Source organism: Paraburkholderia sp. GAS334 (assembly GCF_050436625.1).
Taxonomy (GTDB): Bacteria; Pseudomonadota; Gammaproteobacteria; order Burkholderiales; family Burkholderiaceae; genus Paraburkholderia.
In genome coordinates this window covers 1-97481 of sequence record NZ_JBNDMO010000024.1, presented here as the reverse complement: position 1 = coordinate 97481, position 97481 = coordinate 1, and the positions used below count along the sequence as shown (strand labels likewise).

The 97481-nt window shown below is 62.8% G+C and carries 87 protein-coding genes, 5 tRNA genes, 1 pseudogene and 1 riboswitch; of the genes and pseudogenes, 35 read left to right on the top strand and 58 right to left on the bottom strand.

Annotated elements, in window-relative coordinates; translation table 11 throughout:
- Positions 1 to 153: 153 nt before the first annotated feature.
- Positions 154 to 1371, bottom strand: a complete 1218-nt coding sequence (locus P3T21_RS30540; RefSeq protein WP_429259674.1) for an NAD(P)/FAD-dependent oxidoreductase — start codon at positions 1369 to 1371, stop codon at positions 154 to 156.
- Positions 1372 to 1543: 172 nt separating this feature from the next.
- On the opposite strand from P3T21_RS30540, the gene P3T21_RS30535 reads away from it, so the two are divergent.
- Entirely contained in the window at positions 1544 to 2269 is a 726-nt protein-coding gene (locus P3T21_RS30535) for a class I SAM-dependent methyltransferase (protein ID WP_429259667.1), read from the top strand.
- 115 nt (positions 2270 to 2384) lie between these two features.
- On the opposite strand, the gene P3T21_RS30530 is transcribed toward P3T21_RS30535, so the two are convergent.
- From P3T21_RS30530 to P3T21_RS30455, 16 genes are read right to left on the bottom strand one after another with little or no spacing between them, the layout of a single operon-like run.
- Positions 2385 to 3623 carry a beta-ketoacyl-[acyl-carrier-protein] synthase family protein gene (locus P3T21_RS30530; protein ID WP_429259666.1) on the bottom strand — a complete coding sequence of 413 codons (1239 nt, stop codon included), beginning with the start codon at positions 3621 to 3623 and terminating at the stop codon, positions 2385 to 2387.
- 5 nt (positions 3624 to 3628) lie between these two features.
- Positions 3629 to 4855 (bottom strand): beta-ketoacyl-ACP synthase, encoded by a 1227-nt coding sequence (locus tag P3T21_RS30525; RefSeq protein ID WP_429259665.1) that lies wholly within the window; start codon positions 4853 to 4855, stop codon positions 3629 to 3631.
- Positions 4855 to 5580 (bottom strand): 3-ketoacyl-ACP reductase FabG2, encoded by a 726-nt coding sequence (locus tag P3T21_RS30520; RefSeq protein ID WP_429259664.1) that lies wholly within the window; start codon positions 5578 to 5580, stop codon positions 4855 to 4857. Before P3T21_RS30520 ends, P3T21_RS30525 begins: the two co-directional genes overlap by 1 nt.
- Positions 5577 to 6083 carry a beta-hydroxyacyl-ACP dehydratase gene (locus P3T21_RS30515; RefSeq protein ID WP_429259663.1) on the bottom strand — a complete coding sequence of 169 codons (507 nt, stop codon included), beginning with the start codon at positions 6081 to 6083 and terminating at the stop codon, positions 5577 to 5579. The genes P3T21_RS30520 and P3T21_RS30515 overlap by 4 nt, the downstream gene beginning before the upstream one ends.
- A gap of 8 nt (positions 6084 to 6091) precedes the next feature.
- Positions 6092 to 7276, bottom strand: a complete 1185-nt coding sequence (locus tag P3T21_RS30510) for a beta-ketoacyl-[acyl-carrier-protein] synthase family protein (RefSeq protein WP_429259662.1) — start codon at positions 7274 to 7276, stop codon at positions 6092 to 6094.
- Complete coding sequence (locus tag P3T21_RS30505; protein ID WP_429259661.1) at positions 7273 to 9678, bottom strand: MMPL family transporter; 2406 nt, start codon at positions 9676 to 9678, stop codon at positions 7273 to 7275. The genes P3T21_RS30510 and P3T21_RS30505 overlap by 4 nt, the downstream gene beginning before the upstream one ends.
- On the bottom strand, positions 9678 to 10337 hold the full coding sequence (locus P3T21_RS30500) for a LolA family protein (RefSeq protein ID WP_429259660.1): 660 nt from the start codon (positions 10335 to 10337) through the stop codon (positions 9678 to 9680). Before P3T21_RS30500 ends, P3T21_RS30505 begins: the two co-directional genes overlap by 1 nt.
- Positions 10325 to 10756: an acyl-CoA thioesterase gene (locus P3T21_RS30495; protein WP_429259659.1), complete on the bottom strand. Its 432-nt coding sequence runs from the start codon at positions 10754 to 10756 to the stop codon at positions 10325 to 10327. Before P3T21_RS30495 ends, P3T21_RS30500 begins: the two co-directional genes overlap by 13 nt.
- Positions 10753 to 12351, bottom strand: a complete 1599-nt coding sequence (locus P3T21_RS30490) for an HAL/PAL/TAL family ammonia-lyase (RefSeq protein ID WP_429259658.1) — start codon at positions 12349 to 12351, stop codon at positions 10753 to 10755. Before P3T21_RS30490 ends, P3T21_RS30495 begins: the two co-directional genes overlap by 4 nt.
- Positions 12338 to 14134 carry a glycosyltransferase family 2 protein gene (locus P3T21_RS30485; protein WP_429259657.1) on the bottom strand — a complete coding sequence of 599 codons (1797 nt, stop codon included), beginning with the start codon at positions 14132 to 14134 and terminating at the stop codon, positions 12338 to 12340. The genes P3T21_RS30490 and P3T21_RS30485 overlap by 14 nt, the downstream gene beginning before the upstream one ends.
- On the bottom strand, positions 14131 to 15825 hold the full coding sequence (locus P3T21_RS30480; protein WP_429259673.1) for an AMP-binding protein: 1695 nt from the start codon (positions 15823 to 15825) through the stop codon (positions 14131 to 14133). The genes P3T21_RS30485 and P3T21_RS30480 overlap by 4 nt, the downstream gene beginning before the upstream one ends.
- Positions 15826 to 15830: 5 nt before the next feature.
- The gene (locus P3T21_RS30475; RefSeq protein ID WP_429259656.1) at positions 15831 to 16436 is read right to left on the bottom strand and encodes a hypothetical protein; all 606 of its coding nucleotides are present in this window, start codon (positions 16434 to 16436) and stop codon (positions 15831 to 15833) included.
- A gap of 35 nt (positions 16437 to 16471) precedes the next feature.
- Positions 16472 to 16723 carry an acyl carrier protein gene (locus P3T21_RS30470; protein WP_429259655.1) on the bottom strand — a complete coding sequence of 84 codons (252 nt, stop codon included), beginning with the start codon at positions 16721 to 16723 and terminating at the stop codon, positions 16472 to 16474.
- Positions 16724 to 16726: 3 nt separating this feature from the next.
- Entirely contained in the window at positions 16727 to 17026 is a 300-nt protein-coding gene (locus P3T21_RS30465) for a phosphopantetheine-binding protein (RefSeq protein WP_429259654.1), read from the bottom strand.
- Positions 17001 to 17795 (bottom strand): lysophospholipid acyltransferase family protein, encoded by a 795-nt coding sequence (locus P3T21_RS30460; protein WP_429259653.1) that lies wholly within the window; start codon positions 17793 to 17795, stop codon positions 17001 to 17003. The genes P3T21_RS30465 and P3T21_RS30460 overlap by 26 nt, the downstream gene beginning before the upstream one ends.
- Positions 17779 to 18477 (bottom strand): beta-ketoacyl synthase chain length factor, encoded by a 699-nt coding sequence (locus P3T21_RS30455; protein WP_429259652.1) that lies wholly within the window; start codon positions 18475 to 18477, stop codon positions 17779 to 17781. The genes P3T21_RS30460 and P3T21_RS30455 overlap by 17 nt, the downstream gene beginning before the upstream one ends.
- A 526-nt stretch (positions 18478 to 19003) precedes the next feature.
- Positions 19004 to 19225, top strand: a riboswitch (yybP-ykoY riboswitch).
- A 12-nt stretch (positions 19226 to 19237) separates the two neighbouring features.
- Between P3T21_RS30455 and P3T21_RS30450 the strand changes: the two genes are divergently transcribed.
- Positions 19238 to 19810, top strand: coding sequence for a TMEM165/GDT1 family protein (locus P3T21_RS30450; RefSeq protein ID WP_429259651.1), 573 nt, complete (start codon positions 19238 to 19240; stop codon positions 19808 to 19810).
- A gap of 128 nt (positions 19811 to 19938) precedes the next feature.
- Here the strand turns inward: P3T21_RS30450 and P3T21_RS30445 are convergent, their stop codons facing one another.
- Positions 19939 to 20643 (bottom strand): DUF4136 domain-containing protein, encoded by a 705-nt coding sequence (locus P3T21_RS30445; RefSeq protein ID WP_429259650.1) that lies wholly within the window; start codon positions 20641 to 20643, stop codon positions 19939 to 19941.
- A 204-nt stretch (positions 20644 to 20847) separates the two neighbouring features.
- Here P3T21_RS30445 and pepN point away from each other — a divergent pair, with 204 nt between their 5' ends.
- Positions 20848 to 23550 carry an aminopeptidase N gene (gene pepN / locus P3T21_RS30440; protein WP_429259649.1) on the top strand — a complete coding sequence of 901 codons (2703 nt, stop codon included), beginning with the start codon at positions 20848 to 20850 and terminating at the stop codon, positions 23548 to 23550.
- Positions 23551 to 23752: 202 nt separating this feature from the next.
- Here the strand turns inward: pepN and metE are convergent, their stop codons facing one another.
- Entirely contained in the window at positions 23753 to 26062 is a 2310-nt protein-coding gene (gene metE / locus P3T21_RS30435; RefSeq protein ID WP_429259648.1) for a 5-methyltetrahydropteroyltriglutamate--homocysteine S-methyltransferase, read from the bottom strand.
- Positions 26063 to 26200: 138 nt separating this feature from the next.
- On the opposite strand from metE, the gene P3T21_RS30430 reads away from it, so the two are divergent.
- The 4 genes from P3T21_RS30430 to P3T21_RS30415 all read left to right on the top strand — a co-directional run bounded on the left by P3T21_RS30430 (position 26201) and on the right by P3T21_RS30415 (position 29651).
- Positions 26201 to 27133 carry a LysR family transcriptional regulator gene (locus tag P3T21_RS30430; protein WP_429259672.1) on the top strand — a complete coding sequence of 311 codons (933 nt, stop codon included), beginning with the start codon at positions 26201 to 26203 and terminating at the stop codon, positions 27131 to 27133.
- A 91-nt stretch (positions 27134 to 27224) separates the two neighbouring features.
- Positions 27225 to 28241, top strand: coding sequence for a class 1 fructose-bisphosphatase (locus P3T21_RS30425; RefSeq protein ID WP_429259647.1), 1017 nt, complete (start codon positions 27225 to 27227; stop codon positions 28239 to 28241).
- A gap of 53 nt (positions 28242 to 28294) precedes the next feature.
- A tRNA-Thr gene (locus P3T21_RS30420) sits at positions 28295 to 28370 on the top strand.
- 588 nt (positions 28371 to 28958) lie between these two features.
- Entirely contained in the window at positions 28959 to 29651 is a 693-nt protein-coding gene (locus P3T21_RS30415) for a hypothetical protein (RefSeq protein WP_429259646.1), read from the top strand.
- Between the two features lie 228 nt (positions 29652 to 29879).
- Here P3T21_RS30415 and P3T21_RS30410 read toward each other — a convergent pair whose 3' ends face one another.
- Positions 29880 to 30794 carry a LysR family transcriptional regulator gene (locus P3T21_RS30410; protein ID WP_429259645.1) on the bottom strand — a complete coding sequence of 305 codons (915 nt, stop codon included), beginning with the start codon at positions 30792 to 30794 and terminating at the stop codon, positions 29880 to 29882.
- Between the two features lie 141 nt (positions 30795 to 30935).
- Between P3T21_RS30410 and P3T21_RS30405 the strand changes: the two genes are divergently transcribed.
- The 3 genes from P3T21_RS30405 (at position 30936) to P3T21_RS30395 (ending at position 33636) form a co-directional block, all read left to right on the top strand.
- On the top strand, positions 30936 to 32075 hold the full coding sequence (locus P3T21_RS30405) for an aldo/keto reductase (protein ID WP_429259644.1): 1140 nt from the start codon (positions 30936 to 30938) through the stop codon (positions 32073 to 32075).
- Between the two features lie 571 nt (positions 32076 to 32646).
- Positions 32647 to 32796, top strand: coding sequence for a hypothetical protein (locus P3T21_RS30400; protein ID WP_429259643.1), 150 nt, complete (start codon positions 32647 to 32649; stop codon positions 32794 to 32796).
- Positions 32797 to 33039: 243 nt separating this feature from the next.
- Entirely contained in the window at positions 33040 to 33636 is a 597-nt protein-coding gene (locus tag P3T21_RS30395; RefSeq protein WP_429259642.1) for a chorismate mutase, read from the top strand.
- Between the two features lie 9 nt (positions 33637 to 33645).
- Here P3T21_RS30395 and P3T21_RS30390 read toward each other — a convergent pair whose 3' ends face one another.
- Positions 33646 to 34803: an exonuclease domain-containing protein gene (locus P3T21_RS30390; RefSeq protein WP_429259641.1), complete on the bottom strand. Its 1158-nt coding sequence runs from the start codon at positions 34801 to 34803 to the stop codon at positions 33646 to 33648.
- Between the two features lie 361 nt (positions 34804 to 35164).
- On the bottom strand, positions 35165 to 35368 hold the full coding sequence (locus tag P3T21_RS30385; RefSeq protein ID WP_429259640.1) for a cold-shock protein: 204 nt from the start codon (positions 35366 to 35368) through the stop codon (positions 35165 to 35167).
- Positions 35369 to 35743: 375 nt separating this feature from the next.
- On the opposite strand from P3T21_RS30385, the gene P3T21_RS30380 reads away from it, so the two are divergent.
- Both P3T21_RS30380 and P3T21_RS30375 read left to right on the top strand, forming a co-directional pair.
- Complete coding sequence (locus P3T21_RS30380; RefSeq protein ID WP_429259639.1) at positions 35744 to 35992, top strand: hypothetical protein; 249 nt, start codon at positions 35744 to 35746, stop codon at positions 35990 to 35992.
- Between the two features lie 531 nt (positions 35993 to 36523).
- Complete coding sequence (locus P3T21_RS30375; RefSeq protein WP_429259638.1) at positions 36524 to 37669, top strand: porin; 1146 nt, start codon at positions 36524 to 36526, stop codon at positions 37667 to 37669.
- Positions 37670 to 37794: 125 nt separating this feature from the next.
- Here P3T21_RS30375 and greB read toward each other — a convergent pair whose 3' ends face one another.
- A complete protein-coding gene (greB, locus tag P3T21_RS30370; protein WP_429259637.1) occupies positions 37795 to 38364 on the bottom strand; it encodes a transcription elongation factor GreB in 570 nt (189 codons plus the stop codon).
- 116 nt (positions 38365 to 38480) lie between these two features.
- Here greB and P3T21_RS30365 point away from each other — a divergent pair.
- Together P3T21_RS30365 and P3T21_RS30360 are read left to right on the top strand one after the other, a co-directional pair.
- Positions 38481 to 38557: transfer RNA gene (locus P3T21_RS30365), tRNA-Arg, on the top strand.
- A 130-nt stretch (positions 38558 to 38687) separates the two neighbouring features.
- A tRNA-Arg gene (locus P3T21_RS30360) sits at positions 38688 to 38764 on the top strand.
- A gap of 116 nt (positions 38765 to 38880) precedes the next feature.
- On the opposite strand, the gene P3T21_RS30355 is transcribed toward P3T21_RS30360, so the two are convergent.
- The 5 genes from P3T21_RS30355 to P3T21_RS30335 form a co-directional block, all read right to left on the bottom strand.
- Positions 38881 to 39372: a phage protein NinX family protein gene (locus P3T21_RS30355; RefSeq protein WP_429259636.1), complete on the bottom strand. Its 492-nt coding sequence runs from the start codon at positions 39370 to 39372 to the stop codon at positions 38881 to 38883.
- Between the two features lie 190 nt (positions 39373 to 39562).
- Complete coding sequence (locus P3T21_RS30350; protein ID WP_429259635.1) at positions 39563 to 41944, bottom strand: RelA/SpoT family protein; 2382 nt, start codon at positions 41942 to 41944, stop codon at positions 39563 to 39565.
- 92 nt (positions 41945 to 42036) lie between these two features.
- Positions 42037 to 42240, bottom strand: coding sequence for a DNA-directed RNA polymerase subunit omega (rpoZ, locus tag P3T21_RS30345; protein WP_429259634.1), 204 nt, complete (start codon positions 42238 to 42240; stop codon positions 42037 to 42039).
- Positions 42241 to 42299: 59 nt separating this feature from the next.
- Entirely contained in the window at positions 42300 to 42983 is a 684-nt protein-coding gene (gene gmk, locus P3T21_RS30340; RefSeq protein WP_429259633.1) for a guanylate kinase, read from the bottom strand.
- 7 nt (positions 42984 to 42990) lie between these two features.
- Positions 42991 to 43914, bottom strand: a complete 924-nt coding sequence (locus P3T21_RS30335; protein WP_429259671.1) for a YicC/YloC family endoribonuclease — start codon at positions 43912 to 43914, stop codon at positions 42991 to 42993.
- Between the two features lie 237 nt (positions 43915 to 44151).
- On the opposite strand from P3T21_RS30335, the gene rph reads away from it, so the two are divergent.
- The 8 genes from rph (at position 44152) to P3T21_RS30295 (ending at position 50835) form a co-directional block, all read left to right on the top strand.
- Positions 44152 to 44892 (top strand): ribonuclease PH, encoded by a 741-nt coding sequence (gene rph, locus P3T21_RS30330; protein ID WP_429259632.1) that lies wholly within the window; start codon positions 44152 to 44154, stop codon positions 44890 to 44892.
- Positions 44885 to 45526 carry an RdgB/HAM1 family non-canonical purine NTP pyrophosphatase gene (gene rdgB, locus P3T21_RS30325; RefSeq protein WP_429259631.1) on the top strand — a complete coding sequence of 214 codons (642 nt, stop codon included), beginning with the start codon at positions 44885 to 44887 and terminating at the stop codon, positions 45524 to 45526. The genes rph and rdgB overlap by 8 nt, the downstream gene beginning before the upstream one ends.
- Positions 45527 to 45576: 50 nt before the next feature.
- Positions 45577 to 46776, top strand: a complete 1200-nt coding sequence (gene hemW / locus P3T21_RS30320) for a radical SAM family heme chaperone HemW (protein ID WP_429259670.1) — start codon at positions 45577 to 45579, stop codon at positions 46774 to 46776.
- Positions 46777 to 46831: 55 nt separating this feature from the next.
- Positions 46832 to 46921 (top strand) — tRNA-Ser (locus tag P3T21_RS30315).
- 172 nt (positions 46922 to 47093) lie between these two features.
- On the top strand, positions 47094 to 47567 hold the full coding sequence (locus P3T21_RS30310; protein WP_429259630.1) for a hypothetical protein: 474 nt from the start codon (positions 47094 to 47096) through the stop codon (positions 47565 to 47567).
- Positions 47568 to 48239: 672 nt separating this feature from the next.
- The gene (locus P3T21_RS30305) at positions 48240 to 48710 is read left to right on the top strand and encodes an energy transducer TonB family protein (RefSeq protein WP_429259669.1); all 471 of its coding nucleotides are present in this window, start codon (positions 48240 to 48242) and stop codon (positions 48708 to 48710) included.
- A 419-nt stretch (positions 48711 to 49129) separates the two neighbouring features.
- Positions 49130 to 50437: an MFS transporter gene (locus P3T21_RS30300; RefSeq protein ID WP_429259629.1), complete on the top strand. Its 1308-nt coding sequence runs from the start codon at positions 49130 to 49132 to the stop codon at positions 50435 to 50437.
- 218 nt (positions 50438 to 50655) lie between these two features.
- Complete coding sequence (locus tag P3T21_RS30295; protein ID WP_429259628.1) at positions 50656 to 50835, top strand: hypothetical protein; 180 nt, start codon at positions 50656 to 50658, stop codon at positions 50833 to 50835.
- A gap of 91 nt (positions 50836 to 50926) precedes the next feature.
- Here the strand turns inward: P3T21_RS30295 and P3T21_RS30290 are convergent, their stop codons facing one another.
- Together P3T21_RS30290 and waaC are read right to left on the bottom strand one after the other, a co-directional pair.
- Positions 50927 to 51058, bottom strand: coding sequence for a hypothetical protein (locus tag P3T21_RS30290; protein ID WP_429259627.1), 132 nt, complete (start codon positions 51056 to 51058; stop codon positions 50927 to 50929).
- A gap of 311 nt (positions 51059 to 51369) precedes the next feature.
- On the bottom strand, positions 51370 to 52374 hold the full coding sequence (waaC, locus tag P3T21_RS30285) for a lipopolysaccharide heptosyltransferase I (protein WP_429259626.1): 1005 nt from the start codon (positions 52372 to 52374) through the stop codon (positions 51370 to 51372).
- Between the two features lie 200 nt (positions 52375 to 52574).
- Here waaC and P3T21_RS30280 point away from each other — a divergent pair, with 200 nt between their 5' ends.
- The gene (locus tag P3T21_RS30280; RefSeq protein ID WP_429259625.1) at positions 52575 to 53966 is read left to right on the top strand and encodes a chloride channel protein; all 1392 of its coding nucleotides are present in this window, start codon (positions 52575 to 52577) and stop codon (positions 53964 to 53966) included.
- 246 nt (positions 53967 to 54212) lie between these two features.
- Here P3T21_RS30280 and P3T21_RS30275 read toward each other — a convergent pair whose 3' ends face one another.
- The 12 genes from P3T21_RS30275 to P3T21_RS30220 form a co-directional block, all read right to left on the bottom strand.
- Positions 54213 to 54524, bottom strand: coding sequence for a YXWGXW repeat-containing protein (locus P3T21_RS30275; protein WP_429259624.1), 312 nt, complete (start codon positions 54522 to 54524; stop codon positions 54213 to 54215).
- A 354-nt stretch (positions 54525 to 54878) separates the two neighbouring features.
- A complete protein-coding gene (gene minE / locus P3T21_RS30270; RefSeq protein ID WP_228874964.1) occupies positions 54879 to 55133 on the bottom strand; it encodes a cell division topological specificity factor MinE in 255 nt (84 codons plus the stop codon).
- Between the two features lie 14 nt (positions 55134 to 55147).
- Entirely contained in the window at positions 55148 to 55963 is an 816-nt protein-coding gene (gene minD / locus P3T21_RS30265) for a septum site-determining protein MinD (RefSeq protein ID WP_429259623.1), read from the bottom strand.
- Between the two features lie 103 nt (positions 55964 to 56066).
- Positions 56067 to 56894, bottom strand: coding sequence for a septum site-determining protein MinC (gene minC / locus P3T21_RS30260; RefSeq protein ID WP_429259622.1), 828 nt, complete (start codon positions 56892 to 56894; stop codon positions 56067 to 56069).
- Entirely contained in the window at positions 56866 to 57060 is a 195-nt protein-coding gene (locus P3T21_RS30255) for a hypothetical protein (protein ID WP_429259621.1), read from the bottom strand. Before P3T21_RS30255 ends, minC begins: the two co-directional genes overlap by 29 nt.
- Positions 57057 to 57590 (bottom strand): GNAT family N-acetyltransferase, encoded by a 534-nt coding sequence (locus P3T21_RS30250; protein ID WP_429259620.1) that lies wholly within the window; start codon positions 57588 to 57590, stop codon positions 57057 to 57059. Before P3T21_RS30250 ends, P3T21_RS30255 begins: the two co-directional genes overlap by 4 nt.
- Positions 57591 to 57709: 119 nt before the next feature.
- Positions 57710 to 58495: a type I methionyl aminopeptidase gene (map, locus tag P3T21_RS30245; protein ID WP_429259619.1), complete on the bottom strand. Its 786-nt coding sequence runs from the start codon at positions 58493 to 58495 to the stop codon at positions 57710 to 57712.
- Positions 58496 to 58822: 327 nt separating this feature from the next.
- Positions 58823 to 59926, bottom strand: a complete 1104-nt coding sequence (locus P3T21_RS30240; protein ID WP_429259618.1) for a DUF2817 domain-containing protein — start codon at positions 59924 to 59926, stop codon at positions 58823 to 58825.
- Positions 59927 to 60026: 100 nt separating this feature from the next.
- Complete coding sequence (locus P3T21_RS30235; protein ID WP_429259617.1) at positions 60027 to 62378, bottom strand: EAL domain-containing protein; 2352 nt, start codon at positions 62376 to 62378, stop codon at positions 60027 to 60029.
- Between the two features lie 232 nt (positions 62379 to 62610).
- A tRNA-Ser gene (locus P3T21_RS30230) sits at positions 62611 to 62701 on the bottom strand.
- Between the two features lie 154 nt (positions 62702 to 62855).
- Entirely contained in the window at positions 62856 to 64154 is a 1299-nt protein-coding gene (serS, locus tag P3T21_RS30225; RefSeq protein WP_429259616.1) for a serine--tRNA ligase, read from the bottom strand.
- Between the two features lie 90 nt (positions 64155 to 64244).
- Complete coding sequence (locus P3T21_RS30220) at positions 64245 to 65558, bottom strand: replication-associated recombination protein A (protein ID WP_429259615.1); 1314 nt, start codon at positions 65556 to 65558, stop codon at positions 64245 to 64247.
- Positions 65559 to 65806: 248 nt separating this feature from the next.
- Here P3T21_RS30220 and cytX point away from each other — a divergent pair, with 248 nt between their 5' ends.
- Positions 65807 to 67123, top strand: a complete 1317-nt coding sequence (gene cytX / locus P3T21_RS30215; protein ID WP_429259614.1) for a putative hydroxymethylpyrimidine transporter CytX — start codon at positions 65807 to 65809, stop codon at positions 67121 to 67123.
- A gap of 146 nt (positions 67124 to 67269) precedes the next feature.
- On the opposite strand, the gene speB is transcribed toward cytX, so the two are convergent.
- Positions 67270 to 68262, bottom strand: coding sequence for an agmatinase (gene speB, locus P3T21_RS30210; RefSeq protein WP_429259613.1), 993 nt, complete (start codon positions 68260 to 68262; stop codon positions 67270 to 67272).
- 197 nt (positions 68263 to 68459) lie between these two features.
- Between speB and P3T21_RS30205 the strand changes: the two genes are divergently transcribed.
- Positions 68460 to 69389, top strand: a complete 930-nt coding sequence (locus P3T21_RS30205; protein ID WP_429259612.1) for a LysR family transcriptional regulator — start codon at positions 68460 to 68462, stop codon at positions 69387 to 69389.
- Here P3T21_RS30205 and lolA read toward each other — a convergent pair.
- Entirely contained in the window at positions 69379 to 70095 is a 717-nt protein-coding gene (gene lolA / locus P3T21_RS30200) for an outer membrane lipoprotein chaperone LolA (protein ID WP_429259611.1), read from the bottom strand. The two genes, P3T21_RS30205 and lolA, sit on opposite strands and share 11 nt — an antisense overlap.
- A gap of 112 nt (positions 70096 to 70207) precedes the next feature.
- Positions 70208 to 72523: a DNA translocase FtsK gene (locus P3T21_RS30195; RefSeq protein ID WP_429259610.1), complete on the bottom strand. Its 2316-nt coding sequence runs from the start codon at positions 72521 to 72523 to the stop codon at positions 70208 to 70210.
- A gap of 336 nt (positions 72524 to 72859) precedes the next feature.
- Here P3T21_RS30195 and trxB point away from each other — a divergent pair, with 336 nt between their 5' ends.
- The 3 genes from trxB to P3T21_RS30180 all read left to right on the top strand — a co-directional run bounded on the left by trxB (position 72860) and on the right by P3T21_RS30180 (position 75467).
- Positions 72860 to 73861, top strand: coding sequence for a thioredoxin-disulfide reductase (gene trxB / locus P3T21_RS30190; protein WP_429259609.1), 1002 nt, complete (start codon positions 72860 to 72862; stop codon positions 73859 to 73861).
- A 186-nt stretch (positions 73862 to 74047) separates the two neighbouring features.
- Entirely contained in the window at positions 74048 to 74833 is a 786-nt protein-coding gene (locus P3T21_RS30185) for a Smr/MutS family protein (RefSeq protein ID WP_429259608.1), read from the top strand.
- Positions 74834 to 74846: 13 nt separating this feature from the next.
- A complete protein-coding gene (locus P3T21_RS30180) occupies positions 74847 to 75467 on the top strand; it encodes a trimeric intracellular cation channel family protein (protein WP_429259607.1) in 621 nt (206 codons plus the stop codon).
- A gap of 375 nt (positions 75468 to 75842) precedes the next feature.
- On the opposite strand, the gene P3T21_RS30175 is transcribed toward P3T21_RS30180, so the two are convergent.
- Positions 75843 to 76169: a hypothetical protein gene (locus P3T21_RS30175; RefSeq protein ID WP_429259606.1), complete on the bottom strand. Its 327-nt coding sequence runs from the start codon at positions 76167 to 76169 to the stop codon at positions 75843 to 75845.
- Positions 76170 to 76542: 373 nt separating this feature from the next.
- Positions 76543 to 77538 carry an alpha/beta fold hydrolase gene (locus tag P3T21_RS30170; protein ID WP_429259605.1) on the bottom strand — a complete coding sequence of 332 codons (996 nt, stop codon included), beginning with the start codon at positions 77536 to 77538 and terminating at the stop codon, positions 76543 to 76545.
- Positions 77539 to 78030: 492 nt separating this feature from the next.
- Between P3T21_RS30170 and P3T21_RS30165 the strand changes: the two genes are divergently transcribed.
- On the top strand, positions 78031 to 79611 hold the full coding sequence (locus tag P3T21_RS30165) for a cation:proton antiporter (RefSeq protein ID WP_429259604.1): 1581 nt from the start codon (positions 78031 to 78033) through the stop codon (positions 79609 to 79611).
- Positions 79612 to 79652: 41 nt separating this feature from the next.
- On the top strand, positions 79653 to 80537 hold the full coding sequence (locus P3T21_RS30160) for a pirin family protein (RefSeq protein WP_429259603.1): 885 nt from the start codon (positions 79653 to 79655) through the stop codon (positions 80535 to 80537).
- Between the two features lie 53 nt (positions 80538 to 80590).
- On the opposite strand, the gene P3T21_RS30155 is transcribed toward P3T21_RS30160, so the two are convergent.
- On the bottom strand, positions 80591 to 82297 hold the full coding sequence (locus P3T21_RS30155) for an FAD-dependent oxidoreductase (protein WP_429259602.1): 1707 nt from the start codon (positions 82295 to 82297) through the stop codon (positions 80591 to 80593).
- A gap of 82 nt (positions 82298 to 82379) precedes the next feature.
- Here P3T21_RS30155 and P3T21_RS30150 point away from each other — a divergent pair, with 82 nt between their 5' ends.
- A complete protein-coding gene (locus P3T21_RS30150) occupies positions 82380 to 82640 on the top strand; it encodes a type II toxin-antitoxin system VapC family toxin (protein ID WP_429259668.1) in 261 nt (86 codons plus the stop codon).
- Positions 82641 to 82657: 17 nt separating this feature from the next.
- Here the strand turns inward: P3T21_RS30150 and P3T21_RS30145 are convergent, their stop codons facing one another.
- Positions 82658 to 83560, bottom strand: a complete 903-nt coding sequence (locus tag P3T21_RS30145) for a LysR substrate-binding domain-containing protein (protein ID WP_429259601.1) — start codon at positions 83558 to 83560, stop codon at positions 82658 to 82660.
- Positions 83561 to 83859: 299 nt separating this feature from the next.
- Between P3T21_RS30145 and P3T21_RS30140 the strand changes: the two genes are divergently transcribed.
- The 3 genes from P3T21_RS30140 to P3T21_RS30130 all read left to right on the top strand — a co-directional run bounded on the left by P3T21_RS30140 (position 83860) and on the right by P3T21_RS30130 (position 89171).
- Entirely contained in the window at positions 83860 to 86460 is a 2601-nt protein-coding gene (locus P3T21_RS30140) for an ATP-binding protein (RefSeq protein ID WP_429259600.1), read from the top strand.
- 194 nt (positions 86461 to 86654) lie between these two features.
- The gene (locus P3T21_RS30135; RefSeq protein ID WP_429259599.1) at positions 86655 to 87671 is read left to right on the top strand and encodes an alpha/beta hydrolase; all 1017 of its coding nucleotides are present in this window, start codon (positions 86655 to 86657) and stop codon (positions 87669 to 87671) included.
- Positions 87672 to 87740: 69 nt separating this feature from the next.
- Positions 87741 to 89171: an ATP-binding protein gene (locus P3T21_RS30130; RefSeq protein WP_429259598.1), complete on the top strand. Its 1431-nt coding sequence runs from the start codon at positions 87741 to 87743 to the stop codon at positions 89169 to 89171.
- Positions 89172 to 89290: 119 nt separating this feature from the next.
- Here the strand turns inward: P3T21_RS30130 and P3T21_RS30125 are convergent, their stop codons facing one another.
- The 7 genes from P3T21_RS30125 to P3T21_RS30095 all read right to left on the bottom strand — a co-directional run bounded on the left by P3T21_RS30125 (position 89291) and on the right by P3T21_RS30095 (position 95934).
- Positions 89291 to 90805 (bottom strand): alginate export family protein, encoded by a 1515-nt coding sequence (locus P3T21_RS30125; RefSeq protein ID WP_429259597.1) that lies wholly within the window; start codon positions 90803 to 90805, stop codon positions 89291 to 89293.
- A 92-nt stretch (positions 90806 to 90897) separates the two neighbouring features.
- Positions 90898 to 91593: a YoaK family protein gene (locus P3T21_RS30120; RefSeq protein WP_429259596.1), complete on the bottom strand. Its 696-nt coding sequence runs from the start codon at positions 91591 to 91593 to the stop codon at positions 90898 to 90900.
- Complete coding sequence (locus P3T21_RS30115; RefSeq protein WP_429259595.1) at positions 91590 to 92504, bottom strand: glyoxalase; 915 nt, start codon at positions 92502 to 92504, stop codon at positions 91590 to 91592. The genes P3T21_RS30120 and P3T21_RS30115 overlap by 4 nt, the downstream gene beginning before the upstream one ends.
- A gap of 40 nt (positions 92505 to 92544) precedes the next feature.
- Positions 92545 to 92991, bottom strand: a complete 447-nt coding sequence (locus P3T21_RS30110) for a DoxX family protein (RefSeq protein ID WP_429259594.1) — start codon at positions 92989 to 92991, stop codon at positions 92545 to 92547.
- A gap of 1 nt (position 92992) precedes the next feature.
- The gene (locus P3T21_RS30105; RefSeq protein WP_429259593.1) at positions 92993 to 94882 is read right to left on the bottom strand and encodes an amidohydrolase; all 1890 of its coding nucleotides are present in this window, start codon (positions 94880 to 94882) and stop codon (positions 92993 to 92995) included.
- A gap of 28 nt (positions 94883 to 94910) precedes the next feature.
- Positions 94911 to 95078: a DUF1427 family protein gene (locus P3T21_RS30100; protein WP_013092658.1), complete on the bottom strand. Its 168-nt coding sequence runs from the start codon at positions 95076 to 95078 to the stop codon at positions 94911 to 94913.
- A gap of 169 nt (positions 95079 to 95247) precedes the next feature.
- Complete coding sequence (locus tag P3T21_RS30095; protein WP_429259592.1) at positions 95248 to 95934, bottom strand: hydrolase; 687 nt, start codon at positions 95932 to 95934, stop codon at positions 95248 to 95250.
- 285 nt (positions 95935 to 96219) lie between these two features.
- On the opposite strand from P3T21_RS30095, the gene P3T21_RS30090 reads away from it, so the two are divergent.
- Entirely contained in the window at positions 96220 to 96501 is a 282-nt protein-coding gene (locus P3T21_RS30090) for a XapX domain-containing protein (RefSeq protein ID WP_429259591.1), read from the top strand.
- 117 nt (positions 96502 to 96618) lie between these two features.
- Here P3T21_RS30090 and P3T21_RS30085 read toward each other — a convergent pair.
- Positions 96619 to 97152 (bottom strand): annotated as a pseudogene (locus P3T21_RS30085) (peroxidase family protein); the annotation flags it as partial.
- Positions 97153 to 97193: 41 nt separating this feature from the next.
- Positions 97194 to 97436, bottom strand: coding sequence for a DUF6429 family protein (locus P3T21_RS30080; RefSeq protein WP_429259590.1), 243 nt, complete (start codon positions 97434 to 97436; stop codon positions 97194 to 97196).
- Between the last annotated feature and the right edge of the window lie 45 nt (positions 97437 to 97481).

The window sequence follows — 97481 nt, the reverse complement described above, 5'->3', positions numbered from 1 at the left end:
CTGTCTGGGCCTCGGGGCTCGTCTTGGGTTTGCGTGGCATACATGCTCCTTGAGCTACATGTTATGCCTTACACACAAAATTTATGACAGGCCCCAAATAGACCGACATGAATACAAGGAAAGGCCAACGAAGAACAAGAAAACCCCAAAACCCTAGGTTTGGGAACAAACCGCATACAGTGCATTTAAGCGCCGCACTGGATCCGCAACATAAGGATTACTCTCATCCCAGGCATACCCAGCGAGAACCGAGCTAATCATCCTCCGGATCGAATCCGTCTGATGAGGATAAAAAATAATATCCTGCAACTCACCGGTATACCACCGCTCGACAAAAGCCCGAAACGTATCAATCCCCCGGCGCAAGGGCACATCATACTGAGCCTGCCAGTCGACAGCCTCACCCGCAAAAGCCCGCAACAAAACCTGCACAGCGAGATGCGCTGACCGCACCGCAATCGTCACGCCAGAAGAAAACACCGGATCAAGAAACTCCCCGGCATTGCCCAGTAACGCATACCCGGCCCCGTGCAAACGCTCGACGTTAGCCGAGTACCCGCCAATATGCCGCACAGGCATCAAAAACGGCGCACGACCAATCAGTCGCGCCAGCGTAGGCTCCTGCATCAGCAGCTCACGCAACCGCGCGTCGCGCGCGTCCTCAGGCATGTCGAGGAAGCCAGCATCCGCCACACATCCCACTGAAGACCGTCCGCCCGCAAGCGGAATCATCCAGTACCACACGTCCCGCCGTTCAGGATGAACAGCAACCGTGATCTTGTTGCGGTCCGTCGTGCCAAACGGAATCCCGTCAAGCACGTGCGTGAAAATCGCCGCGCGCGCCGGCATCCGCGACGGCGTTTCAAGATTCAACAGCCGCGGCAGGACACGCCCAAACCCGCTCGCGTCGAGCACAAACCGCGCATGCACCTTGTACGCATTGCCCGCTTCGTCTTCGACGTCGAGCACCGGCGCTTCGCCCGTCTGCATTGCGCGCACCGTGTGTCCGAAACGGACCTCCGCACCCTGCTCTGCCGCGCAGCGAATCAGCAGGTCATCGAACGTTGCGCGCTCAACCTGATAGGTCGTGCCCCAGCCCGGCGTGTGCTTGTCGCGGAAGTCGAAGGCCGACGCCCTGTCGCCCGCGATAAAGTGCGCGCCGTTCTTGTACTGGAACCCGGCCTCGACCACGGCCTGCAACATGCCCGCCTCTTCGAGGTACGCCATGCTCTGCGGCAACAGGCTCTCGCCAATCGAAAACCGCGGGAAATGCTGGCGCTCGAGCACAAGCACCGAACGCCCGGCCTTCCTCAGCAGCGCAGCCGCAACGGCACCCGAAGGCCCCGCACCGATGATGGCGACGTCGACCACATCGCCCGCTGTCGTACCTGTATTCGTGTTCAAAACGACCCTCTTCTGGTTGTCCTCGACTTGCCCCCGAGCGACAGTTTCATCTTTTTGTCATCCCATCCCGCTGCATCGACTTGCCATTACAATGGCGCGCAGATCAGTCAATAAACAACAACACCGCGACGGAGACCACATGTCGCCATCTGAAACATACCGCGTGCCTTTCGTGCCGGAAACGGCCTTTGGCATCTGGTTCCTGCGTACCCATACGTGGGAACACCACGTCCTGCGCGTCGCGATCAATGACCTCAAACGTCTGATCGACACGCCCCTGCCCACCGCACCGGTTATCGTCGATACCGGATGCGGCCAGGGTATTTCGTTTCGCCTGCTGGCCGAAGCGTTCAACCCGTCACGCATCGTCGGCATCGACTTCCATGAGCCATCGCTTGCGCTCGCCGAAAACGCGGCCGGCGGCTGTCCACCGAACACCACCGTCGATGTCATGCATGGCGACTGCGCACAGCTACCGCTGCCCGACGCCAGCGCCGACATCGTGTTCTGCCATCAGACGTTCCATCACCTCGTCGAGCAGGGACGCGCGCTGGCCGAATTCCGTCGCGTGCTGAAACCCGGCGGCGTCCTGCTGTTCGCCGAATCGACCGATGCTTACATCAAGTCATGGGTGATCCGTCTGCTGTTCCGTCATCCGATGCACGTGCAGAAAAGTGCCAACGGATACCTCGACATGATCCGCGACGCCGGCTTCGCGTTCAGCGAACGCAACGTCTCACTGCCCTACCTCTGGTGGAGCCGCGCTAAAGATTTCGGTCTCCTCGAACGGCTCGGCCTGCATCGTCCGCAACCCGGCAAACGTCGCGAAACGCTCGTCAACGTGGCGGCGGCCAGGACGTCTTGACGCCGCACGGGAGTGGCGGCCCGGCGAATGCTGCGCCGCCGCTTCAGCTCAGCAAACATCAATTGCCGTTCATCGTCTTTTCACCGTTGATCAGCTGGCTTCGAGTACGACAACTTCACGCGCCCTTCCTGGCGCTCAACATCAGGCTCGCGCAACTGCCGCCGAACCCGAATGAAACTGACATCGCCGTTTCGATCGTCGCATCACGCGATTCGCGCACAAGTGGCAACCGGTCAAGATCCAGCGCAGGATCGGCGGTTTCGATGCCTGTCGTCCCGGCGATGAAACCGTCGCGCATCATCAGCATCGCGTAGATCGCTTCGTGCGCACCGCACGCGCCAAGCGGATGGCCGGTCAATCCTTTCGTCGACGAAAACGCCGGGACTTCCTCGCCGAATACCGCCTGTAGCGCGAGCAGTTCTTCGGCGTCGCCGCGCGGCGTCGAAGGCGCATGCGTGTTGATGTAGTCGGGACGCGCACCCGATTCATCGAGCGCCTCGCGCATCGCGCGGGCGATGCCGCCGGCGTGCGGCGTGACCATGCCCGCGCCGTCGGTGCAATGGCCAAAACCGGTCAGTTCAGCATGGATGCGCGCGCCGCGCGCGAGCGCATGCTCCAGCGATTCGAGCACCAGCACACCGCCACCCGACGCCATCACGAATCCGTCGCGCGCGACGTCGTACGGACGCGATGCGCTCGCAGGCGTAGCGTTGAAGCGCCGCGACAACGCACCCATCGCATCGAACATCAGCGTCATGTTGTCGTGCAGCGATTCGCTGCCGCCCGCAAGCACGATGTCCTGACGGCCGGTCTGGATCAACTGCATCGCCTGCCCGATCGCCAGCGACGATGTTGTGCACGCGGACGAAGGCGAATACGTCACGCCTTCGATACCGAACACCTGCGCGACGTTCGCCGACGCGGTGCTACTCATCGCCTGCGGCACGGTATACGGCGGCGTCTTCTCGATGCCGCGCGTATTCGCGATCGCCATCGCCGCGTCGTACGTCGAGATCGTGCCGACGCCAGAACCGATCACCGCGCCCGCACGCGGCGAACGCAAGGCGTTGAAATCGAGCGCGGCATCGTCGATCGCCTTGCGCGCCGCGTGCGCCGCAAAGCGCGCGGTATCGCCCATGAAGCGTTCGAGCTTGCGATCGAACGGCGTCTCACTGGCGACGCCAGCAACGCCCGCGACCTGACTGCCAAAACCACGCTCGCGCCATGCGTCGATGCGCGTGATGCCGCCCCGCCCCGCGCGCAACGCGCGGGACACGTCATCGAGTTCATTGCCCAGACACGACACGATGCCCATGCCGGTCACGACGACGCGCTGCATGCCGCGCTTTGCCATCACGCTCACCGTACGCGCCTGAAAATCAGCGACGTATTGATGCCGCCGAACGCGAAGTTATTGCTCATCACATGCTCGGCGTCGATCGTCCGGCCTTCGCCCATGATGTAGTCGAGCGGCGCGCAGGCGGGATCGATATCAGTCAGATTGAGTGTCGGCGCATACCAGTTGCGCTTCATCATCTCGATCGTCCACCACGCTTCGAGCGCGCCACATGCGCCGAGCGTGTGACCGACATAGCTCTTCAGCGAACTGATGGGCATATGTGCGCCGAATGTCTGCGCGGTCGCATAACTTTCCGCGATGTCGCCGCGGTCGGTCGATGTACCGTGTGCGTTCACGTACGCAATCGCTTCGGGCGGAAGTTGCGCATCCTGAAGCGCGAGCTGCATCGCGAGCGCCATCGTCGCCGCAGTGGGTTGCGTCATGTGCGCGCCGTCGGAGTTGCAGCCGAAGCCGACGATCTCCGCGTGAATGTGCGCACCCCGCGCAACCGCATGCTCATACTCTTCGAGCACGAGCGTCGCCGCACCCTCGCCGACCACCAGGCCATCGCGCGCGACGTCGAACGGACGCGGCGTCAGATGCGGCTCGTCGTTGCGCGTGCTCGTCGCGTAAAGCGTGTCGAACACGGCAACCGCCGGGCCTGACAGTTCTTCCGCGCCGCCCGCGAGCATCAACGTCTGCTTGCCGGTGGCGATGGTTTCGTACGCGTAGCCGATCGCCTGGCTGCCGGATGCGCAGGCGCACGACGTCGGCACGATGCGGCCTTTCAGATCCCAGAACAGGCCGACGTTCACCGCTGTCGTATGCGGCATCATCTGCACGTAGCTATTCGATGTGACGTCGCCCATCGAGCCGGTTTCGAGCATGCTGCCGAACGCGCGGATCGGCTGCACCGATCCGGACGACGAGCCATATGCAACGCCCATCCGTCCATCGCTGATCGCTGGCTCGTCGATGAGACCTGCGTCGGTCAGCGCAAGCTCGCTCGCACGCACGGAGTACATCGAAACGGGACCCATCGAACGCGTCTTCTTGCGCGGATAGTGCGACGGCAACGTGAATTCCGGCAGCGGACACGCGAGCCGCGTATGGAGCGACTCGAAGTAATCCCATTCCGGCATGCGCCGTACCGCATTGCGTCCGCTTCGCAGCTTTGCTTCGATGTCGTTCCAATCGCTGCCGAATGCCGTGACGCCGCCCATGCCGGTGATGACGACGCGCTTCATCACACCATCCCGCCGTTCACGCCGATGACCTGCCGCGTCACGTACGACGCTGCATCCGACATCAGGAAGCTCACCACCGACGCCACTTCAGCCGGCTGGCCGACGCGATTCATCGGCACCGTCTTCAAGGCGTGTTCGAGCGGCATGTCGTCGAGCATGCCGGTTTCGATCAGCCCGGGTGCGACGCAGTTCACCGTGATGCCGCGCGATGCGAGTTCGACCGCGAGCGCCTTGCTGGCGCCGATCAGGCCGGCTTTCGCGGCGCTGTAGTTCACCTGACCACGATTGCCCATGATTCCCGAAACGGAGGCGATCGTGACGATCCGGCCACCCTTCTTCGCGCGGACCATCGGCATCGTCAGCGGATGCACGACGTTGTAGAACGAGTCGAGACCCGTTTCGATGACGATGTCCCAGTCTTCTTCGGTGAGTGCAGGGAACGCAGCGTCGCGCGTCACGCCCGCGCTGCACACGATGCCGTAGTACGGACCATACGCGCCGACATCGGCTTCGAGCACATCGCGGCAGGCCTTCCGGTCGCGCACGTCGAACTGCAGCACGCGCGCAGTGCCGCCCTGCGCGGCGATGCCGGCCGTCACCGCTTCGGCCTCGCTGCGACCGGTGCGGCAATGCACGGACACCGTGAAGCCGTCGGCGGCCAGTTGATAGGCAATCGCGCGGCCGATACCGCGGCTTGCACCGGTTACGAGAACACGCCGGCTCATGAACTGATCCCTTCGATGAATGTCTGAAAATCGGTCGGCTGAAATACCTTGACGACGGCCTCGGCGCAGCGCACGCCGTCGTGATCGATCGCGCATTCGTAGGCGCCGTGACCTTCCTCGCTGCGCAGCAGTTCTTTCGCTTCGATCGTGAGGCGCGCGCCGGCCGGGAACGCCGGCAGCAGCGCGGTATAGCTGCGTGATCCAAGCAGCACGCCGGGCCGCGCCCGGCCGCCCGCGCGCATCGCGAGCAGCGCGATGTGCGCGGCAATCGCCTGCGCCATCAGTTCGATGCCGATCCATGCGGGCATCGCGCCTTCGTCGTCGGAATACCACGCATCGCTGCGGACGCGCGCTTCTGCGGTAAGCGTGTCGTCCGTGCACGTCAGCACTGCGTCGACGAGAAGCATCGTGCCGCGATGCGGCAGGATCGTCTCGATCGGTCCAAACGCAGCACTGACGTCAGGTTCGACGTGCACGGCGCGGCTGTCGGTTGAGGTATTCATCGCGTGCGTCACCGTCCAAGAATCAGGCTGACGTTGCTGCCGCCGAAGGCAAACGAATTGCTCATCACGTGCTGCGGGCCCGATGCTCCCGGAAGGAAGCGTTCGCTATCGACGAGATCGAGCGCCGGCAACTCAGCGTCGGCCTCGCCGTCCCACACATGCTTCGGCATCGCGACGTCATCGCGTGCGAGCGTCAGCCACGCAAAGCCGAGTTCGGTCGCGCCCGCCGCGCCGAGTTGATGGCCCGTCAGGGGTTTTGTGCCGCTTGTCGCGACACCGTCTGCGAACACGCGTGACATCAAACGCGCTTCCATCTCGTCGTTCTTGCGCGTGGCGGTGGCATGCAGATTCACATAACCGATCGCCGACGGATCCAGACCCGCATCGGCCAGCGCCTCGCGCAATGCCATCTCGCCGCCGACGCCTTTCGGGTCCGGTGCGGAGATATGATGCGCATCGCTCGATTCGCCCGCGCCTGCGAGCCTCACCGGACCCTCGTCGCGGCTCATCAGGAACACAGCCGCGCCTTCGCCGACGTTGATACCGTTACGGTTGCGGCTCATCGGATTGGTGCGGGCATTGCTGGTCGATTCGAGCGAAGCGAAACCCTGGACGGTCAACTCGCACAGCGAATCGACGCCGCCGACGATCACCGCATCGCATAGTTGCAACTGCAACAGCCTTCGTGCGGACACAAATGCCTTGGCACTCGATGTGCACGCGGTAGAAATGGTGAACGCCGGTCCGCGAATACCAAGCGCGGCCGCAGCAAACGGCGCGACGGTGCCGATCTCCATCTGCCGGTAGTTGAAGTTCGCCGGCAGTTCGCCCGCCTGCGCCTGGTGGACGAACGCAGTTTCGGCGGCGTCGATGCCCGACGTGCTCGTCCCGAGTACGACGCCAATCCGGCCCGCGCCATACCGCGCGCGCGCAGCCTCGACCGCGGGTTCGATCTGTTTGAGTGCCGCGAGCAGCAGGCGGTTGTTGCGGCAGTCGTAACGCGCCAGCGATGCCGGCGGCGCAATGTCGAGCGACCCGGTCACGCGGCCGACAAACGCGTCGCCGATGCCCATGTGCGCGACGCCCATACCGGGCGCGTTGCTCGCGGCAAGCGCCGGCACGATTGCGTCGAGATCGTCGCCAAGCGCGTTGATCATGCCGAGGGCATGTAAGTAAACTCGTGGCGCGCTCATGCTGCCCTCCTTCCATTCGGTGATGGCATGCCAATCGGCGCAAGCAGCACCGACACGGCAATGCCTGACGCCAGCGTGGCGCCGAAACTTTTCAGCGCGGGCATTCCGCTCAACCCGAGCAGACCGAACGACAGCAACGTCGTCGACGCCGAGAGCAGCACGCCGGTCCATACCGCGCCGAGTTCATGCGGCGCGCGCATGCACCCTTCGCGCAGAAACACAGCATAGTTTGCGCCGACGCCGAGTACGAGCATCAACGCGAGCCAGTTGAAGAGATTGAGCGGCACATGTGCGTAGCCGAACACCGCGAGCGTCACGCCGACGGCAAGCAAAACGGGCAACGTCACCATGATGCCGCCGCGCGACCCGTAGCGCACCATCAGCAACGCCATCACCAGCGCCAGTGCGCCCGCGAGCCAGATCCCGCTATCGACACGATACGCGCCGAACAGCGTCGACACGCTTGCCGCCTTGTCGACGAACACGACGCCGGGCAACGCGCGTGCGGTCGCGATCAGCGTAGGCTGGTTGTCGGGCGTCACACCTTGCGGGATCACGACAGCGGCATAACCGTGCGACGCGGCATCCACCTCGCCGAGCCAAAGATGCCGGTAAGGTTGCGACCAGGGCGCAGCGAGCCATTGATCAACCGTCAGCACGGACTTTCCGGACTGTGCGTACACCTTTAGCCACGCATCGGCGACCTCGTCGCGAAAGCCCGTTTCTACCAGCATCGCACGGCGTGCGGAGGGATCGTTAAACACGTGCTGCGCGAGCAGCGCGTGATCTTCCATCTGACGTTTTGCCGAAGGCACGAACGACGTCACCGATTGCCAGCCGTTCGTTTTCAGCTTGCCCGTCAACGCATCGAGCCGTGTGCCGAGCGCTTCCGCGCGCTGCAACACAATTTCAGGCGTCTCGCCTCGCACGACAAAGAACTGCGCACTGTTGTCGACGCCAATCGCATCGCCCACCTTCTGCTCCTGCGCGACGAGCGCGGGATCACGCTGGATCAGCAGATGAATGTCGTCGTCGCTCGTGAGGCGCAGCCAGCCTGGTATCGCGACGATCACCAGCAACGCTGCCACGCCCCACGCGCGTCGGCCGCCGATCGTCGCCTGCCATCGGCCGAGCAGCGTGGCAGCGCCGCTGAACAGCCGCTGCGGACTGCGTTTCGGCGCGCGAACCAGCAATGCAGGCAGCAGCCACAGCACGGACGCAAATGCCGTGCAGATGCCCGCAATCGCAAAGCAGGCGATCTGCTTGAGTGCCGGAAACGGCACCCAAGCGAGGATGGCGTAACCGAGCAGGCTCGTCGCAAGCGCAACGCTCAATGCGGGACGGACTTCGCGCGCGCCGCGGTGCGGCTCCCAGTCACGCTGACCGCCGAGATACACGACGAAGTACTGAATCGAATAATCGACGGCTTCACCGATCAGGCTCGCGCCGAACACGAGCGTCAGCAGGTGCAGCTTGCCGAACACCAGCATCGTCACGGCCAGCGCGCAGACAACGCCGAGCGCCGTCGACACAAAACCCAGCAGCAACAGACGCGGCGAGCGGAACACCCACAACATCAGCAACGCAATGCCGCATACCGATGCCACGCCGATCAGATGCACTTCGCGTTCCGATGCGGCGCGCGCGGACTCCGCGTAGAACACCGCGCCCGTGCGAGCGAGCGTGACGTCGGGGTACGCCTGTTTCAGCGACGTTTCGCCGTTCGCGACAGCGTCGATCACCGCGTGCTGCGTCTTCGATTCATAGGCGGAACCCGGGAGTGTCGCGATGATCAGCACGCTTGTCGCCGCGCCGCGATGCGTCACCAGCAGACTGTCTTCGATTTCCAGGTTCGATGTCGCGAGCGGCAGGTTCGCCATCCAGTGTTGGAGCCAACCGAATGGATCGTCGGCGACTGGCGTCGACAGACCACCTTGCATCGGGCTGTACAGACGCTGCGCAAGCGCGTCGTGCAACGAGACTGAACCGCTGGCAAGCGCAGCGCGGTCATCCGGTGCAAGCAGGTTGAATCGGTACGGCAGATAGAGCCGCGCGACCTGACTCGTATCGAACGGCGGCACTTCCGCGATCACGGAAGCGAACGCGCCGCTTTTCGATAGCGTCGCGCCAAGCTGTTTCGCGGCGGCCTTCGCATGCGCCGCATCGGTAGACGTGACCAGAAGCACAGTGCGATCGCCGAGCGCGGTCGCGAGCGTATCGACGGCTTTTTCAGCGACCGGGTCCGCTTCCGTGGCGGGAAGCAGCGCGAGCAGATTCGTCTGTAACGGCGAGCCGGCCGTAAAACGCCATCCGCAATACAGCGACGCGACAACGGCAAGCAGCAGCCACGCGGCGCGTATGCCCCATGTATGCCGTGCTGCGCGTTGCTCCAGCACGTGCATTACTTCGCTCCCAGCAGCGTGAGTTCGGCCGGTTGAAGTGCGTCCACGGCCTTGCTGTTCGCGAACTCGATCTGCGTGACGTCGCCGTTGGCAAGCGTGATGCGCAGTGTCTTCAGATAATCGCCGCCTTCCATCTGCAGGCCCTTGACGGCCTGCGCGATCTGCGGCTGGTTCGGCGTCAGTTGCATGTGCCATTGCGCAGGCGTGCCGTCGGCCTTCACGTCGAACTGCGAGTACAGCGCGGACAGATCGCCACCGAGCATCGCGCGCATCATCTTCGACACCTGCGCGACACTGCGTGCGCCCTGGGGCTGGCGATGTGTCGTGACGGGCTTTCCGTTCGCATCGACCTGCGTGACCCCCGCATCGGTGATGACGTACGTCGCTTTATACGGTGTATCGATCTGCCAGATCACGCCCCGCTCGCGGAAAAACACGAGCGAGCCAGTGCTGACGAGCGGTTTGTTCATCGCGGATAACGTCTGCGTCTGCGTGAACTGTGCGCGAATGCCCTTCGCCTGCCCGAGCTGCCCGGCGATCTGCTGGACCCGTTGCGTGTCGTTTGCCGGTGCTGTCTGCTGCGCAGTCGCGGCCAACGCGGGCAGCGCCAGCGCGACCATCGCGGCACACACGCAGGCGCGAAGCGTCAACGTGACCATACGCGCTCCAGCCTCTCGAACACCACGGGCGGCGAGACGAACTGCAGTTCCTGCGTCGCCGCGTCGACGGCGACCTGAATCGTGTAGCCCTTTGTCAGACGCTTGCCCGTCGCGCTGTCGACGATCTCGTAGCCGATCTTCAGGCGATTCTCGTATTCGAGCAGTTCGGTGCGCACGTCGATCCGCTGACCGTATGTTGCCGGACGCACGTATTTCAGATGCGCCTCGACAATCGGCCACAGGTAACCGGACGCGCGCATCTCGGGATAGTCGTAGTCGAACGCACGCAACAGCGCGGCGCGGCCGATCTCGAAGTACTTCAGATAGTGACCATGCCAGCAGACGTCCATCGCATCGACGTCATGGAACGGCACTTCGACCGTCGCGCTCGCCTTCAGCACCTTGCTGGATCCAGTCATGCGATGCGGTCTCCGCGATAGCCATCGATCAACGCGCAATCCGCGATGCGTGCAGTCAACGCACGCAGATCGTGTTCCAGTGCGCGATCTTCGTCGACGAACGGCGACTGCGCGCTCACGCGCTCAGCGAACGCATGCAGCGGCGCGGGCACGGGCGTCGCCACGTTCATCCGCAGACGAAGCTGCACGGCCTGCACCGTCGCCAGCGTATGCGCGGCCGCGACCTGCTCGGTCAGTTCAAGGATGCGCAGACAATCGCGCGCGGCGATCGTGCCCATGCTGACCTTGTCCTGATTGTGCGCCTCGGTGGAACGTGAGAAGACGCTTGCCGGCATCGTCAGCTTGAGCGCCTCGGCAGTCCATGCGGACGACGAAATCTGCACGGCCTTGAAGCCGTGATTGATCGGCGCACGTGCCGGCGACGCACCCGACAGGTTGCGCGGCAAACCGTTGTTGAACTTGTCGTCGACGAGCAGCGCGAGTTGCCGGTCCATCAGATCGGCGAGATTCGCGACGGCCACCTTCAGCGAATCCATCGCGAATGCAATGTGTCCGCCGTAGAAGTTGCCGCCATGCAGCACGCGTTCGCCGTCGGGATCGATCAGCGGATTGTCGTTTGCACTGTTCAGCTCGTTCTCGATGTCGCGTCGCACCCATGACAGCGCATCCCGCGCGACGCCGATCACGTGCGGCGCGCAGCGAATCGAATAGCGGTCCTGCAAACGATGGCCTGGCGTATCGGCGCGGTCGGCCAGGTCTTCGCGAATCCATGCGGCGGCTTCCGCCTGACCGGCATGCGGCTTCGCTTCGAAGAGCAGCGCGTCGAAATGCGCAGCACGGCCGTCGAGCGCGACCGTCGACAGCGCGGTGAGACGCGCGGCGAGCCGCGTCAGATGATCGGCGCGCGCAAACGCGAGGCACGCGAGACCCGTCATGACGGCTGTGCCGTTCATCAGCGCGAGGCCTTCTTTCGGCGCGAGCCTGAGCGGCGCGTGGCCGAGGTGCGCCCAGACATCCGATGCGTCACGTAGCCGACCTTCGAACAGCACGTCACGTTCGCCGACCAGCGCGGCCGCGACATACGACAGCGGCGTCAGATCGCCGCTCGCGCCCACGGACCCTTCCGATGGAATGCGCGGCAACACGCGATGGTTGATCAGATCCGCCAGACGGTCGAGCAGGACAGGCCGCACGCCCGAAAAGCCGTACGCGAGCGAATTCAGGCGCGCGGCGATCACGGCGAGCGTCTGCGCGTCGTCAAGATACTGGCCCATGCCGCAGCCGTGGTAACGCGTCAGCTGCAACGGCAGCGCTTCGACGAGTTCCATCGGCACGTCGACAACGCACGCATCGCCGTAACCCGTGTTGACGCCATACACGGTTGCGCCCGAAGCAAGATGCCTGCGCAGAAAATCCGCACCGCGCTCGATGCGCGAACGCCATGCCGGATCGTCGCTCAACGCGACAGGCGCGCGACGCTGGGCAATGGCGACCACTTCTTCGATCGTCAACCGGCGGCCGCCGATTACTACGGCTTCGCGTGCATCACGTTGCACGTACAGGGCCGCGTCGTCAATCAGATCATGTTCGGCCATTCGCGCCTCCGCTGGGGTGCACCGGAGGAAGCTCCCGTGGGGAGCGCCCCGCAGGAAGGTCCCGTGGGGACCGCGCCCAGAAATCGAAAAAATTGAACCATTGATAAGGCGCCTTGCGACAGAAATGTTCGAGGCGCGCGGCGTAGCGCTGCGCCCATGCAGCGAGATGCTGCGCACGTTCGCGGCGCGGCAGGTCGATGCGCTCCGCAAACGGTTCGAAATAAAGCCGGTAGCCCGACTGCTCCTTGATACAGAAGAACAGATACACCGGGCAGCCAAGTGCATGCGCGAGCACATACGGCCCCTGCGCAAACGGCGCAGTCGCGCCGAGAAACTGCGCCTCGGTCGTGCGCCCTGCTTCGTGCGCGGGCACGCGATCGCCGACGATCACGAGCAGTTCGCCGGCATCGACGCGCTCCTGCATCATCATTGCCGTTTCCGGCCCGAAGTCGCTGACTTCGACCAGCCGTTGCGCGAAGTCGCTGTTCGACGACGCAAGCACGCTATTAAAGCGCTTCGCGTGTTCCGTGTAGACGATCGCGGTCGCTTTCGTATGCGCGCCGCGCACGGCCAGCGCACGCGTCATTTCCAGATTGCCGAGGTGCGCGCCGATCACGAGCGCGCCGCGTCCGCTCGCGGCGAGCGCTTCGAACGCCTTCGGGTCGTCGAACCGCACCTCCTGCGTATTGACGCGGCCCGACCATGCGGCAAGCTTGTCGAGCCCGGACTGCGCGAACGCCAGCATTTGCCGGTAGGCGGAAAACCAGCCCGGTCGCGGCGTTTTTGTGCCGGGTGGCGAAACGCGTTCGAGATGCGCGAAATAGTCATGCGACGCAACGCGTGCTGCACGGCCCGTCACCAGAAAATACGCGACGACGGGATGCAGCCACAATCCCGTGAAGCGCATGCCGAACAGCTTGCAGCTGAGCGCGAGCAACGACATGCCGAGCCTGCTGCCACGTTCTGCGACGCGCCACCAGTGGCGTTCGCCCGTGGCGCTCTCTGCGGCAGTGTCGGCGCTGGCCGGAAGCGCCACGCGCCCCGGCATCACCTTGTGCGCAAGCAGCACAGGCAGACGCAGCAGCATGCCCGCGACGAGCCGCGTATGGCTTCGGCTGATCCGTACGTTGTCCCACAGCACGTCGAAGTGCGAGACGCCGTCGGTGGCGTAGGTCACGCGTGTCGGGATCGCGCGAAACGCGATACGGCGCCAGTGCAGACGCACGAGGATCTCGATGTCGAAGTCCATGCGTGTCGGCAGCTCGACGCTGTCGATCAGCGCACATACGACGTCGAGCGGATACAGGCGAAACCCGCACATCGAATCGCGAATCTCGAACGACAGCGTCTCGATCCACACCCACACATGCGTCAGATAGCGGCCATACAGACGCGACTTCGGCACGCTCTCGTCGTACACCGGGCGGCCGAGAATCACGGCACCAGGCTCGGCACGCGCGGCGTCGAGAAAGCGCGGGACATCGGCGGCGTCATGCTGCCCGTCGGCGTCGATCTGCAACGCGTGCGTATAGCCGGCCGCGCGCGCCGCGCGCAGGCCTGCCATCACGGCCGCGCCTTTGCCCCTATTGACCGGCAGGCGCAACAGCGTCATTTGCCCTGCGTGCTGTTCAGCGAGTGCGGTGAGTACGTGCTGCGTCGCTTCATCGCTGCCATCGTCGACGACGAAAACCGGCAGACCGTGCACAACCAGATGCGCGACGGTCGAGCCGATCGCATCCTTGTGGTTGTAAATCGGAATGACGATGCAGGGCGCGAAGCTCATACGCGCTCCCGATAGACGATCACGCCCGACGCGCAGTCGCGCTCGCCGAGCCGGTACGCAAACTGCACGCGCCGACGTGTTGCGTCGTGAGCCAGCGTCAGGCTCAGCATCGCACCGGGCGGCACGGGCATCATGAATTTCAGCCGGTCGATCGACGCGATCGCGCGCGCGCCAGCGACATGTTCCGCCGCAAAACGAACCGCCCAGTCGACCTGTACGACGCCCGGCAGGATGGGCAAACCAGGAAAGTGTCCGGCGAAGTGCACGAGTGCCGGCGGTACGCGCAGGTCGTAACGCACCTCGTCGCCATTGCGCGCTTCGGCAAGCACTTCGACGCCGTCGGCGCGCGCGTCGAACGCCGCGGCAATGGCAGTGGCCGGCAGCTTGCCACGCGCATCGAACGGCAACGCGCTGCGAAAACGCCAGTGACGCGGCAGGACGACCACATCGAACCACGCCGCGAGATGGCGCCGCAAGGTCTTCGCGAGCAGCAGGCGTCCTTCGCTGCGTAGCGCCTGGCTACCCGCGTCGGTCAGCGCGACGAGCGCGCCGACACGTTGACGCGACGCGCCCGCCAGCGGCACGACCGCCGCCTGCGCGACATAGGGATGCAGCGCAAGCCGCGCTTCGAGTTCAGGCAGCGAGACGCGCTTGCCCTCGAGCTTGATCACGCGATCGAGCCGGCCGCGCAGACGGAAGCGGCCATCGTCATCGAAGGTAATGGCGTCGTCGGTGCGATGCCAGCCGTCGTGACCGAGATGCGGTGAGCGTACGTTGAGCGCGCCGTCTTCATCGCGACGCACTTCGATGCCGGCCACCGGCTGCCACGCCTCCGATGCGTTCTGCTGCCGCCATGCGATGCCGCCGGTCTCGGTGCTACCGTAAATCTCGATCGGCGCCGCGCCGAAGGCAGCGGCATAGTCACGCGCGGTATCCAGCGCGAGCGGACCGCCCGACGAGAAAATCGCGCGCGGCACGGGTGTGAGCGTCGCGAAGCCCGCCAGCGAAGGCCAGCGTGACAGTTGCGCCGGTGTCGATACCAGCACCGCCGCTGCGCCGCATTGGTTGATCCGCTCCTGGAGCTGCAGGGGATCGATGCTGACCGTACGATCGAACGCGCGGCCAGCGGCGAGCGGCCACAGCACGCGAAACAGCAGCCCGTAGATGTGATGATGCGGAACGCTCGCCAGCACCGTCGCATCGCCCACCAGCGCGCCCCATTGCGTTTCGAGCGTGTGCACCTCGGCGTTGAACTGCGCGAGCGTCTTGTGGATCGGCTTGGGCGTGCCGCTGCTGCCCGACGTGTAGAGCGTGAGCGGCGCATCGGGAGAGATCGTCGCGGTCTGCACGCTTTCTGCCGGTGCAGCATCAGTGATCAGCGTACGCAGGCCGTCGTCGGTCAATACGGCATCGAATGCATTCGACAGATCGGCGAGATAGCCCGGCGTTGCATTCGCGGGAATCACCGGCTCCTTGTCGCACGCAAGGAGCGCAAAAAGCGCGCACGCAAAATCAAATGCATCGTCGACACACAGCGCGTAACGCTTCGACGGTTGCGCCCGCAACGAATCTGCAATGCGTAAAACGCGCGCACGGAACACTGCGAAATCGATGACCGCATCACCATCGCGGCAGACAGGCGTCGTCGTGTCCGTGCGCACAGACTGCAGCAGATCATGCAGCGCGATCATGCCGGTCATGCCGCCTCCGAACGCGCCGCGCGCGGCAGCACCACCAGGTATCGCCACACGATCTCACCGGCGAGCAGCACGCCGACCAGACCGTACGCAATCGCGCCGTTATAGAGCGACCACGCATCACGCGTCCAGTAGAACGCCGTATACGCGGAAAACGCGCCGTTCAGCGCAAAGAACACACACCAGATCTGCGTGACGCGACGCGTATGCAGCACCGCTGGCGCGCTCAGATCTGGCGTGCGGATACGCGCGAATTTCTCGATCATCGTCGGCCCACGCACGAGCGTCGCGCCGAACGCGATCAGGAGACCCAGATTGACAAGCGACGGATAGATACGCAGCAGCATCTCGCTATTGGTCGCGACGATCGCAGCCGACGCGCAGCTCAAGAGGCCCGCGACGCACCAGTCCACCATCGTCAGCCTGCGCAGCGACGACGCGACGCTCCCCGTACCCGCCCAGCGCTGCAGCCACAGAATCGCGAACAGCATGAGCCCGACATAGCGCGGCGTGTCCCATTTCCACGCGCACAGGATCAGCGCGGGATACGCCAGCTTCAGCAGCACCTGCAGGACAGCGCGCAATATCTGACGCAACCTGCCCATCGCAGATTCCGGCATGTCTGACGGAACAGACTGCATCAGCCCTGCGCCGCCAGCAGCGATTCGACCGCACCGATCACATCGCCGACTGTGCGCACCGACTTGAACTCTTCGGGCTTGATGCGGCGCCCCGTCATCTCCTGCAGCTTGATCGCGAGATCGACTGCATCGATGCTGTCCAGATCGAGGTCCTCGAACAGATGCGCATCGGGTGTCACGCGCGCAGGTTCGATCGCGAAATTCTCCTTGAAGATGGCGCGGATGCGCTCAAGAATGTCTGCCTCGGTCACGATTTATTCCCCTTTCCTTGCGGTTTCGTTCGCTGCATGCACGGGCTCGCGCTGGCTGGCAACAAACGCCGCCAGTGTATTGATCGAGCGGAAATGCTCGCGCGTGCGCTCATCGTTCGCAGCGATGGTCAGTTGGTATTGTTTGCGCAGCACGATGCCGATCTCGAGCGCGTCGATCGAATCGAGACCGATGCCATCGGTGTCGAAGAGCGGGGCATCGTCGTCAATGTCGGCAGGCGTCAGGTCTTCCAGATCCAGTGCTGCGATCAGGAGCTGCTTAATTTCCAGTTTTAAAGAATCCATAGTCGAACAGATGCTGGGTAATGTGGGCCTCGATGGCGCTGGTCACGGTGCGCGCGGCAAGTGCCGGCGATGTCTCGTGGGCTGAGAGCTGCTCGACGCCAACCGGCTCGAGCACGCTGACGCGCATCCGGAATGCGCGCGCCGGCACGTTGTACCAGCGCATCTGCTTCGTAAACACAGGCGGATCGCAATCCATCAGCACCGGCAGAATCGGCGTGCCCGCCCTGATCGCCATATGCGCGAAGCCGCGCGAAAATGCATGCAGGCGGTTCGGCGCGGGGCTGCGCGTGCCTTCCGGAAAGATGATCATCGTGTAGCCGGCTTCGAGCTGTCGCGAGCCGGCTTCGACGAGTTCGACCGGGTCCGCGTTGCTCACGTATTCAGCCGCGCGCACGATGCCGTAGAAACACGGGTTGCGCCAATGCGCACTCTTCACGACGCAGCACGCATGCGGCGTCAGCGAAAGCAGCACCATCACGTCGAGCCACGTCGGATGATTCGCGACGACGATTGCCGGGCGGCGCGTACGCAACGCGTCGCCGCCCTCGACCACCAGTTTCATCACGCCGACGAACTGCAGCACGGCGACGAGCGCACGGAAAAAGCCGTGGATGACCGCGGTCACGGCGCGTTGTCGCGACGCCCGATGCGGCCACAGCCAGGCGAGCGGAAACACGATCACCGAGAACAGGAAGCCGCACACGCCGAACACCGCCATCGCGAGGCCCGTGGCAACCAGCCGCCAGACGTACTCAAGCCGCGCCATCATGCCAGATCCATTTCCAGGTCGTATCGGCGCCTTGCCATACTGCCGCCGCGTGCGTGTCGAGACAGTGCTGCACGGCCTGGCTTTGCGTCGCGAAAAGCGCGGGCGCATCGCCGGACGTCGGCGCCTGAGCGATCGTACACGTCAGCTGGCCCTGTGCGGCCGTGGCGTCGAACAGGATGGCCAGCGCGCCGCCCTGCACTTCGTCTTCGATCGTGCCGTACGCGGGGTCGGCGGGTTCGTCGGCGTAGACGACCAGCACCGGCGTCGCGGGATCGCTCGCATATTGCGCGTGCGCCTCCAGCAATGCGTAGCCCAGGGTCTCGGCGCCTGCCGAGATGGCGCTTGCCGGCGAGCGGTCGCCGCGGGCGATACCGAACACGCCCGTCATCGCGTTGAGCACGGAAAGGCTGAAGGCAGTCGGCGAAACGGGCTCGCCCGCGCTGATCGTGCGCAGGATGTCGGTGGTGCGGCGCAGTTCGCCATGTCGCGAGGCGAACACCGTGCGCACGGCGGCAGCGTCGTCGCCCACGCAGTCGTGCGCGACCTTCAGCGCCGCGCGCGACAGCGTGCTCAGCCGACGTCGCACGATCGGCTCGATAAAGCCAATATCGGGGGCGGTGGCTGCGGCGGCAGGCCAGGAAGACCAGCGAGCAACCGGAATAGTCCAGTGCAGATCGGGCATATCGGTGTTCGCGCGATTGAAAACTGCTAAGGCTGCTGGCGCCCCATCTGGCACGCCGGCCGGAGGCGACGCATGTGCGCTGCCCAGCCCGAGGCAGACGCCACCGAGGTCAATCCAGTCTTGTTATATGTTCAGGCGAATTAACGGCACCATGCCCCAATTATTTAGGGGCGGGCCCGCCAGACGATGATGTTAGTTAGACTCAGATTCCCCGGCGACCGCCGGCATCATACTGAATATTGTGGATTAAATCAGCCACAAAAGACGTATCCATCTGTATCCGTCTCACCACCGCCACGAACCGTTAAAACGAGTCCTGGAAAGGCTTCAAACCCTTTTCCACATTGACGAGATGTGATGGGTCAGCGCTGAAGTTCTTATGCGGCCCTTTTACGTTCTGAAAGAAACGTGTGCGCCTTTCTCGGTATCTGGACGGTTTGTACTGATCGTCATAGCGATAGTTGGGAAACACGTGGCAAAACGCTGTTGCACGGGGCGCAGCGTGCCTGAGACCGCGTGTTATAATCCGCCCCTCATTGGGGAGTAGCCGCCCTGCAGCACGTCCGCGCAACCTTTCAGCATTGAAGGCTGCGAAGCGCACGTGAAACGCGGGGGCGCCTGTCAACAGACTTGGCCTGTACGGCCATGGCAGACGCAGCCTCTGGCCTGGCGAGACCGATGATCCACAGCCGCCGCAACAGGGCCCGGCAGGTTGTGGGTCGTCGCTCGTTCATTCTCGGCCCGAGGAAACCATCACAACGTGGATCAAGCCTTCCTTATCTCGACGGGCGCCGTCGCGCTCGCCGAAATCGGCGACAAGACGCAGCTGCTTTCGCTCGTCCTCGCCGCCCGCTATCGCAAACCGCTGCCGATCATTCTCGGGGTTCTCGTCGCCACGCTGGTCAATCACGCCGGCGCCGGCGCGCTCGGCGCATGGCTCGGCACGCTCGTCACGCCGACGATCATGCGCTGGGCACTCGCAGCCTCGTTCATCGGCATGGGTCTGTGGATCCTGGTGCCGGACAAGCTCGACGAAGACGAAGCCAACGCGAACCGCACCCGCCTCGGCGTGTTCGGCGCGACCGTTATCGCGTTCTTTCTCGCGGAAATGGGCGACAAGACGCAGCTCGCCACCGTCGCGCTGGCCGCGCGTTTCCACGATTTCTTTGGCGTGGTGGCCGGAACGACACTTGGGATGATGATCGCGAACGTGCCGGCCATCGTGCTCGGCGACCGCTTCGCTCACCGGTTGCCGACGAAGGTCGTGCACGGCATCGCCGCGGTCATGTTCGTCGTGCTGGGCGCACTGGCGCTGTTCGGTGTGGGGGTTTGATACACCTTTAGCGCGGGTTGTTTCAGCGAAAAAGCCGGCCCTGCGCGTGACGCGGGTGCCGGCTTTTTTGTGTCGGTGAAACCGATGCTGCGATGCGGGATGCTTTCTGATGCCAGATGCCCTGATGCCTATTGCACGGCTTTGGCCGCAGAGGCCGGCGCAGCGGGCGCGGCCGCTCCGGTAGAAACGGTCGCTTCGTTCGATGGCGCGGCGCCGCTGCCGTCGAGCGGAATCCGGACTGTCCGCACGACGGCGTTACCCAGCGGGAAATCGGCGAGCGCGCTGCGCGCGAGATAAGGCATCGCCCGGACCAGCGAAGACTCGGCGCCCGAATTGCGAGCCGTCACGTTGTACACCTCCTTGCCGGTCGCGCGATCGGTAATGCGGATGCTGAGCAAATGCGTGTAAACCGGATAGCTCTGGTCGACGTAGCCAGTCGGGAACGGGCCGAACGGCCCCCACGGATCCATCGGGCGGCCCCAGTAGTACGGGCCCGGCCACGGGTTGTAGTAGTAGACCGGCTGCGAAACGGTCACCATGTCGCTGCGGATGCCGTATCCGAGACCAACCAGGTAGTGCGCGTCCTGACTGTTCACGCGCCGGAACGACTGGATCGCGAGTTCGTTGCCCACGAGCGCCTCGTAGGTCGACAGTTCGAGGTTGTTCTTCTGATCGGCTGGGCGGGTGAACGCGTAGGTTCGCGTTGCATCGCTGCCGCTCCAGTCGGAGAACGCAGTGACCTGCGTCGTCACGTAAGTGGTACAGCCAGAAAGTGTGACTGCCATGGCCGCTAGCAGCATGGCTGCGCGGCGGGTCCATCGGTCGAGCTTCATGGTCTTCCTCGTCTTTTGCGTCTTCGGCGTCTTATAGGGCGGGCCGCGCCTGCGCGCAGCGGCCCGATAATACGCTGACCCGTGTCATCGGTAAAAAGTTCGGGCCGCACGATCTAAAATGGCTTTGTACAATGGCCCGACTGGCTCGTCGCCGCGCACCCCGCGCGGCAGACGGCCCGCCCAGCACTCTTCACTCAAACCGCCATGTCCGACACTGCTACGCCTGCTGTGATCCGCCGCGCCGACTATGCGCCGCCCGCCTTCCTGATCGACACCGTCGCGCTCGACTTCGATCTCGTCCCCGAACGGACGACGGTCCGTAACACGATGCGCGTGCGCCGCAATCCCGACGCCGTCCGCGCGGCCCACTTCGAACTCATGGGCGAACAGCTGACGTTCGTCAGCGCGACAGTCGACGGCAAACCACACGCCGCCGCGCATCCCGACGAGCGCGGCCTGACGCTCGATGACGTGCCCGACGCGTTCGAACTGACGCTCGTGAGCGTGTGCAATCCGGCGGAGAACACGACGCTGTCGGGTCTGTACGTATCGAGCGGCAACTTCTTTACGCAGTGCGAAGCCGAAGGCTTTCGCCGCATCACGTATTTTCTCGACCGGCCTGATGTCATGGCCGCGTACACGGTCACGCTGCGCGCCGACAAGTCCGCGTATCCGGTGCTGCTGTCGAACGGCAACCTGATCGAGGAAGGCGATCTGCCGGACGGCCGTCACTTCGCCCGCTGGGAAGATCCGTTCAGAAAGCCGAGCTATCTGTTCGCGCTGGTCGCGGGCAAGCTGGTCGCGCTGGAAGAACGCGTGAGGAGCGGATCCGGCAAGGAAAAGCTGCTGCAGGTCTGGGTCGAGCCGCACGATCTCGACAAGACGCAGCACGCAATGGATTCGCTGAAGCATTCGATCCGCTGGGACGAGGAACGCTTCGGGCTGGAACTCGATCTGGACCGCTTCATGATCGTCGCCGTGAGCGACTTCAACATGGGCGCGATGGAGAACAAGGGGCTCAACATCTTCAACACGAAGTATGTGCTGGCGAACCCCGAAACCGCGACCGATACCGACTTCGCGAACATCGAGGCGGTGGTCGGCCACGAGTACTTCCACAACTGGACCGGCAACCGCGTGACGTGTCGCGACTGGTTCCAGCTGAGCCTGAAAGAAGGGCTGACCGTATTCCGCGATCAGGAATTCTCGGCCGACATGGCCGGCGGCCAGAGCAACAGTAGCGACGAAGCCGCGCGCGCGACAAAGCGCATCGAAGACGTGCGCGTGCTGCGCCAGATGCAGTTCGCCGAAGACGCGGGCCCGATGGCGCATCCGGTGCGCCCGGAGAGCTACGTCGAGATCAACAACTTCTACACGATGACGGTCTATGAAAAAGGCTCGGAAGTCGTGCGGATGTACCAGACGCTGTTCGGCCGCGACGGCTTCCGCAAGGGCATGGATCTGTACTTCCAGCGTCACGACGGCGAGGCGGTGACGTGCGACGATTTCCGTCGTGCGATGGCCGACGCCAACGGCCGCGATCTTGCGCAGTACGAGCGATGGTACAGCCAGGCCGGCACGCCGCGCGTGACCGTGAAAACCGCTTATGACGCTTCGCGGCGCCGCTACAGCGTGACGCTCACGCAAGGTTACGGCGACGGCTCGCCTGCCGCGCGCGAGACGCAGAAGGGACCGCTCCTGATTCCGTTCGCGATCGGCCTGATCGGCAAGGACGGCGCGGATCTGCCGTTGCGTCTCGAGGGCGAGGCCGCGGCGGCTACGGGCACGACTCGCGTGCTCGAATTCACGGGCACAGAGCAGATCTTTACGTTCATCGACGTGGCCGACAAGCCGCTGCCTTCGCTGCTGCGCAATTTCTCGGCGCCGGTGATCGTCGAGTATGACTACACGAACGAAGAACTCGCCTTCCTGCTCGCGCACGACAGCGATCCGTTCAACCGCTGGGAAGCCGGCCAGCGGCTCGCGACGCGTGAACTGCTCGCACTCGCTTCGCATGCCGCGACGGGGGCGGCGCTGCAACTCGACGATTCCGTCGTCCCTGCGTTTGCTCGCGTGCTGCGCGACGAATCGCTGTCGCCGGCGTTCCGCGAACTTGCGTTGATGCTGCCGTCGGAAGCGTATCTTGCCGAGCAGATGACCGAGTCGAATCCGGCTGCGGTGCACCGCGCGCGACAGTTCGTGCGCAACCGTCTGGCCAATGCATTGCACGCCGACTGGCTCGCGATCTACGACAAACATCAGACGCCGGGCGGGTACGAAGCCACGCCCGAAGCATCCGGCCATCGCACGCTGAAGAATCTCGCGTTGGCGTATCTCTGCGAACTCGACGACCCCACGGAAGCCGTGCGTCTCGCGAACGCGCAATACGACGCGGCGAACAACATGACGGACCGGTCGGCGGCGCTGTCGGCGCTGCTGAACGCATCGGCGGCGACGGGCGGCACGCTGGCTGAAGGCGCGCTCGACGACTTCTATCGACGCTTCGAGAAAGAACCGCTCGTCATCGACAAATGGTTCGCGCTGCAGGCGACACAACGTGGAAGCGCGCAGCGTCCGGTGATCGACATCGTGCGCAAGCTGATGTCGCATCCGGCGTTCACGCTCAAGAACCCGAATCGCGCGCGCTCGCTGATTTTCAGCTTCTGCACGGCGAACCCGTCGCAGTTTCATGCGGAAGATGGTTCGGGCTACCGCTTCTGGGCCGAACAGGTAATCGCGCTCGACGCGATGAATCCGCAGGTTGCGGCGCGTCTCGCACGTTCGCTGGAATTGTGGCGCCGGTTCACGCCGGCGTTGCGTGACGGCATGCGCTCGGCGCTGGAAACGGTCGCGGCACAGGTGAAATCGCGCGATGTGCGCGAGGTCGTGGAGAAAGCGCTGGGCTGATTTTTCTGCGGTCTTTGTTTGATGAGGAAGCCGGCACAATGTGTCGGCTTTTTTTCGTCCGCGTGGTTTAGTTAGTCATCCGGATGACTGTTGTGATGGATCAACAAGATGTCAAAGCGAACGAAACCAACGAAGCCGCCCCGCACCCAGCCGCGCGCCGCCGCGCTCGCATCTAGCGCGGCGGTCAAACGCGCGATCGCCGTTAAACCTCCGCGAAAGAAACCTTAGCCTTCAACGCCAGCGCCGCGCGCGCCTTCTTCGCAGCCTCGACCATCGACGTCAACGCCGGGTCGACCTGCTGCCAGTCCCGCGTTTTCAGGCCGCAGTCCGGGTTCACCCACAACCGCTCTGCCGGAATCCGTTCGAGCGCGAGACCGATCAGCGCAGCCATTTCGTCGGCGGTCGGCACGCGCGGCGAATGGATGTCGTAGACGCCCGGTCCGATTTCATTCGGATACTCGAAGGTCTCGAAGGCGTCGAGCAACTCCATGTTCGAGCGCGTCGTTTCGATCGAGATCACGTCGGCGTCGAGCGCCGCGATCGACGGCAGGATGTCACCGAACTCCGAATAGCACATGTGCGTATGGATCTGCGTATCGTCGGCGACGCCCGATGCCGCTATGTTGAACGCGCGGACCGCCCAGTGAAGATAGTGCGTACGGTCGCGCGCCTTCAGCGGCAGGCCTTCGCGCAGCGCGGGCTCGTCGATCTGGATCATGCCGATCTGCGCGGCTTCGAGCGCTAATGTTTCCTGGCGCAGCGCCAGCGCAATCTGCAATGCCGTCTGCGAGCGCGGCTGGTCGTCACGCACGAAGGCCCATTGAAGCATCGTCACCGGACCGGTCAGCATGCCCTTCACCGGTTTGTCAGTCAGCGACTGCGCGTAGGACGCGAAGCCGACCGTCATCGGTTCGGGCATGTAGACGTCGCCGTAAATGAGCGGCGGCTTCACGCAGCGCGAGCCGTAGCTTTGCACCCAGCCGTTTTCGGTGATCGCGAAGCCCCACAGCAGTTCGCCGAAGTATTCGACCATGTCGTTGCGCTCGGCTTCACCATGAACGAGCACATCGAGACCGTACGCCAGTTGCTGGTCGATGGCGAAACGCACGTGTTCGCGCATCGCCTCCAGATAGTCCAGATGGCTCAGCTTTCCTTGCCTGTGCGCGGCACGCGCTGCGCGAATTTCGGCGGTCTGCGGAAACGAACCGATCGTCGTGGTCGGTAAAAGTGGCAGGTCAAAGCGGGCGCGCTGGTCTGCGGCACGCTTCGCGTACGGCGAGCGGCGCGTGGCGTCCGCATCGGTCAGCGCCTCAACGCGGCGCTTCACAAGCGGATTATGAATCCGTGTCGACGTGCGTCGCGCGGCGCTTGCATCGCGTGCCGCGTCAAATCCGGCGGCGACCGCGGCGCGGCCGTGCGTCAGCGCGTCGCGCAGCAGCGCCACTTCCCGCACTTTCTGCACCGCAAACGCGAGCCACCCGCGCAGCTCCGCATCGAGCTTCGCTTCATTGCCGAGATCGACCGGCGTGTGCAGCAGCGAGCAACTCGTGCCGACCCACAGCCTTTCACCCAGCCGTTGATGTGCAGCCTCAAGACGCGCAAACGATTCATCGAGATCGTTGCGCCACACGTTCCGGCCATCGACGATTCCGCACGACAACACCTTGTCGGCCGGGAACGCATCGATGAATGCATCGAGTTGCGACGGCGCACGCACGAGGTCGATGTGCAAGCCAGCCACCGGCAGCGACTTCAGCAACAAAGCGTGTTCGCTGACATCGTCAAAATAGGTGGTGAGCAGCAGCTTGGGTGCCTCCGGCACCAGCGCTGCGTACGCGGCGGAGACGGCGTCGCGCCATGCATCCGGCAGATCGAGCGCGAAGACCGGTTCGTCGATCTGCACCCATTCGACGCCCTGCTCTTTCAGACGCGCCAGCAACAGTCGATACGCGGCGAGCAGATCCGGCAGGAGCGACAGACGCTCATGCAGGCCATCACGCGCCTTGCCGAGCCAGAGCAAGGTCAACGGCCCAACCAGCGCGACCTTCGCACGATGACCGGCGGCCTGCGCCTCGCTCACTTCGTCGAAGAGCCACGACACGCCTGCGCCGAAGCGCGTCGACGGCGCGTATTCCGGCACGAGATAGTGGTAGTTCGTATCGAACCACTTGGTCATCTCCATCGCCGGCTGCACAGCGTTGCCGCGCGCCATCGCGAAATATTGGGCGAGCGTCAGCTGCGTCGCGTCGAAACCGAACCGCTGCGGCAAGCCGCCGACGTGCGCCAGCGTCGTCAGCACGTGGTCGTACCACGCGAAATCGCCGACCGTCACATACGTCAGTCCGGCGTCGCTTTGCGTGCGCCAATGATCGGCGCGCAATCCGCGGCCGGTTTCGGTCAGCGCGCGTTCGCCCTCGACGGTCATGCCGTCGCGCCAGTAGCGCTCGAGCGCAAATTTCAGTTCGCGATGCGCGCCGATGCGCGGGAAACCCAGGATGTGTGCGGTGCTCATGGTCGTTGTCTTTCGTTTGTCGTTCGTTGCCGGATCTATGACTGCCAGTATCAAATTCGAACGAATATTATTCAAACGAAAGTTTTTATGATTTATCATGAATTTTTTTCAACATGCTGCCCGCACGGTTATCCGACGATGATCCGCTCGCCTCTGGAACTCAGGCATTTACAGACGCTGATTGCGTTGCGCGACACGGGTAACCTGTCGCGCGCCGCGCAGTTCCTGTGTCTTACGCAGTCCGCGCTGTCGCATCAGTTGAAGGCGCTCGAAGCGCATTTCGGCATGCCACTTTTCGTGCGCAAGTCGGCGCCGCTCGCATTCACGCCCGGCGGCAAGCGTTTGCTGGCGCTGGCTGAGGGCGTCGTGCCCGCCATCGAGGAAGCCGAGCGCGACGTCGCGCGGCTCGCACAGGGCACGGGCGGCACGCTGCGAATCGCCGTCGAGTGCCATACGTGTTTCGACTGGCTGATGCCGGCAATGGACGGATTCCGCCAGCGCTGGCCGGAAGTCGAGCTCGACATCGTGTCCGGCTTTCACGCGGATCCGATCGGGTTGCTGCATCAGGACCGCGCGGATCTGGCGATCGTCGCCGAAGCCGACCCTGACGAAGCCGTCGATCACCATCCGCTGTTCCGCTTCCAGATCGTCGGACTGGTCGCGAACGATCACCCGCTCGCGCAAAAGCCGGCGCTCGAAGCCGGGGATTTCCGCGACGAGACGCTCATTACCTACCCGGTGCCCGACGACATGCTCGACATCGTGCGGCAGGTGCTGAAGCCGGCGGGCATCGAACCGAAGCGGCGCACATCGGAACTGACGGTTGCGATCCTCCAGTTGGTGGCGAGCCGGCGCGGGGTTGCGGCGCTGCCGCTGTGGGCCGTCGCGGTCTATCTCGACAAACACTACGTGACGCCGCGCCCGGTGCACACGGCCGACGGCTCGCCGCTCGCGGGCGAACTCTATGCCGCGACGTTGCCTGCGTTCTCAAAACGTCCTTACGCCGCCGATTTCGTCTCGATCATGCGCGAGACGAGCGTCCTCAATCTCCCGCAGATCGAACTGCTGTGACGCTAAAAGCACGCGCTCCGTCTCAAAACCCGAGGTGCGTGAAGGCAAGCAGGTAAAATCAGCGCATTCCTTCGCCTTTCCGGAGTAAGCAATGGCTTTGCAACGTCGTACCACTCTCACTAAGTACCTGATCGAGCAGCAACGGGAGACCAATAACCTGCCTGCCGATCTGCGTCTGTTGATCGAAGTCGTTGCGCGGGCGTGCAAGTCGATCAGTTACCACGTCAGCAAGGGCGCGCTCGGCGACGCGCTCGGCACCGCTGGCAGCGAGAACGTGCAGGGCGAAGTACAGAAGAACCTCGACATCCTGTCGAACGAAATCCTGCTCGACGCGAACGAATGGGGCGGCAACCTGGCCGCGATGGCATCGGAAGAAATGGAAACGTTCTTCCCGATTCCGAGCAACTATCCGAAGGGCGAATATCTGCTGGTGTTCGATCCGCTCGATGGCTCGTCGAACATCGACGTCAACGTGTCGATCGGCACGATCTTCTCAGTGCTGCGCTGCCCTGACGGCCAGCAGCCGACTGAACAGTCGTTCCTGCAACCGGGCACGCAGCAGGTTGCGGCGGGTTACGCGGTGTACGGTCCGCAGACGGTCCTCGTGCTGACAACCGGCAACGGCGTGAACTGCTTCACGCTCGATCGCGAACTTGGCTCGTGGGTGCTCACGCAAAGCGACATGCGCATTCCGGTCGAGACACGCGAGTACGCGATCAACGCGTCGAACGCGCGCCACTGGCATCCGCCGGTGCAGCAGTACATCAATGAACTGAACGCCGGCAAGGACGGCCCGCGCCAGCAGGACTTCAACATGCGCTGGATCGCATCGATGGTCGCGGACGTGCACCGTATCCTGAACCGCGGCGGCATCTTCATGTACCCGGCCGACAAGCGCACGCCGGACAAGCCAGGCAAGTTGCGCCTGATGTACGAAGCGAACCCGATGGCCTTCATCGTGGAGCAGGCTGGCGGCGCTGCGACCAACGGTGAGAAGCGCATTCTCGACGTGATGCCGAAGAGCCTGCATGAGCGTGTGGCGGTGTTCCTCGGCTCGAAGAACGAAGTCGATCGCGTGACCCGCTACCATCTGGAAACAAAAAGTTGAGCGAGGGGCTTGTCAAACTGTTGGCGAAGTCCCTATAATCTCGTTTCTCTGATGCCGGAATAGCTCAGACGGTAGAGCAGCGCATTCGTAATGCGAAGGTCGGGGGTTCGATTCCTCTTTCCGGCACCATAAAGATTCAAGCAAAAAGCCCAGTCATTGCGACTGGGCTTTTTGCTTTCTGGAGTCCGTGTAAGCGCTGTGCAGGCATTTGCCGTCAAAGTGGGGCTGGCGCTCAGCCAGTTGTACTCCCCAGCGGCTTTAGCGCCAGATGACTATAGGCGAGCGTGCATGCAGTGCGTGCGCACGCCACCCATCGGCCCCGTCACGATCGTTCGGCATCCGACACGCGATGGTCAAGCGCAATGCCATTGGCTTCGTTGAAAGCGCGAACAATTGCAACTCCCAGCACAAACTACTGGGCTCGACCCGAAACGGTTATCAGGCTTTCTCCAAAGCGGCCGTTGATAGCGCACGAATTGCGAGCGGCATTGCACTGAATGCACCTCATTCTCTATGACGTTGCAAAAGCGCCGGGCGCTAAAGTTAAGCACGGATCTGTCGTTAAAGGTATCGCGGACACACGATCCATTTGACTTCCTCTATTCAGTTTTCGCCGATGCAATAATGACATCGCCGAAACGGTAGTTGAAAAGGCAACGTGGTCTACGGATGCCGCAATTTCAATTACACGCTAAAGCAGAAACGGGTCCCCCTAAAATGAACCTGAGAAACCTCTTCTTGTTCTTGTCTATCGCAGCGCTGAGCGGATGTGCGGTGACACCCCCCATGTCGATAACGAAGCAGGAGCAGCACGATCTTGGCCCAGTAGCCGGTACGTTGTTCATTCCCCAGAATAGCCTGATGGTAACGGTGACGCCGACCAACGCTGGCGCCACGGGCCTGCTCGGCGCTCTCATTGCAGCGGGCATCGATGCGGCCCGGCGGTCGGCCGCAGAAAGCAACGCCGCTCCGATGCTTGCGCAACTGCACGATTACGACTTCCGCGCCGTCATGAAGCAGGCGTCCAACGAGGCAGTCGGCACGCTTCAAACCATCAAGTTCGCCACGCCGCTCGATGTGGAGACCGTCAACTCGAGCACGCAGAAAAGAATCATCTTTGACAATGCTTCAACAAGCGCCGTCCTGTTCGTCGACGTCGGCTACCAGTTGCAGTCTGGAAACCTCTATATCGCCGCTAACGTCGTGATGTATCCGAAGTCCGACAAACTGCTGCAGTTCAGAAAGAAACCGAACGATACCGAACCGCTCGATGCCGGTAATGCGATATACCGGAAGACATTCAACTACGCGAAGCTGAATGTGGTAGCAACTGACATCAAGAGCGATTTGACGGAAGGTGCAAATAGCATCGCATCCCAGCTCGTGGCCGATCTGAATCATCCCATTTGATTTGACGTAGCGGCTGTCCGGCTAGAGTCTCGCGACCTGCACCGGACGCTTCGATCATGCGACTGGATCATCGATGTCGGTCCAGGCGCGGGCGTTGCCGGCGGGCAGATCATCGCCGCCGGCATTCCAGAAGTGGTTGCACGCGCAACGGAAGGTCGCACGCCGGGATATCTGCGGCCGCACCTCGCTGCGGCCTGGCGCTGAGACCGCGTGCCGCGGACGCAGAAATCATCGACGCTGCTCCCGCTTCGCCCGGAAAAAGTCGATCAGCGCCCGCAGCTTGAGCGGCATCTGTGCGCGGCTCGCCGTGTACAGATAGAAGCCTGGAAACTTCGGAGACCATGCGTCGAGCACACTCACGAGCCGTCCGTCGTCGAGCTGCTCGCGCACGTAACCGTCGATTACGTGCAACAGGCCGACGCCCTGCTCGGCCGCGCGCACCATCGTCCGCAGATCATTGGTGACGAAGCTGCCCTGCGTTTCGACTTCGAACACGCGATGCGGATCACCCGGTTGCGCAAACTCCCATCGATAGATGCCGCCGCTCGTCGAAAACCGGTAATGCAGGCAGTCGTGCGCGGCGAGATCGTCCGGCGTAACCGGCCTGGGATAGCGCTCGAAATACGCCGGCGAGCCGGCCACCGCGATACGCACCTCACCGCTCAACGGCACAGCAACCATATCCCGCGCGACGCGCTCGCCGAGCCTGATCCCCGCATCGAAGCCTTCGCCGACCAGATCGATGAACCCATCGTCGAGCGCCATTTCCAGGCGGATATGCGGATAAGCCTGCGTGAACTCCGCGAGATGCGGCAACACGAGCAGCTCGCTCGCGACGCGCGACAGGTTGATGCGCAGCGTGCCGGCCGGATGATCGTGGGTCTCGTCGAGCGAATCGAACGCCGCTTCCAGCGCCGCGAGCGCGGGCCGCACGCGCTCCAGAAACTGCGCGCCCGCCTCGGTCAGCGCGACGCGGCGCGTCGTGCGATTGAAAAGTCGCACATTGAGCTGCGTCTCAAGCGCGCGGATGGTCTGCGACAGCGCGGACGGCGACACGCCCGATTCGCCAGCCGCGCGGGTAAAGCTGCCGTGCCGTGCGACCGAGGCGAATGCCGTCAGTGCAGGCAGATGAGCCGGATCCATACGAATCTCCATTATGAAGCGAGGCTTCACAATTCATTCAGACAGACCCGATTTTTCCACGAAAAGAATCGGCGCAGGATACGTTCATCGGCCTTTCATGGCCGACCTTCCGCACGCAAGGACACTCTCAGGGAGACAGTCATGACGATGAACCGCTACACCCTGCTCGGCCGCTCAGGCCTGCGCGTCAGTCCGATCGCACTCGGCACGATGACCTTCGGCACCGAATGGGGCTGGGGCACGGACGAAAAGGCAGCACAACGCCTCTTCGATCTGTACGTGGATGCCGGTGGCAACTTCATCGACACCGCTGACCTGTACACCGAAGGCACGAGCGAAAAATGGGTCGGCAGATTCGCTGCGGCGCGCGGACTGCGCGAGCGCCTCGTCATCGCGACCAAGTACAGCTACAACGCCGAACGCGGCAACCCGAACGCGGGCGGCAACCATCGCAAGAATCTGATCCGCGCGCTCGACGGCTCGCTAAAACGCCTCGGCACCGATTACATCGACCTCTACTACCTGCACACGTGGGATCGCGTGACGCCCGTCGACGAAGTGATGCGCACGATGGACGACGCCGTCCGCGCGGGCAAGATCCGCTACGTCGGACTGTCGGATACGCCGGCGTGGTACGCCGGACGCGCGCAGACGCTCGCTGACTGGCGCGGCTTCGAGCCCGTCGCGGCCATGCAGCTGGAATACTCGATGATCGAGCGCAACGCGGAAAACGAGTTCGCCGATCTGGCTGCGAATCTTGGCATGGGGCTTGTGCCGTGGAGTCCGCTTGGCATGGGCGTGCTGTCGGGCAAATACCGGCCGTCGCAAAACGGCTCGTTCACGGCGGCGGGCGTATCGGGCAGCGGACGGCTCGCGAGCGTCGCGAGCGCGCCGCCGCCGGGCTTCGACAAACTGACCGAGCGCAACTTTCGCATCGTCGCTGAACTGGAAGCGGTCGCGAACGAAGTCAGCCGGCCGATGGCGCAGGTCGCGCTGAACTGGCTGCATCAGAAGCGTGGGGTGTCGAGCATCATCGTCGGCGCGACAAAGCCGGAACAGTTGCAGGAATCGCTCGGCTCGCTCGACTTCATGCTCACACCGGAGCATATCGCGCGCCTCGACGCCGTGTCCGAACCGGCGCGGCCTTTCCCGTACTACATGTTTGCGGACGGCCATCAGGCGCGCATCCACGGACAGGTCGACGTCACGGGCAAGCCCGAAGGTTACGACCGTCCGGTGCGCGTGCCGGCGCCCGTCGAAGCATCCGCCGAAGCGAAGTAAGCGACAGGCGCCCCGCTGTTCGTTGAAATCGCTGCCGGCGAGTAACCGGATTCCGGTTGCCGACAAAACGCGATTCGCATCGATCAGATCAGGTGCCTGCTCAATGTGTCATGCGTATTAACGAATAATCCGCATCGATCGATTTTCGAACGAATGATCGTTTAAATCCGAACGAACCCCGATTTACGATGACCCCTTGCAAAGTATTCCTGCTCGTCAACGGAACGGCTTAATCGTCCGTTAATGAAAGATCAGCCATGATCGGTTTTCGGATGGCATGAAGCAGCGTGATTTATTCGCTGCAGCGCACAAAAATGTGACGCCCGGTTCGAATGTCTGCATGTACGCAGACGCACGGACCACGGCGGGAAGCGGCGGGAGACTGGCTGGACGGAACGGTTGACCGCAGATGATTAGCAGGCAATCGATACATTTTATTCATACGACTTCAATTCCGGAAGCGCTGTGCCGTTAAAGCAACAGAGAAACAGTGAAACTGGAGTTGCCGCTTCGCAGCACTGGTGCAAAACGAAGACCGAGGCAGATAATCGGTTTGTAAAGGAGAAAGATCATGGATACCAAACCGCCAAGAATTCCGACCCCCGACAAAGTGATGAGTCCGGATCCGGAACCGGCAGGCGTTGAGTTCCTCGGGGCCGAACTTCCAGAACACGTTCGCGCATTCTTCGACGAACAACGCAAGTCGTGCGACCCGAAATAAGCGTGGTCAGTCACGGCAATACGGGCTACGCGCGATCAGCGCGGGGATGGCAGTCGTGCGCAGGCGCCCTGGCGCGCCGCATACCGTGCGCGTTCGCGCGGACGGCTGTCGTCTGATTTCTGTTTGCGCGCCGGGTGACAGCACCCGGCGCGCATGGCTGTGCGCGTCTGTTTGATCGATCTGCCGCGCTATGGTCTATTCTTCTGCTGTTTCCGTTCTGGCCTTTCGGTCTTCTCTCCCCTCATGACACTTCTGACCCGCGCCTGCGCCCTCTGCGCAACTGCGCTCGTGGCCGCACTCGCCGCAGCACCGCTTCCTGCCTTCGCCGATGGCGACGACACTCCACTCACCAATCTCATTGCGCTTGCATCGCAGCGTCTTGCGCTCGCGGAGCCCGTCGCGCGCTACAAGTGGGCGACGCATCAACCGATCACCGATACGCCGCGTGAAAACGCGCTGCTCGCGGATGTCGCGAAGCGCGCGGAGGCCGCGAACGTCGATCCGGCCTTCGCACGGGCGTTCTTTCAGGATCAGATCGACGCAAGCAAGGAAGTGCAGAACGCGTTGTTCGATGCGTGGCGCAACGGTCAGCCGCCGGAGGGCGCGGCACCCGACCTCGCCACCAGCACACGGCCGCAACTCGATCGCCTGACGCAGGCAATGGTGGCCGGTCTCGCGCGCGTGCAGCCGCTGCGCGGCGCGGCGGACTGTCCGTCGCGGGTCGCGCAGGGTATCGCGAACTGGAAATCATTGACGCGCTACGACGCGGCGCATTCGAGCGCATTGACGCACGCGCTCGGGCACGTCTGCGAATCGGGCGGCGTCGGGGCGACCGGTTAACGGTAACCGTTAGACCGCGACGGCTTCGCTCGCGGCCAGCGGCGCCGGCTCGTTCAGCAGCGCGACCTCAAGGCCGCGCTCGAGGTGACTTTGCAGGATCCGGTATGTCGACAGTTCGAACGCACCGGCAATGCCCGGGACGAGCAACGACGCGGCCTCTTCCCGCGTTGCCGCGCCGCCGAGATAGCGCCAGCGGTCGATCACATGAAACGCGCGGGTCTGCGATTGCGCGTCGCGCTCCTCGAAGACGATCGCGCCGTTGAAAGGCCACGGCGCATCGACGGGGTCGCTTCGTCCCACGCGCGGCGCCCGGTTATGCCGCGGACGCATCGTCGCAATCCATTGCGCTTCAGCCAGCAGCGCGCCGAGTTCGCCGCCCGTCGCGCGCCATTCGACGCGCCGCACCAGCTGCGCCATGCGCAGGTCCTTCGCTGAACGCCGCTCCGCGGTTAGATGCGCACGAACACGCTGACGCACGCGCACGCTACGGCCCACGTACAGCGGCAGATCGTCTTCGCCATAGAACATGTACACGCCACAGCCAACGGGCGCGGTGTCCAGCAGATCCTCCGTGATGTTGCCGGCGAGCTGGAAATAGCGCGTGGTGCGCTCGATCTGCGCGCGCAACGCGTCCAGCGGAACGAGGCCGTGCAGCCGCTGCCAGAATTGCCACAGCAGATCGGCATCAGCCAGCGCGCGGTGACGATCGGATGGCACAAGCGCATGACGCTGAACCAGCGCATCGAGCCCATGCCGCTTCTCGGCCGGGAACAGCGCGCGCGACAGCCGCACAGTGCACAGTACATCCGGATTGAACGACAGACCGACGCGAGCGAATTCACCACGCAGAAATCCGCGATCGAAACTGGCGTTGTGCGCGACAAAGAGCTTGCCCTTGAGGCGCTCGAACAGCGCCGGTGCGATCGACTCGAACGTGGGCGCGCCACGCACCATCGCATCGGTGATGCCGGTCAGTTGCTGGATGAATGGCGGAATGGGCTGTTGCGGGTCGAGGAGCGTGCTCCAGCGCGAGACGCCTTGCGGGCCCACCTCGACTACGCCGACTTCGGTGATGCGATGCTCGCTGGTCGATCCGCCCGTGGTTTCGAGGTCGACAAAAACAATGGGTACATCGATTGCCGGAACCGGCAAATACTCTTCAGACATGGGAATGCGTTCCAGGCGTGACTTCGCGCAAGTATGCACCAGTTGGCGCAAGAGCAGGATTGCGGCGGGAAATTTTTGTCTTGTTGCCGACCGGTTAGAAACGGCATGCGATTAACAACGCGTCATTCACGGCTCATATTGATTTTTTTATGACAGCCGCCGGATGACAGCGGTTATTGGCCATCATTTAAATCCGCAATTCCCGTCAATAGTGCAGATGAGCAGCGTTGCTACGCCCCGATAATCGCGCGGCCGCGATCGGATCCCCACCCGCTCGATACCTGCCCGACGAAAAAAAGCCCTCAACGTAGTGCGAGGGCTTTCCAGGTAGCCGCTGCGTGGCCGCGCGGCGTACGGTGTGTTACAGCGGCTGGATGTTTGCAGCCTGCTTGCCTTTCGGCCCGGTCTTCACCTCAAAGGACACGCGCTGATTTTCTTTCAGCGACTTGAATCCTTCCGAGCGAATCTCCGAGAAATGCGCGAACAGATCGTCGCCGCCCGAATCAGCCGTGATGAATCCAAAGCCCTTAGCATCGTTGAACCATTTGACGATACCGGTTTCCATATTCCAGTTTCCTTCAAAATTTAAAATAAACGGGCAATGCTCTTATGCCTGTTCGATGAATTCGCCGAAAGCACATCCGGCGCTCGAATTCAGCTTTGCTGTTATACGGGGAACGATGAGAGCCAGTCAAGCGAATTTTTGGCGATCATTTAGCACATGAAATGCTAAGGATAATGAAGCAACCGCCTAAATCAACAGGCATTATTTAGTCAACACAATCGGTCACTATTACTTCGCGAAATATGAATGCATCTATATCCGGAAAAATTTTCCGCAAATGTAACTAAAAGTGTTTTTGGTAAGTGTTTATACCGGTTGTTCATGTAATACATTCACATGCATGATCAAACAGGCAGTGCGCAATGGGAGATTGTCATGCTTTTCAATGAATTCAAACGTCTGGCCGCCTGGCTGTTTCATTCGCAGGCATCGTCCGTTCACACCGACGGGGTCGTGGAATCCAGCGATTCCTCAGTTTTTGCGTTCGACCCGATGTGGCACGGCGACCATTGGCAGAACCTGCTGTCTTCCCCTATGGACGCGCGTCACTACGTCATGGAAGATTGGAGCGTTCCCGGCAGCTTCGAATCCGGACAGGCAGATCCGGTGGCGCAGGGAAGCTAGATAGCGAAGGAATCGCAGAGCGGCGGGACAAAAAAAGAGCGCGGCTGGAAGGCCGCGCTGACAAAGGTTTGGAGATCTTTTTCTCAACGAAAAAGTCTGCTTCGAAAAGCAGAAAGTTCAGTATAGCGCCGTGGCGGCAGGCGATTAGCAGCAATAACAACAACCATCTATTTCAAAAACAGCAACAGTTACATTTTTAGACAATCTGTACCGTTTTTGGGCCGCATTTGCTGTCGCAATTGCACAACGCCCTCAGGTTGACACCACTCTTCCGAATCGCGAAGAAGCCCTTAAAGCCTTTACCAGCAAGGCTTTAGCCAGGGTCGCATATCATTTCCAATCCAGTAATACTTTATTGCGGATTTCAGAACCTCCGCATGCCGACTCGCGTCTCTACACTTTGTCTGTCCGGAAACAAACGTGCTTGCCGTATGGCGCGTTTTCACGTGCATTCCGCCTCTCGCAGCGTTGCGTGATCGTTTCCTTGAAGCCTGGGTTTCCAAAACCCATCCTGTTCTCGGAGTTACAAAGATGAAAAAGACTCTCATGGTCGCGGCCCTGTCGGGCGTTTTCGCTACCGCCGCTCACGCACAAAGCAGCGTCACGCTGTACGGCCTGATCGACGCCGGTATCACCTACACGAACAACCAGCATGGCCACAGCAACTGGCAGGAAACGACCGGCTCGGTGAACGGCAGCCGTTGGGGCCTGCGCGGCGCTGAAGATCTGGGTGGCGGTCTCAAGGCCATCTTCACGTTGGAAAACGGTTTCGGCATCAACGACGGTACGCTGAAGCAAGGCGGCCGTGAGTTCGGCCGTCAGGCATTCGTCGGTCTGTCGAGCAACCAGTTCGGTACCGTGACGCTGGGTCGTCAATACGACAGCATGGTTGACTACGTCGGCCCGCTGGCGCTGACGGGTACGCAATACGGCGGCACGCAGTTCGCCCACCCGTTTGACAACGACAATCTGAACAACTCGTTCCGCATCAACAACTCGGTCAAGTACCAGAGCACGGCTTACGGCGGCTTCAAGTTCGGCGCGTTGTATGGCTTCTCGAACCAGGCAGCTGGTTTTGCGAACAACCGCGCATACAGCGCCGGCGCATCGTATAACTACGGCGGCCTGAATGTCGGCGCTGCTTACCTGCAACTGAACAGCAACGGCGCAACGGGCGCCGCTGCAGCGTTCAACTCGGGTGGCGCAGTCTCGAGCGACAACACGTTCTTCGCTTCCCGTCAGCAAACGTGGGGCGCAGGCGCAAACTACTCGTTCGGCCCGGCAACGGCTGGCCTCGTGTACTCGCAAACGAACCTGAAGGGTCTCGCAGGCATCGGCGCAGGCGCTTCGGGCGTGAGCGGCGGTATTGCCACCAACGGCAACAGCGCTCACTTCCAGAACTTCGAAGCGAACGCACGTTACGCCCTGACGCCGGCTCTCAGCGTCGCGGGTTCGTACACGTACACCCGCGCGAGCCTGGAAGGCACGCGTCCGCACTGGAACCAGTTCAACCTGCAAACCGCCTACGCGCTGTCGAAGCGTACGGACGTGTACCTGCAAGGCGAATACCAGCAGGTCAACCAAGGCTCCGTTGTCAACGCGGACATCAACGGTCTGGGTGCTTCGGGCAACAACAAGCAAGTCTCTGTGACGGCTGGTCTGCGTCACCGCTTCTAAGCTGTAAGGCAGTATCCGCAGTATTGAAAGGCGCCGCTTGCGGCGCCTTTTTTCATTGATGCCCCGGCTCGCGGACGACGAAGGCGAGCGTACGGCAACGGCATGGAGATCCTGACCGTAGTGACTTACGACGCCCCGTCCGGCGGCGGGTAGTGAACGTCCAGCACATCGATCGGCTGCGGCCCGGCGGGCGTGTGGAGCGTGACCTGATCGCCGATCCGAGCCTTCAGCAGGGCGCGCGCAATGGGCGAGACCCAGCTGACGTGCCCAATATCCAGATTGACCTCATCGACGCCTACAATCGTCAGGGTGTGCGTCTCGCCGTCCTCGGTCGCATAGTCGACGGTCGCGCCGAAGAACACCTGATCGACGTTCTCCTGCCGGCTGCTGTCGACCACTTCCGCCAGATCGAGACGCCTGGTCAGGAAGCGGATACGCCGGTCGATTTCGCGCAGACGCCGCTTGCCGTAGATGTAATCGCCGTTCTCCGAGCGATCGCCGTTCGATGCCGCCCACGACACCAGCTTCACGACCTCCGGACGCGCCTCATCGATCAGATGCAGCAGTTCGTCACGCAGCCGGTGGTAACCGGCAGGCGTGATGTAGTTCTTCGCGCCCGCGGGAATCTCGGGCTGAGCGACATCGGCGTCGTCGTCCTGATCGTCAGTCGACTCTTTCACAAAGGCTTTGTTCATGGTGCTTCGAAGCGGCTAAGGCCCGTCCATCAAGGGTACATAACAAGGATAATGAGACAAATTGGCGTTTGTGGCTTCCCTTTTTTTGAGGCTTTGCTATAATCTCGTTTCTGCGTGCGGCTGTAGCTCAGTTGGATAGAGTACTTGGCTACGAACCAAGGGGTCGTGGGTTCGAATCCTGCCAGCCGCACCACTTGTTCGAGGGCCTTCCTCCGGGAAGGCCTTTTTGTTTCACCGGCGTTTCACCGGGTATTGACCTGGTAAAACGAGCTGGCGAAACGATCTGGCGAAGCGTCAGATTTCCAGCATGACCTGTTTCGCGTGCGGCTGTAGCTCAGTTGGATAGAGTACTTGGCTACGAACCAAGGGGTCGTGGGTTCGAATCCTGCCAGCCGCACCACCCATAAAGGGCCTTCCAGATGGAAGGCCCTTTATCTTTTGTGCTGCGTGATGTGTCGCCGGCGTGTTGCCGGGGCGCCGATGGTCGACGGCTACGCTCTGCGCACCCCGCAGAAATTACCTCGGCGCCGACTGGATATCGCCGATGCGGCCATTGGGCGTCGGGACGTCCTCGACCGACGGTGGCGCCGACTGCTCGCCGATCGCCTCCGCCCGCACGCCGACCAGAGCCTGCGACTGCCGCAAGATGCCGTCCACGGTGTCGCCGAAGCGGCTCGCGACGAACGCCCGCAGCAGCGCCACGCGTAGCGACTCGCCACGCCCTTCCACCGTCCGGTGTCCGCCCGCGAATTCGGCGACGCAATGCGCGTCGACGCCGTGCGCACGCTCCTCCTTCAGTTCCAGCCGCTGGGCCCGCTCGAGAACGACAGCCGCGGCTTCCCACGACGTCGACGGCGTGAAGCGGCCGTCCCACGGGCGTCCACGATCGGTGCCGCGAATCGCGACCGTGCGGCCGCTGTCGGTGAAGTGGATTTCGCGGACGAAGTCGTGGAGGCTGCGCGCCACCCAGTAATCGAGCGCGACATCGGTCAGATCAGCAACATTCATCGGGTTTCACTCCGGGTGAGAAATGAGACGATCGCCGCTCCCGCGGAAAGCCCCACGCCGCAGCGCAACGTGGCGCAAGCCAATCTCGGATAACGATCGGGGCATCCAATGCGTGGAAAGACGCATTTGCCGTACCCGCGCCTCGCGTATCGCGGCCGCGGGTGCGTTCCGCGGGTACGTTGCACGGCCGTCAGTAGTCGGCGCGCTCGCGATCGATCCGCATGCCGCCGTCATGACGATGATGGCCTTCCTCGCTCGGCCGTTCGCGCGCGATGCGCATCACGTCCGGATTCGTGCGCACGCGGCGCATGACGTTAGCGAGATGCACGCGGTCGCTGACCTGGATCACGAAGCGCAGCACCGTGGATTCCTGCGACAGATCTTCGTCCATCGCGATGTGGACGATGTTGGCGTCGGCGGACGTGATATCGGCGGCGACGCGGGCGAACACGCCCTTCGTGTTCTTCACGAGCACCTTGATCGCGACGTCGAAGAGGCGACCCGGCTGCGGCGCCCACGCGACGTCGATCCAGCGGCCCGGATCGCGGCGGTGAATACGTTGCGCAACGCGGCAATCCGTGGTGTGGATCGCCATGCCGAGGCCGATGCCGATGTAGCCCATGATGTCGTCGCCCGGAATCGGACGGCAGCATGCGGACAGTTGCACCGACATCCCTTCCGTGCCGGTGATCACGACCGGCGGCGCATGCGAGCCGGTGGATTCGTGACGCGGGCTGTCGTCGTCGGCGTCGCGGCCGCTCATCAGCACTTCGATGCGCTTCGCCATCACTGCCGCAACGCGCCGACCGAGGCCGATGTCCGCGAAAATTTCCTGACGGTTCTTGTTGCCCGTCCACAGCACGAGCCTTTCCCAGACTTCCGGCGTCACGTCCGACAGCGCGAAGCCATAGCCCTTCAGCGCCTGATCGACGAGGCGCTCACCGAGTTGCACCGACTCGTTCAACCGCATCGTCTTCAGATAGTGACGGATCGCCGAACGCGCCTTGCCCGTTCGCACGAAACCGAGCCACGCCGGATTCGGCTTCGAATACGGCGCGGTAATCACTTCGACGATATCGCCGCTCTTCAGCTCGGTACGCAGCGGCAACAGCTCATTGTTGATCTTCACTGCGACGCACTGGTTGCCCAGGTCGCTGTGGATCGAATACGCGAAGTCGAGTGCCGTGGCGCCGCGCGGCAACGCCATGATCTTCGACTTCGGCGTGAACACGTAAACCGCATCCGGGAACAGATCGATCTTCACGTGTTCGAGGAATTCGCTCGAATCGCCGGCTTCGCTTTGAATATCCAGCAGCGACTTGAGCCACTGATGCGCGCGCTTCTGGACGTCGTTCAGATCCGCGCTGCCGTTCTTGTACAGCCAGTGCGCGGCGACGCCCGCTTCGGCGATCTCGTGCATTTTGCGCGTGCGCACCTGGAACTCGATCGGCGCGCCGAACGGGCCGACGAGCGTGGTGTGCAGCGACTGATAGCCGTTGACCTTCGGAATCGCGATGTAATCCTTGAACTTGCCCGGCACCGGCTTGTAGAGCGCATGCAGCGCGCCGATGCAGGTGTAGCACTCGAGCGCGCTATCGACGACCACGCGGAAGCCGTACACGTCGAGCACCTGCGAGAACGACAGTTGCTTGTCGCGCATCTTCTTGTAGATGCTGAAGATGGTTTTTTCGCGGCCGGTGACTTCGGCGTCGAGCTTCGCGTCGGCGATCGCGCGCTGCACCGATTCCAGAATCTTGCCGACCACTTCGCGACGGTTGCCGCGCGCTGCCTTCACCGCTTTTTCGAGCGTCGCGTACCGATGCGGGTTGAAGTTCGCGAAGCTTAGATCCTGAAGCTCGCGATACGTATTGTTCAGACCCAGCCGGTGCGCGATCGGCGCATAGATATCGAGCGTTTCGCGCGCCACGCGACGACGCTTTTCATGCGGCACCGCACCCAGCGTGCGCATGTTGTGCAGGCGGTCTGCAAGCTTGACGAGAATCACGCGCACGTCGCGCGCCATCGCGAGCAGCATCTTGCGGAAGTTTTCCGCCTGCGCTTCCTCGCGATTGCGGAACTCCATCTTGTCCAGTTTCGACAACCCGTCGACCAGTTCCGCAACCTTCGCGCCGAAGCGCTCGGCGAGTTCCGCCTTGGTCACGCCCTGATCTTCCATCACGTCATGCAGCAGCGCCGCCATGATCGACTGGGCGTCGAGCTTCCAGCCGGCGCAGATTTCCGCGACGGCGACAGGATGCGTAATGTAGGGTTCGCCGCTCTGACGATACTGGCCAAGGTGGGCCTCGTCGCTGAAATGAAAGGCCGCCTTGACGTCCTTGATTTCTTCCGGCGTGATGTATTCGGCGAGCGCCGACGTCAGCTTCGAGATCGAAACGACGTCGTGCCGGCGCGGCTGCTCCGGCGTGGCGGTCGGCCCGAACAGATGGCGAAACGACTGTTCGAGGACCGCGTCGATGTAGCGGCGTGCAGTCGAAGGCGAATCACCTTCGTGGGCGTTGTCGTGGGAATCGTGCTCCGCTTCCGAAGCGGTGGGCGATGGGGTCGTACTCATGTTCGCCTCCGTTTCGGAATACGTGCTGGCGACAAGCCGGTCTGCACGCGTTGATTCAATTACATGACAATCGAAAACGGACGAAGCGTGCCTTAGGTCGGCACCTTCTTCAGCATTTCGACGCCGACGTGACCCGCCGCGATTTCACGCAGCGCGACAACGGTAGGCTTGTCGCGGCTTTCGATCTTCGGCGTGTGGCCTTGTGCGAGCTGACGCGCGCGATAGGTTGCGGCAAGCGCCAGTTCGAAACGGTTCGGGATCTGTTTCAGACAGTCTTCGACGGTAATGCGGGCCATGTTGGAAATTCCTTCTCAGTATGTTGCTTATTCTACCTTATGTGCCGGAAACCCCGCCGTCAGCCACCGTGCGGCAGATGGATGCCGAGCTGCACAAAAAGTTGCGTGTGGCGCGCGTACTGCGAAGCGAAGCGTGAACGCGTTGCCGCGACGAGACATTGCAGGTCCGCCAGCGCACGATCGAAGTTCTCGTTGATCACCACGTACTCGGCTTCGGCCGCGTGCGCCATCTCGCTACCGGCTGCAAGCAGACGCCGCGTAATCACGTTCGGTTCGTCCTGGCCACGCTTTTTCAGGCGCTCTTCAAGTGCATCGAGCGACGGCGGCAGGATGAAAATTTCCACAGCATTGTGGAACTGCTTCTTCACCTGCTGCGCGCCCTGCCAGTCGATTTCGAGCAGCACGTCGTGGCCGTTCTTCATCTGCTCCTCGATCCACACGCGCGAGGTCGCATAGTAGTTGCCGTGCACTTCCGCGCTTTCGAGAAACTCGCCCTGCGCGTGACGCGAGAGGAAATCGTCGACCGTCGTGAAGTGGTAGTGCTGGCCGTCCTGTTCCTTCGGACGCGGCGGCCGCGTCGTGTATGAAATCGACAGACGGATCACCGGATCTTTCGCGAGCAGCGCGTTCACGAGCGTCGATTTGCCCGCGCCCGACGGCGCCACGACCATGAACAGGTTGCCCGGATAAGCACCGGCGTAGGGGTTGCGCGGCGCGTTGCCTTCACGTGTCTGGCCAGTCATGGGCGTGTTACTCCAGGTTTTGTACTTGTTCGCGCATCTGCTCGATGAGGAGCTTCAGCGTCATCGACGAATCGGCGAGCTCCTTCGCAGCCGCCTTCGAACCGAGCGTGTTCGCTTCGCGATTCAGTTCCTGCATCATGAAGTCGAGGCGCTTGCCGACCTTGCCGCCCTTCTCGATCACATGACGCGTTTCGTTCAGATGCGCGGTGAGACGCGTCAGCTCTTCCGCGATGTCGATGCGGATGCCGTAAATCGTGACTTCCTGACGGATACGTTCCGCGATTTCCTCGCGCGAGACGATTGTCGCCGCTGTATCCGGCGCCGCGATACCGAGCGCTTCCTGCAGACGCTCGACGATCTTCTGCTGATGCTTCGTGATCAGTTCCGGCACGAGCGGCGTGATCTTCGTGACGATCGTTTCCATTTCGGTGACGTTCGCGAGCAGCATCGTCGCGAGCTGCGCGCCTTCGCGGGCGCGTACGTCGATCAGGTCGGCAATGGCCTGCTTGCCGCACGCGAGCACCGCGTCGCGCAGCGTTTCCGGCGCCACGCCGCTTTCCGCGAGCACGCCCGGCCAGCGCAGGATTTCGCCGGTACGCAGGCGGCCGGCTTCCGGGAACACGCTCAGCACCGCGCGTTCGAGCAGCGCGAGCTGGTCGAGCGTCTCGCGGCTCACGGAGCCCGCGTTCGCCGACTGTTCGCTGCGCTGCAGGTTGATACGGATATCGACCTTGCCGCGCGACAGCTTGTTCATCAGCATTTCGCGCAGCGTCGGTTCGCAGACGCGTACGTCTTCCGGCATGCGGAAGTTGAGGTCGAGGAAGCGCGAATTGACGGTGCGCAGTTCGACCGAGACGCTCACGCCGCCTGTGCCTGAAGCCGCTGCGAGTTCGCGTGTGGCGCTCGCATAGCCAGTCATGCTGTAGATCATCATTCGTCTCGCGAAGGGCGGCCATCGTGCCAGCGCGCACGCCAGCAGAAGGACCTGAGGATTCGAGCCGCCCGGCGTGTACGAGACGCGGGGCGAAGAACGCGCATTATCCCATCTTTAGCGCTTACGCCTCGCCCATGCTTCACCGGTGCGCCACGCAGGCGACCGGGCCCGCCGCACCGATCGGCGGTAAAATCGCAGTTTGCCCTCCTCTTCTCCTTTCCCCGGTTCCAGACAATGACAAACTCCACGAAACGTCCCAGCGGCCGCCCCGCCGACCAGCTGCGCGACGTGCGCATCACGCGTCATTACACGAAGCATGCAGAAGGCTCCGTGCTGGTCGAATTCGGCGACACGAAGGTGATCTGTACGGCAAGCATCGCGGAAACGGTGCCGGGCTTCCTGCGCGACCGCGGCCAGGGCTGGCTCACGGCGGAATACGGCATGCTGCCGCGCGCGACGCACACGCGCAGCGACCGCGAAGCCGCCCGCGGCAAGCAGACGGGCCGCACGCAGGAAATCCAGCGCCTGATCGGCCGTGCGCTGCGCTCGGTGTTCGATCTGGAAAAGCTCGGCGCGCGCACACTGCATATCGATTGCGACGTGATCCAGGCCGACGGCGGCACGCGCACGGCGAGCATCACCGGCGCGTTCGTGGCCGCGCACGATGCCGTCGCGAAACTGCTCGCAACCGGCCGCATCGAATCGTCGCCGATTACGGATTACGTCGCCGCAATTTCGGTCGGTGTGTTCGACGGCCTGCCGGTGCTCGATCTCGACTACGACGAAGACTCGCAGTGCGACACCGACATGAACGTCGTGATGACGGGCGAAGGCGGCTTCGTCGAGCTTCAGGGTACGGCCGAAGGCGTGCCGTTTTCGCGCGATGAAATGAATGCGCTGCTCGATCTCGCGCAAAGCGGCATCGAAACGTTGATCGCGAAGCAGAAGGCAGCGCTGGAGTCGAAGGGTGAGTGAACGCAACACAATCGGCGGCACGATTGCTTCGTCGTTGAAGCAGGTCGTGCTTGCGTCGAACAATGCGGGCAAGCTGCGTGAATTCGCGGCGCTGTTCGAGACCGTCGGGATCGAACTGATCCCGCAGGGCAGGCTCAACGTGCCGGAAACGGAAGAGCCGCATCCGACGTTCGTCGAAAACGCGCTGACGAAGGCGCGTCATGCGTCGAAGATCACCGGCCTGCCCGCGCTGGCGGATGATTCCGGCCTGTGCGTCGTTGCACTGCGGGGCGCGCCGGGCGTGTATTCGGCACGTTACGCGCAGCTTGCCGGCGGCGAGAAAAGCGATGCGGCGAACAATGCGCGCCTCGTCGAACAGCTCGCGAATGAACCGGACCGCCGCGCGTACTACTACTGCGTGCTGGCGCTCGTGCGTCACGCCGACGATCCGGAACCGCTGATCGCCGAAGGCCGCTGGCATGGCGAAGTGCTCGGTGCGCCGCGCGGTGCGAACGGCTTCGGTTACGACCCGTACTTCTTTTTGCCGTCGCTGGATGCGAGTGCCGCCGAACTGGAACCGTCGGTGAAAAACGCGACGAGCCATCGCGCGATCGCGTTGCGGCAGCTGCTAACGCGTCTGTCGGAGGCTGCGTGAGCGCCGCGTCTAATTCGGGCGCGGGCGGCGCGGGCGCGGGAATCGGCGGCATGGGCGTCAACGTCGTCAAGGCCTTCACCGCGCCAGGCGGCATCCGTTTGACGTCGTTGCCGCCGCTCGCGCTGTACGTGCATTTCCCGTGGTGCGTGCGCAAGTGTCCCTATTGCGATTTCAACTCGCACGAGTGGAAAGGCGATGCCTTCCCGGAAAACGATTATCTCGACGCGTTGCGCACCGATCTCGAACTGGCGTTGCCGCTTGTCTGGGGACGTCAGGTGCACACGGTGTTCATCGGCGGCGGTACGCCGAGCCTGCTATCGGCGGCCGGGCTCGACCGGCTGCTGTCGGACGTGCGCGCGCTGCTGCCGCTCGACGCCGACGCGGAGATCACGCTCGAAGCGAACCCCGGCACATTCGAAGCCGCGAAGTTCGCACAGTTTCGGGCGAGCGGCGTGAACCGGCTGTCGGTCGGTATCCAGAGTTTCAACGAAGCGCATCTGAAGGCGCTCGGCCGTATCCACGACTCGACGCAGGCGCGCGCCGCGGTCGAAGTCGCCGCAACCACGTTCGACAATTTCAATCTCGACCTGATGTTCGCGCTGCCGAAGCAGACGCTCGCCGAATGCCAGGCGGATATCGAAACGGCGCTGTCGTTCGCGCCGCCGCACCTGTCGCTGTACCACCTGACGCTGGAGCCGAACACGCTGTTCGCGAAGTTTCCGCCGCCGCTGCCCGACGACGACCAGTCCGCCGACATGCAGGACTGGATTCACGAGCGCACGGCGGCTGCCGGTTACGAGCGCTACGAAGTGTCGGCGTATGCGAAGCCGCATCGGCAGAGCAAACACAACCTGAACTACTGGCGTTTCGGCGACTATCTCGGCATCGGCGCGGGCGCGCATACGAAGCTGTCGTTCCCGAACCGCATCCTCCGTCAGGCGCGCTACAAGCATCCGACGACGTTCATCGAGCAGGCGAAAGCCGGCGCGCCGGTGCAGGAAGAAAACGAAGTCGGACCGCACGATCTGCCGTTCGAATTCATGCTGAATGCGCTGCGCCTGGTGGAAGGGTTTCCGGTGCACCGGTTCATCGAACGCACGGGAATGTCGATGACGTCGATTGAGCCGGCACTGCAGGAAGCGGAGAAGCGCGGGTTGATTGTCCGCGACCACGAGAAGATTGCGCCGACCGCACGCGGGCAGAATTTTCTCAACGATCTGCAGGCACTGTTTCTCAAGGACGGACGCTGATTGCCAGCGCCAGTGGTCGCGTCGCGCGGCGATTTCGGGTTACAATTCGCGGCTTGGAGGTGTGGCCGAGCGGTTTAAGGCACCGGTCTTGAAAACCGGCGAAGGAGCAATCCTTCCGTGAGTTCGAATCTCACCGCCTCCGCCAAGAGACTCAGTGAACACAGGCCTGTCGGCCCGTTTGTCGTTTCTACCCGCCAAAGAACCCGCCATCGTTCCGCCCACAATTAAATGAGCGGTAGCACGCGTTCGACCAGTCATGACAGTGGCAAACTCCTGAACATTCGATCCACGTGGTTCATCGAGGAGGCACGCCACCCATGGACGCGATCAATCAAGCGCCGGACGCCCCCGAACGCCTAAACGAGCGAGCGAAAGCGCGTGAACTAGCGGAGGACGTACGCAAGTTACTTGAGCATGAGAATACCGTCTTGAATAATCGTATAGGCTGGTTGACGGCCTTCGAAGGGTTTCTCTTCGCCGGCTTCGGCGGCATGGCGCCCAAAGACGGAAAGCCTTGGGAGAACATCCAGATCGTCGAAGCCATTTGTTTTACAGGTTTGGGCGTCGCCGTTATCTCTTTGCTTAGCTTGATCGCCTCAGCGATAGCTGTTGACCGCCTCCTCTCCTGGTGGAACGCGAACGCGCCCGCGGCCTACGACGGACCGGGCGTCATCGGTTGGGCGCTGCCGACGCATCGATGGGCACCATTTTTGACGGTATGGAACTTCCTGCCTCTTGTGGTGGGGGTTGCGTGGGTGTATTTGCTGCTCGTGCTCAGAAATCAGAGTTAGCGCCAGCTAGCCCATCATCACGCCAAGGCTCGCCCTTGAATCGTCGATGCTGCCGCTCCGCTCACGTAAAGATCTGGTGATGGCCGTCTCGGCTTCGTTGTACACGTCGCTGGAATTTTCCCTACGTCGTCGGAACGCTCAGGAAGTTTCTATCCCGTAGGGCGGCAACGAATCTGGAACGGGTCGCGATCGACAAGCAATGTCGCTCCTGGCACGTTGGAAACCTTTGCGCGCTTTACGCTAAACATGCGAACCGGACCGGGCTATTCGGATCTGGGTGAGTCGAAGCAGACTCTCTTGCTTACCGGTCCTTTGGTTGACTGCGAGCACGCAGGCCGCGCGGCAACGTCGCGATTGGACATGGGCTGAAAGTGTTCCCCTAGAAAAGCGAAAGGCCCCAACGTAGCCTCTGGAGCCAGACGCCGGCCGCGTAGTCGCAACCCATTTATGAGTAAAACAATAGCTCGCGATAACACGCCTGGTCAAGCGCAACGCCTGATGGTCCGGCCAGTTTTTTACTGCCGTCATGGCCACTCCAAAAGCAGGGCCAACGCCAATTGAAAACCCCCACATATGCGCTAGGATAAAAACACGTCCTGCTCACAAGCGTTCGCGCTTGACCCTGCGATGCCCATCCGCACTCACCACTGGATGCACTGTCGTATCCGGCTCATGCCATTCGCGCGCATCGCCGCATGGACCTTTCTTGCCAGCACGGCCGCCTGCACCATCACGCCACCGGCACCACCAGGGCCGACGACGTTCATCCCGCCTGCCGCCATTAACAGCGTCACGCTCGACCAGTACCGCAGTTCCGTCGCGCAGCGCATCATCGAGCGCAATCCGTCGTATGTGCTGCGCGGCACGCCGCAGGCGATGCTGCGCTCACTCGTCGTCGTGTCGTTTGTCGTCGACCGGGATGGCCGGCTGGTTGCCTCGTCGGTCTATCGCACGAACGGCGACGACGAAGCCGAAGGCACCGCACTCGCGACGCTGCGTCGTGCGTCGCCGCTGCCGCAGCCGCCGGCGAAACTGCTCGATAGTCGCGGCCATCTCGAACTGATGGAAGACTGGCTTTTCAACGACGACGGCAAATTCCAGCTGCGCACCTTCGCCTCGCCACAGGCGCAGACGATCAATTGAAACGATCGATTGAAACCGCGCCTTTCAGTCGCCTTGCTGCGTCCGGTTGCCGCGTGACGCGCCTGCTCGTTATAATTTTCGGATACGCCCTGCCGGAGCCCTCCGGCACCGCTTTCGCCGCATGTCCATCCGCCTGCGCCTGAAAGCCTGACCGTGGCGTCGCCGCGCGACTCGCGCGACCGTCCGGACTGCATCGCCACAGGTGCCGCCGCGTTACGCACCGGCGCTCACGTGGCGAAGCAAGCTCGCGCATCGTTGCATATGCAACGTCATGCAACGTGCCGCGCGACCGTCGGACGCTTTACGTTCGCGGCCCGCACTGATTTCAAACAAAGACCCAGCCCGGCTCTGCGCCATCGACGCGCCGAATGCGTTTCGCGCACGCGACCGGGTCACGACAACTCAACTGGAGACCCTGCATGTCCACCTCACCGCTTTCCGCGACCCCGCCCGACGTGGCCGGAAAGAACAGCACCTCGCGAGTGATCTTCGCGAGCTTTATCGGCACCGCCATCGAGTTCTACGACTTCTACGTCTACGCGACGGCCGCCGCGCTTGTCATCGGCCCGGTGTTCTTCCCACACGGCTCGGCGACGGCGCAGGCGCTGTCGGCGTTCGTCACGTTCGGCATCGCGTTCGTCGCGCGGCCGATCGGCTCGTTTCTGTTCGGCCACTTCGGCGACCGCATCGGCCGCAAATCGACGCTGGTTGGGTCGCTCCTCGTGATGGGTCTGTCGACGACGCTTATCGGCTTTGTGCCCGGCTACGATTCGATCGGCAGCCTCGCGCCGATCCTGCTGTGCATCCTGCGCTTCGGGCAAGGTATCGGCCTTGGCGGCGAATGGGGTGGCGCTGCGCTCCTCGCCACCGAAAACGCGCCGCCCGGCAAACGCGGCTGGTTCGGCATGTTCCCGCAGCTTGGGCCATCGATCGGCTTCCTCGCGTCGAACGGCCTGTTCTTCGGCCTTGCGCTGTCGCTCTCCGACGAGCAGTTCCGTAGCTGGGGCTGGCGCGTGCCGTTCCTCGTCAGCGCCGTGCTGGTTGCACTTGGCCTGTATGTGCGCCTGAAGATCGCGGAGACGCCGGCGTTCCGCGCGGCGATCGAACGCAAGGAACGCGTACGCGTGCCAATCGCGACGCTGCTGTCGCAGCACTGGATGCCCACCTTGCTCGGCGCGCTGGCGATGGTGGTGTGCTACACGCTGTTCTACAACGCGACGACGTTCTCCCTCTCGTACGGCGTCTCGGTGCTGCACATTCCGCGTCCGACGTTCCTTGGCATGCTGTGTATCGCCGTCGTGTTCATGGCGCTCGCGACGCCGCTGTCCGCCTGGGCCGCCGACCGCTTCGGCCGCAAGCCGGTGCTGATCGTCGGCATCATCGCGGCGATCCTGTCGGGATTCACGATGGCACCGCTGCTCGGCAGTGGATCGATGCCGCTCGTGCTGCTGTTCCTCGTCATCGAGCTGTTCCTGATGGGCGTCACGTTCGCGCCGATGGGCGCGCTGCTGCCCGAGCTGTTTCCGACTAACGTGCGCTACACCGGCGCGGGTGTGTCCTATAACCTGGGCGGCATCCTCGGCGCGTCGGTCGCGCCGTACATCGCGCAGGTGCTCGCCGCGCACGGCGGGCTGTCGTGGGTCGGCGCGTACGTATCGATCGCCGCCGCGGTCAGCCTGCTCGGCGTGCTGTGCATGCGCGAGACGCGTCATACCGAGTTGATGTAAGCGCCGCGCAGGCCGCCGCGACAAGCGTCGGGATGGTCTGCACCGGCAGGGAAAGCCGACCGTGATTCAGGTCGCGCTTTCCCTGCCTTTGCACGGGTTTTTGACCTGCATATACTCGTCTCACCGCGCCCGAATCACAGCCCTGAATCAAAGTCTGGAATCGGAGCGTAGCCACGGCCAGACGCGTCTTCCATCCGGGATGCCCATAGGAGTCGACGATGAATATTCACCTGCACAATGCAGACGTCGTCATGATCATTGCGCTCGCGCTGCTCGGCGCGCTGCTGCTGGCAGTCCGTTTCAGGCCAGCGACGTGGAAGGGTATCGTCGTTGAAGCTATCGCTGCGAACCTGGCCGCCATCGCCGCGGTCATTGCGTTCGAAATGCTGCTCGCCTGAAAAAAAGTCGCGCAATCTGCCGAAGCAGATGCGCGACTTCCCCCCACTCGCATCGACAACACGGCACAGCCGCGCAGGTCGACGCGTCCCGTCAACGGTAGTAGTAGCCGCCGCCGTGGTGGTAGCCACCACCGTAGTAGCCGCCCGCCGGCACGACAATGCATCCGCCCAGAGCAGCAGCCAGGAACGCGCCCGCGATCAAAGTCAGCGTCAAGCGTTTCACATCGTTCTCCCATCGAGTCAGTAGTTATTCGAGCCATCTCGAATGACTTGATTGAACACGACGGCGACCCGCGCAACCGTTGCAATTTGTAAGGGGAGATGAGCGCCGTGTTACACGCTCCGGGACCGTGGAAGGCGCTGGCCTAACGCCAGCAGGGCTGCGCGGGCGCGAAGCCCGCGCGGCCTTTGCAAAAGCGCGACAGTTTTAACAGGCATGTAATGATCGCGGCGGTTTTCAGCCCAGGATCAGCCTGCTTGCCGCCTGCTTACCGCCTGCTTGCCGCCGCATTTTCATCACGCCTGGCGCGTCGTTCAGGCGGTCGCCACGCTCGCATCGCCAGCCGCGGCTGCGCCCGGTTCGGTATGCACGTACTCGATCGCGCGCAACACTTCTTCGACCGGCGGCACGCTCCGGCCGTCGCCGATGGTGATCGACCGGAACGGTGACTCGATGCCGAAGAGCTCCGGCGAGGTCGCGACAAAAATCATGATGGTGCGTTTCTGCAGCGCATGCGCGAGATGGACGAAGCCGGTATCGACGCCGACGACAAGCGCAGCACGATCGATCATCTGCGCGATTTCGGTGACGCCCAGCGGCGGCAGCAACGACGCTTCGGGCACCAGCGCAGCGATCTCGCTGGCTTCGATGCGCTCGGCGGCCGATCCCCACGGCAGCGCGACCTCGTAGCCACGGCTTATCACCTCGCGCGCGATGGCTGCCCAGTGCGTCGCGGGCAACTTCTTGTCGTCCTTCGAGGTTGCGTGAAACAGCATGGCGAGGGGCGCGACGCCGGCGGGCGGCAATGTCGAACCGGACGGCACCCGTAGATTGAAAACCGGCGGCCCTTCGAGCGGATAGCCGAGCGCTTCGCTTACGCTGACCCGCATGCCGTGCCACGCGTTCCCTGCGAGGCGCGGTGCAAGACGGCCCGTGTACGCAAACGCGGCACCGCGCTCACCGAGATCGTGCGACCGATACCCCAAACGGCGCGACGAGCGCGTCAGAAACGCGATGATCGCGCTCTTGTAGACACCGTGAATGTCGATCACGACGTCGTAACGCTCGGCCCGCAACTCGGCGATCGAGGCCGCAATCGAGCGGAAATCCGCCAGGCTGCGCGCCTTCTTGAAGCGTCGCAACGGCGCGCACAGCACGCGGTCGAGGCCTGTATTCCAGCGCGCGACATCGGCAAACATCTCATCCGCGGCCCAGTCGACCTTGATGCCTGGAAAAGCCCGTTTGATGTCGGCGACGACGGGTTGCGCCTCGATAATGTCGCCGAGCGAGGTGACCTTGACGATCAGGATGCGCTTCATGTGAAATTCGTCACTTTTATCGGGAATCGAGATTTTAGGCCGATTCCACCGTACAAAACGTGCATTCTACGGAACTCGTGGCCGACGCGCCGATCGCTGTAACCCGTCGTCACCGTTTGCGGCCAGGAAGCCGCTCCGGCGCGCTCAATCTGCGCGAATAGTGCGCCGCTATAATCCAGTCTTTGCCTCCACAGACCGCCATGTCCCGGGCATTGCCTCCCCTGACTTCAAACGTTGTGCGACGCGCAAAACGTCTGTGGCGCCAGTTCGGTATTTTCTGGCTCGGCGCGATCGCGGTCGGCCTGATCGCGGTGCTCTACGCACGGCTCATCGACTGGGGTTATGCGGCGTTCAACACGATGCAGCACGCGCATGCGTGGCTTCCGCTGATCGTGACGCCCGCTGTCGCCGCGCTGTCCGTCTGGCTCACGCGCAGGTTCTTCCGCGGCGCTGAAGGCAGCGGGATCCCGCAGGTCATCGCCACGCTGCATACGAACACCAGCGAAACCGGCTCGCGTCTGCTCACCTTCCGGATCCTGGCGGGCAAGATCGCCGTGTCGTTTCTCGCGATTCTCGGCGGCTTGACGATCGGGCGTGAAGGCCCGACCGTCCAGGTCGGCGCGGCCCTCATGTTCAACCTGCGGCGCCTCTATCCGCGCTCGAACGCGCATATCGAACGGCAACTCGTGCTGGCCGGTGCGGCGGCGGGCCTGTCGGCGGCGTTCAATACGCCGCTCGCCGGTATCGTCTTCGCCATCGAAGAACTCACGCGCAGCTTCGAGGCGCGTGCGAGCGGTGTGCTGATTACCGCGATCATCATTGCGGGCGTGATCGCGCTCGGCCTGAACGGCAACTACACCTATTTCGGCACGATCCAGATCGGCGCGCATTTCCCGGATCTGCTCGCTGTCGCCGTAGTGCTGACCGCGATCGTCACCGGCATCGCGGGCGGCGTCTTCTGCTGGCTGCTGCTCAACACCGGGCGCTGGATTCCCGCGCCGCTGCGCGCGCTGCACGGCGAGCGGCCGGTGGCGTTTGCGGCGGTCTGCGGGCTCGTGATCGCGGTCGTCGGCCTGATTTCCGGCGGAACAACGTTCGGCAGCGGTTACGCCGAAGCACGCGGCTTGCTGGACGGCACCGAACATCTGTCGATGTTCTATCCGCTTCTGAAAATGATCTCGATGGTCGGCTCGTATCTGCCGGGCATTCCGGGCGGTATCTTCGCGCCGTCGCTGTCGATCGGCGCGGGCTTCGGCAATGTGCTGCATAGGGTGTTCGGCAGCATGGAACTGCAGATGCTGATCGCGCTCGCGATGGTCGGCTATCTGGCGGCGGTCACGCAGTCGCCGATTACGGCCTTCGTGATCGTGATGGAGATGATCAACGGCCACGCACTCGTGATTTCGTTGATGGCGACGGCGCTGATTTCGAGCCGCGTGTCACGCCTTTTCGCTCCGCCGCTGTATGAGACGCTCGCGCAGCGCTACATGGCGCCGCTGCCGCAGCCGACGCCCGCGCCGATTCCCGAAGTGCCGGAAGTCATCGTCGAAGACGAAGCGGGCGAGCCGTCGGCGGATGCCACGCGTCAATAAATGACGACGCGGGCCGGTCGGTAGTAGGCCGGATGCTCAGGTACAACGATGCAGCCGGCCAGCGTGAGCGCAAGCAGCGCCACGGCGATGAGTCTTTTTTTCATTGGATGCTCCTGTGGGAGGCGGGCAACGTCCGCGCCCTCTGGACGCAGCCCGCCCGTCGCCGTCGCGCTTCATATTTGTGAGAACGGCCGTGTATTGACGCATTGGCGCGCCGAGGCATCGATGCATCGAACGCGCACCGGATTACGCCCAGCGCCCTTCGATCCAGCGCCAGTTCGGACCATGCGCGACCCAGTGGCCGGGCACCCAGTGATGGCCCACGCGCTCAGGCTGCCAGTGACCTGCTATCCACACGTAGTGGCCGCGCTCCCAGCGCCAGTGTCCGTGATCCCAGACGTAGCCCGGGCGCGGTTCCGGCACCGGCTCGTAGCGCACCGCGGGCGGCGCGGACGGCGCATAAATAGCGACCTCCGCAGCGGAAGCCGCCATGACCGTGCATGCGCCAGCCGCGACGAGCGCAGCCTGTGCGACGAGAAGACGAAGGGACATTTTCATGGTTCACCTCTGGACGAAAGTGCCGATGACGGCGATATCCGTTCAATGCGTGAGGTGCGCACTTCGCTGACAACGCCAGTGTTACAGCGATGCCTGAAGTGCAACGGGATATTTCGACCTTGATGACGAAAACGTTCGCGCCGACGAACGGGAGCACGCGCGCGCGTCGCGATATCGACAGCAAAACGGAACCGGCGGACATAACCCCTGGACAGCCAGCAGGCAGCAACGCCAGACGCCATTTGACACGCTACGCGCAGCCCAGTCAGCAGACGGGCGCGCGCAACATGGAAGAACAATCCTGCAGCGAGGCCCGAACGCCGGGCCGCCTGCAACGCAACACCAACCCGACGATCAGGCCTGCGGAATCTCGATCTTCACTTCGAGCACTTCGAGATCGTCCTGACGCTCGAGGCTCACGCGGATATCGTCATCCGAGATCTTGACGTACTTCGAGATCACCGCGACAAGTTCACGTTGCAACGCTGGCAGATAATCCGCGGGCGCGTGGCCCCCGGCGCGCTCGTGCGCGATGATCAGCTGCAGGCGTTCCTTCGCGACCGAAGCCGATCGCTTTTTCTCGCCCAGCAAAAACTTGAGAATGGACATAACGTGCGCTCCCCTTACTTGGTGCCGAAGAGGCGCTGCAGCAGGCCCGGCTTCTGGTAATCGGTAAAGCGAAGCGACTTCTGTTCGCCGAGGAAACGCGAGACTACGTCCTTATAGGCTTCAGCCACGTCGGTGCCATCGAGGTGCACCGCCGGCAAACCCTGGTTCGACGCATGCAGCACAGCTTCCGATTCCGGAATCACGCCGATCAGGTCGATGCGCAGGATTTCCTGGATGTCGGTCAGCGACAGCATTTCGCCTTCGCTCACGCGCTTCGGGTTGTAACGGGTGATGAGCAGATGCTCCTTGATCGCCTCCTTGCCTTCGATCGCGCGCTTCGTCTTCGACGACAGGATGCCGAGAATACGATCCGAGTCGCGCACCGACGACACTTCCGGGTTGGTGACGATCAGCGCTTCATCGGCGAAGTGCATCGCGAGCAGCGCGCCCGATTCGATACCGGCCGGCGAATCGCAGACGATGTAATCGAAGTCCATCGCGATCAGATCGTTGATGATCTTCTCGACGCCTTCCATCGTCAGCGCGTCCTTGTCGCGCGTCTGCGAGGCCGGCAGGATGAACAGGTGCTCGCACTTCTTGTCCTTGATGAGCGCCTGGTTCAGGTTCGCTTCGCCCTGGATCACGTTGATCAGGTCGTACACCACGCGGCGCTCGCAGCCCATGATCAGGTCGAGGTTACGCAGGCCGACGTCGAAGTCGATCACGGCCGTCTTGCTGCCACGCAACGCGAGGGCAGACGCAAAACTCGCGCTCGTGGTCGTCTTGCCCACGCCACCCTTGCCCGAAGTCACCACAATGATTTTTGCCATAACCCTTACCTTGTGTCCGTCAAATTCGTTCAGATTCTTGTGTAAGTCCGGCGGCAGCCTGGTCGACGGTGCGCGATCGAAACCCGGCGCACACGTTCGATCGTCAGGTGAGCCGCAGCGGTTCGATCATCAGCTTTTCTTCGTCGAGCCGGATCTGCACCGCCTTGCCCAACACGTCCGCGGGAAGCGGGTTCTCGGTCGTTCGATAGATGCCCGCGATCGAGATGAGTTCCGGCTCCAGACACGTGCAGAAAATGCGCGCGTCGTGATTGCCCTGCACGCCGGCGAGCGCACGGCCGCGCAACGGCGCATAGATATGGATGTTGCCTTCGGCGATCACTTCCGCGCCGTAGCTCACGAGGCCGAGCACGACCAGATCGCCCTTCGCGTAGATCCGCTGGCCCGAGCGCAACGGCTTTTCGATCACCAGCGTCTGCGCCGACGTCGCCACGCGCACCGGTTCGGCGGGTTGCGTTTCAGCGGAAGCTGCATTGCTCGCAGCATCCAGCGCCAGACTTGCCTGCGCCTGCGCGTTGCCTTGCGCGGGTTCCGATGGGCCGGCGCTGTCGCCTGCTTCGTCGCCTGCTTCGCCGTCGTTGGCTTTCGCACCGCGACGGTCGCGCGCTTCGAGGAACGGCAAGCCGGCTTCGGTCGCCCACGACTGCTGCGCAGCATCCGCGACGATGCCGACCGGGCGCATGCGCACGCTATCGAGCAGTTGCGCGATATCGGCGAGCGGCACGCGTTCGTCGGCGGCGAGCCGGCGCACGTCGATCGCGACGGTATCGTTGGCGAAGAATTCCGGGGTCGCCTCGAAGCGCCGGGTCAGCTCGGCACGGATTGCGTCGAGGTCGGTTGTCTTGACCACGAACAGCAACGTGTCGACAGAACCACTGCGCAGTTCAAAAAAAGGCGATTTCCTGGGCGGCATAGCGTTCGGTAAAAAATTTTGCGTATTTTACAGGCGTCCACGCGCACAGCCAGGTTTTTTGGCAATAAAGGACGCGAGACGGAAGAAAAATCAGACGCAGCGAACGCCGCGGCGACGGGGATAAAGCCTGAACGGCGGCGCCCGGCAGCACCACCGGATGCATCATGGAACTGAGGGCTCCGCTGGCGGCGGCACGTGACGCACCAGCAGGGTTTCCCATGCGTCCGCCGTGCGTGCGATGCGCGTGTGCTCGCCGGTCGGACCGAAACCCAGACGCTCGTAAAAGCGCATTGCCGTGCGGTTGGCATCGGCGACCCACGCGTAGATTTCCTTCGCGCCCTGGGCTCCCAGCCATTCGCTCGCCGTGTTCACGAGCAGTTCGCCGCCGCGCAGATGCCGCACCGCGGGCGCCACCCACAACTCGTTGACGAAGGCGCGGTGCAGCGCCGATTCCTCGAAACATGCGCCGATCAGACCGGCCGGATGACCTTCCGTATAGAGAATGAACGAGGTGGCCTCGTCGGAGCAGGAGTGATGGACAGCCGTGCTGTCGAAAGTGGTGGCGTCGGCAGAGAGCGCGTCTTCGAGCGTTTCGCCAAATGCGTAGGGTGCTTCGCGCAGCGACGCCGTGCGAAGCTCGCGGAGAACGGCGCCCTGGTCGGCAGCAATACGGCGAACGGTCAGTGACGGACTCATGCAGACGAATACCCCTTGGAGCGCTAACGCGTAGCTTTAACCGAACCGGCGCGCGAGTCAAATCCTTATTTTCGCGACGCGCACGACAGGCCACCCAGATCCAGGCGGCCCATGGCAGCTCAGGGCGCTTCGTAGGCGCCGGTGCCGTCCGGCCACGGCGTCAGCAGCTCGAACCCTTCGTCCGTGACGGCGACCATATGCTCCCATTGCGCCGACAGCGAGCGGTCCTTCGTGACCACGGTCCAGCCGTCGCGCATGACGGTCGTGCCGGCGCGCCCGGCGTTGACCATCGGCTCGATCGTGAACACCATGCCCGGCTTCAGACGCATGCCCTGCCCCGCCTGGCCGTAGTGCAGCACCTGCGGGTCCTCGTGGTACACCTTGCCGATGCCGTGCCCGCAGTAGTCGCGCACGATCGAGAAGCCCTTCTTCTGCGCCGTCTGCTGAATCGCGTGGCCGACATCACCAAGCGTCGCGCCCGGCTTCACCTGACGAATACCGGCAATCATCGATTCGTACGTCGTGTCGATCAGTTCGCGCGCGACGGGGCTCGGCTCGCCCACGCAGTACATGCGGCTCGTGTCGCCGAAATAGCCGTCCTTGATGATGGCGACGTCGATGTTGATGATGTCGCCGTCTTTCAGCACTTCGCCGCGATCGGGAATGCCGTGGCACACCACCGAATTCACCGACGTGCAGACCGTCTTCGGAAAACCCATATAGCCGATGTTCGCCGGAATCACCTTCAGCGTATTGACGATGAAGTCGTTGCACAGCGCGTCGAGATGATCCGTCGACACGCCAGGCTTCACGTGTTCGCCGATCATCGCAAGGACGTCCGCCGCGAGACGGCCAGAAATGCGCAGCCGGGCAATATCGTCGGGAGTCTTGTAGGTGATGGCCATATCGTGAGTACGCGTTCCGTTCAATGCGGGGCAGCGGACACGTCATGAACCTGCGCGTTGCACCGCGCGTTCGCCCGCGCCGTAGCAACCGGCAGACCTGACCTGAAAACGCCGCCGCCCAGGTTGTCGATCGGACAATTGTACAGAGGATGCGAATCGCGCATGCGGCAAGGGCACGGCGTGAATAATCACACCGCGCATTTCGAGCACGTTAAATCCGCATCAATCAGGCATTCGAACTATTTACCCGGCGTGCGTCTCGATGCGTTCGTTTGAAACGCGTTTCAACGCGATTCACGCTCATGTGTCTGGCGACCATCAGAGCGCTTACATCTGCGCGAGCGCCTCCAGCGCGCGCCGCCACACCTGCTGCGTGCGCAGTCCAGTCAGTTCACGCCAGTCCGCATCGGCGGGATAGAAATGTTCGAGCATCGCGGCCTTGATCTTCCGGCCTGTCGCGTCGAGCGGATCGCCGTGCAGATGCAGCCAGTGATCGTCGCGCAGGATCGCATGCCCGACGTGACCGTCGTACGTCCCGCATTCGATGACGAACTGCATCAGATGCACATCGGCGAGCTGGTCGAGCAGCGCCTGCGACGTGTAGCCGGTCGCGGTCGCCGCAATGCCGGTGTCAGACGTGGCGTCCGCGGCTGTGATGATCGTGTGCAGCCACGGGCCGTAGATCGATTGCGCCGTTTCGTGCGCCGGATAGCTGCGCTCCGCGATCGTCATCAGCAGCGGATAGCCGAACGGACCCGCGCCCGTGTGCAGATCGAAACTCATCGCCGTGCGCGCGCCCGCGACGTGTTCCTTCATGATCGCGCGCACCGTGCGGTTGGTCCACGTGGCCGTCTTGCCGCCGAAGAAGAGACCGTTGCTGTGCACGTACTGCCCGGCTTCGACGATGTTCATCATCGGCGTATGGCCGAGGTTCCGGGCGTGCGTGGCGAACAACTCGTCGGCAGCGCGACGCCCCGGACCGTCGAGGTCTCTGGCCAGATAGATTTCATGCAGCGTCTCGTACGCGGCGTTCGCCGGCAGCGCGGCGTCGAAGTTCACGTAGTTGCGGTTCACGTCGACGTTGTCTTCGTTCACGCGACGCATCCACGCCGTGCCCCACGGATTGACAAGGTGCACGAGCACGACCGATACGTCCTTCGGCAGTTCGCGGCCGCGCCGATCGTGCAGCAGGCGGATCTGGCATTCGGAGCCGTAATAGCCCTCGATGCCATGCGTGCCCGAAATCGCGACCAGCCGCTTCGGCGCATTGCGCTCGCCGAGCAGCGCGACATCGGTGGCGAGCGCTTCGCCGCGCGGACCCTTCAACGGATGCGGATATTCGATGCGTTCGCCACCCGCGTCGGCCACCGCCTGCGCGAAGCGCTGGCGCTGGTCAGCGTAACTGGGGGTTTCGATGAAAGCGGAGGCCATGGCAGATCCTGAAACGTAGGCGAAAACAAAATGATGCCGCGCGCCGCGCCTGAAAGCGAGCTTTCAACGCGCCTGCCTGACGATATCCGCCCGGCCGCTACTACAGCGAGTCCGCCGCCGGCCACGGCAGCCGGTCCAGCGACCAGTCCAGTTCCACGCCCACCACGCAGCGTCCCTGCTCCGACGGCACCGAGACCGTCACCGCGATACACGGCCGGCCACTCGCCAGCGACAGATAAGGGCTGCTCGTCACGGCCACGCCCGGCCGCAGCACCGCGTTCCTGAAATACGGCCGGTGATCCCAGCGCGCGTCGCGCGGATCCGCGACCGGCTGGAGCGAATCGCCCGCTTTAGCCGACGCCATGCCATTCACTTCGAGCCCAACCTGACGGCCGGTTTCATCGAGGATGAAACAGCTGATGCACAGTTCGAGCGTCGCGAGCTGGGCGAACGCCTCATCAAGCGACGCACCGCCCGAGTACGCCTGCGCCGCGAGGTCGAGCGCGAGCCGGTACGGCTGCACCTCCGATTCGAACTGCGCGTGCTGATGCGTGCGCCCTTCGGCGATCACATCGAAGGCGTGATCGATGCGGCGATTCACCGGCTCGGGCGGCGTGATCGTTGCCGCAGGCCGCCCGAGCAGATAGCCCTGCGCAAAATCCACATTCGATTCGACGGCGAGAATCAGTTCATCCGTCGTCTCGACACCCTCGACGACGACCAGCATGCCCGCCTGATGCAACAGCGACACGAGCCTGGGCAGAATCGGCTGCTGCGCGCCGGGACTCGTCGCGCGGATCAGTTCGCCGTCGAGTTTGACGAGGTCCGGACGGATCTGAAAAAGGCGATCCAGGTTCGAGTGCCCCGCACCGAAATCGTCGACCGCGATCAGGAAGCCGTGCTCGCGATACTGCGCCGCAGCGCGCGACAGATCGTCCACGCTGCCGCCATGCGACTCCAGCAGCTCGAGGACAACGCGCTCCGGGCTGAGCCCGACGGAACGCGCCACCTCGGCGAGCTGGTCCGCGTAGCCTTCAGCGACAAACGATGCAGGCAGGATATTGAGGAACACCCACGCGTCATCGGGAATCACGCGGGCCGCGTTGGCGAGATGCAGCGCGTGACTCGCACGATCCAGGTCGCTTTCGCTGGTGAAAGGTTTGGGTGCAAACAGGACGACCGGTGGAATCATCGAACCGTCGTCGCGCTCGCCGCGCAGCAGCGCCTCGAAGCCGACCTGCTTCTGATGCGAAAGACTGTAGAGCGGTTGAAAATGCGACGTCAGATAGTGATCGTCCCAGGGCTGGCGAACTGGTTCGCGGATCGAAGGCGCGTTCGCGTTAGCGTGCGGCGCCTGGAGCGTCTTGAGTCGCGCGACATCATCCTGCGCGGCGCGCTCGGCGCACACGCGGTTGCGCCCGGAATGCTTCGCGCGCAGCAACGCTTCGTCGGCGCGATCGAGAAGCGACATGATGCCTTCGCCGGCGCGGTATTCCGCGACGCCAAAGCTCGCCGTCAGCGCGCCGTCGGGCCGTGCGATGCCCGAGATCGCGACACGCAGCGTCTCGGCGAACTCAACCGCGCTGCGCAGTTCGCCACGCCGCAGCAACGCGAACTCTTCGCCACCGATACGGCTGACGTTGTCGTCCGTGCCGGTCTTCGCTTTCAGGACCTGCGCGACATCATGGAGCATCTGGTCGCCGACTGCGTGGCCGAAGCGGTCGTTCAACGACTTGAAGTAGTCGATATCGACGAAGATCGCGCTAAATTTTGCACTATCGTCGGGCGATGACAGCTGTTTCTCCGCGCCTTCCTTGAACGCGCGACGATTCTGCAGACCGGTCAGCGGATCGGTCGCGGCGAGCTCCACGAGCCGGTCTTCGAGCAGGAAGTGATTGCGACGAAACCGGTAAAAACCGAAATGAAAAACGGCCGCTGACGGGACACTGATCGCCATCCACCAGCAGACGAGCAGGGTCTCACCATGCGTCTGCGGCAGATTCAGCAGAATCGGCAGCCCCGTCGCATAAAACACCAGGGTACCGAAGAGAAAGTGAGTCGGTGTGAGCCAGAGCGGCGCCGCGCCCATCACGACCATCACCATCGCGGGCAACGTCCACAGCAGCGGCGACGCAAGACCGGCGACATTGAGCGCGATGCCCGCCTGCAACATCAACGTGTACGCGACGCCGATCGCGCCGAAGGCCCACGTCGTCTTCGTGCGGGGAATCGCCATGACGAGCAGCGCGAGACACAGCCCGCAGGCCAGCCGATATTGAAGCGCGACCACCGGGCCGTCGACAAAACTACGCGTCGCGACAAACGACAGGTACGCCACGACGGTAAACGCCATCATGATCGTCGAGAGCGGGCGCTGATGTTCCAGCGAACGCTGATGAAACCGGCGACGAAAGCCGGCATCGGTAATCTGTCGCGTGGTGGAGGAAAGCATATTGAGGGGATCAGGCCGCTCCGGTCACTTTGCCATTGGTTAACGGCAGAAAATGTCGGAAGTTGAGGGGCGCGGAACCTTGGAATGCGACGGCGAGATGGCTCGGAGCGATTTGCACGTGTTGGACACGCGGGGTCGCCACTCGGCTGGCCATTGTCGTCCGACAAAAACATGGCGCCGGAAAAACAAAAACCCCGCAGGACTTTCGTTCTGCGGGGTTTTTGAAGAATTCTGGCGGAAAGGGTGGGATTCGAACCCACGGTACAGCATAACTGTACACCGGATTTCGAGTCCGGCGCATTCGACCACTCTGCCACCTTTCCGGCATTGTTGACGCTCGGCTAACTACGCTGCTGCGCCACTCCAAGCGGGTCGCTGCTTGGAGAAGCGAAGATTATAGAACAGTTGAAACCGCTTTCCAAGCCCCTTTTTGCAAAAACCCACTGGGACCTGATGCGATCTACTCGCTCGCTAATCTCAGACGGCCGCGGGCACTTCCAGCCGCTCCACTCCACCCAGGTACGGACGCAGCGCTGCCGGCACCGTCACCGAGCCGTCCGCGTTCTGGAAGTTTTCCAGCACCGCGACCAGCGTACGGCCGACTGCGAGGCCCGAGCCATTCAACGTGTGCACGAGTTCCGGCTTGCCCTGCGCATTGCGATAGCGCGCATGCATGCGACGCGCCTGGAAGGCTTCAGTGTTCGAGCAGCTCGAGATCTCACGATACGTGTTCTGCGCAGGCACCCACACTTCGAGATCGTAGGTCTTGGTCGAGGAGAAACCCATGTCGCCGGTACACAGCGTGATGACGCGATACGGCAACTCGAGTTTTTGCAGGATCGTTTCAGCATGGACCACCATCTGCTCCAGTGCGTCATACGACGTTTCCGGCGCGACGATCTGCACCATCTCGACCTTGTCGAACTGGTGCTGACGGATCAGACCACGCGTGTCGCGGCCGTACGATCCCGCTTCCGAGCGGAAACACGGCGAATGCGCGGTGAGCTTAACGGGCAGCGCGCCCTCTTCGAGGATGCTGTCGCGCACCGTGTTCGTCAGCGAAATCTCCGACGTCGAAATCAGATACTGCGTGACCGTGTTCTCGCCACCGCCCTTCTCGACGCGGAACATGTCGTCGGCGAATTTCGGCAACTGGCCGGTGCCGTACAGGATTTCCGGATTGACGATGTACGGCGTGTACACCTCGGTGTAACCGTGGTACTGCGTATGCGTGTCGATCATGAACTGCGCGAGCGCGCGATGCAGGCGAGCAATCTGTCCACGCAGCAGCGTGAAACGCGTACCGGACAGCTTCGCACCGGTCTCGAAATCAAGGCCGAGCGGCGTGCCGATGTCGACGTGATCCTTCACCTCAAAATCGAACTGGCGCGGGGTACCCCAGCGACGCACCTCGACGTTATCGGTTTCATCCCGGCCGGCTGGCACGCTTTCGTGCGGCAGGTTCGGCACACCGAGCAGCAGGTCTGACAGACGCTTCTGAATGTCTTCCAGCTGCGCCGCCGACGCCTTCATCTCGTCGCCCAGGCCGCCCACTTCGGCCATCACCGCCGACGTGTCCTCGCCTCGCCCCTTCATCCCGCCGATCTGCTTCGACAGGCTGTTGCGACGGGCCTGAAGCTCCTCGGTACGGGTCTGGATGGCGCGGCGTTCCGCTTCGAGTGCGGAGAACGCCGCCACGTCGAGGATATAGCGGCGGTCGGCGAGGCGTTTCGCGACGCCTTCGAGGTCTTTGCGCAGCAGCTGGATGTCGAGCATGGGATTGGGGCGGGTATTCGTTGTGTGAAGGTGCGATTTTAGCGCAACCGGCCGGCGCATCAGCCACGCGGCGCGGCGTTGTGCGGCTCGTCAGTCTTTCTTCGGCTTGTTCTCGCTGCGCCATTGCGCATCGAGTTCGCGCAGACGGTTCATCTTGTCGGCGATCTTGCCTTCGAGACCACGCGGCGTCGGTTCATACCAGTGCGGCTCGCGCATGCCGTCGGGCAGATAGGTTTCGCCTGCCGCATACGCGTCCGGCTCGTCATGCGCGTAACGATAGTCGTGACCGTAGCCGAGTTCCTTCATCAGCTTCGTCGGCGCATTGCGCAGATGCACGGGCACGCCGCGCGACTGGTCCTTGCCGACGAAGCGACGCGCCTCGTTGTACGCCATGTAACCCGCGTTCGACTTCGGCGCGACCGCCAGATAGATGATCGCCTGCGCGAGCGCCAGTTCGCCTTCCGGCGTACCGAGACGTTCGTAGGTTTCGGCGGCGTCGAGCGCGATGCGCGCGGCGCGCGGATCGGCGAGGCCGATGTCTTCCCATGCCATCCGCACGATGCGCCGCGCGAGATAACGCGCGTCCGCGCCGCCGTCGAGCATGCGACAGAACCAGTACAACGCGCCGTCCGGATTGCTGCCGCGCACCGATTTATGCAGCGCGCTAATCTGGTCGTAGAAGGCGTCACCGCCCTTGTCGAAGCGGCGCAGGTTTTCCGCGAGCGCACTGCCGAGCAACGCGCCATCGATTTCCGTCGTCTTCTGCTGCGCAGCCGCCCGCGCGACGATTTCCAGGTTGTTCAACAGCTTGCGTCCGTCGCCGTCGGCGGAGCCGATCAATGCGGCGCGCGCTTCGTCGGTGAAGGTGAGGCCACCGAGTTCTTTCTGCGCGCGATCAAGCAGTTCGCGCTGCTCGTCGTTGTCGAGACTCTTCAGCACGTAAACAGCCGCCCGCGACAGCAACGCGCTGTTCACCTCGAACGACGGATTCTCGGTGGTCGCACCCACGAACACGAACAGCCCCGACTCGACGTGCGGAAGGAACGCGTCCTGCTGGCTCTTGTTGAAGCGATGCACTTCGTCGACGAACACGAGCGTCTGATGGCCATGCGCGCGATGCACCTGCGCGGTTTCGACGGCCTCGCGGATGTCCTTCACGCCCGACAGCACCGCCGACAACGCGATGAATTCAGCATGAAACGCATCGGCCATGAGGCGCGCGAGCGTCGTCTTGCCGACGCCGGGCGGGCCCCAGAGGATCATCGAATGCGCCTCGCCCGATTCGAACGCGACGCGCAGCGGCTTGCTCAGACCAAGCAGATGCTTCTGTCCGATCACTTCGTCGACAGTGCGGGGGCGCAGACGCTCGGCGAGCGGCACGTTGGCACGGGTTTCTTCAAACATGGCGTTTTGTGGATAATCTCGCATTCGGTACAGCAAGGCGCGTGCACGGGCGTCGCGCTCCATCGCGGTCCTGCATTATGACAGCCGCCAGGCCGTGGCGAGATGCACGGGCACGACGTTAGCCATCCGGCCAGGGTCACAGCGCCGCCCGCGCGCGGCACAATACAGTCATGCGGTTTCGAATCAAAGCGCGCGCGCAGTACACAATCACATCACTACAAATCAGCAACACAGAGGGACATCACTCGATGGCAAACGATCCAGTCTCCGGCGAAGCCGGCTCCACTTACGCTCCGCTTACACCGGTGCCCGATTCGCGGCGCGCGTTCCGCACCGGCGATGCCTTCGCGCTGTGGTTTTCGCTCGGCATCGGCCTGCTGGTCGCGCAGGCGGGCGCGTTGCTCGTGCCCGGGTTGTCGCTTCCGCAGGCGCTGGCCGCGATCGTCATCGGTAGCGCGATCGGTGTCGTGCTGCTGGCGCTGGCTGGCGTGATCGGCACGGATACGGGGCTGGCGGCCATGTCGTCGCTGCGGCCCACGCTCGGTGTACGCGGCGCGTCGGTGCCGGCCGTGCTGAACGCGGTGCAGCTGGTCGGCTGGGGCGCGTTCGAAATCATCGTGATGCGCGATTCGGCGGAAGCGCTGGCCAAACAGTCATTCGGTGTTTCGATGCCGCTCATCTGGACCGTGATCTTCGGCGTGATGGCTACGCTGCTCGCGATCAGCGGGCCGCTTTCGTTCGTGCGGCGATTCCTGCGCACGTGGGGCATCTGGCTGCTGCTCGCGGGCGCCGTGTGGCTCACGTGGAATCTGCTCGCGAAGCAAGATCTTGCCGCGTTGATGCGGCGTCCGGGCACGGGTGAGATGCCGTTCGGCGGCGCGATCGATCTTGTCGTCGCGATGCCGCTGTCGTGGTTGCCGCTGATCGCCGACTACACGCGCTTTGGCCGTCGCGCAGGCGAAACGTTTCGCGGCACGCTGCTCGGTTTTGGCATTGCGAATATCTGGTTCTACGCGCTCGGCGCCATCTATGGTCTCGCGGCCGGCGGCGGCGACGCGCTGCTCACCACGGCGCTCGCGCAGGCTGGCGGTGGGCTCGCGCTGCTGCTGATCCTGATCGACGAAATCGACAACGCGTTCGCCGATGTTCATTCGGCGGCCGTCTCAACCGGCACGTTCTGGACACGCATGAGCGTGCCTGTGTTGTCGGCTGCGTTTGGCGCAGTGTGTACGTTGATTGCGCTGGCCATCCCGATGGCGAAGTACCAGAACTTCCTGCTGCTGATCGGCTCCGTATTTGCGCCGCTGTTCGGTGTGGTGCTGGTGGATCACTTCATCGTCCGGAAACGTCGTATCGATGCTGCCGTGATCGGCGATATGCATGGCCGCTATGGGTTCTCGGGCGGATGGCACGTGAGCGCGTTTATCGCGTGGGCGATCGGCATTGCCGCCTATCAGGCGATCAATCAATGGTTGCCGAATCTCGGCGCGACGCTGCCCGCGCTCGCGATCGGCGCGCTGTGCTACCTGGCGTTTGTGTCGGCGCGACGCGAAGCGTACGCGTAAATAAATGCAGAAAGGCCCGCTCGATGCGGGCCTTCCTGTTTCTGCAACGGGTGTGATGACGCACGCGCTCGCGTTACGCCACAGACGCATCCATAACCACAGATGCTCTCACCGCGCGCAACCTGAATGCAACATCAGCGCAAACCTCACCGCGTCGCTGGCCGATACTCAACGCCTGGCAGCACGCACAGCAACTCATACGCGAGATTCGCACCGAGCAGCGCGGTCGTACCGAACGGATCGTACGGCGGCGCAACCTCAACCAGATCGCCGCCGACGATGTTGAGCCCATGCGAGCCGCGGATGATTTCAAGCGCCTGCGGCACAGTCAGCCCGGCGATCTCCGGCGTGCCCGTACCCGGCGCAAACGCCGGATCGATACCGTCGATATCGAACGTGATGTACACGGGCCCATCGCCCATCCGTTCGCGCACGCGGTTCATCAACGGCGCCAGCGACTGGTTCCAGCACGCTTCCGCCTGCACGACTTCGAATCCCTGATCGCGGCACCAGTCGAAATCTTCTGCCGCGTAGCCCGTGCCACGCAGACCGATCTGCACCACACGCGACGTATCCAGCAGCCCCTCTTCCACCGCTCGACGGAACGGCGTGCCGTGGGCGATCTTCTCGCCCATCATCGTGTCGTTGACGTCCGCGTGTGCGTCGACGTGAATCAGCCCGACCTTGCCGTATTTGCGATGAATCGCGCGCAGAATCGGCAGCGTGATCGTATGATCGCCGCCCAGCGTGATCGGCTTCGCGCCGTGCTGAAGAATCTCGTCGTACGCAGTCTCGATGCGCGAAATCGAATCGAGCAGGTTGTACGGATTGATCGCCACGTCGCCTATATCCGCAACGCGCAGCGAATCGAACGGCGCAGCGCGCGTCGCCATGTTGTAAGGACGCAGCAGCACGGATTCGGAACGGATCTGACGCGGACCAAAACGCGCGCCCGTCCGGTTCGACGTACCAAGGTCGAACGGCACGCCGACGAAGCATGCATCCAGCCCTTCAGCCGACTCGACGTACGGCAGACGCATCATCGTCGTGATGCCGCCGCAGCGGGCCATCTGGTTGCCGGAGAGCGGTTGCGGGCGGTCGACGTTGGCGTCGGGGAAAACGAAGGCAGAAGGTTTCATCGTGGTTCGCCAATGAAAGAGATACAAAAGAAACGAAAGGGATCCGATTTACATAGGGCAAACCCAATAAAGCCAGAACCCGGTTGATTCTTCATTCTTGTGCACTTTTCAGGAAGATAAAATACGAACAGAATAAACTTCACATCGATCTCCATCGATGTTTAATCGCCAGGCCACCGCCACACACGGCAAAACCCATGTTCTCACAACTCACCGACCTCGATCTGCGCCTGATTCGCGTGTTTCTTGCGATTGTCGACGCCGGCGGCGTCACAGCCGCGCAAGCCTCACTCAACATTGGCCAGTCGACCATCAGCACCCAGCTCGCCACGCTCGAAACGCGCCTCGGCTACCGCCTGTGCGACCGCGGACGCGGCGGCTTCAGCCTGACCGCGCGGGGCGAGCAGTTTGTCGACGCGTCGCGCACGCTGCTGTCGGCGATGGAAACGTTCGGGATGCAGGCGCGCAACGTCGGCAGAAAGCTGGTCGGCACGCTTGGAATCGGCATGATCGGTCACACGCCGGTGGCGGCGAGCGCGCGGATCAGCGAGGCGATCCGGCGATTCCGCGCGCGCGACGAGTCGGTGCGGTTTTCGATTCTGGTGCGCTCGCCGGGTGAACTCGAAGAACTGTTGCTCAGCGACCGCATTCAGGTAGGAATCGGCTATTTCTGGCACCGCGTGCCATCGCTGGAATACACGGAAATCTTCGCCGAAGACCAGTTCGCGTATTGCGCGAAAGGTCATCCGCTGTTCGCGCACGCGGGCCACGTCGATCCGGCCGAAGCGGCGCAGCACGAATGGGCGTGGCGCAGTTATCCGCTGCCCGAAGCAGGCAGTTCGACCACGTCGCAGAACGTGACGGCCGTCGCCGACAACATGGAGGCGGTCGCGATGCTCGTGCTGTCAGGCTGCCATCTCGGCTATCTGCCGGAGCACTACGCCGCGCCGTATCTGAAGGAAGGGTTGCTCGCCGCGTTGAATCCGCAGCAGATGCGCTACCGCGTCGCGTTTCACATGGTCACGCGGGCACGGCAGCATCGGACGGATATCGTCGAGGCGTTCATCGACGACATGCGCGCCACCCATCCGTCGAGCGGCGCGCAGGAAAACCCGATCAGCCGTTGATCACATCCGCGCCCTTCGGCACCGTGAACTTGAACTGGTTCGGCGACAGCGGAGGATTCTTCTGGATATTCGAGAACGTCAGCAACGTGACGTTACCGAACACGTCGTGCAGTTCCATCGCTTCGAGATTACCGTCGCGAAAGCCGATACCAACGCGCTGAAACTGCGTGTCTTTGGACTTCGGCGTCAGTTCGAGCCAGTCGATGCCGTCTTTCACGCCCGCGTCGCGCAACGTGAAGTTCTTGTCCAGATCGTTGCTGCCGAACAGGATCGCCGCCGGGCTCGCGCCGAGCGCGCCGCCCAGCGTGCGCACCGTGACCTGGTTCAGGTCCTTGTCGTAGACGTAGAGCTTGTCGCCGTCGGCCTGCAGCACCTGTTCATACGGCTTCTCGTACGACCAGATGAACTTGCCGGGCCGCGCGAACAGGAACGTGCCGCTCGCCGTGCCGCCGGACTTCGACATCGTCATCGCGCCGCTCGCGCCCTGCGCGCTGCTCGGCGCCTTCACTTCGCGCTGGACGAACGTGCCGCGCGCCGCGTGGACCTGCGCCACAAACGCCTTCAGCTGCTCCGTACCACTCGCAAACGCCTGCGACGCGAAAAGCATCGACGCGCCAATCGCGACGCCGCCGACGCCTTTAACCAGCCCGCGAATCAACGAACCCAAACCCCGAGGACGGGCATTCAGCCCGACGTTGTGCTGCATATCATTCTCCATGGAAGGAACCGGAAGCCGACGCGGCGGTGGTGGCGCAACCAGCGCCATGCCAGCGCCACGCCGTATATCGATCGTCGCGGATAAGCGGATCAGAACAGGCTCAATCGGCCTCGCGCACCGGCACGAGAATCTCGCGATTGCCGTTCGACGACATCGCCGAGACAATCCCCGACTGCTCCATCTGTTCGAGTAGCCGCGCGGCGCGGTTGTAGCCGATGCGCAGATGCCGCTGCACCAGCGAAATCGACGCGCGACGGTTCTTGGTGACGATTTCGACCGCCTGGTCGTAAAGAGGGTCCGACTCGCCGCCGGCCGCTCCGGTTCCCGCAGCGCCTGCGGAACCTTCATCGCCCTCGCCGCCAACGCCGCCTTCGAGGATGCCCTCAATGTAGTTCGGCTCGCCCTGCTCCTTGAGCTTGTCGACGACGCGATGCACTTCCTCGTCCGACACGAACGCACCGTGCACGCGCACCGGCAGCCCGCTACCCGGCGGCAGATACAGCATGTCGCCCATACCGAGCAGCGATTCCGCGCCCTGCTGGTCGAGAATCGTGCGCGAGTCGATCTTCGACGACACCTGGAACGCCATCCGCGTCGGCACGTTGGCCTTGATCAGGCCGGTGATCACATCAACCGACGGACGCTGCGTAGCAAGGATCAGGTGAATACCGGCCGCGCGCGCCTTCTGCGCGATCCGCGCGATCAGTTCCTCGACCTTCTTGCCGACCACCATCATCAGGTCGGCGAGTTCGTCGATCACGACGACGATGTTCGGCAGGCGCGTCAGCGGTTCGGCGTCGTCCGGCGTCAGGCTGAACGGATTCGGGATCTTTTCTTCGCGCTTCGTCGCTTCGTCGATCTTGTTGTTGTAGCCGGCGAGATTGCGCACGCCGAGCTTGCTCATCAGCTTGTAGCGGCGCTCCATTTCGGCGACCGCCCAGTTCAGCGCGTGGCCGGCCTGGCGCATATCCGTGACGACCGGACACAGCAGATGCGGAATACCTTCGTAGACGCTCATTTCGAGCATCTTCGGATCGATCAGGATCATGCGGACCTGGTCGGCGCTCGCCTTGTACAACAGCGACAGGATCATTGCGTTGATCCCGACCGACTTGCCCGAACCGGTCGTGCCGGCCACCAGCAGGTGAGGCATCTTCGCGAGGTCGGCGCAGACTGGCTTGCCGCCGATGTCCTTGCCGAGGCCCATCGTCAGCGGCGAGGCCGCGTCGGCGTACACTGCGGAGCCGAGAATCTCGGACAGCGTCACCGTCTGGCGGCGCTGGTTCGGCAATTCCAGCGCCATGAAATTCTTGCCCGGAATCGTCTCGACGACGCGGATCGACACCAGCGACAGCGAACGCGCCAGATCCTTCGCGAGACCGACGATCTGGCTGCCCTTCACGCCCGTCGCCGGCTCGATTTCGTAGCGCGTGACGACCGGCCCCGGATAAGCCGCGACCACGCTCACGTCGACGCCGAAGTCTTTCAGCTTCTTCTCGATCAGCCGCGACGTGAATTCGAGCGTATCGGCGGAAATGGTTTCCTGCGCGACCGGCGCGGCGTCGAGGAGCGAGATCGGCGGCAGCGTGGAATCGCCCGGCAGATCGGTGAAGAGCGGCACCTGACGCTCTTTCTCCACACGCTCCGATTTCTCGGGCTTCACGACCGGCGGCACGATCACCACCGGCTCGTGTTCCTCGATGCGCACGCGGCCCTGCTCGACCTTGCCTTCGCGTTTGACGGCCGCCGCTTCGCCGAGCTTGCGGTCGCGGCCCGCTTCGCGACGCAGCTTCGCGAACGTGACCGCCGAAATGATCGATTCGCCGACGCGTTCGCACACCGACAGCCACGAAAAGCGGAAATACAACGACAGCCCGATCGCGAGCACGATCAGGAGCGCGAGCGTGCCGCCCGTGAAGCCGAGCGCGTGCGACACGCCATGCGCGACCGCTTCGCCGATCACGCCGCCCGGCGCGCGCGGCAACTGCACCTTGAGTGACCACATGCGCAGCGCCTCGATGCCGTCGCAGGCGAGCAGCACCAGCACGAAGGCGAACGCTTCGGCGAGCCAGGTGTTGTCGCGCGGCGCGTCTTCGTCGATGGTTTCGTGCTGGGTGATGCGGCGATAGTTGGCGGAAATGCGTCGCGCCAGCAGGACGACCCACCAGTACGCGGACAAACCGAAGAGGAGCAGGAGGATATCGGACGTCCAGGCGCCGACGCGGCCCGCCCAGTTGGCGATATGGTCGACCTGGGCGGCGTGGGTCCAGCTGGGATCGCGGCGGGTATAGCTGACGAGCGCCATCAGGAGGAAGACGCCGAGCGCGACCTGCAAGATCCAGCGGATTTCGGTGAAGAGGCGCGACATGCGATGCGGCAATGCCTGCGCGTTCGCGGAATAGGTAGCTTTTGCCATTGATCCTGTAGCGTGTGCGGCCCGGAACGGGTTGCCGGAGACGCTCCGGCCGCCGTTCATTCGATGCGGCCTATTGTAAACGCAGTGTTGCACGCACGGCTGTAAATGACGGTAACCGTCCACGGGAGCCGTTCACGGGGCGCAACGGTCAGGAAAATCGCCGGAAACGGGCGGAAAGGGGTCAAAAAGCGCAGAAAGCTATCGCGCCGATGACAAAGCTTCATGAAGCAGCCCCTTGCCCCGCCCTTTATAATGCCGGACGAACACCCATCTACTGTTTCGACAAGTCACCCGGCATCGCACTGGCGAGCCCGACGCTTTTTACGGATTTCGATCATGCCCGCACCCACCAAACACGCCAAGGTTCTGATTCTCGGTTCCGGCCCTGCCGGTTACACCGCCGCTGTCTACGCAGCACGCGCCAATCTGTCGCCGGTGCTCGTCACGGGCATGGCCCAGGGCGGCCAGCTGATGACCACGACCGACGTCGAAAACTGGCCGGCCGATGGAAACGGCGTGCAGGGTCCGGAGCTGATGCAGCGCTTCCTGGAGCATGCTGAGCGCTTCAACACCGAAATCATCTTCGATCACATTCACACTGCAAAGCTGGACGAAAAGCCTATTCGCCTGATCGGCGATTCGGCTGAATACACGTGCGATTCGCTGATCATCGCGACCGGCGCGTCGGCGCAGTATCTCGGCCTGCCTTCGGAAGAACTGTTCATGGGCCGCGGCGTGTCCGCTTGCGCGACCTGCGACGGCTTCTTCTACAAGCAGCAGCACGTCGCCGTGATCGGCGGCGGCAATACGGCCGTTGAAGAAGCGCTGTATCTGTCCGGCATCGCGAAGAAAGTGACCGTGATCCATCGCCGCGACAGGTTCCGTGCCGAGCCGATCCTGATCGACCGTCTGCTGGAAAAGCAGAAGGAAGGCCTCGTCGACATCAAGTGGAATCACGTGCTCGACGAAGTGAAGGGTAACGAAGGCGGCGTGAACGGTCTGCGCATCAAGAACATCAAGACCGATGAAACGACCGATCTCGAACTGCAGGGGCTGTTCGTCGCGATCGGTCACAAGCCGAATACGGACATCTTCGAAGGCCAGCTGGAGATGAAGAACGGCTACATCATCACGAACGGCGGCCTGACCGGCAACGCGACGGGCACGAGCGTGCCGGGCGTGTTCGCCGCCGGCGACGTGCAGGATCACGTGTACCGTCAGGCGATCACCAGCGCCGGCACGGGCTGTATGGCCGCACTGGATGCGCAGCGTTATCTGGAAAGCATCCACGACGAAACGATCGGCGAACATGTGATGAGCGCCGAAGCAGACCGGTAAAATAGCGTCAGGGCGCTACCCGACGCAGATCAAGGGCCGCGGCCGCGAGGCACGCGGCCCTTTTTGCATCTGGCGCGTCCCTGCTGGCGTCATTTGCATGTCTGTTGCGAACGCCTCGCGATGCTTTCCCCCGTGGAGGCATCGCACGATGATGACTTAACCGCACCTGCCGCGCGACTTACCGTCATGCCGAAAAATCTGCCCCATCCGAACGAACCGAAACGCTCACGTTCTGCTAGTGCCGCCGCGCCGCGTGCGGTGGAAACGCCGGTTGCTTCCCAAAAGCCGCTGGTCGAGCCGGCTGCCGGGCTGGCCGGCCTCGGCGCGTTGCGTGACGCGTTGAAGGTCGACACGCAAAAGCGCGAGCGAGCGCGCGCGGAGGCCGTACAGGCGAAGCGCGAAGCGTCCGCCGATGCCGACCTGTTCCGCCGCGAGATCGGCTCGGTGGCGCCGCTCGCCGTGCCGCCGCGCGCGACGCTGCCGCGCAACCCGCCTCCCCCGCTGCCCGTCCAGACGAAGCTCGATGAAGAAGCCGTCCTGTATGAAGCGATCTCCGACGAATACGATCCTGAGGTGCTTCTTGAGACCGATGAGACGCTTTCCTACTGCCGGCCTGGTGTGAGCCAGGAAGTCGTGCGCAAGTTAAGGCGCGGTGCCTGGATTGTGCAGGCGCAACTTGATCTGCACGGGATGCGTCGTGAAGAGGCGCGTGAGGCGCTGACTGAGTTCATCCGCGAATCGGTGAAGCGTGGGCTGCGGTGTTTGCGCGTGATTCACGGCAAAGGGTTGGGCTCGGTCGGCAAGGAGCCGGTGCTGAAGGGCAAGGTGCGCGCGTGGCTCGTCCAGAAATCGGAAGTGATCGCGTTCTGTCAGGCCCGTCCGCACGATGGCGGCGCGGGCGCGGTGCTGGTGCTGCTGCAGCCGGGCGCGATGCCCGCGCATCACTATCATCCCAATCAACTCAAAACGTGATGGAGCGTCATTGATGCATCCGAGGCTCACGCTCGCGCTGACCATCATGGAAGCGTTGGCGATTATGGCTTATGTGATTTCCGGGTTTATTGAGGCGAGGACGCGGCGGCTTGATGCGGTTGGGACTTTTTTGGTGGCGATTGCTACGGCTTTCGGCGGTGGGACTGTGAGGGATGTGCTGCTTGAGAGGCGGCCGTTTTACTGGGTCGATCATCAGTATTACGTGATTGTGATCTTTGTGATGTCGTTGTTTGCGCCTGTGACTTTTAAGGCTATCTCGCGGGTGATTTCTGAGCGCGTGTTGCTGATTGCGGATGCTATTGGGTTGGGGTTGTTTAGTGTGTCGGGGACGTCGCTTGCTTTGGATGCTCAGATGCCGTGGTTTACGTCGGTGATGATGGGGGTTCTGACTGGGGTTTTCGGTGGGGTGATTCGTGATGTGCTTTGTAATGAGGTGCCGTTGATTTTGCGGGATTCGCGGCCTTATGCTACCTGCGCGTTTGTTGGGTGCTGGATCTATGTACTGCTGGATTACGTTAACTTCGATACGGTTTATAGCGTGTTGATTGGGACTGGGTTCATCCTTATCGCCAGACTTGTGACGTTTAAGTTGGATGTGCGGTTGCCGCATTGAGGGCGGGAAATCAGCCCTTGCGGACGTTCGCAGGTCCGCGGGGCGATGAATGTCCGCTTCCGGGTAGTTCCGCATCAGGCGGTAGCCGGCCAAGAACGGACCTTTAACTCGAAGACTCAGATCGTTGACGATCGACAGACAAACGTGCGGTGCTACCGCGTCAGCGACACAGGTGGGCGCATTGTGGCGGGGTCACACTGCCTGCTCCACGGGTCAGCGAGCGCTTCCGGGGGACATCACGGGGCCGGTGACGCGTATCGAAGTATTGGCGAGCGGGGAGGACGCGAATAATCCAAGGACGGCAGGTTCGTTCGCGAAAATCTGCTGATACGATGCCTCGACCACTTTTAGGTTTAGCAACGCTGCCTCGCCGCTTCACCTAAGCTGCGGCAAACTCGAGCCGATCGTCTTCACAGCGGTCTTGCCGCGGCGGAGCAGCTTGACCTGAGACCGCGCGATGTCACTCCATGTCTGCTCCGCTCGACGCACGGCGCAATCGAACGACTCGTCTTCCACCGTGCAGCGACCGTCTACGGTGATCAGCCATCCCTTGCGCGTACGCGTGCAACTCACGCGCCCGTCTTCCATGAGGTCGGCGTACCAGCGCCAGACACGCGCATCGTCAGCGTTCGCGCGAACGGCGGCAGCCAGACGCGTGATCTCGAGGCTATGCGGGTGCGAGCCTTGCAGTTTCAAACCCATTTCATTCCCTTTTCGAAGCCACTCAAAACCGGGCGCCAGGCGCAAAAAGCCTGTTTCGCGTTCGTCCAAAACGCGAGGCGACTACAGCCGGGAGCGCCCCAGCAAACCGTTCAGGTCCGACGCAGGCACGTTGCTGCGCCATGCCAAGCCGTGCGCGTGCCAGCGTATGCCCGACAGGGTCGCGCGCTGCAGTGCGCGTATGAACCGCAGCGGGGAGAACTCACGCATGCCCCGCCGCACGGCGGGGCATGGTGGCCGCGATTGGCATCGAGCTTAGGCGGCGCGCGGCTGAAGGTCCTTGTGACAGGCCGAAGAGTTCCGAACCGACGCGCGTTGCCTCGCAAGCGAGTCACGCAGATCTCGTCGTAGCGCCTCAGGACTTGAGGAACTCGAGCAGCTCGGCATTGACCTGATCGACGTGCGTGCTGCACATGCCGTGCGGCGCGCCTTTGTAGACCTTGAGCGTCGCGTTCTTGACGATCTTCGCCGAGAGCTTCGCCGAATCGTCGATCGGCACGATCTGGTCGTCGTCGCCGTGCAGGATCAGAGTGGGCACACTGATCTTCTTGAGGTCGTCGGTGTAGTCGACTTCAGAGAACTGCTTGATGCACTCGTACTGGCCTTTGATCGAACCGGCCATGCCCTGGCGCCAGAAGTCCTGCACGAGGCCCTGCGAGACTTTTGCGTCGGGGCGGTTGAAGCCGTAGAACGGCGTGGCCAGGTCCAGATAGAACTGCGAGCGGTTCGCCGCCACCCCGGCGCGGATGTTGTCGAACACCGACATCGGCAGACCGTTCGGATTGTTCGCAGACTTGACCATTTGCGGCGGCACGGCGCCGATCAGCACGGCCTTGGCCACGCGCTTTTCGCCATGGCGGCCGATGTAATGCGCCACCTCGCCTCCGCCCGTGGAATGGCCCACGAGCATCGCGCCCTTCACGTCGAGCGCGTCGAGCACAGCCGCTAGATCGTCGGCGTAGGTGTTCATGTCGTTGCCCTCGGACGGCTGGCCCGAACGGCCATGGCCGCGGCGGTCGTGCGCGATCACCCGGTAGCCACGATTCACCAGGAAGAGCATCTGCGCGTCCCATGCGTCAGCCGAGAGCGGCCAGCCGTGCGAGAAGACGACCGGCACGCCCGTGCCCCAGTCCTTGAAGAAGATCTGCGTGCCGTCCTTCGCGCTCACGTAACTGCCGCCGTGAAGATGCGAGGTGCCGTGCGCATGCGCCGAGCCGCCCGTCACGGACGCGGCTGCGTTCGCGGACAGGCCCGACATGGCGGCCACGGCGCCAGCCATGCCCGCACTTGCCGAAAGCAGCCTGCGGCGCGACGCCGAAGGCCTGGTCGAATCGATTTGCTTTTTGTTCATGCTGGATCTCCGTCGTTGCATCGCCGCGCGCGGGCGTGGCGACGACCTTGCGTGTTGAGATGGATAGCGTTGCGGCGAGGAGCGAGAACTCGCTGAGAAACGCCACATGCCGGCTGTCACTCTAAAGACGCAAGCGGCCAAAGTCCTTGGCGCAAACTCAAAAGTCCTGAAATGAACCCGTCATGCCTTTGCGCACAGCGAGGCGCAAAAGTTATGGGCACGATTCGGCGGCGTCGACGCGCTCACGCACGACCCAAAGCCCGATCGAACGGATATGCCGCATGCGCCAGAGATTAAATATTCTTAATCGGACACTTCCCGATCCAGACGAACCTATACTTTTTCCGCGAGCCTTTTCGCGTAGTTCCCGTCACGCCACGATCACCAACCAAGACTCGCATCATGAATCCGTACATCCTTTCGCTGCTTGCCGATATTCTTGCCGGCGTCGTCTACGGCGTGATCGACGTTCAATCCTCGGACCTCTAGCGGATGAACAACGTCGAGTTTTTTCACTACCTCCTGTTGTTGATCTGCGGCGCGGGCGCCCTGACGTGGCTCGCGGAGCGCATCGCGATCCCGCCTGCCGTCGTCCTGCTGCTCGGCGGGTGTGTGATCGCAGTCGCAGGCAGGCGCGTACCCGACGTGGACCCGAACCTGCTGCTCACGGCCGTGCTACCGCCGCTGCTGATGTCGAGTTCGTTCTATACGGCGTGGAAGGAATTCCGACGCGGCATCGGCACGATCGTTTCGCTCGTGCTCGGGGCCGTGACGTTCACCACCGTCGCGGTGGCTGTCGCCGTGCATGCCTTCAACCCGAACCTGCCATGGGCGGCATGCTTCGCGCTCGGTGCGATCGTCTCGCCACCCGACGCGGTCGCCGCCAAAGCGATCCTTCAGCGCCACCCGCTACCCGCCAGGCTCGTGGCCGTGCTGGAAGGCGAAAGCCTCGTGAACGACGCGTCGGGCCTGCTGCTCTATCAGATGGCGGTCTCGGCAGCGCTAGCCGCGACGATCACGGTCACGAGCGGAACAGTGCTGTTCTTTACGCTGACCCTGATCGGCGTCGCGGTCGGCATCGTGTGCGGCCAGGCCATGTGTTGGGTGTTGCCGCGTCTGGGCGATGCGATGCTCGGCATCGTCGTGACCTTCGTGATGGCGTGGGCCAGCTACGGTATCGCGGAGGCCGTCGGCGGATCGGGTGTGCTGTCCGTCGTGACCTGCGGTCTCGTGCTCGGCATCCGCCAGCATCGGGTATTCGACGCCGATATGCGCATCAAAGCCAAGGCGACCTGGGAAGCGGTCGTGTTCGTGCTCGAGGCGCTGGTCTTCATCCTGATCGGCCTCACACTGCATGCGCTTCTCTCACGGGTGAATCACGAATCGGCCGTGTTGATGGCCGGGCTGCGTGTCGCATTGCCAGCAACTGCCGCAGCCATCGTTGCGCGTCTCGCATGGGTGTTTGCTGCGATCTGGCTGCCCGACCAGTTGCGCGCGAAACGCTCGGGTCGCCAGCCGTGGACCTTCAAGGAAGCGGTTGTGCTCGGATGGGCGGGTATGCGCGGCGTAGTCAGTCTGGCGGCCGCAATCGCGCTGCCAGCTAATTTCCCCGGCCGCGACCTGATCGTCTTCAGCACGTTTGTGCTGATCATCGCGACGCTTGTCGTGCAGGGCGGCAGCCTGGCGCCGCTGATCCGGCTGCTGAAACTGCGCCCGACAGCCCGTCACACCATGTCCGAGCATGAGGCGCGCGCCCATACGTTCGGCGCCTCTCTTGCTGCGCTAGAGGAAATCGACGAGCGCTCGTCCGGCATCGAACGCGCGACGGTCGAACGGCTGCTAGCCGAATACCGGATTCGCGTCACCGCGAACGAAAGCGCCTACCAGTTGGGCGCGGACCGCATCGAACACCGTGCGCACTTCCTGCGTGTCGAACTCGAACTCGTCGGCGTGTCGCGCGGGGCATTGCTCGGCCTACATCGCGACGGCAAGGTAGACGACGCGGTCCTGCATCGCATCGAATCCGAGCTTGATTTCGAGGAACTGCGGCTGTTGCGGCTGCTCGAGCCGTAACGGCTTGCATCCGCGTCGACCGTCAACGAAAGATATTGATCATGCCCACTACGATTAAGGCTATGCTCACGCCGCGCGAAAGCGACATCGGCAACCTGATCGTGCGTCGCGTGCTTCCCGCTCGTGCCGCGCGCCTCATCGGACCATTCATTTTCTTCGACCATATGGGGCCAGCTGTGCTGCCCGCTGACAGCGGCGTGGACGTGCTCCCGCATCCGCATATCGGCCTCGCGACCGTCACGTACCTGTTCGAAGGCTCGTTCGTGCATCACGACAGCCTCGGCTACCGGCAGAAGATCGTACCCGGCGACGTGAACTGGATGACGGCCGGGCGCGGCATCGTCCATTCAGAACGCACGCCGCTGGAGGACCGGCCGGTTGGTCAGGCAATCCACGGCATTCAGACCTGGGTCGCGCTGCCCGTCGAACATGAAGACGCCACGCCCGCGTTCATTCATCACCCGGCCAATACGCTGCCGACGTTCACGCGCGACGGGGCAACCGTACACGTGATCGCCGGCACGGCTTTCGGCAAGACCTCGCCGGTCGAAGTGTTTTCACCCACGCTCTACGTCCACGCCGAGTTCGCGGCTGCCGGCCGCCTCGCACTCGATGCCGAGCACGAGGAGCGCGGCGTCTATCTCGTCGACGGAGATCTGAGCATCGACGGGACGCCGTTGTCTCCTGCAACGATGGCCGTGCTGGAGCCGCGCACAACGGCCGAACTCGCCAGCGCGCATGGCGCGCGCGTGTTGCTCCTCGGCGGCGAGCACCTGCCGGGCGAACGCTTCATCGAGTGGAATTTCGTGTCCGGTTCGCGCGAGAAGATCGTGGCTGCGCGGCAAGCCTGGGCTGCGCAGACCTTCGGCAAAGTGCCTGGCGAAGAGCACGAGTGGACGCCCCAGCCCGAGCGTGGCGCACATTGAGCATTGTCTGGCGAGCGCCCGCGTCTGGCGCGTAACGCTCCTCATTGCGCGCCTCACGAAACCTTGACGCGCGCCTCGTCTCGACTGAGCCACGCATGAATCTGGCTGACAACTGCTGCGCCGTCCCCTACCGCTGCGGCCACCCGCTTCGGCGCGCCTGAACGGACGTCACCGATCGCGAAGAGCCCCGGCACATTCGTCTCGAGCGGGAGGCGCCGAGTGCCTGCGCTCGCATCGGACGATCCCGTTTCGACAAAGCCGCGCTCGTCCAGCTGAACGCCCAACGATGTCAACCAGTCCGTTTTTGGATCCGCGCCGATGAACAGGAAAAGATGCCGCGCCTCTATGAGCTCGCTGCCCTTGTCGTGATGAAAGACGCGAATTCGCTCAAGACCACCGTCGCTCGCTTCCAGTGATTCGAGCGTGCATCTTGCGCAAATCGACACGTTTGGCAGAGCGCTGAGCCGGTCTATCAGGTAACGGGACATGGTCGCTTCGAGACCGTCTCCACGTATCAGAACGCGTATGCTTTTCGCAAAGTTGGCGAGAAAGACGACAGCCTGCCCAGCCGAGTTACCCCCACCTATCAGCACAACGTCTTTCCCGCTGACGAGACGCGCCTCGATGGGCGACGCCCAATAGTAGATCCCTCTGCCCTCGAAACGTTCAAAGCCCGTCACGGAAGGCTTTCGATACACCGCTCCGCTCGCGACCACGACCGTCCGCGCACGAACGCACTGTCGATCGGATAGCGCGAGCATGAAGTTGCCCGCCGCGCCCTCGACCCGATCGACCGCACTGGGAATGGCCACGTGAACACCAAATTTCAATGCCTGCTGAAACGCGCGTGCCGCAAGGGCTTGCCCCGATATGCCAGTCGGAAAGCCGAGATAGTTTTCGATACGTGCGCTCGCACCGGCCTGACCACCCGGCGCGCGCCGATCGAAAACGACGACCGAAAGCCCTTCCGAAGCTGCGCAAACGGCCGCCGCGAGGCCCGCCGGACCCGCGCCGATGATTGCGATGTCGTAACGCTGCGACGCACTGAACGTCGGCACGAGGCCGAGCCGGGTGGCGAGCTCCACTTCGTCGGGCGCCCTCAGGACCGACCCGTCCGGGCAGAAGACAAGCGGAAAATCCTCGGCCTTCGAGGTGAGGCCGGCAAGCAGTTGCACGGCGTCCGAATCCTTGTGTGCATCGATCACCGCAGCCGGATAGGCATTGCGCCGCAAAAAGCCTTGCAGGCGGACCACCCTCGCGTCGTCACCCTTGCCGACGATAATCGGACCGAGCCCCTGCTCGATGAGCCCGAGACGCCTCAGGATCAATGCGCGCATGATGTGCTCGCCCAACTGGGCGTCCGCGATGATCAGCGCCCGCAACTGCTCCGAGTTCAGGACGAGCGTCTCGCAGTCAGTCATGGCAATCGCGTCCACCAGCGACGGTTTGCCGGTGAGTTGCGCCATTTCGGCCATGAAATGGCCGAAATGATGGTCTGTCACGACCGTGGTACGTCCTTGCGGATCGCACGAATAGATCCGGACACTCCCGTGCAGCAAGATGAATAGCCCTTCGGCAACGCGCCCCGTCCGGAAAATCGAATCGCCAACCTTGAACGCCTTGGGGCGGCCATAGCGGCTCGCACTACGGATCTCCGCATCAGAAAGGCGCGGAAACATTTGGTGCTGCCGATACTCAAGGGACGAAAATGGAGGTTCAGCGTCGACTGGGCCTGCGTCCGTATTACCTGCGTCGATCATATTTGCCTCGCCTGTCGACCAAGTTGAGTTAGAGTCAGAATGTTAGCGATAGGGAGCCCAAAAGTTCTTGTCGCGACGCTGAATAGTTCTGAAGAGAGCAGCAACCGTTTTCGTCAGCGACGCGAGCATTTGGGAAATCGCAATGAAGTCAGGAATCGCGAAGCTGGACGCAGATGTGAACGAGCTAGTAGCCCGTATTGAAGAAGCGGGCTTTCGCGAACTGCCCATGACGGCGGCGCACGCTGCGGCAGTTCGCGATCTGGCCGATATTCACCGCGATCCGTTTGACTGGTTACTGGTTGCGCAGGCCATTACCGAGCCATTGCGGCTGCTACCCGCCTGAAGGTCACGCGGGCATCACTAGCATTCGAATTCCGAACCGCGCACTGACTCGACCAGATAATCGACGAACGACCCGATGCGCGACGAAATCGCAGTATTGCGGTAGTACACCGCGTTGATCGGCTGCCGGAGATCCAGTGTCTGGCGAGGCAGAAGCTGCACCAGCGTCCCTTCGCGACGGTCGCGCGCCGTCATGAAGTCGGATAGACACACAATGCCGGCACCCGCCAGGGCCAACTGCCGAAGCGTCTCGCCACTCGAGGAGTGAACGGCGGGCGAGATGCGGTAAGGCGCATTGTCGGGCCCGAGAATGGGCCAGACATTCAACCCTTCTGGTTGAGTGAATCCCAGCAGTGAAAGTTTCCTTAGATCCTCCACCCGCCTCGGCTGGCCATGCGCGTCCAAGTATTCCGGGCTCGCGAGAATACGCATACGGCTGCTGCCCACCGGTCTGCTGTGCAGGGTCGAGTCCTTCAACTGGCCGATCCGGATGGCAACATCGGTGCGATGCTCGAGCAGATCGATGATCCCTTCATTGCTATTGAGCTCCAGTTCCACTTGCGGATAGCGAGTTCGATAACCCGGCACGTTCGGCACGATGACGTGCAGCATGAATGGCGTCGCTGCGTCAATACGCAAGCGCCCCGACGGTCGCTCGCGGCGGGTTGCCATCTGCTCCTCCGCGTTCTCCAGAAGCGAAATAATCGCCCTCGCGTCGCGGAGAAACGCTTGTCCTTCTTCCGTCAATTCCAGCCGGCGTGTCGTCCGGCGCAACAACGTCGTCCCGAGCTTGTCTTCGAGCCGCCCCAACGTTCGGCTCGTTGCCGAAATGGTTAGATTGAGCTGATTCGCGGCTGCCGTGATGGATCCCGTGTCGACCACGGAAACGAATGCCTCTAACTCATCGAATGTACTCTTCATACTTGTTTTCGGAACAAAATCGTGTCGTTTTTGAACAGGTTTAGGGTCGAGATTCTGACACGCCGATCGCCAATATTTGATCTTTTTTCAAATATCTTTCTCGCTAGCCGCAGTTTTTCGCCAGGATATGAACGGGTAGAATCGCGCCTTCGATCCAGGAGGCCAGTCCGCGACCGAAGCCACGGGGATAGAGCGATTCTAATCACCCGCGTGTATCCGACTTTGCAGGGATGGGATTTGCCGGACAGCTTGTTTTGACCGCAACGGATAATCGTACCGTTGACCCGCATGGTGCTTTGATGGTTACCCGGTATAGCCTGACATTCGGCCCGTTCCGCATCGATTTCCCGCAGCGTGTCCTCACCAGAAATGGTGACGAAGTCCGCATCGGCAGTCGTGCGCTCGATATTCTTATCGTGCTAGCCGAGCACGGTGGCGAACTGGTCTCAACGCGTCAACTGCGCGACGAGGTCTGGAAAGAAAGCGTGGTCGACGATGGCGCGCTTCGTGTGCACGTTTCCACCCTTCGGAAAGCGCTGAGCGATGGACAATCGGAAAGCCGGTACATCGTCAACGACAATGGACGAGGCTATCGGCTGGCGGTGCCGGTCCATTCCACGAGGGCTACGCAAGTCACCGCCCCCGCGCCGACTGCGCCGACCAGTACCCCCGATGAAAGTGCGCGAGCGTTGCCCGTGACCCTCGCCCGGGTCGTCGGCCGGGAGGATGTCATTGACGGCCTGACCGACCAGCTTCCCGAACGCAGGCTATTGACCATCGCCGGTCCCGGCGGCATCGGCAAAACCACGGTCGCCGTGGCTATCGCGTATCGCTTTTCCGGGCGTACCGGTATCCGCGCACTATTCGTCAACTTCGCCCCCGTTTCCGACAAGGCGAGCGTCGCCAGTACCGTGGCGTCGACGCTCGGCGTCGCCGTATTCAGCGGCAATCCAGTCCCCGGCCTGATTGCCTCACTGGGCGACACCCCAATACTCCTGGTGCTCGACAATTGTGAGCATGTCGTCGAGGCGGTCGCGCAGGTCGCGGAACAATTGCTGCAAGGCACGTCGGGTGTGCACCTTCTGGTAACAAGTCGGGAGCCGTTGCGCGCGGATGGCGAGTCGGTGCATCGGCTTTCGGCCCTGCCGTTTCCCGACGTCGGTGCGCGGATCGGCATCGAGGCGGCCGGAAGTTTTCCGGCCATCTCGTTGTTTCACGACCGCGCAAAGGCGGCCGACGACGCCTTTCAGTTCACGGTTTCGAACATCGGCGCCGTGGCCGACATTTGCCGGCGCCTGGACGGAATTCCTTTGGCGATCGAATTTGCCGCGGCGCGCGTCGCGCACATGGACGTGCGTGCGATCGCCGCGCGCCTGGACGACCGCTTTGCGCTGCTCACACAAGGGCGCCGAACCGCACTGCCGCGGCATCAGACGTTGAAAGCGACGCTTGACTGGAGCTACGAGCTGTTGGACCCGCGTGAGCAGCACGTCCTGCGCCGGCTGTCGGTGATGCGCTCTTCGTTTGGCATGCGTGAAGCCGTTGCCGTGGCAGGCTGTGGGCAGATCGATGAACTGGCGGTGTTCGACGCGATCAGCGGCCTTGTCGCCAAGTCGCTTGTCGCACGCGATATCGGTGACGCCGACAACCCGTATCGGCTTCTCGACACGACCCGCCAATACGCACACCTTCGATTGCTGGAAGCCGGCGAAGCGAACGCGACCAGGCGCCTCCATACCATACATTGCTGCGAGACCTTCGCGGACCTGGGCGCCGCCTGGGAGGGCAAGGCACAACCGCAATGGCTGGCCCAGCTCAGCAAGCGAATCGACGATATCCGCGCGGCGTTCGAGTGGGCCTCCCATCAGGAGGGGGATCCGGAGCTCGAAATCGACCTCGTTATCGCCACGGCGCCGCTCTGGCTCCATCTGTCGCTGCCACACGAGTTCCTCAGCATGGCCGAACACGCCATTGCAGCGGTTGAGCGCTCCGAGCGCTCCGAGCAGGCCGGCAGCACGCGGCACGCCGAACTGCTGGTGGCCTACGGACACTCGCTCTGGCATACGCGTGGGCCAACCATCGAAATGGCACGCGCTTTTGAACGTGCCTACGCGCTGAGCCGACGACTGGGTGACGAGGCGCTGGAATTCCGCATTCTGTGGGGCGTATTTGCACATCGGCTTGTCACAGGTCGATACCTGGAAGGTCTCGCACTGGCCGAGGCGATGCAGGCGTTCGCGGATCGTTCCGCAGACTCGACGCTCAATCAGATGTCGGGCCGCAATCTCGCCTATGCACACCATTACCTCGGCGATCAGGCGAAAGCGCGTACGCTGATCGAGAGGGTCATCGCGCTCGAAGCTGGCCCCACGCGGGAAAACCTTTCAAAGGCAAACGATGCGCAAATGGATGGCCGCATCGCGAGCATGACGGTGTACATGCGAATTCTCTGGCTGCAAGGCGAGACTGAGCGCGCCGTGAGGCTGGCAAGGGACTGCGCCGAACTCGTCGCTTCGATCGAGCACGACCTGTCGCTCGTCTACGGCCTCGCACTCGGTTCAATACCCATCATGATCTGGGCAGGCGAGCATGACTTCGCCCGGCAGCTCACGCGCATGCTTCGCGAGTGCACGAGCCGGCGCGGATTGGCGCATTGGGACGTCTACGGCGAAGGATTCGAACACATCCTTGCCGGCAAGCCCGTGACCCTATCGAGGGCAACCGTTCCGCAACTGGAAGCGTTTGCCAGCGCCGGGTGCAAAGTCTCCATGAATGCGCTGATTCTGGCGGATCGCGTTGCAGAGCCGTGCTGGGTGAGCGAGACGCTTCATGAATACGCGCGCTCAGGCGTGCAGTGGCCCGCTGCTTGCACGGGTGGGGCTCGCGGCGGCGAAACGTGATGCTGGCGCGCTGCCGGGATTGCATCCCTGGCTAACGCTTCTTAGCAAACTTTAACTGAACGGTCCGGACCCACCGGCTGGAGAATAGCGGCTACCGGGACTCGACATCGTTTCAGGCTCAACAGGTGCAGTCGACACTGTGTGAGGCGCGACTGGGAGTCCCCCAACCGCTCAACTCTGATATGTCGGCTTTCATGGACCACGTTCCGCCTGCAAGTACCGTCGATTCCGCGTCACCGCGTCTCGCGACGCCATGGTCATCCCACCCGGTGCTGGACCCCGAGACGCAGCAGTTTCTCGATCTGGTGGCCGAAGCCGGCATGCATCCGGATTCGCTGCTCGCCGAACAGCCATCGTTTCCCGGCCGCGCCGACAGTGACGACAGTTGCGCAGACGAGTATGCCGTCACCATCGAAGCGCTGACCTTCAAGACCGGACCGACGGGCACCATTGACGTGCACATCGTGCGACCGGCCGGCGCGCCGGGCTTACTGCCCGTCGTGCTCTACTATCCGGGCGGCGGCTGGCGCATGGCGAGCTTCGCAACCCACCGCAGGCTCGTCTCACGCCTTTCGGCTGAAGCAGAGGTGGCGGTTGTCTTCGTCCGTTGTTCACCAGCGCCTCAGGTCCTGTTCCCGACACAGAACGAAGAGGCATACGCCGCGCTGCAATACGTCGTTGCACATGCCGAAGTGCTGCAGCTCGATGGTCGCGCGATCGCGGTGGCCGGCGATGGTGCAGGCGGAAACATCGCTGCAGTCGTGGCGCGATGGGCGAGAGACCGGCATGGCCCGAGTCTGCGCCTGCAAGTGCTGTTTTGCCCCATCCTGTCGGCAGACGCCACCACGCAGTCATATCGTCAGTTCGCGACGGGGCCCGGTATGACGGCCAGGGCGCTGGAGCGTTTCATCGAGTCACAGTTTCCTGAAAGATCGCGGTCACTCGCGGCGGCGATGCCGATAAAGTCGAAACCCGACGAACTCGAAGACCTGCCCGCCGCACTCGTCATCACGGCAGAGAACGACATTACGCGAGACGACGCCGAAGAATATGCCCGCAAGCTCATGCGCGCAGGCGTCAGAGTGAACGCCGCTCGTTATATCGGCACGATTCATGACTTCATGGTTTTCGATGGGTTGGCTGACACCTGCCCGACAGACGCTGCGTTCAGACACGCCAGCAGCGTTATAAAGCGCGCACTCCGTCGGTAGCCGACATAACTTCACCACTCACCGCTGGCGAAGACACGCGTGCCTATTTCCCTTGCTGGAGGCGACCTTATGAAAATCGGCCGGATCGAACTCGATATGGACGCGCGACGCTTGCGGCGCGATGGCGAGGATGTGCGACTGGGCTCTCGCGCCTTCGACCTGCTGGCGACGCTCGCCTCGGCAAACGGTCGAGTGGTGTCGAGGTCCGAGCTGATGCAGACGGTCTGGCCCGGCACCGTCGTCGAAGACTGCAATATCGACGTCAACATCTCTGCGCTGCGCAAGGCGCTGGGTGATGACCGGGACCTCATCGTCACGGTCGCGCGCCGTGGCTACCGGTTGGCCCCGTCTCGGGACGTACAGCCGAAACTCCGTACTGCCGCCAGTCCGCGGCCGCTCCCGCGCCGCGTCGGGAATCTCGTCGGGAGAGACGTGGTCGTGGCCAAGGCAGCCGAGGCATTGGTCGACTCCCAGGTGCTTACGCTGACGGGCACAGGTGGTGTCGGAAAATCGAGTCTTGCACTTGAACTCGCCTATCGGATAGCGCCGTCATGCCCGGCGACGGTGGCCTTTGTCGATCTTTCATCCGCAGCCACGATCGACCAGGTGCTGAGTGCCATCGCGTACGGTTGCGGTGTCGACATGCCGGAGGACGTCGTCTCTTCCGAGCGTCTGGGCGCAGCGCTGTCGAATGCGCCGTGGTTGTTGATACTCGATGGTGCGGAGCACGTCATCTCAGTGGTTGCACAAATCGTGGAAGCATTGTTGGCGGCAAGCCTGAATATCCAGTTCCTGGTGACGAGCCGGGAGCCCCTGAAGATTCGCAACGAGACGGTTTTCCGGGTGAACCCGCTTGGCGTTCCCAAACTTACGGACCGTTGCGACGAGATGTTGGACAGCCCGGCTGTCCAGCTGTTTGTCCACCATGCGCAGCAGATGCATCCGAGGTTTGTCCCTCGCATCGGCGAGATAGCGAGCATCGCAAAGATTTGTCAGCGCCTGGATGGTATTCCACTCGCAATCGAGTTGGCCGCCGGCAGGGCGGAATTGTTGGGCGTCGAAGGCGTGCAACGCCTTCTGAGCGATGGACTGTCGTTCCTATCCGGGGGATACCGCACTGCGACGGCGCGGCATCGCTGTCTACGGGCAGCCCTCGATGTCAGCTTCGACCTGTTGAGCGACTCGGCCCAGTCCCTGCTCGTTCAACTTTCCCGGTTCGTCGGACCGTTTAGCTTCGATTCGCTGCGTGGAGTCGACAACGACATGGCAGTGACGACAGGCAGCTTGATTGAAAACATCGATGAGCTTGTCTCGAAGTCGCTTGTCAACGTCTGTATCGACGGGCCGGAGGCGATGTATAGCCTGTTCGAATGCACCCGGACGTACGTCGCGGAGAAATTCCAGTGCGCGTCGGATGAGCACGCCGCCAGGAGGGCAGTTCAAAAACCTCTCGAAGGCGATGTTAGCTTTCTCGGCGAGCTGTTGCCCTTAAGCGTCTGAACAACGAACCCGTTCGTCGATCGGGCCAGCCGTAGTCAAAGCCTGAACGACGTAGACACAGGGCGCGATCCCCGCAACGCTCCTGACGCCGCCGGGATCGGCACGATAGCCGGCAAGTCCTACCACCCGTACTTGAGTTCGACGCCCGCGTAGTCGGCATTGCGGCCGCCCGCCTTACGAATCGAGTTTCCCACCTGGAAGTGCACGGCTTCGACCGAACCTACCAGGTTGGCCGCAATCGTCCAGTCCGCGCGCAATTGCACGTACATACCTGTCCACAGGCTGCCTTTGCCCGCCGTGCCCGGCACAGGCTGATTCGGCTGCTGGTACACGGCGTCGCCAGTCGTCTCGCGCCACTGGAAGCCCAGCGCGCCAAGCAGCGTGAGACTGGCCGAAGGCCTGAGCGTAATCGACGGTTTGATATGGATCAGGTTCGCGTAGCCCGTATAGCCTGCCAGCGTGAAGTAATAGCCGTTCGGAAATAGCGGATTGAAGGTCTCGAGCCGACCATCATGCGGGTGCCGGTCGCCGGACGCCGCATCGATCTGCAGTGCGACGCGCGGCGTCCACGGCATGTCGAATTTGTAACCTGCGAGCGAGCCAACCGCCCACGCGAGAACCGTACTATTACCGACCGTTCCCGTCTGCAGCATCGCCTCCGCATCCCAATCGACGCCGCCGCGCGTGCCGAAATAGTGCAGGTCCCAGACGTCGCGGTGCTCAGAACCCTGAGCGTCGAGGTATCGCGCGTTGGTGTTGTTATAGCGGGACCAGTACCCGGACATGTCACCCGGCCCGACGGATTGCCGCTCGAAACGCACGCCGCTGAAAGTGAGATTGCGGTTCGACACCTCGTCGAACACGGTCGCGTTGCGGTACTGCACGGGCTGCGTTGCGTAGGCGATAAAGCGCCACTTCTGGTATTCGTAGTCTGCCCAGATGGCATCGAAGGCCTGTCGTACGTTCGGGCCATCACGTACGGCAATGAAACGCTGCAAGTCGAATGCCATTTCCTGGCGGCCAACGCGAAACTTGAACGTACCGCCGCCGAGCGCTCCAGTGTAGGCCACGAATGCCTGCTCGAGATCGAGCGGATTCTTGTCCACCGGCGTGACCACGTTTTTGCCAAACGCTCGCGCATCCTCAAGTTGGACGAAGAACTGCCAGTGCTCGGCGAGATGTGCATCGGCATGCACTTCGATGCGCTGAAGCAGATAGGTATCCGACTGCGCAGAGCCGACACCGAACAGCGGGGCGTCATTGGTTTCGATACGCTCACGCAGGTTCGCACCAAGCGACAGATATGACGCGGGGTCGCCGCCGAGCGGAATGTACTTGAGGCTGTCGAGCGGCTTGCGCGGAACGCATGGGTTCGCAAGCACCGACCAGTCTTCCTGCCAGCGGTTGAACATCACGGCAGGACGTTTGACGTTGCATGCATCGGTCATTGTGGCGGCATTCAATGCGGTGCCTGTGTTCGCGCCGGCTGCGTCAGCCGCGAGGCTCGCACCTGCAACCGGTTGCGCAGCTGTGTCTGCGAACGCCGCGTCGGCGCCCGCCAGCAGCAGCCCGGCGATGGCCGTCCAGCGCGCTGCCTTCTCGAATCGACGCCCGCGCATCTTGCTCGATACCATGGATTTCCTTGCCTTTGTCGGCTCGTGTTTGTGTTTGCTCGTCCCGCGCACGCGCCCAGCCTGAGCAGGATGATGTTCTTCGCCGCCTGGATTCATGAGCGCCCCGCTGCAATCGCGCGCTCATGCTCTCCCGTAGTCACCGCCAGCCCGGCGAGAGCACACGCCGGCGCAAGCAGCGCCCAGAAGCCCATGTAGACCACTCCCAGTGCGCCGGCCACCGCACCACCGGCAAACGCGACAATCGCAGGCATCATCAACCGGAAGCGCAAGCACGCCGCTGCACGCACGCTGTCGGCCGTGTCCGGCGACAGCATGTCGATCACATCCAGAACGGCTTGCGTGACATTGCCCGTCATTACGGTGTTGGGCACACCAGGGCGTTGGACTAGGCGCGGATGCGCATTCTGCACACCCATCGCGAACGCCCCCACGACGCCCGCCAGGATGACAGGCAGGCTATCTGGCTGGCTGATCGGCGTCGCCCATACGCCGGCGAGGCAAAAGCCGACTATCAGCACGGCCTGCACCGCATAAAGCAAGCGTGCGCCCTGACGTGCCTGTCCCTGCGGGAGCCAACGCACGAGCAGGCTGCTGAGAACGACCCCGCCGATAAACGCGGGGAACACGATCAGCTTGAGCAGAACGCCCTGCCCGGAGCCGGCGATGCCGGCGCCTATCAATACGAAGTTGCCCGTCACGTGTGCGGTGAACAAACCGAACAATGCAACGAAGCTCAGCGTATCGACAAAGCCGGCGATCGCGGCAAGGATCGAGTCCTCAGACTTCATTGCGCCGCGACCGCGTGAATTTCGGCGATATAGCCCCCGGGGAACTGCACGATCGCGGCATCACGGCCAGCCGACGTGAACGGCGGCACCAGCACATTGACGCCAGCGGTCTTCGCCTTTTGAAGCGTATCGGCCAGATTCGATACTTCGTAGCCGGTCACTTCGCGCCCGTACGGGTAAGGCAAGTGGCCGTCCGTCACGAGCACGGTCATCTTGCCGAACGGCGATTCGATCCGAATGCGGCGATAGGTGTCGTCGGGTCTGCCGATCTCGACTCCCGGCGCCTTCAGGTCATCGGACACCACCTTGCCGTGTGAGAATTTAACGAAATCGTGAACCAGCTTGTGCACGCTTTGCGGCGACACGTAGACCCGATTTTCGGGAATGGTCTGCAACTTGTCGTAATGCGGCGCCTCGGTGTGCCAGTAGAGCTGCATGTTGGTGCCGCCCGGCCACGTGATGATTGCGTCGCGGCCGATCGGGTCGGGGAACGTATCGACGATCACATCCGCACCGAGTGCACGCGCCGACTTCACCGCCGCGTCCATATCCGTCACGAGGTAGCCCGTGCGCTCCGCGCCGAACGGATACGGCATGGGCGTCTTGAAGCCGAATACGGATATCGTGCCTGCCGGGGTAAACACGAGCTGCGACATCGTCTGGCTCGGTGTCGGCGTGACCTGGAACACCCCTTGTTTCGACTTGCTGCCGCCGAACGTCGCCACGAAACTGTCGGTGAAGCGATCGAAGTTCTCTGGCGCTACGTATACGTGCGTCGTGTCGTACTGTGGACCGACTGCGACCGACGGCGATTCGATCGGCATTACGGGCGGCTTCGCGAAAGAAACGGGCGCGGTGGCGAGACCGCCCGCGATCATAAGTGAAACTAAGGCAGTGCGAATTGCTTTCATAGCGGAATTTCCTTGATATTTCATCGTACTGATCAATCGGTCAGGCGCGGTTCTCGCCGACCGGACGCTGCATATCGCCGAGCAGGGTCGCGAGCACCAGGCCCGCGATCAGTCCAAGATGCTCGAAAAAACTGTTGAGCGCCATGAAGCGCTCGGCACCGGCATGGTTCCAAAAGTCGTTGGCAACCAGCATCGCGACGACGGTCAGCATGCCGAGGCCGCCAGCGCCGATCCATGTGAAGCGGCGCAATACCACGCACAGTGAGCCGACGATCTCGACCGCCACCGCGAGCGCTGCCCAGAGAGCGGCCGGGTGCAGGCCGAAATGCGCCTGCTCCGCAACCGCGCCCTCGAAGTTCAGTGCTTTGGTGACACCGCCGATGAGGTAGGCGGACACGAGCGCAAGGCGCACGAGCGGTCCCACCCACGGCTGCGATAGCAGCGCATCAACCCATGCGGGGTTGGTGCTGCCGTTCCATGTCGTCATGTCAGATCGCCCAGCAAGAGCAGCCGAATGCGCCCCAGAAGCCCCTTGCATCCGAAGTCGGCAACGCACTGGCCCACGCGCTCGCGTGCGCATGGCCATGCACGCCGCAGGCGCTCGCGCAGGCACACGGCGCCGCGGCAGCGGCACGCCCGAGCGGCGCGCCGTCGCGCTGCGTCGCGCCCCAGCCGCCATAGCCGCCGTATTGGCGCACCGGCGACCAGTCCGGCATTGCAGGCGGGATGGGCTGATCGTGTTGCGAGAACGGGCCCGCGCCCCAGACGATCTTTCCGCCGACCACCGTGAGCAATGCGGTGGTGCCGGCAATGTCGTCCTCCGCGCACGAGAAGAAGTCACGGTCCGGAACCATCAGGTCGGCGAGCTGCCCCGGCACGATGCGCCCCTTCTTGCCCTCTTCGTTCGAGAACCAGGCGACGTACTCCGTCCACATGCGCAGCGCCGTATCGCGATCGAGCAGGTTACGTTGCGGATACATCCGCAGACCGCCAACCGTCTTGCCGCTCACGAGCCATGCGAGCGACACCCACGGGTTGTACGACGCGACGCGGGTCGCATCGGTGCCAGCCGAGACCTTGATGCCCTTCTCGAGCATTCTCGCGACGGGCGGCGTGGCTTGCGCCGCCTGGGCGCCATAGCGCTCGACGAAATACTCGCCCTGGTAGGCCATGCGATGCTGAACCGCGATGCCGCCACCGAGCGCTGCGATGCGATCCATCGAGCGCTCCGAAACGGTTTCCGCGTGGTCGAAGAACCAGTTGATACCGTCGAGCGGAATATCCTTGTTGACCTTTTCGAACACATCGAGCGCGCGGCTGATGGTTTCGTCGTAGGTCGCATGCAGGCGCCACGGCCAGCGGTTCTGCGCGAGTACCCGCACGACGCCTTCGAGCTCGCCTTCCATTCCGGGCGGCAGTTCGGGGCGCGCCACGCGGAAGTCCTCGAAGTCGGCCGCCGAAAACACCAGCATTTCACCCGCACCGTTGTGGCGGAAGTAGTCCGAACCATCGTGATACTTGACCGATCCGGTCCAGTTCACGAAGTCTTCCTTTTCGGCCTGCGGCTTTTGCGTGAAGAGGTTGTACGCGATGCGCACCGTCATTTCGCCGGCATCGTGGAGCTTGCGGATGACTTCGTAATCGTCCGGGTAGTTCTGCGAGCCGCCGCCGGCATCGATCGCGCCGGTCACGCCAAGGCGGTTGAGTTCGCGCATGAAATGGCGCGTCGAATTGTATTGATACTCTATCGGCAGCTTCGGGCCTTTCGCGAGTGTCGCGTAGAGGATCGACGCATTGGGGTTCGCGAGCAGCAACCCGGTGGGGTTGCCTGCGCTGTCGCGCATGATCGTGCCGCCCGGCGGCTCCGGCGTGTCCTTCGTATAGCCCACGACGCGCAATGCGGCGGCGTTGAGCAGCGCCCGGTCGTACAGATGCAGGATGAACACGGGCGTATCCGGCGCGACGGCGTTCAGCTCATCGAGCGTCGGCAGCCGCTTCTCTTCGAATTGGTGCTCGGTGAAGCCGCCGACCACGCGCACCCATTGCGGCGCGGGCGTGATCGCGACCTGCTGCTTGAGCATCTCCATGGCAACGGTGAGCGAGCGTACACCGTCCCAGCGCAGCTCCATGTTGTAGTTCAGACCGCCGCGAATCAAATGCAGGTGATTGTCGATGAGGCCAGGCAGCACGGGCCGGCCACCGAGATCGATAACTTTAGTCGCACGGCCCGCAAGCGGCATGACGTCCGCATCGCTGCCGACCGCGACGAAGCGGCCGTCGGCAATCGCCACGGCACTAGCGACCGGGTTCGAACGATCCAGCGTCGTGAACCGTCCGTTATGCAAAATCAGATCGGGATGGGTAGCGGTTGCGCCCATTTGCGTTTCCTCGTTTCTGTCAGTTCGGTTAAAAGCCCAACAATTGCCTCAGGGATGGAACGGCCTGCGCGCCGATCAACATGCCAAGCAGGCCGATGAGGGCAACGAGCGGAGGCGCGGGCGAGCGGACCTTGATCACGCTGTAGATCACGCCTATCAGCATCCCTGCAGCGAGGGACAGCAGATAAGATTCCATACGATCAGTCTCTCTGTGAGTGTGGAATGCTGATGCGAGACCTCGCGGTTCAACCCGAGTACCTCGCGGGGGATGCACTGCAGCGCAGCGATCGGCAGATCGCATGCGCTACCGCCGCCTTTACGCGGAACGCATCGCCCCGGTTCCGGCGATCGCGACGACGAGGCGATTAACGTGCCGGTACGGCCGGCAGCACCTCGTGCTGCGTAGCGGTGCGCTGCGCTGCCTTGTGGACCATCGTGTATGCGTAGTCGACGCCCATGCCGTACGCGCCCGAGTGTTCCTTCGCGATCGCCATCACGGCGTCGTAGGTCGTGCGGTGAGCCCAGTCGCGCTGCCATTCGAGCAGGACCTGCTGCCACGTGACGGGCACGGCGCCCGCCTGGACCATACGCTGCATCGCGAAGTCATGCGCGTCTTTCGACGTGCCGCCCGATGCGTCGGCCACCATGTAGATCTCGTAGTCGCCTTCGAGCATGGCGCACAGCGCGAACGTCGTGTTGCAGACCTCGGTCCACAGACCCGCCACGACCACCTTCTTGCGGCGATTCGCCGCGAGCGCGTCGCGCACCTTCTGGTCGTCCCACGAATTCATCGACGTGCGTTCGAGCACCTTGTGCTCGGGGAACACGTCGAGCAGTTCCGGATACGTGTAACCCGAGAAGCTCTGCGATTCGACCGTGGTGATCGTGGTCGGAATGTCGAACACCTTGGCCGCCTTGGCCAGACCGACGACGTTGTTCTTCAGCACCTGACGGTCGATCGACTGAACGCCGAACGCCATTTGCGGTTGGTGATCGATGATGATCAGTTGGCTGTTCTGCGGAGTGAGTACTTCGAGCTTCGAATTGTTCATGACGGGTATTTCCTTTGAACCGGACAGAGGAGGAAGTCGCCATGCCGGCCTGGCCGGCGGGCGTCCGACGTGCATTGGCGCTGGGCGATTCGACATCCAGCTGCGGTTATTTGACACGCAAAGACAGAGCAGCAACAACTAAAAAAGGGATTAAATTTTATGGCCGAATAATTAATCTTAAAAAGCCTTAATCGGGATTTTCTTAATGCAGAGTAACCGCTAGGCTTTCCACGAATTCGCTCGGTAGATCCTGTCATGGGACAGGTCGTCAATGAGGCTCGCACTATGAAACCGTATATCCTTTCCCTGTTGGCCGGCATCCTTGCCGGGGTCGTCTACGGTGCGATCGGCGTGCAATCGCCGGCGCCGCCCACCATTGCGCTGATGGGCCTGCTGGGCATGCTGGCCGGCGAGCAGATACTGCCGCTCGCGCGCAGGGTGCTCTCCGGTTCGAAGTTGGGTGCCGCATGGCGCGAGGCGAAATGCGGCCAGCACATGTTCGGCTCGCTGCCGGGCGCTCACGGCTCCAACGCAGCCGCAAAGGACCCGCAGTCATCCTCATTCTGATCGGCATCTCTCGCGCGTCGGCCTCGAATGCCCGAGAGAACCCTCCGGTTACCTCGCCCAATCCCTCGAGTCACGCGTTGACGACATACGTCATTCGTCGCGTGACCCAAGCCTCCTTCACGCGAGCTCGAAACGGTCGAGGTTCATCACCTTGACCCACGCGGCCACGAAGTCGCGCACCAACTTCTGCTCGCCGTCCGCGCTCGCATAGACCTCGCTCAGCGCGCGCAACACCGAGTGCGCACCGAAGATCAGGTCGACGCGCGTGCCGGTCCACTTGAGCTTGCCGGTGTTGCGGTCGCGGCCCTCGAACACGTCCTTCGCCGCCGAGACCGGCTGCCATTCGGTGCTCATGTCGAGGAGGTTGCGGAAGAAGTCGTCGGTGAGCGTTTCGGGACGCTCGGTGAAGACACCGTGCGCGTCCCGGCCCGTGTGGACGTTGAGCACGCGCAAGCCGCCAATCAACGCAGTCATCTCCGGCGCGCTCAGCATGAGCAACTGAGCCTTGTCGACGAGCAGCGCCTCGGCGGACACGGGGAACTCGCCCTTGAGGAAGTTGCGGAAGCCGTCGGCGGCCGGTTCGAGCATGTTGATCGATTCAATGTCCGTCTGTTCCGCCGACGCATCCATGCGGCCCGGCGAGAACGGTATGCAAGCACAGCCCTAGTGTCCTGAGTTAGAAGTTCGTTGAATCAATCTTCCGCTCTATCCGAAATGACGAAATGCTGATTAAAAAGCCGCTCGGACTCGCGCAACCCTTCTTCGGTAAAGATCACGGATTTCGTCTTGTTGACCGGATCATCAATGAAGCCGCGTTCGTAGAGCCGATTTAGCACATCCCAGTCGAAACCCTTCCATGCGCGGTATCGATCATGCAGGGTCAGATAGAGGAGTGCCAGGGCGACTTCATCAATTGCATCGGTATTGATTTTCATGGTGCTACTCCCGCGGCCTTACGAACCCGCACACAAAACCGTTCG

Coding starts and splice junctions, on each gene's coding strand:
- P3T21_RS30535 (WP_429259667.1), top strand. CDS start 1,544: ATGTCGCCATCTGAAACATACCGCGTGCCTTTCGTGCCGGAAACGGCC.
- P3T21_RS30530 (WP_429259666.1), bottom strand. CDS start 3,623: ATGGCAAAGCGCGGCATGCAGCGCGTCGTCGTGACCGGCATGGGCATC.
- P3T21_RS30525 (WP_429259665.1), bottom strand. CDS start 4,855: ATGAAGCGCGTCGTCATCACCGGCATGGGCGGCGTCACGGCATTCGGC.
- P3T21_RS30520 (WP_429259664.1), bottom strand. CDS start 5,580: ATGAGCCGGCGTGTTCTCGTAACCGGTGCAAGCCGCGGTATCGGCCGC.
- P3T21_RS30515 (WP_429259663.1), bottom strand. CDS start 6,083: ATGAATACCTCAACCGACAGCCGCGCCGTGCACGTCGAACCTGACGTC.
- P3T21_RS30510 (WP_429259662.1), bottom strand. CDS start 7,276: ATGAGCGCGCCACGAGTTTACTTACATGCCCTCGGCATGATCAACGCG.
- P3T21_RS30505 (WP_429259661.1), bottom strand. CDS start 9,678: ATGCACGTGCTGGAGCAACGCGCAGCACGGCATACATGGGGCATACGC.
- P3T21_RS30500 (WP_429259660.1), bottom strand. CDS start 10,337: ATGGTCACGTTGACGCTTCGCGCCTGCGTGTGTGCCGCGATGGTCGCG.
- P3T21_RS30495 (WP_429259659.1), bottom strand. CDS start 10,756: ATGACTGGATCCAGCAAGGTGCTGAAGGCGAGCGCGACGGTCGAAGTG.
- P3T21_RS30490 (WP_429259658.1), bottom strand. CDS start 12,351: ATGGCCGAACATGATCTGATTGACGACGCGGCCCTGTACGTGCAACGT.
- P3T21_RS30485 (WP_429259657.1), bottom strand. CDS start 14,134: ATGAGCTTCGCGCCCTGCATCGTCATTCCGATTTACAACCACAAGGAT.
- P3T21_RS30480 (WP_429259673.1), bottom strand. CDS start 15,825: ATGATCGCGCTGCATGATCTGCTGCAGTCTGTGCGCACGGACACGACG.
- P3T21_RS30475 (WP_429259656.1), bottom strand. CDS start 16,436: ATGGGCAGGTTGCGTCAGATATTGCGCGCTGTCCTGCAGGTGCTGCTG.
- P3T21_RS30465 (WP_429259654.1), bottom strand. CDS start 17,026: ATGGATTCTTTAAAACTGGAAATTAAGCAGCTCCTGATCGCAGCACTG.
- P3T21_RS30460 (WP_429259653.1), bottom strand. CDS start 17,795: ATGATGGCGCGGCTTGAGTACGTCTGGCGGCTGGTTGCCACGGGCCTC.
- P3T21_RS30455 (WP_429259652.1), bottom strand. CDS start 18,477: ATGCCCGATCTGCACTGGACTATTCCGGTTGCTCGCTGGTCTTCCTGG.
- P3T21_RS30445 (WP_429259650.1), bottom strand. CDS start 20,643: ATGAAGCTCGACCGATGGACCCGCCGCGCAGCCATGCTGCTAGCGGCC.
- pepN (WP_429259649.1), top strand. CDS start 20,848: ATGTCCGACACTGCTACGCCTGCTGTGATCCGCCGCGCCGACTATGCG.
- metE (WP_429259648.1), bottom strand. CDS start 26,062: ATGAGCACCGCACACATCCTGGGTTTCCCGCGCATCGGCGCGCATCGC.
- P3T21_RS30430 (WP_429259672.1), top strand. CDS start 26,201: ATGATCCGCTCGCCTCTGGAACTCAGGCATTTACAGACGCTGATTGCG.
- P3T21_RS30425 (WP_429259647.1), top strand. CDS start 27,225: ATGGCTTTGCAACGTCGTACCACTCTCACTAAGTACCTGATCGAGCAG.
- P3T21_RS30415 (WP_429259646.1), top strand. CDS start 28,959: ATGAACCTGAGAAACCTCTTCTTGTTCTTGTCTATCGCAGCGCTGAGC.
- P3T21_RS30410 (WP_429259645.1), bottom strand. CDS start 30,794: ATGGATCCGGCTCATCTGCCTGCACTGACGGCATTCGCCTCGGTCGCA.
- P3T21_RS30405 (WP_429259644.1), top strand. CDS start 30,936: ATGACGATGAACCGCTACACCCTGCTCGGCCGCTCAGGCCTGCGCGTC.
- P3T21_RS30400 (WP_429259643.1), top strand. CDS start 32,647: ATGGATACCAAACCGCCAAGAATTCCGACCCCCGACAAAGTGATGAGT.
- P3T21_RS30395 (WP_429259642.1), top strand. CDS start 33,040: ATGACACTTCTGACCCGCGCCTGCGCCCTCTGCGCAACTGCGCTCGTG.
- P3T21_RS30390 (WP_429259641.1), bottom strand. CDS start 34,803: ATGTCTGAAGAGTATTTGCCGGTTCCGGCAATCGATGTACCCATTGTT.
- P3T21_RS30385 (WP_429259640.1), bottom strand. CDS start 35,368: ATGGAAACCGGTATCGTCAAATGGTTCAACGATGCTAAGGGCTTTGGA.
- P3T21_RS30380 (WP_429259639.1), top strand. CDS start 35,744: ATGCTTTTCAATGAATTCAAACGTCTGGCCGCCTGGCTGTTTCATTCG.
- P3T21_RS30375 (WP_429259638.1), top strand. CDS start 36,524: ATGAAAAAGACTCTCATGGTCGCGGCCCTGTCGGGCGTTTTCGCTACC.
- greB (WP_429259637.1), bottom strand. CDS start 38,364: ATGAACAAAGCCTTTGTGAAAGAGTCGACTGACGATCAGGACGACGAC.
- P3T21_RS30355 (WP_429259636.1), bottom strand. CDS start 39,372: ATGAATGTTGCTGATCTGACCGATGTCGCGCTCGATTACTGGGTGGCG.
- P3T21_RS30350 (WP_429259635.1), bottom strand. CDS start 41,944: ATGAGTACGACCCCATCGCCCACCGCTTCGGAAGCGGAGCACGATTCC.
- rpoZ (WP_429259634.1), bottom strand. CDS start 42,240: ATGGCCCGCATTACCGTCGAAGACTGTCTGAAACAGATCCCGAACCGT.
- gmk (WP_429259633.1), bottom strand. CDS start 42,983: ATGACTGGCCAGACACGTGAAGGCAACGCGCCGCGCAACCCCTACGCC.
- P3T21_RS30335 (WP_429259671.1), bottom strand. CDS start 43,914: ATGATCTACAGCATGACTGGCTATGCGAGCGCCACACGCGAACTCGCA.
- rph (WP_429259632.1), top strand. CDS start 44,152: ATGACAAACTCCACGAAACGTCCCAGCGGCCGCCCCGCCGACCAGCTG.
- hemW (WP_429259670.1), top strand. CDS start 45,577: ATGGGCGTCAACGTCGTCAAGGCCTTCACCGCGCCAGGCGGCATCCGT.
- P3T21_RS30310 (WP_429259630.1), top strand. CDS start 47,094: ATGGACGCGATCAATCAAGCGCCGGACGCCCCCGAACGCCTAAACGAG.
- P3T21_RS30305 (WP_429259669.1), top strand. CDS start 48,240: ATGCCATTCGCGCGCATCGCCGCATGGACCTTTCTTGCCAGCACGGCC.
- P3T21_RS30300 (WP_429259629.1), top strand. CDS start 49,130: ATGTCCACCTCACCGCTTTCCGCGACCCCGCCCGACGTGGCCGGAAAG.
- P3T21_RS30295 (WP_429259628.1), top strand. CDS start 50,656: ATGAATATTCACCTGCACAATGCAGACGTCGTCATGATCATTGCGCTC.
- waaC (WP_429259626.1), bottom strand. CDS start 52,374: ATGAAGCGCATCCTGATCGTCAAGGTCACCTCGCTCGGCGACATTATC.
- P3T21_RS30280 (WP_429259625.1), top strand. CDS start 52,575: ATGTCCCGGGCATTGCCTCCCCTGACTTCAAACGTTGTGCGACGCGCA.
- P3T21_RS30275 (WP_429259624.1), bottom strand. CDS start 54,524: ATGAAAATGTCCCTTCGTCTTCTCGTCGCACAGGCTGCGCTCGTCGCG.
- minE (WP_228874964.1), bottom strand. CDS start 55,133: ATGTCCATTCTCAAGTTTTTGCTGGGCGAGAAAAAGCGATCGGCTTCG.
- minD (WP_429259623.1), bottom strand. CDS start 55,963: ATGGCAAAAATCATTGTGGTGACTTCGGGCAAGGGTGGCGTGGGCAAG.
- minC (WP_429259622.1), bottom strand. CDS start 56,894: ATGCCGCCCAGGAAATCGCCTTTTTTTGAACTGCGCAGTGGTTCTGTC.
- P3T21_RS30255 (WP_429259621.1), bottom strand. CDS start 57,060: ATGATGCATCCGGTGGTGCTGCCGGGCGCCGCCGTTCAGGCTTTATCC.
- P3T21_RS30250 (WP_429259620.1), bottom strand. CDS start 57,590: ATGAGTCCGTCACTGACCGTTCGCCGTATTGCTGCCGACCAGGGCGCC.
- map (WP_429259619.1), bottom strand. CDS start 58,495: ATGGCCATCACCTACAAGACTCCCGACGATATTGCCCGGCTGCGCATT.
- P3T21_RS30240 (WP_429259618.1), bottom strand. CDS start 59,926: ATGGCCTCCGCTTTCATCGAAACCCCCAGTTACGCTGACCAGCGCCAG.
- P3T21_RS30235 (WP_429259617.1), bottom strand. CDS start 62,378: ATGCTTTCCTCCACCACGCGACAGATTACCGATGCCGGCTTTCGTCGC.
- serS (WP_429259616.1), bottom strand. CDS start 64,154: ATGCTCGACATCCAGCTGCTGCGCAAAGACCTCGAAGGCGTCGCGAAA.
- P3T21_RS30220 (WP_429259615.1), bottom strand. CDS start 65,558: ATGTTTGAAGAAACCCGTGCCAACGTGCCGCTCGCCGAGCGTCTGCGC.
- cytX (WP_429259614.1), top strand. CDS start 65,807: ATGGCAAACGATCCAGTCTCCGGCGAAGCCGGCTCCACTTACGCTCCG.
- speB (WP_429259613.1), bottom strand. CDS start 68,262: ATGAAACCTTCTGCCTTCGTTTTCCCCGACGCCAACGTCGACCGCCCG.
- P3T21_RS30205 (WP_429259612.1), top strand. CDS start 68,460: ATGTTCTCACAACTCACCGACCTCGATCTGCGCCTGATTCGCGTGTTT.
- lolA (WP_429259611.1), bottom strand. CDS start 70,095: ATGCAGCACAACGTCGGGCTGAATGCCCGTCCTCGGGGTTTGGGTTCG.
- P3T21_RS30195 (WP_429259610.1), bottom strand. CDS start 72,523: ATGGCAAAAGCTACCTATTCCGCGAACGCGCAGGCATTGCCGCATCGC.
- trxB (WP_429259609.1), top strand. CDS start 72,860: ATGCCCGCACCCACCAAACACGCCAAGGTTCTGATTCTCGGTTCCGGC.
- P3T21_RS30185 (WP_429259608.1), top strand. CDS start 74,048: ATGCCGAAAAATCTGCCCCATCCGAACGAACCGAAACGCTCACGTTCT.
- P3T21_RS30180 (WP_429259607.1), top strand. CDS start 74,847: ATGCATCCGAGGCTCACGCTCGCGCTGACCATCATGGAAGCGTTGGCG.
- P3T21_RS30175 (WP_429259606.1), bottom strand. CDS start 76,169: ATGGGTTTGAAACTGCAAGGCTCGCACCCGCATAGCCTCGAGATCACG.
- P3T21_RS30170 (WP_429259605.1), bottom strand. CDS start 77,538: ATGAACAAAAAGCAAATCGATTCGACCAGGCCTTCGGCGTCGCGCCGC.
- P3T21_RS30165 (WP_429259604.1), top strand. CDS start 78,031: ATGAACAACGTCGAGTTTTTTCACTACCTCCTGTTGTTGATCTGCGGC.
- P3T21_RS30160 (WP_429259603.1), top strand. CDS start 79,653: ATGCCCACTACGATTAAGGCTATGCTCACGCCGCGCGAAAGCGACATC.
- P3T21_RS30155 (WP_429259602.1), bottom strand. CDS start 82,297: ATGATCGACGCAGGTAATACGGACGCAGGCCCAGTCGACGCTGAACCT.
- P3T21_RS30145 (WP_429259601.1), bottom strand. CDS start 83,560: ATGAAGAGTACATTCGATGAGTTAGAGGCATTCGTTTCCGTGGTCGAC.
- P3T21_RS30140 (WP_429259600.1), top strand. CDS start 83,860: ATGGTTACCCGGTATAGCCTGACATTCGGCCCGTTCCGCATCGATTTC.
- P3T21_RS30135 (WP_429259599.1), top strand. CDS start 86,655: ATGGACCACGTTCCGCCTGCAAGTACCGTCGATTCCGCGTCACCGCGT.
- P3T21_RS30130 (WP_429259598.1), top strand. CDS start 87,741: ATGAAAATCGGCCGGATCGAACTCGATATGGACGCGCGACGCTTGCGG.
- P3T21_RS30125 (WP_429259597.1), bottom strand. CDS start 90,805: ATGGTATCGAGCAAGATGCGCGGGCGTCGATTCGAGAAGGCAGCGCGC.
- P3T21_RS30120 (WP_429259596.1), bottom strand. CDS start 91,593: ATGAAGTCTGAGGACTCGATCCTTGCCGCGATCGCCGGCTTTGTCGAT.
- P3T21_RS30115 (WP_429259595.1), bottom strand. CDS start 92,504: ATGAAAGCAATTCGCACTGCCTTAGTTTCACTTATGATCGCGGGCGGT.
- P3T21_RS30110 (WP_429259594.1), bottom strand. CDS start 92,991: ATGACGACATGGAACGGCAGCACCAACCCCGCATGGGTTGATGCGCTG.
- P3T21_RS30105 (WP_429259593.1), bottom strand. CDS start 94,882: ATGGGCGCAACCGCTACCCATCCCGATCTGATTTTGCATAACGGACGG.
- P3T21_RS30100 (WP_013092658.1), bottom strand. CDS start 95,078: ATGGAATCTTATCTGCTGTCCCTCGCTGCAGGGATGCTGATAGGCGTG.
- P3T21_RS30095 (WP_429259592.1), bottom strand. CDS start 95,934: ATGAACAATTCGAAGCTCGAAGTACTCACTCCGCAGAACAGCCAACTG.
- P3T21_RS30090 (WP_429259591.1), top strand. CDS start 96,220: ATGAAACCGTATATCCTTTCCCTGTTGGCCGGCATCCTTGCCGGGGTC.
- P3T21_RS30080 (WP_429259590.1), bottom strand. CDS start 97,436: ATGAAAATCAATACCGATGCAATTGATGAAGTCGCCCTGGCACTCCTC.